Below are 113,823 nucleotides of genomic sequence, written 5' to 3' on the forward strand. Positions count from 1 at the left end.
AGTATAAGAGCTTTAAGCCTGATATTGTCATGCTTGGTGATGACAATGCTTTATCCTACATGCTACCAATGTTATTTGATGAGCCGATTTCGATTGTGTTTTTAGGGATTAACTCTAACCCTAGAAAGCTGCTGTCGAAGTATCGTGGTCAGGCGAAAGTAACGGGCGTGCTGGAACGACCGCTTTTTACTAAGTCATTGGGAGAGCTTAGAAAGCTATTTGATGATCAAAATTTCAAAGTGAAGGTATTATTTGATTCAGGTGTGACGTCCCAAATCGCTAAGAGTTATATAGATAAACAATATACTTTGATTAGAGACAACCTTGGGATTGAGGTTGATATTCAAGCGATTGCGACCAAAAATGAGTGGCAAAGTCAGGTCAGCGAGGCAAAGAATGAAGGTTTTACGGTTATCATTGTTGGCCTCTATCAAACGCTGGTTGATGAACAAGGTAATAACGTCCCAGCCGAGCAAGTCATTAATTGGACCAATCAACACTCAGAGTTGCCGATTTTTGCATTTTGGGACTTTGCCGTTGGTGAAAAGAAAGCGGTTGGTGGCGTAGTGCTGTTCGGCCACAGTCAAGGGGAACAGGCGGCGAGCTTGGTGAATCAAATCATCAACAATGGTCACAGTAAGCCGATTCCTATCGTGACAGGCAATCAAGGTAAAGCGATTTATTCCGAAGTAGAGCGAGCAAGGTGGAGCTTGGAAATGCCTTCTCATTGGCGTTCAATTGATTGAATTGTCATTTGATAAGGTGCAGATATAGAGAAGTTTGAACTATGTCGAAGCAATTGATTTACAATTCACGGGATTACAGATAAAAAGAGCAAAAGAATTTGTAATTGATGACGATAATATAAAGTGATCAAACTAAGAAAGTAGAATTATGAGCGGATCAACCAGTACGATTTTAACGGAAAGTGGTACCAATGAACTTGAGATTATCGAGTTTCATTTGGTTAAGGAACTGCCAGACGGCAGCAAAAAGACGTGCTATTACGGTATTAACGTCGCTAAAGTGAGAGAGGTCATCCAAGTACCGGACACAACCGATTACCCCAATGCACAACCGCATATGGTGGGGGTATTCTCGTCTCGTGATATTTTAACTCCGTTGGTCGATCTTGCTGGTTGGTTGGGTGTGCCAACGTCGAAGGATCTACAGAAAAAATTTGTTATTGTCACCGACTTTAACAATATGACTAATGGCTTCTTGATCGACAGTATTAGCCGAATCCATCGCATTTCTTGGAATGATGTGGAGTCTCCGAGTCAATTCCTTGAAGCCGGGGAGCAAGACTGTGTGGTCGCGGTAGTGCGCAAAGATGGCAACTTAATCATGATTCTCGACTTCGAGAAGATCATCGCTGACATCAACCCAGAACTGAGTATGGAAAAATACGATGTCACTTTAGATAAAAGTGTCGACTTAAATCAGCGTATGGTGGCTAAGCGAAATGCGAAAACCATCATGGTGGTGGACGACTCTGCTTTTATACGTTCTATGATCCAAGATACCTTGAGCTCTGCTGGGTACAACATTATTGCTTGTAAAGATGGTGGAGAGGCTCATGATAAATTAATGGGTCTAATAGAGGTTGCCAAAGAAGAAGGGCTTCCAATTAGCGAGTTCGTTGACGGTGTAGTGACCGATGTTGAAATGCCACGTATGGATGGTATGCATTTAGTTAAACGCTTACGTGACAGTGACGCTTATTCGTCTGTTCCTATCGTGATGTTTTCATCTCTTATGAGTGAGGATAATCGTACTAAAGCATTGGCTTTGGGAGCGAACGATACGATCACTAAACCTGAGTTAGGTAAAATGGTGACCATGATGGACAAATATATTTTTGGTAAAGAATCTTGAGCGCTTCTTCTCGTTACTAATCTTTCAAAAGGTACGCATTGCGTGCCTTTTGTCTTTTTTACACCTTCTTCCACCAACCCCTTCCACTAAAATGCAGCACTATGAAACCAACAGATACGATAGGCGGATTGGTTGGCTTAGCTTCAAGAGTACTGACTAATAAGCTTGAAGCGCAATTAAGCCAAAGTGGGCTTAATTTGACCCGTGAGCAAGTGGATATTCTTGATGACAGTCATCGAAGCAGAGCGCATTACGCCGCTCGAATTGTCACAACGGTTATTAAAAAATCGAGGCTCGGTGACCAGTCTGATTAAAGGGTTGGAAAAGCGCGAGTTGATACGTCGACTGACCTCTGAAACTGATAGAATAAGCTATTCGATTGTCGCGACAGCAGAAGCAATTGCACTGGTTGAGTCCTCGAAAAACGTCGCCTTTGGTGTGTTAGGTAAAGCATTGCACAACTTTGATAGTCAACAACAGCAACAACTTCACGAATTGCTCAACATGTTTGTGGAGAATTTATTAGGAGAAAATAATGGATAAACCATTCGAAGACCACGGCCTGTTTAGCTGGTGTGAACTGATGACGACTGATTTTGAACAATCTCTAGAGTTTTACTCTAATGTATTGGGCTGGACGCTAAGAGAAGTGCCGGGAAGAAACCAGTCACGCTATGCCTTGGTCATGAACGAAAACAGCTCAGAGCCATTTGCAGGTATTCTGACGATGCCGGAGCCATTAAAAGAACGGGGCGTACCGAGTTTTTGGCAGGCCTATGTGACCGTAGAGGATGTGGATGCAACGCTTGAAAAAGCGCTAGAAAATGGTGCGCAAGTAGTCGTTGAGCCGATGGATATTGAGCGTATTGGTCGTATTGCTTCATTTCGCGACCCACTCGGCAGCGTGTTGTCTGTCATTAAATACGCGAGAAAGTGATTCGAAAAGAGGCTCTTTAAGAGCCTCTTTTGAACAGTGCGATAATTACACTTTAAAGAATCCAAGTTGCTGCTTTTGATTTTCAGCTAGGTTAGATAGCTCTTGGCTTGCGGCCGCTGATTGGGTAATCCCAGTCACGTTTTGGCTAACAAGCTCGTAGATGTTGCCAAGGTTCTTATTAATGTCAGATGTCACTTGACCTTGCTCTTCTGAAGCCACAGCCACTTGCGCATTAAGCGTGGTGAGCTCAGAGATTGAAGAGCTAATGTTACTCAGTGCTTCGCTGACTAGCGTTGCTTGTTGCTGGTTTTGAGAAAGCATCTCAAGGCTAGAGTTCATGCTGTCGTTAGCGCTGCCTGACTGTCGCTGAAGCTCCTCGATGATGGTTTGAATCTCTTTGGTTGATTCTTGAGTGCGTGCGGCAAGCATACGCACTTCATCGGCTACCACCGCAAAACCACGGCCACTTTCACCTGCACGCGCCGCTTCAATCGCTGCGTTTAGTGCAAGCAGATTGGTTTGCTCTGAAATACTCTCGATAACCTCAATTACCTTACCAATCTGTTCTGACTGATCTTTTAGCGTGTTTACGACGCTCGCAGCCTGAGTAAGTTGATCGGCCATCTTGGCGCTTTCTCGAGTGTTTTGCTCGAAGATTGCTAGGCTTTCTCGCGCGAGTTTGTCGGCGCTGCTTGAAGCTTGATCAGCAAGATTGGCATTCTGCGTAACTTCTGATGCGGTACTTTCCATCTGGTTGATGGCAGAAGCCACTTGCTCAACCTCGTTCTTCTCTTGATCTGAGTTGGCCGTTGATTGCGTCATCACCGCTGCAAGCTCAGTTGAAGCCGAAGCCACATCGACACTAATTCGCACGAGTGAATCGACGGTGGTTTTTAGTTGTGCCACAGTTGAGTTGAAGTCTTTTGATAGGGCGGTGATTTCATTGTTACCTTGTTCGACAACGCTCACCTTAAGGTTGCCCTGAGCAAGTTCTTGCATCGCTTTTTGTAGCTTTCTGATTGGCGTAACGATGATCCCTGCGAGCACCCAACTAATAGCAAATGCGCCAAGTAAGACAAAACCTAAGCCAATGACTGATTTGGTCATTACGCCAGAGTGAATTTCGCCATTATGTTCGACCTCTGCTAAAGCCAGTAGGTTTAGCTTGCTCGAAAGGTCTTCAATCGCTTGTACCATTAGGTTGCCTTTATCGCGATAAAGGGCAGATGCTTGGTCATATTTGCGTTGGAATTCGTTAGATACCGAAGACTGGCTGTGTTTGGTGTTTAAGAGTGGCACCATGGTGTTGATCGAGTAACTCACGTAGCCTTCAATTGCTTCTTCCATCTGCTTTACTTCTCGTTGTAAGCCGTCGATATCACGTAGCGAGTCGAGAAGGCGCAAATTGTCATTCTGTTTTGCAAGTAATGTTGACTGAAGTTGAGCAACATCTTCGGCACGGAATAGGCTGTAAATCGCCTTAATACGCATACCATAAGTGTTGTCGATGATTTTTGTCAGTTCGTCTTTATGCTTGACCACGTCTTCGGTAGATACCGTGACCTGGCTAAATGCATGCTTTAAGCTGGTGGTGCTGTAAGTAATGCCGACAATGAGTAGTAATAAGGTGAATATTACAGGCACGACGACCTGTAACTTAATCGATAAGCCGTTTAGTAACTGGCGCATTTATAGTCCTCTCCGATGAAATATTAATAGTTTTATAATTGTTATAATGAGAGTGATTCTAATTCCTTTAATCTATAAATCAAAGGTGAATTCAGCAGGGTTTTTACAAATTTTGAAGAGGCATTATGCAACTAAATTATTCATATTTTTCATTAGGTTAAAATGTGTTCAATTTGTCACGTTTGGACACAATTAGCCGAATTTCAAACAGAACGATCTACTCTAATAATTGTTCTGGGACGGGGAAAAAGAAAAATTTAATCTGTCATACAGGCTTCAACGAAGTGAAACACAACTGTCATATTTGAGTCCTAAAGTGGGCACCGTTCAAGTGAAACACAACGGCAATAAAGCCACTTAAGGAAATTGTGATGAAAAAGACAGTAATCGGTGCAATCGCACTTCTAGGCGCAATGGCAGTGACTTCAGTTTCTGCTAAAGAAACTATCTCTGCAGTGGGCTCTAGCAGCGTAACTCCACTGATGGAAGTTTTCTCTGAAACATACATGAAGACACACAACAACGTATTTATCGAAGTTCAAGGCCCTGGTTCTTCTGCTGGTGTAAAAGCAGCGAAAAACGGCAGTGCTGACCTTGGTATGTCTTCACGTAACCTGAAAGATTCTGAAAAAGAGCCTGCTCTTAAAGAACTAACAGTTGCACTAGACGGTATCGCAGTCGTTGTTAACCCAAAAAATGGCTTAGACAAGCTAACGGCTGAGCAAGTAACTGCGATTTACAAGGGCGATATCACTAACTGGAAAGATGTTGGTGGTGCTGATAAGCCAATCGTAGCAATCACTCGTGACACAGCTTCTGGTACTCGTGGTGCATTCGAAGACATCATGAAGCTTAAGAAGAAAATCTCTGGTAAGAAGGTTTCTGCAATCTCTCAACGTGCTCAAGTTGCAAACGGTAACGGCGCACTGAAAACTATGGTTGCTTCAAACCCTTACGCTATCGGCTACATCTCTCTAGGTACAGTTGATAACTCTGTAAACGCGCTTTCAATCGACGGTGTGGCAGCGAACGTAGACAACGTTAAGAACGGTTCTTACAAAGTTGCTCGTCCATTCCTGGTTCTTTTCAAAGAAGGCAAGCCATCTGCTGAAACTCAGAAGTTCCTAGACTGGATGGTTTCAGATGAAGCACAAGCTCTTGTTGATAACAAAGGCTACATCTCAGTTAACTAATAACAGTTAACCCCATTTATTAAATTTGCTCAGCCCACCTTTTCGGGCTGAGCGTTTTCAATCCATTTCGACTCTGCTTTGCAGCTCGAACTGTGAGATTTTCATATGACCATCGCAAATAGTGAAAAGCTTATGAATACTGAAGCGACTCAACTAAACAAGTCAGGTCTGCGTGCCCAAAAACGTGTAGATTGGAAAGAAAGAATCTTCCATGGCCTGTTTTTAACCAGTGCGGTTATCGGTATTGTCTCTCTAGCGGTTATCGCTTACTTCATTGTTAAAGAAAGTATCCCTGCGTTCCAAGAAGCGGGTGTTTCTGGCATCGTCCTTGGCCAAGATTGGCTGCCGCCAGCGCTTTACGGCGTTGCTACTATGATTGTTGCCTCAGTGGTATCTACCTTAGGTGCAGTCGTGGTTGGTGTGCCAGTTGGTGTTCTAACGGCGATTTATATTGCTGAAATCGCGCCTAAACGTGTTGCTGACATTATTCGCCCTGCGGTAGAGCTTTTGGCGGGTATCCCTTCGGTCGTTTACGGCTTCTTCGGTTTGGTAATCATCGTTCCTCTGATTCAAAATATCTTCAATGTTCCGGCTGGTAACACGATTCTGGCGGGTATCATCGTGCTAGGTGTGATGATTCTTCCAACGGTTATCACGGTATCTGAAACGTCGATTCGCGCAGTACCAAGAACCTATAAAGAAGGTTCATTGGCACTAGGTGCTTCGAAGATCTTTACTATTTTCAAACTGTTAGTGCCTGCTGCTCGAAGCGGTATCATGACAGGTGTGATTCTGGGTATCGGTCGCGCGTTGGGTGAAACCATGGCAATCATCATGGTTATGGGTAATGCGCCAGCGATGCCTGAGGGTATTCTTGACTCTGCACGTACTCTAACAGCGAACATTGCGATTGAAATGTCTTACGCAAGTGGTGTCCACGCGAACGCACTCTACGCAACCGGTGTTGTTCTACTGGTATTTATTATGTCTCTGAATGCGGTTCTGCTTTACCTTAACCGTGAAAAAGCGAAGTAATGACTATGTCTCAAGTAAATCAATCACCTAATAAGACAAAGGCCTCGCAAATGGATACAGCAAAACTTAAGAAAGCTCGTCAGACCAAAGACAATATCCTAAATGCCTTCATTTGGGCTGCTGCAGCGCTAACGGTTGGATTCCTGTTCTGGATTATCTGGTACATTCTTTCCAATGGCCTCCAGCATGTGGACTGGGCGTTCATTACCGATAACTACACCGCGACTGGCGAAGAAAAGGGTATTTTCCCGATGATCGTATCGACCATCTACATGGTAATTGCATCGATCGCGGTTGCGGCGCCACTCGGCATTATGACGGCCATCTACCTTACTGAGTATGCGAAGGTGGGTAGCCGATTAGTTAAAGTTATTCGTTTCTGTACTGAGTCATTGGCCGGTATACCATCGATTATCTTTGGTCTATTTGGTATGACCTTCTTCGTGGCGATTCTTGGTCTTGGCTTCTCGATTCTATCGGGTGCTTTAACTCTGAGTATTCTTATTCTGCCAGTCATTATCCGTACTACGGAAGAGGCGTTGATGGCAGTACCACAAACATACCGTGAAGGCTCTTATGCACTAGGCTCTTCAAAAATCTACACTATCTGGCGTCTTATTCTACCGAGCGCGACACCAGGTATCTTAACTTCGGTCATTCTGAGTATTGGTCGTGTAATTGGTGAATCCGCACCTGTGTTCCTAACAGCAGGTATGGTTGCGCGAGTTCCAGATTCTCTTCTCGACTCAGGACGCACACTAACTGTTCACCTTTATAAGCTAACTACCGAGCTGTTCACTATTGAAGAGTGGAATCAAGCATACGGTACAGCAACAGTGCTGATTGTCGTGGTCTTATTGATCAATATGACAACCAAATTTATCGCTAGCCGCTTTAATAAAGCTACCTACTAAACCTAGCCCTAGTCAGCATAGTTAGACACGAATTACAGAATTTAAGAGATTAAGACAATGAACAAATTTGATATTGAAAATCTAGATCTATTTTACGGCGAAAACCAAGCACTGAAATCAATCAACCTGCCAGTACCAGAGCGTCAAGTCACGGCGCTGATCGGCCCATCTGGCTGTGGTAAGTCAACACTATTGCGTTGCTTGAACCGCATGAACGACCTGATTGAAGGCGTAAAAATCACCGGTCGCCTAGAGATGGATGGCGATGACATCTATGGCAACATTGATGTCGCAGATCTGCGCATTAAAGTGGGCATGGTGTTCCAAAAGCCAAACCCGTTCCCAATGAGCATTTACGAGAACGTAGCATATGGTCTACGAGCTCAAGGCATTAAAGATAAAAAACACATCGACCAAGTTGTCGAGCAATCTCTACGTGGCGCCGCGCTTTGGGATGAAGTGAAAGACCGTTTGAAATCTCACGCATTTGGTTTGTCTGGTGGCCAACAGCAGCGTTTATGTATTGCGCGCACAATCGCGATGGAGCCTGATGTCATTTTGATGGATGAGCCAACGTCAGCACTTGACCCAATCGCAACACATAAGATCGAAGAGTTAATGGAAGAGCTGAAAAAGAACTATACGATCGTTATCGTGACGCACTCTATGCAGCAAGCACGCCGTATCTCTGATCGTACTGCTTTCTTCCTAATGGGAGAGTTGGTCGAACACAATGATACTCAAGTGATTTTTAGCGATCCTCAAGACGACCGAACTCGTGGTTATGTAAACGGTGACTTTGGTTGATATCGAATACTGGCAAGACAAAATTATAACTATAAGCGATGGTACTTTGCCCCTCTTCGTGAGGGGCTTTTTTGTATCCGGTGCTTTAGGTTTAGCATGTTAACTGTATTAGTTGGCAACAATGAACCTGTTAATGTCGCCGTGATGTCAGCAATTGATGCGGCAGTAATCCATATGATCGTCGGTGGTATTGGGCGAGGTTTATGGCAACCGCAAAGCGACAAGGACGTTAAGCATGAGGTATTGCAGAAATACGCAAGGCAAACTCACCAAGTACTTTAACCTATAGTTTCGGATATCTTGATTTTACGTGCAGTGTGCTTTTCTACATACATTTTATTATCGGCGAGTTGCATTAGATCGTTGATCTCTTCTGCATCTTCTGGGAATCGCGCACTGCCAATACTGGTACCAATATGAATCACACAGCCATCTGTGACTATTATGGACGCTCTCATTTGGTTGTGTATTGCTTCGGTAATAGAATGCAGTTCATCCACAGCAATTTTATCATTGATAATCGCAAATTCGTCTCCTCCAATTCGATAGCATTGAGTATCTAGGCTACTTAAGCGTTCAGCGAAAGCTTTCAGTACGCGATCACCAGCTTGGTGACCATACTGATCATTGACGGCTTTAAACGCATTTAGGTCGAGCAGGAATAGATGGAAAGGATAGTCGTTGTGTACTCGCCATTTTAGGTCATTGAACAATGCCAAGCGATTGGCAATGCCGGTGAGAGAGTCAGTTAAAGATTGCTGCCGATGGTATTCGGATTCTTTGTGTAAAATGAACGTGACAAGTACAACACAAACGATCAGTAAGAGCATTGAGGTCAGCTGGAACTGATTTAAATCGTTAGCTGCGCGCTGTTGGTGTTCATATAGCGGGCTTTTAACACGGAAATTGGTGTTCACGTACTTCACCATTGATTGATAAAGCGTATCAAGTTCTAAGCCTAACTCTGCGGCTTGCTGAGGTGTCTTTAGTTGCTCAATCTTGGGTTCTAAAGCTTGGAAGTGGTGAAATAGCGTTGTGAAGAATTCTCGTGCACCGGGAAGAGAGATAAATGAGTCAGCTTCATCACTTGTAAGCAGAAGGTCAAAGCGTGACCAAGTAAGCTCATACTTTAAAAGTGTTTTATCCATATACTCTTCATTAGAGGTAGAAAATGGCACGATAGATTTTAGTTCAGTGAATTCTTTGGTGAGCTGTAGGAGGAACCAAGTGGCCTGATTATGCTGCTCACTATATGAATGCGCATGTTGCCGAGTAGCCGAAAGGAAGTAAAGGTTGGCAGCAATCAATACAACACTGAGCAACAGCAGCAGGTACTTTGCTCGTTTTAGTAAGGTGGATGGGTCATTATCGTTATTTATTTTCCACATCTTGTTTTCTATGTACCATTATCTCATCGATTTGCCATACCATTTGCGAATGAAAAACAGCGTTATCGATCTTTGGGTTTTCATCTAAGTTAAAGACCAGCCAATACGGGCCTTTATTTCGGACCTTCATCTTTTTATCGTTCATCTTGTATGCAACTATAGGCTCATATTTTAAAATATCCTCAATTTGAGAGCTGGCAGCGTAATCATTGAGGGCGATGAAAGAGACGGAGAAAGCATCATTTATTGAAAGATACTGCAATAACTCAGAGACTTTAAAACCGGTGTACTTATTGGTGTTGGCGTACCAAGGCAGCTTAGTGGTAAATGAGGCAGGGGAGAGTTTGGTTGTAATATCAGCATAAGATAGATGAACTGCTTGCTCATCGCCAACTCGAATAACCAGTTGAGAAGCTATCGCTTGAAAGCTCAATAACAGTGATACAAATACCAGCGTCCACCTCATAAGCACTCCTTGCAAGTAAGGTTATTATGTAATGTATCATTAATTATATGATGAGATGATTGTTAAGGGAATTTTAATTCCTGAGGAGAATGTAGGCTAACCAATTAGTGGTAGAGGGGTGATTGCTAGGTACAAAAAAAGCCCCCGAAGGGGCTTAGTCTCGTTACTTTAAAATATTAGGTGAGCAACACCTGCAATCACTGGCAGGGTAATCAAGGTACGCAAGATAAATATTGCGAACAGCTCAAAAATGTTTACTGGAATACGGCTACCTAGAAGCAGAGCCCCAACCTCTGACATGTAGATAAGCTGTGTTACCGACATTGCTGCAATAACAAAACGTGTCATTTCGTTATCAATTGACGCCGCTAAGATCGCTGGGATAAACATATCCGCAAATCCAACAACGATGGTTTCAGATGCAGCTGCCGCTTCTGGGACACCAAGCAATTCAAGGAATGGGATGAAAGGTTGACCGAGAATGCTGAAAACAGATGTGTATTCTGCAATCACAAGGGCAATCGTACCTAGACCCATAACGACAGGAAGCACGCCAAACACCATGTCAACTGCGTTACGTACGCCTTCGCCAAACACGCCTTTAACCGACTTCACCTGAGCGGCTTTCTTAAGTGCTAGGTCCATGCCCCATGAGAACGCGGTATGCCCTTGAGGAATGGCATCGGCATCCTTAGCAGGTTCAGAACCATCGATAAAGGTGTTCTTCTTAAAGCTCAACGGAGGAAGTCGTGGAATGATGATTGCTGCGACTAAGCCAGCTAGGCAAATCGCACCATAGAATGGCAGGAACAAATGCTCCAATTCGACTTGTGCAATCACGACGAGGCTAAATGTAATTGATACGGCTGAGAAAGTAGTACCAACAACTGCCGCTTCACGTTGTGTATAGAATTTATTTTCGTACTGCTTACTTGTCAGAAGGATACCGACAGAACCATCACCTAACCATGACGCCATACAGTCAATGGCACTGCGCCCTGGCAAATTGAACACTGGGCGCATAATTTTACTCAGTAAGGTGCCAAATAGTTCCAGTAGGCCAAAGTTAAGTAGTAGTGGAAGCAGTAAACCCGCAAAAATAAATACAGAGAAAAGCGTCGGTAGCAGCCCCTCTAGTACTAAGCCACCAGTATTCTCTTCCCATACCGCATTTGGCCCAACTTGGAAGAAAGTCATAATGACGGCTGTGCCACCAATCAAACGCACGGCTAACCATAGTGGGCTGGGATTGAACAATCCATTTAAAAAATTACTATTGGCGATAAAAGCCGGTGTTTTGATGCGACATAGTGCGGAAGCAATAGCCATAAAAGCGATGATCGCTGTCACCATTCCAACTAGGTGGTCACCAAAAATAGCTTGGATAGATTTCGCTAGTACTGCGACAGGGATAGTAATATCACCTTCGTAACTGATCGGAGCCATAAAAAGGAATAAACCGATCAAAGAAGGGATAAAGAACATCCAAAAGTTGCCTTTACTTTTTGGCTGTTCGGTTGATTGAGCGCTGTTTTGCATACGTTTCTCGAGTTACAACTAGATAAATAGTATAGCCATCAGGTGGCATATATATTCACTAAACGTCCATATATTATCAAATTGGCGCAAGATTAATGGCTTTTATGCATCCTTGCAATACTATTCAATAAATATCGCTAAATATTCAAGATAAAGCGTCGAATATTTATAATTTAGTGGTTAAATGTGTCGAGAATGTTAAATTGTTTGTCTGTGTGTTTCAAGTGTAGTGGCACATTATTTGTGTGCAGTATGGTTTGAAAGGAAGCGCCAGTACGTGAGCGCAAGTAGGAACGCTAAAGCTACAGGTAGTAAAAGAGCAGCTATTGAGTAGATTGAAAATACCTTGGCGCCCACGATACCGCCGAATAAAAATCCGCAGAAAATAAACATAAACAGTTTAGCTTTGCGATAGTCAAAGCCCTCTCCCCGTAACTTTGCTCCGATCATTAATCCGAGATCAGTAATGATCCCTGTCATATGCGTGGTACGAACAATAGCGCCACTAAATGTCGTGATCATGGCGTTTTGTAATCCACAAGCTGCAGAAGCTAAGTACTGTCCGGCAAGGTAGTTGTTATCAAGCAGCCAATAAGCTCCAAGCAACAAAAAGCCTTCGACGCACAATGCTATTCCATATCGGCGGCCTAATTTGAGTGCTGTACTCTCTATAAACAACCCACTGAGAATCGCGCCAAACAGGAAGCTAAACAGGATCAGAAACAGATGGCCTGTTTGCGCATTGAGAGCTTCGATTGACGTGCCTAAGAGAGTGACTGTGCCAGATATGTGTGAAACGGCTTGGTGCTGAAAGCCGAGCAGACCGATAGCGTTTACGGTGCCAGCGAGTAAAGCGAGTAGAAAAGCGCCATATTCTACCCAACGAGGGAGTTTGGTGATCAAAATTGACTCCTTAGATTAGGGCGCAATTATAGAGCGAGTATGCTGAGTTCGGTAGGGGAAAAATGCCGAGAATATTGATCCGAAGCAATGAGTCGAGAAGATCTAATCGTAGTGCTCCATTTGGCAATCAAATTTGACCCAACCGTGTTTCCTCTCTTCATAAACTGAAAAGCTTGGTGAGGGTAAGTCATGTTCGTTAAATACGCCTACGGGCACAACAAGAGCATCAGGTGCCGCTTGTAGACGGAGCAACATCGTTGTGCTGCATTTAGGGCAAAACGAATAGGTCACTTCATTGCCAGAGTCACTTATCCTGGTGTACTCAATCAACTCGCCGCTAAAAGAGACTTGCTCTTTTTCGAATCGCGCTTGTACACCAAAGACACTGCCCGTTCTTTTTTGACACTCAAAACAGTGACAAACTGAAGTACGAGAGGGTTTTCCTCGGCAAACTAAGCTCACTTGGCCACAGCTACAATCTGCGATTCGAATTTTCTTCTGATGTTCCATTTTAACTCCTAATAGTGTCCTGCTAACATGGAGGCGAATAACGTATCGCTTTTATAAGACCTTAACTCACATGAAAAAACGCATTTTACCTGTCCCACTTATCCTTTTGATTCCTATCGTATTACTAATCATAGTCGCTGTGGCAGGGATTTATCGGTTCAGTCTTACTGATGAAGAAATTTTAGCCAAATTTCCTAACCAAGTCTCTCAGTCAGATCGAGTAATGCAAAGCCTGTTTTCAATTAAAACGGTCAACCCTTGGACGATTAAAATCCCAGAAAGTACTGCCTTTACATTTATTGAAGATATGGAGCAACCACAGATTGTGAAAGGCACCTACGAAGACGGGGCTGAGCGTGGTGAGGTGTCGATAGAAACTCGCTTTATCACGCAGGTAAATGAGACCACCTACGTGTCGCCATTAGTAGTAAGTAACCAAGGTTCAGGCGTTTTTTACTATTTAATCATTTCTACATACGATGAGTTTAGACAGCGTATGGTGACAAAAGGCTCTGCATTTTTGGGAGATAGAGTCCGAATCAAAGATATTTCTGTTAATGAAAATCAAGTGACGGTGAAACTCTTACAACGTGATGAACATCAAGCAATGTCAGAAGAACCTTCTCAATTAACCACTATACTTTTCAAGGTAACTGAGCAAGATAGCTTAGCAAAGCAATAGGTTTAAATACCCAAGTTATCCGCATTGAATTCAGTATTGAGTATGTGTGATAGATTGCTTATGATTTGACCTAACAAGTTATGAGATGGAATTTAATTGTCGTTAACGGAGTAAACTATGATCAATAAACGTTTTTTCAAAACGAAAAATGAAGTTGAAGTTACCTTTGAGCTTGCAGCGGAAGAAGTAGGTCAATCTGTCGCTATCGTTGCTGATTTTTTAGATTGGCAGCCAACGGAAATGAAGAAAGTGGCGAAATCGAAGTCATACAAGTTTAAGACTCGTTTGCCAAAAGATAGTCAGTTCGAATTTAGGTATCTGGTAGATAAAGAAAAATGGATCAATGATCCGAACGCAGACCAATATCGACCAAATGGGTTTGGTGAAGATAACGGTCTAGTGTCGACCTATCAGTAACAGCGATAACTTTAGAAGTAACTGCTAATTTAGACCAATAAAGGCGCAATCTGCGCCTTTTTTAGTTTAAATCTGACATTTCGCAGGTGACAACTTCTAGATAAATTCGTAACCTTATGCCTTTGTTTATATCAGGTAATAGGTCAAATTGTGCTAACTAGAAGTTTGAAGACCCGCTTCCAACAGCTGTCTAGACCAAAAAAAATGATGGTGGTGAGTTTACCTCTCCTAGCTGCAGTCGCCATATCTAGCGCACCTAAGCATGGTAAGTATCATCGCACTATTGATCTTTCTCTTCCTGAGTCTTCCCTTGTATCCGATTTCTTACTCGACAATGAAGTTGTACGTGACGTTCCTGACTACGAATATGTAATTCAAGCTGGCGATAACCTAAGCACCATCTTTGATCAGCTGGGTTTTGGTTATAGCGAGCTAATGAAGATCATGGAAACCGATCTTAACTTCCTTGCTTTAGATACCCTGAAACCTGGAAACACATTGAGATTCTGGCGTAACGAAGAAACGGGCAATTTAAGCAAAATGGAGCTTGAATTTAGCTTAGTTGAACGTGCGGTGTATAGCCGACTCGAAGATGGCAGTTATGAGTTTGCCGACGTTAAAATTCCTGGTGTTTGGAAATCATTCCCTATGGTTGGGGAAATTAATGGCAGCTTCTCCCAGTCAGTCAATGCGCTTGGCTTAGGAAAGAGCGAAATTGAACAAGTGGTTAGCCTACTAAAAGATAAGATCAATTTTGCTCGAGATTTACGCTCGGGCGATAAGTTTGAAGTGGTTCAGTCACGCCAGTTTGTTGGAGATCAGCTTACTGGTAATCGAGAAATACAAGCGATTAAAATCTATAACCGTGGTCGTGTGCTATCTGCTTATCTACATAGTGACGGGCAATATTACGACTACAATGGTGACAGCCTGCAACGGGCTTTCCAGCGTAAACCGGTTAATGGTCGATATCGTCTAAGCTCCAACTTCAACCCGACTCGTAAGCACCCGGTAACTGGACGTGTTTCACCTCACAATGGTACAGACTGGGCAACCCCTACGGGAACGCCGATTGTATCAACGGGTGATGGGGTCGTGATCATGACGCGTAAACATCCTTATGCAGGTAACTACGTAGTGATCCAACATGGCAGCCGCTACAAGACTCGTTACCTTCACCTGAGTAAGATTTTGGTGCGTAAGGGACAGAAGATTTCTCGCGGGCAGCGAATTGGTTTATCAGGCGCGACAGGGCGTGTCACAGGCCCTCATATTCACTATGAGTTGATTGACCGTGGTAGGCCTGTCAATGCGATGAAAGCCAATATCCCCATGGCAAGCTCTGTGCCTAAGAAACAGATGGCATCATTCCAGTCTCATCGAGATGATATGGATAAGATGCTCAAGCAAAGGGAAATCGAACTCGCTAAGCAACAGAGTGACGCGAGTACTAGCTAAGTTTAAAGCTCCTTCGGGAGCTTTTTTAGTGCGTGATGAACATAAAAGTTGCATTACATAAATGTCATCAATGTTACATCTTTTAGTGATCGTCTCGATAAAAAAGTAACTGCATACTCAATAAATTTCACAAATTGATTTCCCTCAATTTTGTATGGTTTTTATGTGCTACTTTGCGGCGCAAATAACAATGATTCCTTCAATCAATAAAACAAAACCCTACAAAAGGAAATCAAAATGAAAAAAACACTTTTAAGCCTAACTGTTCTAGCAATACTCGCTTCAGCAAATGCGTTTGCTCATAAAGAGGGTGATATTATTGTACGTGGTGGCTTAGCGGCAGTGGTACCGAATGAAAGCAGCGGTGATGTTTTGGATAATCCAGGCTCGAAGTTTTCGGTCGATTCTAATATCCAACTTGGGTTAACAGTAGGCTATATGTTTACTGATACCATCAGTTTTGAAGTGTTAGCTGCAACACCATTTAAGCACAAAATTTCTACCAATCACGGTGGCTTAGGTGACATTGCTGAAACTAAGCATTTACCGCCAACATTTATGGTTCAGTACTATTTCGGTGAGTCTGGCAGTGACTTTCGCCCATATGTAGGTGCGGGTATTAACTATACAGTTTTCTTTGATGAGAGCCTAAATAGTACAGGAACCAATGCTGGCTTAAGTGACTTATCACTTGATGATTCATGGGGGTTAGCAGCAAACATCGGTTTGGATTATAAACTCAATGAAGACTGGTTCTTAAATGCTTCAGTTTGGTATGCAGATATTGATACGACAGCGAAATATAAGGCTGGTGGACAAGAATACTCGACCAAAGTCGAAATCGACCCTTGGGTATTTATGATCGGTGGTGGCTACAAGTTTTAAGCGAGCTTAAACCAGAAAGTAAAAAAGGCTTCCTATTGGAAGCCTTTCCTCATATTAAGCGAGTTTACTTGCTTACGTTACCTAACTTCAACCAAGTATCAATAACCGTATCAGGATTCAATGATACAGAGCTAATGCCTTGAGCCATCAGCCATTCAGCTAGGTCGTCATGATCCGATGGACCTTGTCCACAAATACCGACGTATTTACCCGCTTTGGTTGCCGCATCGATGGCCATTTGAAGCATAGCTTTCACCGCTGGGTTACGCTCGTCAAATAGATGTGCAACATCACCTGAGTCACGGTCAAGACCAAGCGTAAGCTGAGTCATGTCGTTTGAACCAATAGAGAAGCCATCAAAGTATTTCAGGAACTCATCAGCGAGTACTGCATTCGATGGCAGTTCGCACATCATAATCACTTTCAAGCCTTGGTCGCCACGGCGTAGGTCAAACTTAGCAAGAAGGTCGATAACCGATGCTGCTTCGCTTGGTGTACGAACAAATGGGATCATAATCTCGACGTTTTTCAGACCCATCTCATTGCGAACGCGTTTAATTGCCTGTGTTTCAAGCTCAAAACAGTCTTCAAATACTGGCGAGATATAACGCGATGCACCACGGAAACCTAGCATCGGGTTCTCTTCGTGCGGTTCAAAGCTCTTTCCACCAACTAGATTGCTGTACTCGTTAGACTTAAAGTCTGACATACGAACAATCACACGCTTAGGCCAGAATGCAGCGCCAATCGTGGCAATACCTTCTGTTAGCTTACTCACGTAGAAATCGATAGGGTCTTTGTAGCCACGAATGCGCTGACTGATTTCAGCTTTTAGCTCGTCACTTTGCTCGTCAAAGTTCAATAGCGCTTTCGGGTGAATACCAATCATCTTGTTAATGATGAACTCTAAGCGCGCAAGGCCGACACCTTCGTTCGGAAGTTGTGCGAAATCGAAAGCGCGATCTGGGTTACCTACGTTCATCATCACTTTAGTTGGTAGCATTGGCAGCTCGTCGACTGAAGAGCGCTTAACTTCAAACTCAAGTTCACCTTGATAAACGTAACCTGTTTCACCTTCAGAACAAGAGACTGTCACGGTCGCACCATCTTGAAGGCTAGTCGTTGCAGTACCACAACCTACGATCGCTGGGATGCCTAGTTCGCGGGCGATGATCGCCGCATGACAAGTACGACCGCCTCGGTTAGTCACAATCGCAGATGCCTTCTTCATCACAGGTTCCCAGTCTGGGTCTGTCATGTCTGTGACAAGCACGTCACCATCTTGAACCAAAGACATTTGGTCTAGCGAGTCGACTAAACGGACTGGGCCAGAACCAATGCGTTGACCGATCGCACGACCTTCAACAAGAACGTCAGCCTTATTGTTTAGCTCATAGCGCTCAATAACATTTTGCTCGCTTTGAGAACATACGGTCTCTGGACGTGCTTGAACAATATACAGTTTGCCGTCAATGCCATCTTTGGCCCACTCAATATCCATAGGACGTTGGTAGTGCTTCTCGATGATCATTGCTTGCTTCGCTAGCTCTTTGATCTCTTCATCGTTTAATGAGAACGCTTGGCGCTCTTGCTCTGTGGTATCAATGATGTCTACCTGTTTGCCAATTTCTTGGTTGGTTGAGTAGATCATTTTGATCAGTTTAGAACCAAAGGTTTTCTTAACGATTGGGTAATGACCCGCTTCAAGCATTGGCTTGTGGACATAAAACTCGTCAGGGTTAACCGCACCTTGAACAACCATTTCGCCAAGGCCCCAAGAAGAAGTAATAAATACAACTTGGTCGAAGCCTGACTCAGTATCTAGAGTAAACATAACACCTGAAGACGCTTTGTCTGAGCGAACCATGCGTTGAATGCCCGCTGAAAGCGAGATTCCGCGGTGGTCGAATCCTTGGTGAACACGGTACGAAATCGCACGGTCGTTAAACAGTGATGCGTAAACATGTTTTGTTGCTTCAAGGACAGCATCGATACCTTTCACATTAAGGAAAGTCTCTTGCTGACCAGCGAAAGAAGCGTCTGGTAAGTCTTCAGCGGTGGCTGATGAACGAACAGCAACTGAAAGTTCATCATTACCGCCAATAAGTTCTTGGTAGTTTTCACGTATATCCTGCTCTAGATCAGCAGGGAAGGGGGCTTCTAAAACCCATTGACGGATGGTAGCACCTGTCTTACGCAGAGCGTCTACATCATCAACGTCCAGTTCATCCAGCAATTGGTGAATGCGATCATCCAGTCCTTCAAAATCTAGGAACTGGTTAAACGCGTAGGAAGTGGTCGCAAAACCGTTGGGTACTGAAACGCCAGCATTGGCTAGGTTGGAAACCATTTCACCAAGTGAGGCATTCTTACCGCCGACTTTGTCGACATCTTCCATGGATAGGCCATCGAACCAGAGGGTGTTCTTTTGCATGTCTTTCTCCAGAAACATTGCAGCTTTGTAGGGATTGGGCAAACGATTACGTAAAAGCTTAAAAAAATTCACAAGGAATTTTCAAAGCTGTGGGGGCCGTAACAGCAACCCGGGTTTTATTGTCGATATTATGGCTTCTATCCTACTCAAAAGAATTTTAAAGTTTAAAAAAAAATGCAAATTGATATTCAAAGTCGTGATGTATTCTATGTTTCTGACGGAACGGCTATAACATGTGAAACATTAGGGCACGTTGTTCTGGGTCAATTCCCGTTTAAAGCTAATGAGAAAACCTTTCCTTTCATCGAAAGCGAAGACAAATTATCTGACCTGATAAAAGAAATTGAAACTTCATACCAAAGAAGTGGCATAAAGCCGTTGGTGTTTTTCTCCATCGTTATTCCTGAGTTTCGTCAGCGCTTGCTAGAGTCGAACTCGTATGGCTACGACGTGTTAGAGAGTATTGTTCAGAAAGTACAAGATGATATTCAGATGCAGCCTAAACCGAAGTTGCAGCGTTCGCGCAGTGTAGGACGCGACTCTGATAAGTATTTTGACCGAATAGCCGCGATTGAATATACCTTGGCGCACGATGATGGAATTACCCTAAAAGGGCTCGAAGAGGCGGACATCATCTTACTGGGGGTTTCTCGAAGCGGGAAGACACCGACCAGTTTATATATGGCGATGCAGTTTGGTTTGCGCGTGGTCAATTATCCATTTATCGATGATGACTTGAAGCGCATGAGGCTATTGCCCGAGTTTGAGATTCATCGCCACAAGTTATTTGGTTTGACCATCAATCCAGAGAGATTGACTGAGATACGTGAAAATCGATTAGCCGGTAGTGAATACGCCAGTAATGAGCAATGTTTACACGAGCTGCAAACGGTAGAGTCTTTGTTCCGCCGTGAGGCGATTCCATATATCAATACCTCTTCCCTTTCTGTCGAAGAGATCTCGACGAGGGTGTTAGAGAAAACAGGGCTAAGAAGAAGACTTCTATAGCGATTACTCTCGTTGTCGAATAGTGCGAAGGTGTTGATCTAAATACTGTTTTAGTTCATGCCTTTGCTCTAATTTACGTGATATAAGCATGTGGAATTTGTGTGGTTTCATTTCAGGAACGGCGACAGAAACTAATTCATCCGTTATTAGGTCTATCCCCCACATCTCCTTTATCGCGTGCAGAATCTCTGCCCAGTTTAGGTAAATGTCGCACTTTCCCTGTCTCACTTGCTCAAGGCAATCATGAACGGAATGACCAACGCGCGTAATGTTACTCAGTTGGAAATCGGAATAGTTATATCCGTGGTTGCCACAGACTCGGTATTGGGCAAGATCTTTGACATTTGAGATCACCAGACCATTGGGAAAACGTTCTGTTGAGTAGACATAATGTGGGGTAATGGCGTAATACCAGTCTGTGTAGAGGTAATCTTTATCTCTTCGTACATTGAAAGAGGCACTAAGGGCTAAGTCGAATTCCCCATTTTTTGCCCCGCGAAGACATCGTGACCAAGAAGTCATGGTGATATCGTAGCTTAACCCTTGCTTGGTAAAGACCTCTTCCAATATGTCGACATCATAGCCTCGTGCTTTATCGTTCAGTACATAGGTATAAGGCGGCCAGTCGATGGCATCTCCACAGACACGGATATGAGGAAGGTTATCTTGAGGGGCAGCGAGTCCCCCAAAACTGAGTAACAAGCTAAGAACAATAATCAAGGGGTCAGTGATCCGAACCATCTTATAGCGCCTCTCAAGCACGATAACTTGAGTATAGCCAAGGTTCTCTGACCCTTCTAAATTACCTAAGCGGCCGGATAAATGAGAGGGAAGTTGAGCGTAGGATGCGGTGCAACAATGGAGTCATAACCGTAAACACGTTTAATCATCTCCGGTTGCAGAGCTTTCCACGGCGCGTCATCGCAAACTAGCTTGCCATCATGAAGCACGATCAAGCGATCTGAGTACTGAGCGGCTAAGTTCAAATCATGCAGCACGACAACAACGGCAGTATCATGTTCATCGGCTAGTTTACGCGCAATCTTCAACGTATTGTGCTGGTGGGCTAAATCTAACGCGGAGGTTGGCTCATCAAGCATTAAGATCTTATTTTTACCTGCCTGATCAAGCTGAACGAGAACGCGAGCCAAATGAAGGCGCTGTTTTTCGCCGCCAGACAGTGATGGGTACAAGCGGTCACTTAGGTGAGTGACATCCGTCATCTCCATATACTTATTCGCGAGCTTTTGTGCAGACTTGTTTGGCACATTTAAAGGAATCGCCCCAAGCTCAACCACTTCATGGGCAAGAAATGGGAAACTCAATGTACTGTGTTGTGGCAGCATTCCGAGGTGCTTAGCCAAGTCCGCTGGTTTCCATTGCTCTCGCGGTTGGTTGAAATAGTGAATGTCACAGCGTGACGGTATTTCTCCGCAAAGCAGTTTAAGCAATGTACTCTTGCCTGCACCATTAGGTCCTAGAAGTGTAGTGACTTCTCCGGCACGAATATCGATATTAATATCATCCAATACCTTGCGAGCGCCGAACTTCATGGAAATATGCTTACCTGATAAAACAACTTTACTCATCAGATGATTTTTCCTTTTTGCTTGAAGAGTAGATAGATGAAGAAAGGCGCACCGATGAGTGCTGTAACAATACCAACAGGCAACTCTGCAGGAGCGACGGCAACGCGAGAGAACATATCGGCAAACGTAAGCAGTAAAGCGCCCATCAGTGCCGAGATTGGCAATAGGGTTCGGTGATCGGGGCCCGATAGCATTCTACCTAAGTGAGGGATAACCAAGCCGATAAAGCCAATCATGCCAGAAACACTCACAGTGACACCAACACCAACAGCGGTTAACAGAATCAGCTGGCGCTTCAAGCGTTGTACAGGAATACCCAGATGGTTGGCTTCCGCTTCGCCTAGCAAAAGAGCGTTCAGTGACATCGCCTTACGCACAAATATGATCATCAATAAAACCAATGTGATGGCACATAAGATGATGCTGGTCCAATTTGCGCCTGCCAATGACCCCATCGACCAGAGTGATAAGTCACGCAGCATTTGGTCATCGGCAATAAAGTTCATGTAACCGATTCCCGCCCCCGATAGAGCACTAATCGCCACACCGGCTAACAGCATGATAGTCACAGACGTGCCCATCTTGCTTGTGCCTAACTTATAGACAAGAACAGTCGTCAACGCACCACCAAGAAAGGCAAATATCGGTACGGCAGCTAAGTTCATAAATTGAGGGTATTGCTCGCTAAGATCAGCAAACAGAACGATCGCCAACGCAGCCCCTAATGATGCACCTGCTGACACACCGATAATACCGGGTTCAGCAAGAGGGTTGCGAAACAAACCTTGCATTACAGTGCCACAGATAGCGAGTATTGCGCCTACCAGCATGCATAAGATAGTGCGTGGAAAGCGTATTTCATGGATAACCAAATTCACATGTGGGGCTAACTGTTCTGAACGAAACATAAGGCTTTGGACACTTTCCCAAAAGCCAATGTTCATAGGGCCAACAGTGACGGAACTGATCGCAGTAACAACCAAGGCAATACCAAATATGGCAATAGCAGCACTAAGCGGCAGACGGCGTAAAAGCATAGTAGTGACTCGTTATTTCAAAAGCAGGCTTAAGCGCTCAGCTTCAGACAGGCTTTTTAATCCCAGTCCGCCGACTAATGCGTGACCATCAATTTTAATGAACTGTTTGTTCTGTCCTGCTGGTGTCGCCGCGAGCATTGGCATTTTCTTTAGTATTTCGTCGGCACCACCCAATTTGTTATAGCTGCGCCCGCTGACCAAAATAATGTCTGGCTGCATTTCGACCATAGCTTCGGTAGAAAGCGGTTTGTATGAACTTAACTGGCTAGCGGCTGGGTTAACACCACCTGCGAGTTCAATAATCGCGTTAGGGGTGGTATCACGTCCGGCGACGTTAGCAGGTCTTCCTTCGTGGATAAGTAGGAACAGCACTTTCTTCGCTGATTTTTGCTGAGATTTGTTCTTTTCTAAACTAGCAATCTGATCAGTTACTTGCTTTTTCAACTCGCTTGCTTGCTGCTCGGCTTGAGTCAGTGCGGCGATTTCATCAATACGTTCAAGAAGACCTTCTGGAGTTGGCTTTGTATTGACGATATCAACTTCAACACCTGCTGAGCGAAGCTGGCTGAGAGCCGTCTCTGGCCCCATCTCATCCGAGCCGATCAAGCGATTTGGACCGAGAGCCAAAAGACCTTCTGCTGATAAACGTCGGTGATAACCTATTTTTGGCAGCTGCAATGATCCTGGTAGTTCGCTCGTGACGTCAACCGCGACCAGCTTTTCTTGCTGATTTAACGCGATAAGCAATTCTGTAACGGCACTTCCTGCACTGACAATTCTTTCGCTTGCGAATGATGTTGAAGCTATTAACGATAAAGAAAGGGCGGTTACGGTTTTTAAAAGGGCTTTTTTATACATGTTGAACTCGATTATTTAGATTCTTCCGTGAGTAGCTGTGTCGCTTGAATACCGTTTTCTTGCAAAAAGGCGAGCAACTTCACTAGGTGCTGAACTTCGGCTGTTTTATCTGCACCTATCACGATGGGCTGTTTGTTAGATTTGTATTCTTCCAGTAACGCTAGGGTGAAATTCTCCCAGTCTATGTATTCTTTACCATCAATTGCCCAGTGAGGTTCTGCCTCCAAGATATTGACGGTTAGAGATTTAGTATCCACCTCTGACACTACTTGCGAGTCAGTGGTCGGCAAGTCAACTTCAAGTGAGTCAAGCTTTACTGCCGCGGTGAGCATCAAAAACACCATGACGATAAAAATAATATCGAGCAGAGGCGTAAGATCAGGGGTCAAGCCGAAGCGATTTTCTTCCTGCCTAACCTTGATCATGAACTCGCCTCAGTTGCTAAGTTCGCGGAGGGCTTTATTGTGGTCAAAGCGTTATCTGGTGATACATGCTGAAGGCTAATCCCTTCCAACCATAGATTTACGTAGTTAAGAGTGTGCTCTAATTTCGCCATAACTTTATCGGCCCACAAGCCGAGAAGTTGGGCTCCGGCAATCGCAGGTAGTGCAATAAGAAGACCAGCGGCAGTGGTTCTCATTGCCAAACCAAGTCCGTCAGCTAGGTCATTAGGGGTAATGTTGCCTGTCGAGGCCGCGACGCCTTTAAACATCTCTATCAGACCTAATACTGTTCCCAGTAAGCCAATCAGTGGGCTAATCACCCCAATCAGAGTCAGTAGCCTTAACCCTGAATTAAGCTGGTGGCGTTTTTCTTGTAACCACATACCTGCGGCGTCTTCACGCAGAGCTTTAGAAAATGAGTGGTGAGCAAGCAACATGGCCACACCTTTGTAGAGCAAAGGTCGGCGAGGTGAGAGTTTCTCTGCCAACGCCTCGATTTGATGGCTGTCAGTTGGGCTAATCTGCTTTAGTTCGCTACGAATGGCTCGTTTGCCAACACCTAGGCTAATCATGACTTGAAAAAGACGCTCGGCAACAATCATTAATGTGAGTGCTGAGCAGATGATCAATGGCCAAGCCATAAGACCTAATTGTTGTTGCAATTGCTGTAATTGTTCCATTATCGATCCAACTTAAAACGAACAGGGATTTGAACGCGATGAGCCATTTTTTGCCCATCGACAGAGTGTGGCGAGAATCGCCACTTCTTGATTGCTGTCAGTGCTGACTTATCAAGCATGTCAGTGCCTGAAGATGAGATAAGGACTTGTTTAACTTGTTTACCATCTTCATCTAGCCAAATTTCGTAAAGGGCGATGCCTTCAATACCACGTTTTCTCGCCAATCGCGGATACTTGGGAGCAGAAGGGCGAGTGAGAAACGAAGGTTTGGTGACCATTACGGGTTGAGAGCTTGCCCCTTGATTAACCAGCTCTGGCTGGGATTTCGAGTCGTGTTGCTTAGGCGCTTGCTTTTTTTCAACTACCTTTTGCGCGGGTTTCTCTTGTGGTTGGTCAGCCACAGGTTGTTTCTTAGGTACAGGTTTCGCTTTGGTGACTTTTTTTTCTACCTTGGGCTTTTTCTTGACGACTTTCTTTTCGACTGGTTTAGGTTGTTTTACAACCTTTTGGGGCACAGGCGGAGTCACTTGTTCTTTAGTAGGTTCTGGTTCAGCTTTTGGTTCTGACTGTGTTACCGGTTGTTCTACCGGTGTGGCAGGCGGCGTCGCGACTGCTTTAAAATTAATCGACACAGAACTTGATTGTGCCCCGGCAGGCATTGCAAAGGCTTTCGGCTCTTGTGCAACGAACACGAACGCAGCGTGGATAGCTAACGAAATGCTACCTGCAATGGTGTATCGCTTGACGTTCACTTGAGTTCTCCATGATTCATATCGGTGACCAGACGGATTAGAATTATTACCCACAATGCAAATAAGATCAATTATCAATTGCATTATCATTAGCGCCAATTTATGATCGTTTCCAGTTTTTAAGAATTTAGCGTGAGGCTAGAGCTGACAAGCGCTGAGAGATTTATGAAATGCTAGATATTTATAAATTTGATGAATCAATTTTGGCGGCAGATACGCCAGATCCACTTCGCTTTGCTTTTGCCAAAAAGTCCTCCCCTCATGCAGGAGGTATGGCAGCCCCTTTATTGCCTGAGCAGAAAGCTGAAGTATTAAATAGACTCTATGCCTCACAAGGGGAAAAAAATGATAAGCGCTGCTTATATATCCATATTCCTTTTTGCCGAGTCCGTTGTACCTTTTGTAACTTTTTCCAAAATGCTGCCAGCCGAAAGCTAGTTGATGATTATTTCGAAGCCTTGATGGTTGAAATTAAGCACAAAGCGGCGATACCTTGGACGCAATCTGGAACTTTCCATGCGGTTTATATTGGTGGGGGAACGCCCACCGATTTGTCGGCGGAGCAAATCGAGCGATTAGGCAAAGCCATTCGCGCAAATTTCCCTCTATCGACTGATTGTGAGATCACTCTAGAAGGACGAATTAACCGCTTTAGTGATGAAACATTTGAGCGCGCTTTAGAGGGTGGTTTTAACCGCTTTTCATTTGGTATTCAGAGCTTTAATACTCAGGTTAGACGTAGTGCAAAACGCCTCGATGACCGAGAAGCGGTACTGGAACGTGTGAGCTCCTTAAGTGCCACTGACCAAGCGCCCATTATTTTAGACCTACTTTATGGCTTGCCTTACCAAACCTTAGAGGTGTTTGAGCAAGATCTAAACGACTTCATGTCGACAGGTGCTCACGGGTTAGATTTATACCAGTTAGTGGTTGGTGGTAACGCGCCAATGTTGAATCTGGTCGAGAAAGGAAAGATCCCCGCACCAGCAACATCACCTGACAAAGCATCAATGTACCAGCTAGGTTCAGAATTTATGCGAAAGCATCATATGCGACAGCTCAGCGTTAACCATTGGGCTAGAGACAACCGTGAACGCAGTCAATACAACTCGTTAGCAAAAACCTATGCTGAGGTATTACCTATTGGCTGCGGGGCAGGCGGCAACATCGGTGGCTACGGTATGATGAATCATCGAACACTAGAAACCTACATGACAGCAATGAAGTCTGGCGACTCATTAGTAGCAATGATGACTAAGCAGCACTCGTTGGAACCGATTTTTTCTGTACTGAAATCAGGCTTCGACCGCGGTGTGTTATCGCGTGCGGCAATGCCTAAATTTTTAGGACTATCCTCATTTGATTTCTTATTACCTTTATTCCACAACTGGCAAGAAAAAGGGCTAGTTCAAATCGAAGGTGATTATCTCTCATTAACTTTGGCTGGGCAATTTTGGGCAGTAAGCCTCGCTCAAGCTTGTATTCAAGTACTACAGTCAACGTATCAAGAAAAAAACGCGCTCGAATCAGTCGCGATGTAAATGGAAAAACTATGGAAGCACTAAAAAAGCAGGTTGCTCAGCTTATCGAGCAAGAACCCACTCTACTACCCGCAGCAATTGCTGAGAAACTCAATGTCTCTGAGTTTGAAGCGGTAGCGGCCTTACCTGAAGAAATGATTGCTTTGGTGGATGGAGAACAAGCTCAGCATATCTTAGAGAGCTTAGTTGGATTCGGTCCTGTTACTACAATTGTTCATTCTTTTGGTTCAATCTTTGAAGTAAAAGCGCCGTTTCCTAAAGGAAAAGTTGCGCGTGGTTACTACAACTTGATGGGACGTGAAGGCGAACTACACGGCCATCTGAAGCTAGATAATGTTAAGAACATTGCTTTAGTGAGTAAACCTTTCATGGGTAGAGAAAGCCACTACTTTGGTTTCTTCTGTGAAGCGGGAAATAACATATTTAAGATCTACCTAGGTCGTAATGAAAAGCGTGAATTGATTGAATCGCAGGTAGCGACATTCAAACAATGGCAGCAAGAGTTTAGAAAGTAATTCAGAATAATAATAGTAAGAGAAAGTTAGGAGCCTCAACATGGATCAACAAGTTAAACAAGAACGCCTTCAAGGACGTCTTGAGCCTGAAATTAAAGAGTTTCGCCAAGAGCGACGTACACTGCAACTGGCGACAGTCGATGAAAATGGTCGTCCAAACGTAAGCTACGCTCCATATGTGCAAAACCAAGATGGCTATTTCGTGCTTATCTCTGAAATTGCTCGTCACGCGCGTAACCTGCAGGTAAACCCAAATGTTTCTATCATGATGATTGAAGATGAAGATACCTCTAAGCAGCTGTTTGCACGTAAGCGTTTAACGTTTGATGCAGTCGCTTCTGTAGTAGAGCGTGATACTGAGCAGTGGACTCAAGTCGTTGCACAAATGCAGGGGCGTTTCGGTGAAATCATCGACGGTCTAAGCCAGTTGCAAGACTTCGTTCTATTCAACCTTAAAGCCGACAAAGGTCTGTTTGTAAAAGGTTTTGGTCAAGCATATCAAGTGTCAGGTGATGATTTAGTAGATTTTGTTCACCTAGAAGAAGGGCATAAAAAGGTATCAAACGCTTAAATTTGTTTTAAGTTTAAGAGCCTAGTAAGCTAATTCTATTCAAAGGAGCCACATTGGCTCCTTTATTTTTGCCAAGGATTTATTATGCGCCCTGTAAGTAAAGAGCATGGAGAGATCTGCTACCCGTTTATCTATGAAGATAGCCCAGTGTGTGATTTTGAAATTGCTGCCGATGAACTGTGTAGTCGAATCGGTCTCGTGCTGACCATGGAATTAGACGCACTGTGCCGTGATATTTTAAGCCGCGCGCAGCCGAATGTTTATCACTTGAATGGCTCCGTTCGAGGTAAATTAGCGATTGATGAGCAGCAACTCCAAGAACTCTATCAAGACTATAACCTGTTGCGAGATAAGTTAGATGGCGGGTTTCGAGGCTTTGTCCTTCCCGGCGGTCATCCTATTTCTGCAGAGCTGCATCTATGCCGAACTCAGGCGAAGAAAATAGTCCGCGCCTTGGTTGCGGTTGAACATTCAGGTAAAAAGTCTCCAGCGCCAATTCTATTCCGCTACGCTAACTTACTCGCTAACGTGATGTATACATTGGCTTCTTACACCAATTTGCTTCATGAAGTTGATGAAATAGAGTTTGTTAGCCGCAGTTATTAAACCTGTAATACAAAGGCAAGAGTAGGGGGCCCGCAGAGGCCCTCGCTATTAGAAGCTAGAGCCAGGTTGTGTAAGGAACTCCACCTCTTCAGGACTGCTAGAGCGCCCAAGAATGTCATTGCGATGTGGATAACGTCCAAATCTGTCAATAATCACCTTATGCTTCAGTTCAAACTCGTAATTGTTTTCCATTCCCGCCACGTTAAACAGATCAACCGCTTGCTGATGGATGATCGCTGACTCGCTGTGCATAAATGGCATATAGAGAAAGCTTCTTTGCTTGGTTTCTAACTCCTGGTCCAGCCCAAGTGAAATCGCCTCTTGTGCGAGGGCGAGTGCCAAAGGATCTTGGGCAAATGCTTTAGGTGTGTTGCGATAGATATTTCGAGAAAACTGGTCTAACACAATGATTTCAGCAAGTCGTCCTTGGCTAGAGTCTCTCCACGTGAACAGTTCACTTTGGGCGGCACTTTTAAGTAAATCACCAAAACGAGATGTGATTGTCTTATCTAACTCTGAGCTGCTGACAAACCAGTCTTTTGGCTCTAATTCGTTAAACCAAAAATCGAGAACGTCTGTTGCGTTGGGAAGTGTACTCATAATTCTATCCGTATAATTAGGGAGTTAACTGATGATGGATAAGAGTGGCGAGCTTTTCAACCCCAAGTTTCCAATCTGGGTTCGATAAAAAGTTGGAGCAGCTAAAGCGTATGCAATGTGAGTATTGTCCAGAGGTATCAAAAATGGTGCCGGGTAAAATGCTGATTCCTAGCGATTTTGTTTGCTGATACAAAGCACTACTATCGAAACCATTGGGTAACGCGAGCCAGAGCAAAAACGAACCTTGCGGCAAGAGTAATTTAAACTTACCGTTTAAACTCGGGTACTGATTGAGGCTACTGCTTAGCTGTTGGTAAAACAGCTTAGTGTTATTTTGATACAAGCGCTGCATGCGTTGCACGTGCTGGCGATACTTGCCAGAACCGAGGAAATCAGCCACAGCAGATTGCATTAGATTCAGGCTACCCATGTTGTCACAGACGAGGAACTTTTCAATTTGTGCTTGGTATTGTCCTGCCAGTATCCAGCCTATACGCAAGCGAGAATCAAGCATCTTAGAAAGCGAATTCACGTAGATGACCCGATCTTGCGTATCAAGAGTCTTCAGTGGCGGGATCCCTTTATCAAATGCAAGTGCACCAAAAACATCATCCTCAATGATGGGGATAGACCCTGTTACTTCAAGCAATTTCAAACGGTTGTCTAAAGGCATTCTCGCCCCAGTCGGATTGGTAAAGTTGGGAGTGACGAGCAGTGCTTTCACATCCCAGTTATCTAGCGCATCTTGCAGTGATTGAGTATCGATACCAGTACGGGGACAGCTTGGAATCTCGACCACTTTGAGCCCTAAGGACTCCATCAAAAGTAAGTTACCAAAGTAACAAGGTGACTCAACCGCAATGATGTCTCCACTGTTGGTTAACGCGCGAAGGGCTAAACTGATCGCCTGTTGGGCACCATGAGTAATGGCTATTTCATTTTTGCCTGCATTCACACCGAGATCTTGGCTAATTTTGGTGAGGTGTTTGAGTAACACCTCGTTGCCCGGAGGCAGTTGATAGTGGCTTGGGGTATGGCTTTGGCGTCGACTGTGGCGACCTATTTCTGCATATAGACTTTTGATCGCAGGCGTATCTATATTTGGGTGAGCAGAACCTGTTGCTAAGAGCTCTTGTTGGTGTGAGTAAGTCAGGATCTCTTTACAAACCGAAAGCAAATCAACGTTATTGGGTGCATGTGCTATTGGCGCTTGGGAGGTGCGAGCAGACACGCGATAACCCGATTTAGGTACCGTGTAAATCATGCCTTGTGCTTCGAGCTCTTGATAAGCTCGAATGACGGTGTTTTTGCTCACGGTTAACGTATTGCTCAGTGAGCGAATCGAAGGTAGCTTATCTTCATCAGTCAACAAGCCAGTATCAATCTTCTGTCTGATGTATTGCTCAACCATCAGATACTTATTACTCGCATTCATTAATCTGTACCCAATAAATAATCCAAATCTGTATCTTTAAGCTTTTTCTGTACCTATTAAAGTAAACCTATATTAACGATTAGATCCAGAGGAAAGTTCATGTTAGTGCGGCTCATCCCATTTGTGTTTGTAGTTCTTTGGGCTTCAGGTTTTGTTGGTGCAAGGTTTGGGCTTCAGTATGCCGAGCCTGCGACATTGCTTTCTTTACGCATGGTGTTGAATGTCACCTTGTTCGCGGTTTTGATTGTGTTCTTACGCCGCCGATTGCCAACAGGTAAAGCTTTGCTGCATTGCGCAGTGGTTGGGGTACTTATTCATGGTTTCTATCTTGGTGGCACCTACCTTGCCATTGACCTAGGCATGCCAGCAGGGTTGAGTTCATTGCTGGTTGGCCTACAGCCGATATTGACAGCGGTGATATTAGTTTCTTTCGTAGGACAGTCATTTAAAGCCTCTCAATGGATGGGATTAGCGCTTGGCTTTATCGGGATAAGTCTAGTCTTGATGGGTAAAGTAGATTGGCAATCTGAAACGCATAAGACAGCAGCGATCATCCTTTGTTTGATCTCTTTGGTTGGTATCACTGTTGGTACTCTGTATCAGAAAAAGTTCTGCCAAGGCGTCGATATGGTGGGCAGTGCGGCGGTTCAGTATTTTGCGGCGAGCCTGTTGTTTATCCCCTATGCGGCGAATTTTGAATCCATGCAGGTCGATTGGAGTTTACCGTTTATTCTTACCATGATTTGGCTAGTGGTGGTGCTGTCATGTGTTGCGATTCTGCTACTGCTTTATATGGTTGAGCATGGGGCGGCATCCAGTGTGGCTTCCGTCTTTTACCTAGTGCCGCCAACAACTGCTGTTCAAGCTTGGTTGATGTTTGGTGAGTCTTTTGATGGCCTTGGTGTGCTTGGTTTTGCCTTTGCTGCTCTCGCGGTGTATTTGGTTGCCAAAGCGCCGGAGTTTAGATTGTTTAAGCGCAGAAAAGATAAAATCACTAATCCACACACTTTGTAGGTATTGGCAAATTTGGCTAAAGATCTATAATCCTGCTCCTTATTGATGTTTGAGCTTTTTGTGTGAAAGAAAGTAGAAAACCAGATCGAGTAGCCGCAATGAAAGGCATTATTGAGCAGGTAAAAAACACCTTACCTCTTTATGCGCCAGAAACGTTTGTCTGTGGCACCAAGGGTAATTGCGTCGGTTGTCCAAAGAAGTTGTTAGAAATGGTCGACTCTGAGCTGAGCTATTGGGAGTCGGCGATAGATAGAGGTATCACTCCGCATTTCGATGAGATTCGTCGATTTGGCAAAATGTGCTCAAGTGTTAAGCGCGGCTTAAGTCGAAACGGTCTAATTTAATTGAATCTCCCCCTTTAGAACTGGTCATCTCTAGACTAACTTTAGTATTAGATGGCATTTAGGGGGAGAACATTGTGATTCACAACATCTCTGTTTACTACTTGCTTATGGCGCTTGCTGTTTGGTTGTTGTCTCCAAGCGTGCTGAGCAAGGACAACGATCTGCGAGAAGTCTCGTTTTATACCGAGGCTTACCCGCCTGCCAATTTCCTCAAAGATGATAAGATTACTGGCTACTCTGTCGAGATTCTGATGGAGGCGAGCGCCTTAGTTGGTGAGCCTGTTACCCAATCTCAGATGACATTGCAGCCATGGGCGAGATCTTACCGTACAGTACTTACCCATGCGAACTCGATTCTATTTTCAACGACTCGTTCTGAGCATCGTGAAAAGCTATTTCAGTGGGTTGGGCCAATCGTCGATATTAAAGTCGTTGTTCTTGCCAGGAAAGACTCAAACATCAAGATTAACGATGCACTAGATATGGCGAAATACCGTATTGGAGTGATTCGAGATGATATCGGTGAGCAAAGCTTACTAGAACTTGGTATTCCGAGAAACTCTATGCAAGAGGCCTCTTACGTCACCGTCTTGGCTGAACAGTTAATGAAAAAGCGTATCGATTTGCTTGTCTATGCAGACCGTGCTGCTTATTGGTGGTCGCGTCAAGCGGGGGTAGACCCTAGCATATTTGAAGTTGTATATGTCGTTAAGGAAGGGGACTTGTACTTTGCCGTTAATCGCAATACTGACAAGACGATCGTCAACAAGCTTCAGAAAGGCTTAGATCTGCTTAAGGAGAAAGATGCTTCAGGGCATAGCCGTTATCAAGCTATTTTGGACAAATACTGAAAAGGACAGCGTTAGCTGCCCTGATTAGCTTAGACTTTGGCTTTTTTGACAAAATATGGGTTGTCGAACTTTTTAGGGTTTCCTAATTCAGAAACCACCAACTTGTTCCATAACTGAAGATCAAACTCACCTTTCTCAATCGAAGGGTAGAGTGTCTCTGCTTCTTCAAGAGCGAAGCGGATGAACTGTTTCTTCTTGATCTGATTATACTTACGTGCCACACGATTATGCTTTGAAATCCACTCTTGTTTAAACGCAATCAAGCCTGGTTCTGCTTCTTCTAGTGGTAAACGCGATAAGTAAATACGCTTGTATGATACCTTACGATCCATCATGGTTCGCATTGCAGTTTGAATGTACTTACCATGGTTGGTAATCGAGATATCGTTATTATCGAAAAGTTGGACACTCCAACCCGACGGAAAAAAGTTAGGTTTTCGGTACTGCTTGTTCCTAACTTCGATTGCTTGGTGCATGACAAGATCAGAAGTGCCGTTGAACGTCTGCTGCCATTTGCCTATTCGGATCTGTATAGCCGTTGGCAATCGATAAATATTGGTGAATTTATCTTGTTCCATATTAGGTACACTATTATACGTCTATGAATATGAAGACGGGAAAAAGGCGAACACGTGGAGCGCCTTAGACATTGCTTGTTTTTTATTCTGCCACAGTGTAATGACTAGAGCGTGTGCAATCTAGTGGATTGAGTCAATTATAAGTCAGAAATGTGGCGGCTTACTTTAGCGTTAGATTATACATGATAACGACTGGCTGTGCGATATGTGTGCGATAACAGTTGTATCATTTCATTTCGCTTTACTTCTATAGTTTAAACAATACCCGGTAAGGTGTATCTACTACTATGGGGCTACTGCGCCGCCTAGGGTTAAGTTTGTCGGCCATTTCGAAATACGGTTACCACCCAGAAAGATATTGCCTTTGACCGTCATGGTGTCGGGAAACTCGGTAATCTTTGACCCGCCGATATAAAGATTGCCATCAACGGTCATTCCCTCAGGGAGTGTTTCAAGCGGGGTGCGTATCACGCTGAGATCCCCTTTTACACGTAATCTTGGCGGTAAAGAGGTGAGGGGAGTGTCTGTTAGATTAATATAGCCGCCGACTTTGACGCCAGAAGGCCATCTTGTGATTTTGGAGCCAAGCAGGTTGGCATAACCTTTAATGGTTACCCCTTTATCTATCTTACTTAGGCTGCAGTTGGTCGCGGTCAGGCTACCTTGAATATCGACGCCTTTGGGAATTCGCTTAATCGAGGTTTTAGCAATGTTTAGGTTACCTTTGATCACCAAACCACTGGGCAGTTCGGTATAGGGTTTATTACGCAAATCCAAGTTACCATAATTGTCTAGGTGGTTAAGAATGCGAAACTGATCTAAAGCAACAGCATGGGTATTCAGAGAAAATATGACTAACAAGATTGAAAACAGAATACGCAGCATAGTCGAACGAGTTTGAAAGAGTGATACCTAATATTAAGTCTAGGCTTAAATAGTGCAACGATATTGGCCCCTAGAAACAAAAAAACGGGCTGAATAGCCCGTTTTAGATAAAAATCAAATAGTTGATTATCGTGCTAAAGAGCGAGTTTTCAGTTCAAAGATAAGCTTTTCAGCACTCACTTCAAACTTAAAACGAGCTGTTAGCTCAGTCGACTCTTCAGTGATTGGAGATACTTCAAATTCAACAGCCGCACAAACTTGCTTGGCTAACTCAACATACTTATCCAGTTCTGCTTGTAGTAGCGTTTGACCCGCTGCAAAGATAGTTACTTCAGCAACATCATCACCTTCTTTAATGATGAAACCCATTTCGCCTGCACAGCCACATGCTTCGCATACTTGTTCTGGTTCGGTGCTCATCTCAAATCAATCCTCTTACAAATAATAGGGCTATATTAACCAGTAATTAGATCTGAATCCATAAAAAGGACTCTGCTAACTTTCGATAAAATAACAGTATGATCTATTGTTTGCTGAAATTTTGCGCAACTATAAACACGGCGAATTGGTTTGCCCTAAGTGTGATTTAGATCAATAAATTACGAAAATTCATGTCATTCTCATGTCAGAATGCTATTCAGTTAGTTGTAAGCACCAACAAATTGTAAGATTATCGGTCGCTCAATATTATATAAACAAAAAGATAACGTCCTTTGATTTCATAAATATCGTCAATGGTTATTTGTGGAAAATTAGCTTGCATCACACAACAATTAGATAAGCCGTATGGTTTAATTGTGGTTTGGTCTTTTACGTTGAGTCATGACGTACGATACTAAAACGGAAGTTAGTGACATTGGACGTCAATAATTAAAGACGGATATACAGAGAGAAGAGCCTAAACATGCCAAAGCGTAGTAAAGAAGATACTGAGATCACCATCCAGAAGATAATGGATGCGGTAGTAGACCAACTATTACGACTCGGTTACGACAAGATGTCGTATACGACACTAAGCCAACAGACAGGCGTATCAAGAACAGGTATTAGTCACCATTTTCCGAAGAAAACCGACTTCACTGCTGCACTGGACGGTCGCATTTTTAAAATGTTTGTCGAGCACGTTGATTTCGAAAATGGACTGGACGCATTTTCATCTAGCTGGGTTGCTGCGCTAGATAACGAAGAGTTTCGTGCGATCCTACGTCTATTATTCCACCACATTGTAACTTCTCAAAGCACACACGAGTTTGCCAGCAATGGTATCGAGCGTCTTTACAAGGTATGTGAAGAGAAGCTTGGTGAGGGTAGTGCGAAAGAACTTGAGTGGCTAATTGGTCGTTCATTGATTCGAATGGCGCAATAGCCAAAAATAAAAGCCTTCTTCGGAAGGCTTTTTTGATCTTATTGGAGCCTATTATCGGTGGCTATAGCTTTCTGAACTGGGCAACGAGCTTACCTTGCGAACCTAAGTTGTCGACCAGGCCTTCACATTCATCTTTCGTGTCACTTGCCAACACATTCGTCGCGGCACACACATCGCTGATTGACTGGACGCTAGAGTTCATTTCATCTGTCACTCTCGCCATCTCTTCAATCGCAGTCGCAATTTGATTGTTTCGATCTGAAATATCAGTGACTTGATGAAGTAGGGCGTCCAGTTTATCTCCAGAGGTATTAGCGCAGTCGACACAAATATCTGAAAGCTGATTACCTTCATTCATGGCTTGAACTGCCTTTTCAGTGCTGGCTTGAATGAGTTTGATGATGTTCTGGATCTCTTCTGTTGATTCATGGCTTCGCTGCGCTAATTGACGAACCTCATCTGCCACAACGGCAAAGCCTCGACCTTGTTCGCCAGCGCGTGCCGCTTCAATTGCTGCATTGAGGGCTAATAAGTTGGTTTGCTCTGCGACACCTTGAATGATAACCAGAACTTCGCCGATAGTTCGACCATGTTCTACCAGCTGTTGAATAACCTCAGAAGCAACGCCTAGTTGTTTGGACAGTTCAGTGATGGAATCTATCGTTTGCGTAACTGAAGCTCTACCTTCGTTCGCCGCGGTTCCTGCTTGCTCTGTAACGTCGGAAGCGCTTTGGGCATTTTGGGCGATTTCGTTAGCCGTAGAGTGCATTTCGTTAATGGCGGCCGCCACTTGCTCGGTTTCTGACGTTTGGCCAACGAGGTTCTCGGCTGTTGTCTCACAGTTTTGTGCTGAAGAGCTCGCAGCTTTAGATATCTGCTGGTTGGAGTCTTGAATACGTCCAACAATAGAGTTGATTTCCGATTGACGCATCTTAAATGCAAGCTGAATCTCTGAAATATCATCAACACGTTTGTTGTACACCAGTTCCATTAAAGGGTTGTCGAATACTTTCCGGGCTTGGGCCGAGAGATCTTCTAAACGCCTTGTCTGCGCATAAGCAGTGATCGCACCCAACACGAAAAATGACCAGATTGCTGCCAACGGAGAATACGCAGCGATAAAACTGGCCAGAAGGGCTATCAGCAGCATAACGCCTGACATACGTTGCCATAATCGTGTACGTGGAAGCTGGAGCTGTAAAGGCGTTTTACCTTGATTAAGTTGTGCGTATATCTTCTCGGCGTTTTTTACATGTTTACGGTTGGGAGCCAAACGGACGGATTGGTACTCAACAGTTTTACCATTCTCTTTAATTGGTGAAGCAAACGCATCGACCCAATAGTGGTCACCATTTTTGCAGCGATTTTTAACCAACCCCATCCAAGAGTTACCTTGCTTTAGAAAGCCCCACATATTCTCAAATGCCGCGGGTGGCATGTCAGGATGTCGAACAATATTGTGCGGTTGACCCACTAGCTCTTCTAATGTGTAACCTGCAACCTCACAAAAATCTTGACTAGCATAGGTAATATGACTGCTGGTTTTTGTTATCGATAACAAATTGTATTCAGGTGGATACGTTACTTCCTTTTGAGTTACAGGTTGGTTCACGCGCATAAATGTCCCCTATTACTTCCAGTTCTTAAACGATTTTTGTTGTCCGAGTTTTATTCAGTATAAGAAACAAACTAATACTTGACCTAACTAGTAAGGATTAATTTTGTTTTTGATTATTTTGTTATTTGTCAGGGTGATAATGTGAACTAAGCTTAATTGCATAACGGACTTTTAAAACTTTGGTTTAGGACTGAGGAGCTCGGCCCTTAATACTAGGAGGCAAAGATGTCACACAGCGTATCAGTTGGTACATATACAAGTGCATCAAGCTTGCTTGAGCTACATGATCTTAGTGAAGCAGATTTGGCCTTAATCAGGAAGTTTGGTGACTTAATGCTGCCTAAGCTCCATGAGTATGTCGGGCATTTTTATTCTTGGTTGGAAAATCAACCTGAATACCAACAGTTTTTTGCTGATGATAAGAAGCTTAAACGAGTGCAAAATGCACAAATTGAATACTGGAGCACCTTTTTTAAAGCAAAGGTAGATGATGAATACATAAAGCAGCGTCGAGCGGTCGGTGAAGTTCATGCAAGAGTCGGGTTATCCTTACCGACATACTTCGCTGGTATGAATATCTCCATGGTCATTTTCACTAAAAGGATGTACGACGGAAGTTTATATAGTGACGAGTACAGTTCACTTGTTACAGCATTTACGAAACTGCTCCATTTAGATACTACGATCGTGGTTGATACCTATTCACGCTTGATTAATCGCCGTATCGCTGAACAGAGCGAAGCGCTTTTGGCTATGTCTACTCCGGTGACCATGGTGTGGCAAGATATTTTGATGTTGCCCATTGTGGGCATTATCGATTCTAAACGCGCGCAAGACATCATGTCAGCAGTGCTTAACAAAATATCTGAACACCGCGCCAAAATATTTATCATGGATATTTCTGGCGTTGCTGTCGTCGATACTGCTGTTGCCAATCACTTTATTAAGATAACTAAAGCCACCAAATTGATGGGCTGTGATTGTTTAGTGTCGGGCGTTTCCCCTTCCATTGCTCAAACCATGGTTCAGCTTGGAATCAACGTCGGTGAAGTCCAAACCAACGCGACCTTAAGAGATGCATTAGAAAATGCTTTTGAAATGATGGGGTTAAATGTACAGGCACTAAAAGCACTCTCTTAGTGCGAGGCTTAGCATAATCATGAAGAAGTCCATTTCCATAAGTCAGTTACAGAACGTGCTAGTCGCGACAATTCAAGTCGATTTGAGCGATGAGGTCTTAGACGATTTTCGCCTTCACTTATTAGAGAAAGTCGGAAGCCATTCGATCAGTGGCGTGCTGATTGACTTATCAGAAGTGAAAACGTTAGACAGAGCCGATTTCGATAAGCTGTTTACCATTGTAAAAACGGTACAAGTTATGGGTAGGCGATGTCTGTTTGTTGGTATACGGCCGGGGATTGCAATGGCATTGGTCAACATAGGCTATCAAACTGAGCAACTGCCTTGTGTTCAGAGTATTGATGATGGTTTGCATCTAGTAGGAGGTGCAGGTGATTGATTCTAGTGCACCCGAGAAAGTGATAGAAACACATCATGTTAACTCAGAGTCTGATGTTATGAGCGTTGTCATGGCGGTGTACACCATAGCTCAGCAGCTTGGGTACAGTGCGCCAATTGTCAGTGAGCTAGCGACGTCTGTCTCCGAACTTGCTACCAATATTGTCAAATATGCAGGTGAAGGTGAGGTATCGATCCATCATGTTGAAACTTCGCTAAATATTGGATTGAAAGTTATCGCATCAGATTCAGGAGGAGGGATAAGCGACTTAACAAGTGCGTTGAAAGACAACTATTCGACGGGGCAATCGCTCGGGCTTGGACTTCCTGGTGTAGTGAGAATGATGGATGATTTTGATATTCAGTCATCACCTGAGCAAGGAACTGTTGTGACCATTACTAAGTGGAAGAGCTAGTATGGGTTTTCAATACAGCGTTAAGTGTGTCCCATATCGAGATGAACCGGAAGCAGGAGATGGCTTCCATATCTGTAAGCTAGAAAACGGGTTGTTGGTGACCATTATTGATGTTTTAGGACATGGAGAGAAAGCCGCCCAACTGGCGCGACAGATTGAGACGTTTCTTGATGATATAGGTAGTGCTGATATTGATTGGACGATGCGCCAAGCTCATGAGTTCCTTACAGGAACTATAGGCGCAGCAATGACGATGGTCTTTTTCGATTCAATCAAGTTAAAAGGTTATGGCTTAGGTGTTGGAAATACTCTCATTCGGCATCTTGGAGACAAAGGAACGAGTTTTCATGCTCAAGCGGGCATTGTTGGCGAGACACTTCCCAATCTTAGGCATTTTGAATTTGAGTTTTCTGACGATTCCACTTTTCTCTTGACGACTGATGGGGTCAAAGAGAACATTTCTCAGTCTGAGTTAGAGCACGCCAATGGCAAAGCGGTAGATTACATCTCCTCTTACTTTATTGAGTCGTTCAGCAAACCGTTTGATGATGCGACTGTTATTGTTGTGAGGTTCTCTCATGACTAATCAATATCACCTAACCGTTACCAATAGTGACGTTTCTAGAATTACCTTGCGAAGGAAAATCGCATCTATATTGGATGTCATTGGATACCAACATTTTGAACGCGACCAACTGCTAATGCTTAGCAGTGAAATTCCAAGATATCTCTATACGCTGACAAACAAAGTTGAATTGATGGCGGCAGTGGATGATGAGTTACTGATGTTTGAATGGCGCTGCCCTGAACTTACAACAGTTATTCCCCATCTAGCGATTCCAATACTGGATGTTCAGATTTCTAAACAGAGTTTAATCTGGCGAATCCGGTTAGGGGCAACGCTTACTGCCCCGCAACATACAGCCATCGCAAACATACTTGGAGAAAAGTCAAGGGATGAGTTGCTGGATGAGTTGCAGCAAAAAAACCTTGCCTTAGCTGAACACCAACAAGGTTTAGAAGCTGAAATTGAGCGTCGAACTAAAGATCTGAAAGCCTCTGAGGCCTTGTCGAGTACCATTATTGATGGGGCACCATCGAGCGTTGTTATTATTGATGCGCACCAGAAAATTGTCATGTGGAATAAGACCGCACAGGAGACTTATGGCTTTACTTCGCAGGAAGTCTCGGGCAAGAATTTATGTGCGTTGCTTAAAATCGATTTGCCAAAAGATCTAGAACAAATTTTGAGTGGAGAGCTTTCTATTGACGATCAAGAAAAGGTCAGCGGCGGGTTCTTTGAAGTCGAAACGTTCACTAAAGATGGGAGAATGATTCCGATAGATCTGGGGATTAGCATTTTCTGGTTTGATGACCAATGTTGTGCCGCTATGTTTCTGCGTGATGTGACCTCAAGGAAGGTAGTCGAAGAAGAGCTCATGGTAGCACGGGCGAAAGCAGAGGAAGCCGTTGAAGTAAAATCTATGTTCTTAGCCAATATGAGCCACGAAATTCGCACGCCTATGAACGCGATCATTGGTATGTCTCACCTTGCGTTAAAAACAGACCTTTCACCCAAACAACACGACTATTTGTCTAAGATCCACAACTCAGCTTCTCTATTGCTCGGTATCATCAACGATATTCTCGACTTCAGCAAAATAGAAGCTGGTAAACTCACCATCGAAGAGATCGACTTTTATCTCGATGATGTTCTACACAATGTTTCTATGGTTACGGGTCAAAAAGCGTTTGAAAAAGGCCTAGAGCTTCTATTTAAAGTCTCAAAAGATGTCCCTAAAGTGATCAAAGGTGACCCGCTTCGTTTGGGACAAATTATCATCAACTTGGTGAACAACGCGGTTAAGTTTACAGAGCAGGGCGAGATAGCGGTGACGGTCAATGTTCGCCCTGAGTCGGACGGTGAGATTTACTTGTGCTTAGACGTTCAGGATACCGGTATTGGAATGTCAAAGGAGCAAGCTGACAAACTATTCAATGCATTTACTCAGGCTGATGGTTCCACGACACGGCGTTATGGGGGAACGGGCTTGGGACTATCAATCTGCAGAAGACTGGTTGAACTGATGGGCGGAGAAATCCGAGTTGATAGCACGCTAAATCAAGGCAGCTGTTTTTCATTTTGCGTCCTAGTTGGATTTGAAGAAGCCAATCAAGATAAATGTTTGGTGGTTCCAGATACGCTGCAATCTGTCAAAGCGCTAGCCGTAGATGATAATGAACATGCGCTGCTCATTATGGAAGACTTACTGGATGTCTTACCGCAAAAACCAAGTTTGGTCGACAGTGGAGAAAAAGCACTGCAAGAGCTTAAGCGAGCTTCAGAACAGGGGACCCCGTACAATCTAGTGTTTATGGATTGGAAGATGCCTGAAATGAGTGGTATTGAGGCAACCAAATTGATCCGCCAACAAATCAAACCGCAGCATCAACCGAAAATGGTCATTGTTACCGCCTACGATAAAGACGACATTTCCAATGAGCTAGACGATTTAGATATTGCTGGGTTCCTCGCGAAACCGATAGGACAGTCATTTCTTTTTGACTTATTGATGGATTTGTTTGCCCCAAATGGTCCGTTGTCGAACTCACGTCATAAATCGAAGGCAGAAAAAGACGGCAGTATGTTTAATTGCTTGAACGCGCTGCTCGTCGAAGACAATGAGATCAATCAGCAAATAGCGGTTGAGCTGATGGAAGACAAAGCGATGCATGTGACGGTGGCCAATAACGGCTTAGAAGCACTACAGATATTAGAGAAGAACCATGAGGACTTCGACATTATCTTTATGGATTTGCAAATGCCTGTTATGGATGGTTATGAGGCTAGCCGCCGAATTCGATCGAACAAGTTGTATGACGCCATTCCGTTGGTCGCTATGACGGCGCATGCGATGATTGAAGAGAGAGAGAGGTGCTTAAGTTTGGGTATGAATGAGCATGTATCTAAACCGATTGATCCCGATGCCCTTTACTCGACCATAAAGCGTTGTTGCATCGATAAGTTGGACATGAATAGCGCTAGAGAACAGTTTGCTGTATCGGAGCAAGAGAATGAGAGTGTTGTTGATACTAGCTACTCGATTCATGACATTGCGTTGCTTGACGCTAAAAGTGGGTTAATGCGTGTTGCAGGTAACGAAGTGCTCTATCAAAGATTGCTCTCTCAGCTTGTTGATAAGGAACATGACTTCTGCAAGCGTCTAAACATATCGCTTGAGAAACAAGATTATCCCCACGCGAAACTGCTAGTACATACGCTTAAAGGTTCTGCTGGGAATCTAGGGGCAACCCGATTGTCTGATATCGCCGCACGATTAGAGTCACAATTGGGTGAAGAAGGGGCCAATCAAGAGTTTGAAAACTTAATTGAGGAACTCGAAGCACATTTAGAGCCGTTTTTTATGGCAGTTTGCAAAGGGCTAGGCCGACCTTATCCCGCTGAAGTTAAAGAGAGTTTAGATGACGAGAGTGTCGCGCTGATAGCTCGGCTCGATATGTTACTTAATGAATTTGACTCAAGTGCTATCGACTTTCTTGACGAGCACTACATACGACTCAATACTTTACTAGAGTCGGAGAACTTCGAAGCCTGCTGTCGGAACATTCACGATTGTGATTTTCTAGCGGCAAGTCAGGCGTTGAGAAAGGCGATCAGTATCTATCCATTAGATATTGATAAAGTGTTTGGAGAGTCAAGTGGCTGATTCGGTATCGAGTGTGCTTGTTGTCGACGACAACGCAGAAAATCGGGTGTTATTAAGCAGCCTGCTTAAGCCGCATCACAAAGTCATTGTGGCTACGAGTGGTCAGCAAGCTTTGACTATCTGCGAAAATCAATCCCCTGACATTGTCCTGTTAGATATCATGATGCCTGAAATGGATGGTTATGAAGTCTGTGAGAAACTCAAAGCCAATCCTAATACCCAGCACATTCCAGTTATCTTTCTCACCGCTAAAACTCAGATTGAAGATGAGCAACGTGGCTTTGAAGTTGGAGCGGTCGATTATATCCTGAAGCCGATCAGCCCACCGACCTTGCTATCACGTATCAATACTCACCTTAAGCTACGTTTCACGATGGAAGAGCTGTCTGAGCAGAACGAAAGCTTGGAACAACGGGTGAAAAAACGCACCCGAGAGTTAGAAATGCTGCAAGACGCGACAATAGGCGCGATGGCATCATTGGCAGAAACTCGCGACAACGAAACTGGGAATCATATTCGTCGCACACAAAACTACGTCAAGCTTCTTGCAGAAGAACTCCTGCTGAATGGTCACTACACTGAAGAGTTGAACCCAAGCTCGATAGAACTGCTCTACAAGTCAGCGCCTCTGCATGACATTGGCAAAGTCGGCATTCCTGATAGTGTGTTACTGAAACCAGGTAAATTAACCGATGAAGAGTTTCATTTGATGAAATTCCACACCACACTCGGTAGGGCAGTGCTGTTGACGGTTGAGGACTCCATAGACTTTAAGTGTGATTTCCTACAAACAGCAAAAGAAATAGCCTATAGCCACCAAGAAAAATGGGATGGTAGTGGCTATCCTGAAGGTTTGTCAGGCTATGATATTCCTTTGAGTGCGCGGCTTATGGCGGTTGCTGATGTCTATGATGCGCTAATTTCAGAGCGCGTATATAAACCGGCTTTTTCCCATGAGAAAGCGGTAGGAATTATTGCTGACGGCTCAGGTAGCCACTTCGAACCCTTGATGGTCGATACCTTCTTAGCAATAGAAGAAAAATTTAGAGAGATTGCGTCAACGTTTCGCGATGAAGGATTTGACGAGGACTCATTTAATCAAAAAGCGAGTGGTGAAGAGTAACTTAATGTTGGCCTAGTGGTCTTACCTACTGTTTACTCAAAAGAAATTTGCCGCCTAGCGTACCGGGTGTGCAAACCTTCTGTTACACTCAAATAATAAACTACATAAATAGGAGTAGGTGTACGCATGTCTTATCCGGTACTTATATGCGATGACTCCGCTTTGGCGAGAAAGCAAATGGCTCGCTCACTGCCTGCTTCGCTAAATGCTGATATTACCTTTGCAGTCCATGGATTGGATGCTTTAGAGCAGCTAGAACAAAATGAATTCAAGTTGATGTTCTTGGACTTAACCATGCCAGAGTTGGATGGTTTTGGCACATTAGAAGAAATTGGTAATCGAGGTATTGATATACCTGTGGTAGTAGTCTCAGGCGATATTCAACCTAAGGCCAAAGAACGGGTGATGACGCTAGGTGCAAAGGCGTTTATCCAGAAGCCAATTGATAAAGATGCTCTTAATCAGGTGCTTAAAGAGCTAGTTGAACCGCCAACTCAACCGAGAATTATCACGCCTGTTTCTGTCGAACTACCGATACTTCGCCGCCGCGACATCTATATGGAAGTGGCAAACGTATCTATCGGTCAAGCGGCAGACGCCTTGGCAAGACACTTTGACGTGTTTGTCCATTTACCTTTACCAAATGTAAACATACTAGAAGTCAGTGAACTTCACATGGCCCTTAGAGATCTTGCGGAAAACGATCAAGTCTCAGGGGTGTGCCAAGGGTTCAGTGGAGAAGGTATAGCAGGTGAAGCGCTGGTACTATTAAGTGATTCAAGTGTCAGCGACCTTAAAAAATTAATGAAAGTCCCTGCCGATAGTGAAGAGTTAGAAGAGCTTGAACTGTTAATGGACGTTTCTAACATTTTGGTCGGTTCCTTCTTGAATGGTTTGGGTAAGCAAGCTGAGGTGCGTTTCTTCCAAAGTTCTCCAGTGTTGTTAGGCCAGCACATCTCTATTGATTCTGTGATTTCTTCAACGACGGGTGTATTTAAGAAAACTATGACGTTTGAAGTGAGCTACAACATTGATGGAACGTCGATACGTTGTGATTTACTGTTTATGTTTGTCGATGAATCGTTACCACTTCTAGACAACAAGCTTTCGTACCTAATGGAGGACTTCTAATGTTATCTCTTCCAGCTGAATTTGAGCAGTTCCACTGGATGGTGGATATGGTGCAGAATGTAGATTTGGGCTTAGTGGTTCTCGATACTGATCATAATGTTCAAGTGTGGAATGGGTTTATGACTCATCACAGCGGCATACAAGCGCACGATGCGATTGGTAAGTCTCTGTTTGAGCTGTTTCCTGAAATCCCTCAAGATTGGTTTAAGCTAAAAACCAAACCCGTTTATGATTTAGGCTGTCGTAGCTTTATCACTTGGCAACAACGCCCATATTTGTTTAAGTGCCGAAATGTTCGTCCAGTGACTCAACAAGCCGACTTTATGTACCAGAACATCACGCTTAACCCGATGCGTACACCGACAGGTGAGATCCGTTCATTGTTCCTCTCGATACAAGATGCAACTGCCGAAGCGCTTGTCTCCAAGAAGCTATAATAGTAAGCAATAATCTGTAACCAACGCCAAGGATTTTCTTGGCGTTGTTGTATATGCTCTAAATATGTTTTGGTAACCCTTCATACCTATGAACTCAACACTTCCTCTAGAACTGTACACAGGCCAGCAAGTTAAACACGGTGAACAGCAAGCAGCAAAGCTCGCTGGCGTCGAGATGTATACGCTCATGCTCCGAGCTGGGCTGGCAACTTATAAAGTGATGAGAGATAAGTTTCCTCATGCAAAGCGCATCGTGATAATGGTAGGAACAGGAAACAATGGCGGAGATGGGTTTGTCGTCGCCAAGTTGGCTAAATCAGATGGCTTAGAAGTTTCTCTTTATCTATACGGTGATGAGGCCAAAATATCTGGCGATGCGGCTAAAGCCAAACATGAGTGGATGGAGTGCGGCGGAAAGGTTCAATCATGCGATTCGTTGGATTGGTCGAAAACCAGCGCGGATGTGTTGATTGACGGACTATTGGGCACAGGTCTTAAGGGAGAAGTCAGACAATCACTTCAAGATCTAATCGCAAAGGTCAATGACAGCCAAGTTCCGGTTGTCGCGATAGATACCCCTTCCGGTTTGTGTACCGACAGTGGTCACATCATGGGAAATGCGATCATTGCAAAACATACGGTAACGTATATTGGCGTAAAACAGGGTTTAACAACCGCACAAGCGAGAGCTTATACTGGTCAGCTTCACTACGCGGGTTTAGGTGTTGAGAATGAATTTAGGCAGTGCGTCGAAGCCAGTAGCCGATTTATTGATAAGGAACAATTTCGCTTAGCGATGCCGCCCCGTATTGCGACAGCTCACAAAGGGCACAATGGACGTTTGCTATGCCTAGGAGGTAATCAAGGTTATGCAGGAGCGATTCGTCTATGCGCAACCGCCGGGGCGCGAAGTGGTGTTGGTCTGATACGTACGTTATGTCACCCCCATTCGGCGTTGCCACTGCAGGTTGCCTGCCCAGAGGTAATGACGTTAGGGTGGAGCGGTGACGCTGATGCCTTAAAGCATGGGTTAGATTTTGCTGATGTCATTGCTATGGGGCCGGGGCTTGGTACTGATAACTGGGCACAAGGTATATTCTTAGCAGCCAGCCGAGTAGAAAAACCAAAAGTTGTTGATGCGGATGGTCTCAATCTATTGGCGCAGCAACCTAATGTCGATGAATTACGAATTATCACACCCCACCCGGGTGAAGCAGCGCGTCTTCTGGGGTGCAGTGTCACAGACGTAGAGCAAGACCGCTTTCAAGCAGTAAGAAACTTGCATAAGAAATACGGAGGCATCATTGTCTTGAAAGGCGCTGGAACCTTAATATTCGACGGAGACGAGATCTCAATTTGTCAGGCAGGAAACGCAGGAATGGCAACTGGCGGTATGGGGGATGTGTTAACAGGGATTATCGCTGCCTTAATCGCGCAGGGAATGTCATTGTCAAATGCTGCCAAGTTCGGTGTACTATTACACAGCGTTGCCGCAGACCAAATTGCAGCGCGTAAAGGACAAATCGGTATGCTCGCCAGCGATGTGATTGATGAGGCGCGATCGGTGCTCAATTACTGGTTAACTTGAACGATTTTTAAACTTTTCTTAATCAATTCTGTGACTTCGATTGTTATTTCACATTAATTCGTTACAATACGCGTTCGTTCCTGAGTTGTGCATCCGTATTTGCGCAGAAAAAGGAAAAGAACTCTCGTCTTTACTCCTTGAATTCTAAGTTAAAGACACGTTTTAAATTGCATGTGTTGCTTGGTGTGCAACACCACTGTAAAGGACAGTTAAATGCCTATTATTACTCTTCCTGACGGCAGTCAGCGTCAATTTGACAACCCTGTTTCTACTCTTGATGTCGCACAATCTATCGGCCCTGGTCTTGCTAAAGCAACCATCGCCGGTCGTGTAGATGGTAACCGTGTTGATGCTTGTGATCTTATCGAACAAGATGCAAGCCTAGAAATCATCACAGTTAAAGATGAAGTAGATGGTCTAGAAATCGTTCGCCACTCTTGTGCTCACCTACTTGGTCACGCGATCAAGCAGCTTTTCCCTGAAGCGAAAATGGCGATTGGTCCGACTATCGATAGTGGTTTCTACTACGATATCGACCTTGAGCACTCTCTAACGCAAGAAGATCTAGAAAAGATTGAAAAGCGTATGAAAGAGCTTGCTAAGACCAAATACCAAGTCATCAAGAAAAAGGTTAGCTGGCAGGAAGCTCGCGATGCATTTGAAGCTCGCGGTGAAACATACAAGATGGAAATCCTAGACGAGAACGTTTCTCGTGATGATCGTCCAGGTCTTTACCATCATGAAGAATATATCGATATGTGTCGTGGTCCACACGTACCACATATGGGTTTCTGTCAGCACTTCACGCTACTTAACGTAGCAGGTGCTTACTGGCGTGGTAACAGTGACAACAAGATGCTGCAACGTATCTACGGTACTGCTTTCCATGACAAAAAAGCGCTTAAAGCGCACCTTACTCGTTTAGAAGAAGCAGCGAAGCGTGACCACCGTAAAATCGGTAAACAGTTAGATCTGTTCCACATGCAGCAAGAAGCACCGGGTATGGTGTTCTGGCATCATAATGGTTGGTCTATCTTCCGTGACCTAGAAGTGTTCGTACGTCAAAAACTGACAGAGTACGATTACCAAGAAGTAAAAGGTCCACTAATGATGGATCGCGTTCTTTGGGAGCGCTCTGGTCACTGGGATAAATACGCAGATGCGATGTTCACAACTTCTTCTGAGAACCGTGAATACGCGATTAAACCGATGAACTGTCCAGGTCACGTACAGATCTTTAACCAAGGTCTGAAATCTTACCGTGATCTACCGCTACGTATGGCAGAGTTTGGCTCTTGTCACCGTAACGAGCCATCGGGCGCGCTACATGGCATTATGCGTGTACGTGGCTTCACACAGGACGATGCACACATCTTCTGTACTGAAAGCCAAATCCAAGACGAAGTAACGGGTTGTATCAAGATGGTTTACGATACATACCAAACTTTCGGCTTCTCTAACATCGTGGTTAAGCTATCTACTCGCCCAGAAAAGCGTGTAGGTTCAGATGAGATCTGGGATCAATCTGAAGAAGCACTTAAGCTATCTCTAGAATCAATGGATATTCCATACGAGATTCAAGAAGGCGAAGGCGCGTTCTACGGTCCTAAGATTGAATTTACGCTTTACGATTGTCTAGATCGTGCATGGCAGTGTGGAACAGTTCAGCTAGACTTCAACCTACCGGGTCGTCTAGGTGCTACTTACGTGGATGAAAATAACGAGCGCCAAGTGCCAGTTATGATTCACCGTGCTATTCTAGGTTCACTAGAGCGTTTCATCGGTATTTTGATCGAAGAATACTATGGCTTCTTCCCAACTTGGTTATCGCCAGAACAGGCTGTAATTATGAATATTACTGACAAGCAGTCAGATTATGTTCAGGAAGTGGCACAAAAACTACAAAAATGTGGAATTAGAGCTAAAGCGGACTTGAGAAATGAGAAGATAGGCTTTAAAATCCGCGAACATACTTTGAAGCGTGTACCGTATATGCTTGTTTGTGGCGACCAAGAAATGGAAGCTGGCGAAATCGCAGTACGTACTCGTAAAGGCAAAGATCTTGGCAAGTTTAAAGTGGATGACTTTATCTCATACATCCAAGACGAGATCTCAAGCCGTAAGCTCAATCTGGAGGAATAAACTATTAAAGGCGGAAGACGCGGCCAAGTACCGGCCAAACAAAATGCTCATCGTTTAAACGGTGAAATTCGTGGCGTTCGTGAAGTTCGTTTAACTGGCGCTGATGGTGAATCAGTTGGTGTTGTTTCTATCCAAGAAGCAGTAGCAGCAGCTGAAGAAGCTGGTATGGATCTGGTAGAAATCAGTCCAAACGCTGAGCCACCAGTATGTCGTGTAATGGACTACGGTAAATTCCTCTTTGAGAAGAGCAAATCTGCTAAAGAGCAGAAGAAAAAGCAAAAACAGGTCCAGATTAAGGAAGTAAAATTCCGTCCTGGAACTGATATTGGAGACTATCAGGTAAAACTACGCAACCTGACGCGTTTCCTTGAAGAAGGCAACAAAGTGAAGGTAACAATTCGCTTCCGTGGCCGAGAAATGGCACACCAAGAGATCGGTGTTGACGTTCTAAATCGTCTTAAGGAAGACACTGTTGATTTAGCAGTAGTGGAATCTTTCCCTAAGAAGATCGAAGGTCGTCAGATGATCATGGTTCTTGCCCCTAAAAAGAAGTAATTAACGGCTTTGCAAGTAAGAAAACTCAGCTGCCGTAAGGTGGCTGGGTTTTGTTCGCCCTAATTACTATTGTTTAAAACAACTCAACAATGCGGAGTTATTCATCATGCCTAAGATGAAAACCAACAAAGGTGCTGCTAAGCGTTTTAAGAAAACTGCTGGTGGTATTAAGTTTAAGCACGCTACTAAACGTCACATCCTGACTAAGCGTACTACTAAGAACAAGCGTCAGCTTCGTCCAAATGCAATCCTTCCTAAGTGTGAAGTGGCTGCAGTTGCTCGTATGCTACCATACGCATAATTCTTTTTAGTTTATTAATCGTTTAGTTTAGGAGAAGCATAATGCCTCGCGTAAAACGTGGTGTACAAGCTCGTGCACGTCATAAGAAAGTTCTAAAACAAGCTAAAGGTTACTACGGTGCACGTTCACGTGTTTACCGCGTAGCTTTCCAAGCAGTTACTAAAGCTGGTCAATACGCTTACCGTGACCGTCGCAACAAGAAACGTCAATTCCGTCAACTATGGATTGCACGTATCAACGCTGCATCTCGTCAGAATGGTCTATCTTACAGCCGTTTCATCAACGGTCTTAAGAAAGCATCTATCGAGATCGACCGTAAGATCCTTGCTGACATCGCGGTATTCGACAAAGCTGCATTCGCAGTTCTAGTTGAAAAAGCGAAAGCTGCTCTTTAATTAGAGTTAGTTTTTAGGATTAAGAAAAGGAGAGCTTCGGCTCTCCTTTTTTGTATCTAGATTTTGCGCTTTGCGCATTTATCCACTCAAATTCGATTAACCAATCATTCATCGTTACTCCACCTATTGCAAACCTACTGAAATAACTTAATATTTTGCATTCAATCTATTATGCATCTATGACAATAGGCTAGATGAACAGTGAGGGTAGTATGCAGGCAAAGGAAGCATTTGAAGCGGCGAGTAGTGCAGAGAAAGTCGCGAGCTCGTTGTATAAATGGATTGCAGGTAATCGCGGACTGAAACGAACGGTTGCTGTGGAACTGCAAGAAAACATCGAGCTTATTCGTTTGTATGTTGAGACGCGCTCTGGGTATGAACAACTCATTCCACAAATTAAAGAATCAGCCTATCGAAACGCATTGCAGCAAGGGTTTAACTTTAACTCACTCAATCGCTCCAAAATAGATGCAGCCAGCACTAAAGGTATCAAACAGCTCGAGCGCTATCATGGTTGGGATACTCAGCGAGTGATTGAAAGCATTTACGCCAAGATCTCGGCAATTAAAGCTGCCATCAAGATTAAAGATAATGCTAAGCCACTACGATTAGGGGTTCGATTACACAACATCTTCAAGCTTCTTGTGATGCTTTCTAATCACATTGGTCAAAAGTAAAATAGCCGAACGAGGTGATAGGAAATGGATATTCTGATTGAACAAGAAAAAGCGCTACATCAGTTTTCAGTTCGGAAAGACAAAGCTGAAAGAGAACGACTAATCCACGCGACATTTCGTGAAGTAGGTAAATCGGGTACCAGCTTTGATTTTGAGACGATCAGTGAAATGATGGAGGGTGAAGAACCTTCTCAAGTTATCATCCAATCACAGGATTATGAATGCATTCAACTCGAACCTTCCGTTCAGCTTCTTCTGTATAAATCAGCATTAATCTCTGCGGATGGCGAAATTAGTAGCTATGCCAAACGGTCATCGATTTGGGCATTTACGGGATGTAACTGGCAACTGAAATATCACCAAGGGACGCCTTGTCCTGCATTTGAAATTGATTCTTAGGTTTATCTCTTAGCTCAATCGAGTGTAGGATGAATAGCGAGTTATTGGTCAAGGAGGACAAATGGAACTAAGACAAGTGCAGCTCTCAGATGCTCAATGGATTGCGGATATCTACAATCATTACATCGCCACGACGGCTATCTCATTCGAAGAAGAGTCTGTTTCTATTGAAGATATGAAGGTGAGGATTGATGCCGTTCTCTCTGCTGAGCTACCTTGGATTGTGCTCGAAGAGGCGGGCCAACCCCTAGAGTATGCTTATGCGGCTAAGTGGAAACCTCGCAGTGCTTATCGCTATACGGTTGAACCATCTATTTATCTATCTAGTGATGCGAAAGGCAAAGGGGCGGGGCAAAAGCTCTATACTGCTCTGATTGCTCAATTACGTGAACTGGCATTAAAAACGCGATAGGAACTATTGCGCTGCCAAACCCTTCTAGTGTGGCATTACATGAGAAGATGGGGTTTAAAAAGGTTGGAGAGTTCGCCAACATTGGATTCAAGTTTGATCAACATATCTCCGTAGGTTATTGGCAGTTAGAGCTTAACTAAATTGTCCCAAGAATTATCACGAGTCGTGACGAATAAAGGAATGATAGAAACCAACATGAAACCAGAACAAATAGGCAAGGCATACGACCAAATTACTCACATTTGGCAAGGCGAAAGTTTCAACTTAGAGAATGGTATTGAGCAACACAAGCGTGCTATTTCGTTTACGGAGAAACGCGGAAAAGCCCTAGATATTGGTTGCGGTTGTACCGGACGATTCATTGAATTGTTATCGAGCGAGGGGTTCACTCCTTCAGGTATGGACGTGTCAGGTGAGATGTTGGCGCTAGCCAAAGAGAAACACCCACAGGTTGAGTTTATCAATGCAGATGTCTGTCAGTACGAATTTGCTGAAAAATACGATTTCATTACCGCTTGGGACAGTATTTGGCATATTCCTTTAGATCAACAGCGCCACGTGATGACCAAGATTGTCGATAGTCTAAATATCGGCGGTCTTTTCATTTTCTCATTTGGCGGCACAAGTGAAGAGGGCTTTCACACCAACAGCTTTATGGGGCCAGAAGTCTATTACTCGTCACTCGGAACCAATGGCTTTTTAAGTTTGTTTATTGAGCTAGGCTGTATGGTTCGACATCTCGAATTTGACCAATACCCAGAGCTTCATACTTATTTGATTGTGGAAAAGCTTAAGTAGTCGAATTGAGCTTCAGTGAAGGAAAATGCGCTCGGCATCAGGGAGGATGTAATGTACGCCGTCATTTTTAAAGCGAAAACGGGTAATCAAGATGCCCACTATTCTGAGATGGTTGCACTTATGCGTGACCTTGCCTTTGACAAATACAACTGTCGAGACTTTATCGCAGTAACAGAAGGTTCTCAGGAGATAGCGATCTCTTACTGGGACAATGAAGAAGACATTCGAAGGTGGCACTTAGACAGCCAACACTCCATCGCTCAAAGCTTGGGGCGAGAAAAATGGTATTCATCCTATGTTGTTGAAGTTGTAGAGATAAAACGTAAGTATACGTTTGGCGAGTCGGTATAATAGCGAAAAGCGATCGATAATAAGCCCGATCATACAACAAAGAGGAAATGGTTAACGATGAACAAAGAAGTACGTGTCGGTGTAGCGGTTGTTATTAAGCGAGATAGCCAAATCCTTCTGGGAGAAAGAATCGGTGCTCACGGCGCTCATACTTGGGCGACGCCTGGCGGGCACCTAGAGTTTGGCGAGTCTATTGAAGAGTGTGCTGAGCGTGAAGTTCTGGAGGAAACGGGATTACAGGTCAACGCAGTTAGTAAGCTTGGGTTTACCAACGACGTGTTCGAACATGAAGACAAGCACTATATTACTTTGTTCGTTGTCGCTGAGTGCGCAGCAGGAGAGGCAAAAATTATGGAACCGAATAAATGTAAGCAATGGAAATGGTTTGCATTAGATTCACTTCCAGAGCCTTTGTTTTTGCCGATGACCAACTTGTTAGCTGAAAATCCCAACTTAACCGCTAAGTACTGAATACCAAAGACTCTTTCTACCTGATACAGACAACAAAACGAACAGACATTACGACTTACTAAGCCATGATATTTAAAGAAACTTTGCCAACAAAGGTACCGATGGATTTGCTGCTTGAAGCTGACCCCAGTGAGAAAAGCATTGTAACGTATCTTAGTGACTCTTGGTGCTTTGTCGCTTTAGAGAACGAGAGAATGGTGGCTGCATGTGTAGTAAAGCCTTTAAGCGACGTACTTGCAGAAATCTTTAATGTTTCAGTGCTACCAGAGTGTCAGCAGAAAGGTATCGGTTCGAAGCTACTTAGGTATGCGCTCGCTGAGCTAAGCAATAAAGGTGTCAAGCGAGTCGAGTTAGGGACGGGAACGTTTGGTTATCAACTGACTTATTATCAAAGGCTAGGTTTTAGAGTCGATAGCGTGGTTAAAGATCACTTTGTAGATAACTACGCTGAAGCTATTTTTGAGTCTGGCATTCAACATAAGGATATGTTGAGGTTATACATACAGTTATAAGAACGAAAAATAAGAGGGAATACTATGTCAACGGAACTGAAAGCTTCATCTATCAAAGTTCAAGATTTTTTATCAAGTCGTGGCCATGACTTCGTGATTCAGCAAATGCCTGCCTCAACTCGCACTGCAGTAGAGGCGGCTGATGCAATTGGTTGTGGTGTCGCTCAAATCGCAAAATCGCTCATTTTTAAAAATGGCCAAACAGGCGAGGCAGTACTGATTGTTGCTTCAGGCACCAATATGGTTTGTGCAGACAAAATAGAGCAGCAAACAGGTATCCCACTTGAAAAAGCCAATGCGGCATTTGTGCGCGAGAAGGTTGGCTATGCTATTGGCGGTGTGCCTCCCGTCGCTCACACCGCAAAAGTTCAAACCCTGCTCGATCAGGATTTGAAGCAATACGGTGAGATTTGGGCAGCAGCGGGAACGCCGAATACAGTGTTTAGATTAAAGGCAGCAGATCTTGACAGTTTAACAGGCGGCCAGTGGCTAGATGTAGCAAAACGCTAGTCATGACAAGCAATTAGAGTAGTAGAGGTTTTTAACATTGGTTAGTCCATCAAGCAGGCTAGTCACACTGATGACGCTTGCCATGGTTTTTATCAGCGCTTACGTCATTTTAAGAGATACCAGTGTATTTCAAGATGCCGCGAGTGAAAGTGATGTTGAGTTTTACGACGTCACCTTCGTTGAGGTGTTTTCTGGCGTTAAAGGTGGGCTATATAGCCATTTACAAGATAAGCAATCTGGTAAACGCATCAATACTGAATACTACCCATTTGAGAATGTTCAGAGTCCAAGCCGTGAGGATATTCATGTCGGAGTCGTTCCGCGTTCAAGTGGTCGACTTTACGATATTGTTTTCTTAAAAGTGGGGGAAACCGTGGTCAAGAAAACGGCTTATGGATTGGCGGATGTTAACCAACAGAGAACTCAGAATGGTACCTCTTACCTCTACATAATCATGCTAGGTGTTGCAATAGCACTCGGACTTAGTGCCTATGGAAAGCGCAAATCAGAATAAGGAAACAAATGGATATTGAGATTTATCAAGTCGACTCTTTTACCTCTCAGCCTTTTACAGGGAACCCTGCTGGCGTTTGTATTACTCAAGAGCCGCTCGAAGAGTCGCTGATGTATTCGATTGCGGAAGAAATGGCGGTCTCAGAGACAGCGTTTCTCACATTGAGCAACATGCAACTGAGATGGTTTACGCCCAAAGTTGAGGTTGCACTATGCGGTCACGGTACCCTCGCCGTTGCCTACATCCTTGCGCAAAAGGGCGCACTCTCAATAGGAGAGAGCGTCGCTTTTAACACACTGTCAGGGCAACTAACGGCCAAACGTAATCACAATAGCATTGAACTAGATTTTCCAATTGCGACTTTGACTGGCAGTGAAGAAGCTGATAACTCCTTGTTGTTTGAAGCTTTAGGGTTGAGTCCAAAGCAAATTATTGCCACAAGGCAGTTTGATGAAAAAGTACTTATACACGTACCTGATTTACAAATACTGGAGCAGTTGAAGCCGAACTTTGATGCCATGAAGCAACTGAAAGGCCGTGGAGTGATTGTCACTGCGTTGAGCAATAATACAGAGATTGATTTTGTATCTCGTTATTTTGCTCCTTGGGTTGGCGTCAACGAAGATCCCGTCACAGGCTCTGCTCATTGCGCTTTAGCCGCATACTGGCAACAGGCGTTAGGTAAAAATAGCTTTAATGCTTACCAAGCCTCTCCTCGGGGTGGGCATATTGGCTTAGAGATAGAAGGTCAGCGAGTGAAGTTAAGCGGTACCGCTTGCACTACCATTTCAGGCATGCTGCATCTGTAACGCGATACAGCTTAACTCGTTTTTAGCTGGCAATATTCATGGTTAGATTAAGGTCTAACGAAAGCTTCGACAGTTTATCTTTTAACACTCGGCGGGTTTTATCCAGTTCCGCCACTTCAACTTGTTGACCTTTTGAATGAACGTCAAGATTAACCCTTAACTCGCGGCCGACCTTAGTGACGGCCGCCACTTTTAGTTGCTGAGACACTTGTTTATCTAATGCAGAGACTTCTTTGTCTACCGCGTTACAAATGGCTTCGTCAGGTTTCATCATTAGCAGCTCGCGCAGTGCGCTCATCAACATATCAAACGGCACCTTGATGAAGTAAAAAGACATAAGAACCATCATCATAGGGTCGGCATAAACGGCATACTTAGCAAATGGCGAAATGGACACTAACCAAGCGGTTATAAAGCCTAACGTGACAGCAACACTTAATAGGGTATCCATTTGCCACTGTTTGCTTTCTGCTTCAATAAGTCCAGAAGAAAAGTGTTTTGATTTGTTGGCGATATACCACCAAGCATAGCCACAACCTAATACGTTCACTACGCCAAACAGAGTCGCAATGCCCGCGTCAACCTCACGGCCGCCAGTAAACATAGCCGTCACTGCTGAGTATAGAGAAACGCTGACAATCGCGAGGATGACACTGCCTTTTACAGCAATGACAACGGGCTCTAGCACTGCTTTACCAAATGGGAATTGACGCTTCGAAGGGCGCTCAATAAAGCGCGAGACAGCCAGCGACAATAAAGTTAACAGCAGACTGACCAGAGAATAAACGCCGTCAAAGACAATAACCAGTGAGCCTACAAGCAATCCGAGCACTAGACCTGCGCCAGCAAAGCCCGATGCGAGCAACGCTGAGAAGGTGAGTATTCGTTTTTCGTTTAAGCTTGTCCTAGCACACATAATGTCATCTCTTGTTTATCTACACTTACAGTGTTCTCAAAACCAGCGCATTTAACAAACATTATATGAGTTTTAGGTATGGTGTGTTTTTAACCTTTCTTGGTTAGTCTATATAATTCAATGAGATAGGTATAGAACTTGGTGTCATTATTTTTGACACTCACTGATGGTTTGTTTGTGTGTCAGGCTAAAAATCAAACAGATATTCGTTTAACTTGTCAGCTAACCAAGACATTCCGGGGTGCTCAGCCATGCCTGCTGCGGTAAACATGCAGTAGTCTTCCTGAGTTAAACCATAGGTATGCTTAATCACTGCAAGCTCTTGTTTACGTAATAAATTACGGATCAGAGGTTCTGGTAGAACGCCCCACGCTTCTTCTTCAAGAATCGTATTGAGCATATACTCAAAGCTTGAGAAGCCGATATAGCGTAAAGAAAACGGCTGAAGCTCTGGATTGTCTTTCTCATTGAGATAGACCATGACCGCCTGCATCGCGTTACGCAGTTCGTCATCGGATACACGACGTAATTGCGCCAACGGATTGCTAGTTCGACACACTGACATCAAGCGGATTTTACCGAGCGGCTGAAAGGTGACAAGAGGATCATCAAGGCGCTCATAATCGACGCCGAAAGCAAAGTCGACCTGAGAGGTTGCGACGAGGTTGGCGAGGTCACCACTAGAGGCGAGCACAATATTGAATGTTGTGGCAGGAAAGTGGTTATTGAGCCTATGAGAGAGGTCATGCCATAACTCATCGGGCAGTGAATCGTCACGGGCAATCCAAACTTCAGCGTTGAATTCACCAGAAACTTGCGCGCAGGTTTGGCGAATTCGCGAAGCCGTCACCAGCAAGTTCTGACTATCTTTATAAATCGCTTTACCCGCTTCGGAAAGTACTAAATTGTTACCGCTACGAACGAATAGCTCAACATCGAGATCTTTTTCCAATGCTTTGATTGCCATACTTAATTTAGTGCGGTTGCATTCAAGTTGGCGGGCGGCCTCCGAAACAGAGCCAGTATCTGCGACGGTGCAAAAAGCTTCGATCTGAGATAAGTTCATCTTTTGTACAATTTGATTAGCTTGAAATCGATATTATATTAATCCTAGGCAATTGTCTGTTTTCAGCATTGAAATGCTATGAATTTCATGCAGTTTTGATACTCTTGAGCGATGCCAAGTGAATGTAGTAACAGGGAGATCATGATGGCTAATAGTTGGGACGATGTCGCAGCAAACTGGGATGCGGAAAACGCAACCAATGATTACGCAGATAAGGCGTTTGAGTCGCTACAGAAAGTTGTCGATTTTAAAGGAATGCACATTCTGGACTTTGGCTGTGGTACCGGTTTGTTGAGTCAACGGATGTCGCCAGTCGCTAAAGACATTGTCGCGCTAGACAGCTCGGAAGCGATGATCGAACAGCTAGACATGAAAGAGCTTGCCAATGTCGAGCCAGTAGTCGATATCCTCAGTCGCGGACTTGTCGCAATGCACCCAGCATTTAGAGCACAGTTTGATTTGGTCGTTGCCTCGTCGGTATGCAGCTTTTTGCCAAGCTACTCTGATACCGCAGATATTGTCTTCAGTTTGCTCGATGAAGGCAGTTACTTTGTCCATTGGGATTGGTTGTCAGATAAAGACGAAGTCGGGGGTATGACCATCACGCATGCGCAGCAAGTGTTATCCAGTGTTGGTTTCAGTGAAGTTGTTGTAACGACACCATTCGATATTGAAACGCCAGATGGAACGCTAAAGGTACTGATGGCCGTGGCTAAAAAATAATAGCCTAAAACTGATAGCTTAAAGAGATTGAAGAAGCCCGACGATGACGTCGGGCTTTTTGTTTAGACAACAGGATTACCTTGGAACTTCTCGACTTCATCTAGAACCCAAGGGTTAGCGATAGCGCCTTTGTTCTTTATCTCTTCACCATGTAAGACTTGTTTTACCGCAAGCTCGACCAGTTTGCCGGATTTCGTTTTTGGTATTTCAGTCAATGTATAGATTTCTGAAGGCACATGGCGCGGAGAACACTGTGCTCGCAGCGTTTGCTTAATCGTGCTTTCGAGCTCCTTAGTAAGCGTCTGTTCGGGGTTCAGCAGGACAAAAAGCACGATCTTTTCATCACCATCGACGCGCCGTCCTACTGCGATAGAGTCTTGAATTTCAGGAAGTTGATTCACTTTCTGATAAATCTCAGCGGTACCAATTCTCACCCCGCCTGGGTTGAGTGTGGTGTCGCTTCGTCCATAGAAAATCATGCCATTTCGCGCGGTCATTTCAACATCGTCACCATGATGCCAAGTGTTTACATATTTGTCCCAGTAGGCGCTGTGATAGCGTTCACCGTCATCGTGCCAAAAGCCTAGAGGTTGATTAGGAAAACTGTTGCGACAAACCAGTTCACCTCGCTCTGCAATCACTTCTTTTCCTGAGTCATTGAACACGGCAACATCCAGGCCTAGCCCAGCACCCTGACACTCTCCACGATAAACTGGCGAAATAGGGTTGCCTAACACGAAGCAGCCACAGATATCCGTTCCACCGGAGATGGAAGCCAAATGAAGATCCACCTTGATGTTGGCATACACATAGTCAAACTGTTCTGTGTACAACACAGAGCCTGTTGAACACAAGGTTCGTAGGGAGTCCAACGAATAGTGACTACTTGGGTTAAATTGCGACTTTTCAAGCGCTTCCAAATACTTAGCTGAAGTGCCAAACAAGGTCGCTTGCGCATCTTCGCACAGTTGCCACAAAGCATTTGGATTCGGGTACATAGGGCTGCCGTCGTAAATCACTAGACTAGCACCACTAGCCAATGCTGATACATGCCAGTTCCACATCATCCAACCACAGGTTGTGTAGTAGAAAACACGATCTTTAGGTTGAACATCACAGTGAAGTTGATGTTCTTTGAGGTGGTTTAGGATTGTTCCGCCAACTGAGTGGACAATACATTTTGGTTTGCCAGTAGTGCCTGAAGAGTAGAGGACAAACAGCGGATCATTGAAACTGATCCTTTGATAGCGCATTCCCCGTGGCAGGAAACTAGCTAAAATGGCTTCCCAGTCGGAAAATGAGTCGTTAAGACCTTGGTTGCTCGGTTGTTGCTGCAAGTAATCAATCTGACAAGTATTCACTAAACTCGGCATAGCATCGACAATTTGTCGATTCTTCTCTTCCATATGAAAAGTTTTGCCGTTGAAGTCGTAGCCATTGCAGCAAAACAGGATCTTAGGCTGAACTTGACCAAAGCGCTCAATGACGCTTTCTGCACCGAAGTCAGGGGAGGTTGACGTCCATATCGCACCTAGGCTTGTCGTCGCTAACATGGCGATAACGGTTTCTGGCATGTGCGGCAAGTACCCAGCAACGACGTCCCCTTTTTCGACGCCATTGTGTTTTAACCATTGTTGAAGTATAGACACCTGATCACACAACTCTTGCCAAGAGAGTTTTCGGCAATCTCCACGCTCATTTTTAAACCAGATGGCGATGTCGTCAGGAGCTTGGAATGCGTAGGCAAGGAGGTTTTCTGCATAATTGAGTTGCGATTGAGGGAACCAAATAGTGTCTCGACTAGGGCTGAATGTTCCCCATTTGGCCAAACCTTCACCTAAAATACAGTCGCCTTTGTAACCAATAACATCGCAAAATTGCCAGACTTCTAACCAGAAATCTTTTTTGCACTCTACTGACCAGCGATGTAAGTCAGAGTAGTTTTCTATCGCATCTCCCTGAATATTAATGTGTTTTATGAACTGATCTAGATTTGATGATTCTATACGCTCGCGACTAGGCGCCCAGATCGGGGAAGGGAAGCGCTGCTCTGAGTTAGACATGACATCCTCGTCTTTTTGTTCTCCGTTATCCAAATAAGCTTTGATGAAAATATAGGCAAAGTCAAACAAGTGGGGTGACTTCAGCTCCATGAAAAATAAGCAAAAAGCTGTCAAATGTAAAAATTATGTTACAGGAAAGGGTGGCGGTAGAGTTGGCTCGGAAAATTGTCACCGTCTTAGCATGGCGATAGGCTTAATGTAACGGATTTGTTAACGGAGCTAGGTATGGCACAGTATCATTCTAAACCTGTGAATGAGCACGGGATTGTGGAGTGGAGCTCAGAAGAGAATGAGGTTTGGCGCGATCTGGTTGAGCGTCAACTTCATTTGGTGAAGCAAAGAGCGTGTAAAGAGTATTTGGCAGGACTCGAACTGCTTGATTTGCCAATAGATAGAGCTCCACAGATCGTTGATATCAATCGAGTATTAAAGGAATCGACGGGTTGGCAGGTGGAACCTGTGCCTGCACTGATCAATTTTGACCGATTTTTTGCTCTGCTTGCAGATAAGAAATTTCCAGTGGCGACATTTCTGCGAACTCGTGAAGAGTTTGATTACCTTCAAGAACCGGACTTTTTCCACGAAATCTTTGGTCATTGCGCAATGTTGACCAATCCCGAGTTTGCCCAGTTTACTCAGACGTATGGCGTTCTCGGCCGCAATGCGAGTAACAAAGAGCGAGTCTATCTGGCGCGTTTATACTGGTTCACGGTCGAATTTGGACTCGTTAAAGAAGGCGATAAAACTAAGATCTATGGCGGTGGCATTTTGTCTTCACCGGGTGAAACGCTATATGCATTAGGTGATCCGAAGGTACAGCGAGTAGAGTTTGATATCCACACCGTATTTAGAACGCCTTACCGGATAGATATTATGCAGCCAGAATACTTTGTTCTGGATGACATTCAGCAATTATACAAACTAAGTCAACTGGATTTAATGTTCCATGTTAAGCAAGCCATGCAGGCTGGATTATTACCCCCATTATTTGAACCAAAGGAAGTGACACATGCTTGATGAATTACGTTGTGAGTCTTGTACCAGTAGCGCAGTGGCGTTAGGCGAAGAAGAGAGAAGGTTGCTCCTTACAGAGCTAGAAAGCTGGCAGATGCTAGAGCGCGATGGCATTCCTCAACTAGAAAAAGTCTACAAATTTAAAAACTACAAACTTGCATGGGCGTTTGCCAACAAGGTGTCCGGGCTTGCTGAAGAGGAGTTTCATCATCCGTCCATACTTCTTGAGTGGGGGAAAGTGACGGTAACCTGGTGGAGCCACTCTATTAAAGGGCTGCATCAAAATGATTTTATCTGTGCGGCTAAGTGTGACCGTTTAGACTAGCCCAACAGATCCTAGAAACAACAAAGCCTGAGGAGTAAATTCTCAGGCTTTTCTATTTTGGGTCTACCCTAGATTAAAATGAAGGAAGGTAGCGTTGCTCGCGAATGACATCGCCGTTATCATCAATAATTTCGAATGTAAAAGTACGACCGTTGTCCAACAGGTTCGCCGCCATAAACGTACCTTTTACTCCCGTTGTGAAGTAATGGGTTCCATTGCCCTTAACTTTTACTTTTACATCGCTTACCGGCACGCCATTTTCAGTCACGGTGACAATAGCTTGGTTTTCAATAGTCTTGATTCGGATTGATTGATCCTTAGCTGGCATTGCAAATGCAATGGTTGAAGTTAGGGCTGTAAGTGCGATTGCTTTTAGTACTGTTTTCATCATGAATTCCTCTCAACTCTTGGCTGTAGTTAATTTTGTAAACTGCGTCTTGTGCGCTTGAGAGAAATAATATGTGTGAATTAAATCACAAAAAATAATATAAATTCGTTATTCATATTCGAAATTTTCGAACAAGGTTAAGCGGTCGCTTTGGTCTGGTTATCAAGGACTCTTTCTATACCACACACAGTAAGAGGCTTAGACTTCAAGTATCCCTGAATCAAATTACAACGATGTTGGGTTAAGAAAGCGAGTTGCTCTGGGGTTTCTACACCTTCGGCGACGACTTCAAGATCGATGGTATGCGCCATATTGATGATCGCCTGACAAAGGCTATCGGCATTATGCTGACCAAGTGCAATGCGGCTAACAAAACTGCGATCGACTTTGATCACGTCAACAGGGTAATCATTGAGCACCGAGAGTGAAGAGTAGCCTGTGCCAAAGTCATCCAAGTAAAGGGTTACGCCGAGATCTTTGATACGCTGGAGTTGGCTAGCGTTGCACTCGTCCGCTAGAAGCATAGATTCTGTTATCTCTATACCGATGAGATGGGCTGGAAAAGAGTGATTTTCAAGTAAATGCGCTAACGTATGGTAGATATGCTCTGACTCAAACTGCTTGGCCGACACATTAATATTAAACCGAGGTACATTGTTACCTTGCCGCGTGATCCACAATCGCTCTAGAATCTTACAGCACTCTTTCGCCACCCAATCACCAATTGGAATGATTTGCCCTGTCTCTTCTGCCACCGGGATAAAGTCTTGGGGAGAGATAAACCCTAGCTTAGGGTGATTCCATCTAAGTAAAGACTCAAACCCGACGACCGTATCACTGCTTGTTTCATAAATCGGCTGATAAACCAATGACAACTGTTTGAATGCGAGTGCGCCCGTCAGCTCTTGCTCTAAAGTAAAGCGTTTCTTGGCCTGATTAAACATCTGGTCATGGAAGAAGACGACCTTCTCATTGGAAGAGCTTTTAGCCTTATACATCGCGGTATCTGCCTCACGAAGAATACCAGCAATGGTCTGTTTGGGGTCAGTGACCACTGAAATACCAATGCTCGCACCTATATGGCAAGACTGACCATCGATCGTGTAGGGTTGACTTAGCACTTTGGCGTAGCGATGGCATATGTGTGTCAGTGCCCCACGTGAGGTTAATCGAGGCAAGCAGATGATGAACTCGTCACCGCCAAAGCGAAAGCTCATATCGTCGTCGCGGCAATGGCTGGTTAATCGAGATGCAACTTCCTTGAGCAATTTGTCACCATGGAGGTGACCCATAGAGTCGTTGATGACTTTAAATCGATCTAAGTCGATAAAGAGTATTGAGAAGCCGTTAGATGACCCTTTTTGTAGATGCCTAAGCTGTTTATCGATTTCTCGATTGAGTGCAGTTCGATTGTTTAACCCAGTTAAGTTATCTTTGACCGCTTGAATAGCAAGAGATCGGGTTTTCTCTTCGATCAGTTGATCAGAGACTTTCAATCGGGTGGCATAGAAGTTTGCGGCTATTGAAACAGAACCCGTTAGAAGAAAAATCAACAGTATTGACGCTGTACTATACAAAGCGGTACTGCCACTACTATCCATCTTCGAGATCGAAATTGTCCACTCCTGATTGAATAGCGGGACGCGTACAGTTTGGTCAAGCGAGACGAGCCGTGCTGTTAGGCCATCTTCTGTAAGCTTGGTGTTGATATGAGACTCAAAGGCAAGTTCATGGTTTGGTTGAACATAGACTTCAATCTCAGTTGTGGCTGAGTTCACTTCTCGTTGCCATATCTCACCAAGTAGTTCATGGAAAACAACCTTAGCGACAATAAATCCTTCAAGCTTTCCAGCGGTAGAGAACTTAGGTAAGACCAAGTTTGCAGCCAGTTGACCTTCTTCAACAAAATCGGCAACACCGACTCGATTGGAGGTAATAGCACGGGACATCGCGCTAACCAGTTGAGTGTCACTCTCTAATCGAAAGCCTAGATCATCACTCCCTTCAAACGAGGAGGATAGGTAGTAAACAGGAACCGTTTGATTACTGAGAAACCATGTTTTGTCTTCATTGGTCGATAACGGCGGAGTGAGCTCAAAGCCTAGAAAGCCGTTTTGCCGTGCGGTCTGCTTAAACTCAGAAATCTGATCAATGGATACAGTAGGCGCCCAAATCACAGCTTGAACGTTTGGCAGCAGCGAAGATTGCTCTGAAAAGTATGCTTCAAATTGTTTAGGTGTTGGCTTATTGCCATTCGATAAAAATGCTCTAGTTGAATAGAGCAGCCTTTCAATCGAGTTTAGTGATTGTTGAAGGGTCTGTACTTGGTTGCTTAGCTGCGCGGTAAGTTGGCTATTGAGCTTTTGGGTTTCATAATGATGAACGATTAAGTAGCTGCCTCCAGCTAGACTTAGACCGATAATCCAGATCAAAAGAAAATGTTTAAGTGACAGAGCAAGTTTCAAGGCAGAGTCAGAGGTAATCCGTTACACATACTTAAATGGTAACTGCAATTAACATTAATGCAAATGATAATTGATAACAAACAAGATCAACAGTAAAAGTAATTGTTACATTTGGTTTAATTGGTCTGCTTATATAAATTGGGTTGATTATAAGTTTTTACTCTAAATAAAGGATTGCATCAAAGTGTGATGTGGATCTATTCTATTTCCCAAGGTGATGGGGTTCCACCTACTTAACCGCCAATTCTGGCTGATGACTCCTACAGATACGAAAACAGGTGATGCTGTTGTGAATAAACCACTCGCTGACGAGTTGGTTTGACGTTCTGTAGAGAAGTTATACCTTCACACCTCACTTGTTTTCCTAACGATTAGGAAAACGCCATGCAATACTCTTCTGAAATTCAATCAATGTGCCCAATTCAACGTGGGGACTTACATCCATCTGCGCCCATTCCTGTGGAAGGATCAATGGTACGGCCAAAAGATGTTATCGCCATTTCTGGTTTAAGCCACGGTGTTGGCGCTTGTGCTCCCCAGCAAGGGGCTGCGAAACTCACTTTGAATGTTAAGCAAGGCATCATCGAAGAAGCGCTGATTGAGACTATAGGCTGCTCTGGAATGACACACTCAGCGTCTATGGCGGCTGAAATATTGACTGGAAAAACCATCCTAGAAGCGCTAAATACCGATCTGGTCTGTGACGCGATTAATGTCGCGATGCGCGAGCTATTCCTCCAATTTGTTTATGGGCGTACTCAATCTGCTTTTTCTGAAGGCGGGTTAGAAATTGGCGCTGCGTTGGAAGATCTCGGTAAAGCTCAGAGAAGTCAGGTTGGAACGAGTTACTCGACGATGGCGAAAGGAGTGAGATACATGGAACTTGCTGAAGGCTACGTAACCAAACTTGCGCTCGACGAGAATGATGAAGTCATCGGGTATCAGTACCTTAACCTTGGCAAAATGATGGCAAACATTGAAAGTGGAATGGAGGCTGAAAGCGCAATGCTAGACGCGAGTGGAACGTATGGACGCTTCGATGAAGCTGTAAAAACGATCAATCCGCGTAACGCTTAATCTGAGGGCCCAATCATGAATATTTCGACAACTCAATTACTTAATCACATGAACTTTTCTACTCTAGAAGAGGCGCATCATTACTGTCTGACTTTCGGAATTGACCCTAAGCAAGTAGTACTTGAAACTCAGCCGATTGCATTTGATAACGCTTGTGATGCGTATACCTTAGGGACTGCACTGGCGCTGTTTCGCCAATCAGAAAACGCGGAGCAGGCAGCGCTAGCCATCGGTGAAGGGCTACAAGCGTTTACCAAAGAGGGCAGCGTTGCCCAGCAAAGACAAGTAGGTTTAGGGCACGGCGCTTTGGCTGCTCGACTGCTTAATGAGCAAACGCAGTGCTTTGCATTTCTCGCAGGTCATGAGTCTTTTGCTGCAGCGGAAGGAGCGATTAAAATTGCTCTCAATGCTAACAAGTCGAGAACTACACCTCTTAAAGTGATCTTGAATGGACTCGGTAAAGATGCGGCCTACTTAATCGCCAGAATTAACGGATTTAGCTATGTAAGAACCGAGTTCGACTACCAAACCGGGGAACTGGTGGAGGTTGAAAGAAGACGTTTCTCTCAGGGCGCGCGTGGTGAGATTCTCTGTTACGGCGCTGATGATGTCAGAGAGGGCGTGGCGATCATGCACCGTGAATCGGTAGACGTCAGTATTACGGGTAATTCGACTAACCCTACACGCTTTCAGCATCCGGTCGCCGGTACCTACAAATCTGAGTGTAATGCTCAGGGCAAAGCGTATTTTTCGGTTGCCTCTGGTGGTGGTACCGGACGAACGCTACACCCAGATAATGTTGCGGCAGGACCAGCAAGTTACGGAATGACGGATACTATGGGGAGAATGCACGCAGATGCCCAGTTTGCAGGAAGCTCTTCAGTGCCAGCCCATGTGGCAATGATGGGGTTCATCGGTATGGGGAATAACCCTATGGTGGGCGCGTCCGTGGCACTTGCAGTGGCAGTAGAACAGCAACTTCATCACTAAGGTAAAACCAGAATTAATCCTGAGGCTTTGGCTTGGCGTTTTCCAGAGCCTCAATTTCTTTTCTATAGCGCCCTTCAAGTATGGTCAGTTTACTGATTAAGGATTCAATATCTTTCCTCATTGCTTGGTTAACCTGTGAGTATTGCCAACCGCTAATGACATTAGATTGGCTACCTGATTGTTTGCAATGTTTACTGATCGATAACCAACGTTTTTCCATCGCGTTCGCTTGATTGACTAATGGGTCGAGTAACCGTTTCTCTTCGTTTATCCTGCTTATCACAACACCGGAAGCCTCCGCTTGGGTTTGCATATGCCGATGAAAGGTGTGATTGCCGCTTTGCCACAGCCCTTGCAGTTCATTGGCGGTGAACTCCTGATATAAGAAAGGCTGAGCTTGGTGTATCTGGAGAAACTGATTGAATCGAGTCGCGTGAAAGTTATATTTCTGATCCAACTCTTGCTGAAGTTTGAGGGCACGATTCCATGATTCAGCGTCGCAGTGCGCACTATTTACCCCATAAGGTAAAGTGATCAGCAATGCTGCCGCTATAGTTATATTAATACTGTGCCATTTCATTATGATGGTTGTGGTGTTTGCAACCTCTTAAGTATAGGAAAAGAATCAAGGCGATATGAAAAAGGTCATTATGCTTCTCCTGCTGCTCGTCGGTATAGGCTGTGCTGCGGGTGGTTACTACATCTTCTATTACAAACCTCAGCAAGACGCGTTAGCGATGGAAGGGGTAGAGGAAGAAGAGCCAATGACACCCATTCTTCTGGTTGAAGAGGAAGAAGAAGTCGAGCCACCGCCGCCGATTACTGACTACTATGTTAGCCCTCCCAAACTTGGTGTGCGCGAAGCGCCAGATTACTCCGCGTTTGTGGAAAATGTGGTTTATCGTGGAGATAAGCTGCATATCTTAGAAAAACGCGATGACTGGGGAAGAATATCGCCTTACTATGTTTACGAAGAAGGTGGGCCTGAAGTTGCGGAATGGGTACCAATGGAAGCACTTCTGGAAGTGGCTCCAACCATTACCAAGCAAGAGAGAGTAGAAACCGTCACTACTTATATTGAAGATTCTGATGATTTTAAACAGCATTTCGAAATGTTCATTAAGACAACAGATAACCTGCTTAAAGAAGGGACGTGTGTACCGGAGGATTTTGAAGAAACTCAAGGTTGGATACGTTCGGTGACGTTTGAAGATATTGATGCCTACTTTGTGTACTGCGGTGGCTTGAAGCAAGCCAATAAGATCTATTTAGATGTTCAAACGGGTAAGATTTTCTATCGTTAAAACCCACCAAATTTGAAATGTTAGCTTTTAGATTATTTTAGTTGTCTGTAGCCAAGGTTAGATCTACTATCACGCTGTTGACTAATATCAGGTTCATCAATGCTTCAACGAATTGTTTCATATATCTGGCTTTTTACACTTGCGATGGTATTGCCAACGCAGGCGTTTGCCTATGTATTGCAAGCTGAAAATGAAGCATCTGCACGCCTTAACTATCGTGCGAACGCTTTACTGCCCCTCTCAAATAATGACTTCCAAGCTCTATTTGATGAAGTAAAGCAAGAGCCTCAATCAGAACCTGTTACCAAAGCCGATTTTTCGCAAGATTGGCTAGCCATCATCAATGCTAATCGCTGGCTGAATGTCATTCGCTACCTTGATGATGGTGAATCCTCTTCAAACATTGATTTACCTAGCTTTGAACCTGCTGCGATAGCTCTGTTTAGGTTGTATAAACTCCCTAAAATAGAGTCAGGTCTAGGCGTTACATCACGCTACAATTCCCCTTACCGCATTTCTGGTTGGAAAGAGACTAACGCGCTTTACGTGGCGCTCAACGGTCAGTATTCCGTTATTTCCTAACTTACATACCGAAGCTATAGCCTTCACCGTTTATCCCTAGGCACAGATCTATCTGTTCCCAGCTAAGTTAAGAAATATTATGAAAAAAAATCCTTTAAAGCAGGCGAAATCCGCACGCCTGATGAACCACTATTCTGCATGGAAATATGTGGTTCTTATTGCGACAGTGGTAATGCTGACCCTTAGCGCTATTCCAACTTGGTATGGTGAAAAACCTTCCATTCAGGTGACAACGTCACAAGTTAATTCAAACAACATTGTCAACAATGTCACTGAACTCAACCGCTATCTGGATCAACGTGATATCCAAGTGAACGAAATCGAGCAGGTTGGTAACAAAACAACGCTCGTGTTTGAAAACGAAACTGAGCAAACTCAAGCACGTCAGGCGCTAGATAAGCTATTAGGCAAAGAAGACTCGATTACCTTTTCTTATGTTTCCGTCGCGCCTAAGTGGCTAGGTGATATGGGCTTTAGTCCTATCAAGCTAGGTTTGGACTTACGTGGTGGTGTGCAGTTTTTGCTCAATGTTGATATTGACAAGGCATTTGAAGACCAACGTAACAGCTTAGTTGATGAAGTGAGAGACTTCTTGCGTCAGGAAAGATTGCGCGGTATTCAAATTTCTTCGGTTGGTTCTGAAGCCTTTGATGTTAAGACTGACACTGACAATGCGCTGGCTCAAGTGAATACTTTCCTTAAGCAGAACTACCCGAACTGGGACGTGAAGCGCCATTCGGATTACCTTGCGGTTAAGCCAACGCCAGAGAGTAAATCTGAGTTCCAGTCGGTCACTATCAAGCAAAACTTAAAGATCATGCGTGATCGCATTGAAGAGTTGGGCATTACAGAAGCACTAGTTCAGCGTCAAGGCGAACACAGTATTCGTATTGAGTTACCTGGTGTGCAAGACCCTTCATTGGCGAAGAACGTTATTGGCGCAACGGCGACTTTGGCTTTCCATGAATCACGTACTCCTTCAGAGGGTAAAGCTTACGGCGACGTTGTTTTGAAAGACAATGACGGTCGTGATGTGACCCTAGCAAAACGTCCAGTTCTGACTGGTGAGCACATTATTAATGCGCGTGCTGGCATTGATAAAATGGGATTCTCTGAGGTAAACATCTCCCTTGATCATGCTGGTGGCAAAATCATGAGTGATTTCTCTGGGGGGCATATCGGCAAACCAATGGCAACTGTGTATCGCGAATATACGACTAACGCTAAGGGTGAAACTGAACGTAGCGAGCGAGTCATCAGTGTCGCAACCATTCAATCTCAACTAGGCAGTCAGTTCCGCATCACAGGTGCAGGCTCAATGGAAGACGCACAGAACCTTGCACTGTTGCTTCGCGCTGGCTCGTTGACCGCACCAGTGACGATTGTTGAAGAGCGCACTATTGGCGCTTCATTGGGTGCTGAAAACATTCAAAATGGCTTTGCCGCTCTTGCGCTTGGTTTAGCGATGACATTGACCTTTATGGCGCTTTGGTATCGCCGATTAGGCTGGGTCGCTAACGTTGCATTAATGGTTAACATGGTGAGCTTGCTTGGTTTGATTGCACTTCTACCTGGTGCCGTTCTGACTCTACCTGGTATCGCTGGTTTAGTTTTAACGGTCGGTATGGCGGTAGACACCAACGTACTGATATTCGAGCGTATCAAGGACAAACTCGCTGAAGGGCGTACATTCGCTCAGTCGATTGACCTTGGGTTTGATAGTGCTTTGAGCACGATTCTTGACGCCAACATTACAACCATGATCACTGCTGTCGTTCTTTACTCGATTGGTAATGGTCCAATTCAAGGCTTTGCCTTAACTCTAGGTCTGGGTCTGTTGACCAGTATGTTCAGTGGTGTGTTCGCATCACGCGCAATCATCAATTTGGTATGGGGACGCGATGCACGTCGCGATGTGAGGGTATAACCATGGTTGAATTTTTTAAACAGCATATTCGTCGAGTTCGCTACATTACCAACTTTGTATCGTTCGCGTTAATGGTCATCTCACTTGTTGCGTTGGGGATGAATGGCTTAAACATGGGGCTCGACTTTACTGGCGGTATGGTCACTGAAGTCAAAGTCGACAACAATGTTACCCATGAACAACTTGTTGATGCCCTGCAACCAGAACTAGGTCAGTTCACTAATGTGACTCACTCAGATCAAGATGGTCGATGGGTAATTCGCTATCCAATTCCTGAGCAAGGCGAACAGTCAGCGGACCTAGTTAAAACACTCTCGCCGATTTCTCACCAAGTGGATGTGATCAGCAATAGCATGGTCGGCTCTCAAGTAGGGCAAGACTTAGTCGACCAAGGCGGTTTAGCGCTTATGATCTCTATGATGTGTATTTTAGGTTATCTGTGTTTCCGCTTTGAGTGGCGATTGGCAAGCGGCTCTTTGTTAGCATTGGTCCACGATGTGGTGCTTGTGTTGGGTTTTTTCGCTGCAACACAGATGGAGTTTAACTTGACCGTGTTTGCTGCGATACTGGCGATTCTTGGTTACTCGCTTAATGACTCGATAATCATTGCCGACCGAATTCGTGAGTTGTTGATCGCGAAACAGTCATTGCCAACCGAAGAGATTAACGACCAAGCCGTTATGGCGACCTTCTCGCGAACTATGGTGACTTCGGGTACCACGTTAATGACAGTATCGGCATTGTGGATTATGGGCGGCAGCGCGCTACAAGGTTTCGCTATTGCGATGTTCATCGGTATTCTGTCAGGAACCTGGTCTTCGATCTCCATGGGTACGGTGCTGCCAGAATGGCTAAAACTTGAGCCCAAACACTACCTTCCTGTCGAGATTGACAACGCGCCATAAAGCGGTGAGTTAAACGAAAGGCCCTGAACGATACGTATCAGGGCCTTTTTGTTTCTATTAATATCACCTAGCATTCAGCGTGTTTTGGCTGCCTCTTAACGACACCTAGAATAATTTATGCACTCACAGAGAGATAAATCGCAGTGGTTAGAATGAATTGGTATGACTTTGCCCAGATTCTTGTGAAGCGGCTATCAGATCTGATCGAAACAAACCTCAGAAAACAACTTTCCCAATGATTATGTATTCACTATTCTGGGAAGATTACATTATTTAATGAGTGTGAGTATAAACAAGTAATAAAAATCTGGATATTTAATCTGGTAATGACTAAATATCCTTGTTTTCGCCAGTTTATAGTAAAAGTAGTTCTTGATTCTAGTCACAATTAACAGCAAATAATTCACTTACTATCATGTCACTTTAATTCCAATAACTAAAAACTAACCCAAGATAAAATAACTATCTAGCGTGAAATAGAAGGATAAAAATCGACATGAGTGGCGCAATCATTAAAGTTTCAAGAAACACCGAAAATGCACCTGTTTCTGAGCTGTCTACGCAAAGCGTAGCATTCTCTCATTACAATAATATCTCTGCGCAGTTACCCTTAGACCCTGCTACTGGGCAGATTGTTGTAGGTGATGTAAAAGAGCAAGCGAAACAGTGTTTAAACAATATTAAGGCGATTGTTGAAAGTATTGATCACGTCATGGACGACGTTGTACGTATTAATGTTCACCTGAAGAACATTGCAGACATGGAAGCTGTGGACGAAGTATACGCGACTTTCTTTGCGAACCTCATTCCAACCCGTACTACTGTGGCTGTTGATGCATTACCGCATGGTGATGCTTTGGTTCAAATGGACGCGCTAATTTCAAATGGTGAAGGTACTGCACCTCAAGAGCCTTGTGCGCTTATCAAGCTATCAAGAAATACTGAGCAAGCACCAGTCAGTGCGGTATCTACACAAACCGTTGCATTCTCGCACTACAACAATATCTCGGCTCAACTACCAATTGATGTGGAAACAGGCAAGCTAATAGAAGGTGGCGTTCAAGAGCAGACGGCTCAATGCTTGAAGAACATCAAAGCAATCATGGAGAGCATTGATGTCCCATTTGATGACATTGTAAAAGTGAACGTGTATCTGAAAGATCTTGCGGATATGAAAGAGGTCGATACGGCATACACGACTTTCTTCCCAGATTCGTCTATTGCACGCACTGTTGGCTACATGCCAGCTCGTACTTTTGTTTCTGTCGCCGACCTTCCTATGGGTGCGAAAGTTCAGTTAGATGCCGTTGTTTCTCACGGTGATGGTACGCCACCACAAGAAGTGGAAGATAGACACGGTATCGTGATTCGCGCACATAACACAGAAAATGCGCCAGTGAGTCCACTTCACACTCAGACAGTGGCATTTTCTCACTACAACCACATTGCTGCGCAACTTCCAATGAAAGCAGACGCGAGCCAATTGGTTGCTGGTGGAGCAAAAGAGCAGGCTCAACAATGTCTCGATAACATTAAAGCGATTGTTGAAAGCATCAATCACGTGATGGACGATATTGTTAAAGTTAACATTCAACTGCGCGATATGGCTGATCTAGAAGCCGTTAATGAAGTATACAAGACCTACTTTGAACGTGAACTGCCAGCGCGTACTGTTGTTGGTGTCGCTGAAATCGCAATGGATGCATTAGTACAGATTGATGTGGTTGTTTCGAATGGCGAAGGCACACCGCCAAACGCATAATGTTAATCAATTATAAATAATGGGAAGAGGCTGACTAAATTAGTTAGCCTCTTTTTATTTATAATAACTGGATAACTGGATAACTGGATAACTGGATAACTGGATAACTGGATAACTAGATAATAATCCTAAATATTGGATAGTGTTTATTTTAGTTATTATTTTTGTAAAATATAAATTTATTTTTCGTTAAAATAAAGCCTGCACATAGGCAGGCTTAGGATATATTTAGATATTATATTAGTGAGGGCGTTTAGGTCCATTGCGAACCAAGTCTTGTCCAGTCTGGAATACTTCCTCTGTTACCCAACGACCTAACACAAGTTGGTGCTTATCATCTAATACTGCAACAAATCGGCGTCCGTCACTGTTGTTGGTTGCGAGTACTACGCCAGCTGCATTGCTCAGCCCAAGTACGCCACTCTCTACAGCTACTAGGAAAGCCTCTAGTTCAGTTAAGTCTGCGATAATTCTGTCGTCATTAATCATTGGTCTATCTCGTTACATTTCTTACTTATAGCCAAGCATATAGTAAAAAGCAGTGGCTTAATTGTTGGCGCTACTCTAACGATCATAGTGACAAAAATCTATAGCTGCACTCCGTTAGCGTTGAGGGATTATCCATTTAATCCACTTTACGACCGTTTACTCCCGATTTCTTCCATTCGTCGCATAGCGCTGCCGACTTTTTCTGACGCGGTTATTCTTTCATCATCAAAACAGGCAAGGGATTATTCAGATGAAAACAGTAACGTTAGCGAGCTTATTTAGTATTGGGTTAGTTGTTGCGACACAAGTCGTCGCTGCGCCGAGTGAGGAGCTGATTGCTCAATACAATCTTGCAGCAGAAGGCGATGAAGACAAGGTGGAACTTGTTCATCAGCAGTTAGAGACTCAAATTGCTACCGATGGCGCTGACCCATTGAGTTTGGTGTATCTGGGAAGCACTCAGACTCTTATGGGGCGAGATGCGTTTATGCCGTGGAACAAAATGAAGTACACAGAGCAAGGGCTGGCGACCATCAGTAAAGGTTTGGATCTTCTAAGTAGCCAAGCTACACCGTTAGAACAACAAGAATACCGTCAAGGGCTGCCTGAATCGTTACTTGCAAGATCAATCGCGGGTGCAACGTTTACTTCGTTACCGGATATGTTCAACCACTTTGAGCGCGGCTATGACGTGTTTCTCGACTTGTTAGCTGATGAGTCGTTCAAGCAACAGCACTACGATGCCATCTCTTGGGTTTATATCTATGCCATTCAAGCGGCACTTCGAGCAGAGGATAAACCTCAAGCTAAGCAGTGGGTCGCTGAAATGCAAGCTAGAAACCTGAATCACCCTATGACAGTTCAAGCTAAAGCAATTCTAGATTCCGCAGCTTAAGGAGGCGTTATGATTGAGTTTAAGCAGATTAGTAAAACCTATCGAATTGGCCAGCAGCAGGTACACGCTTTGAACGAGGTCAGTGGTGTGATTAGCAAAGGTGAAATGGTGGCTCTATGTGGGCCGTCGGGCTCGGGCAAGAGTACTCTCCTCAACATATTAGGCTTACTCGATATGGACTACCAAGGTTCCATTGAATTATCTGGCCTTGCTTACCCAAGAGAAGCTATTAAGGCGGCTCACATGCGCCGCAACCAACTTGGCTTCGTGTTTCAAAAGTTTAATCTGATCCCTGTTATGACTGCGTGGGAAAATGTCGCTTATCCATTGATGTTAAATGGCTTTTCTTTGCAAGAGCAAAAGCAAAAAGCGTTTGAAATTTTGGATAAAGTTGGCCTTAAAGAGTTTGCCAAGCATGGCCCAGACAACCTTTCTGGAGGGCAGCAGCAGCGAGTTGCTATCGCGAGAGCCCTAGTACATAAACCGCAAATGGTGATTGCAGATGAACCTACCGCAAGCTTAGACAGCCATACTGCCTCGGTAGTCATCGAACTGATGAAAGGGTTAGGGCACGAGTTGGGTACCACTTTTATTGTTGCGACACACGACCCTCGTATGGCACTGCAATGTGACCGAAGCATTGACCTTTTAGACGGTACTATCAACAAGGAGCCAATGAAATGGGCAAGCTAATTCCACCATCATGGCGTATCGCGTTTCTTAACCTTCAGAGAAATAAACGCCGCAGTGTACTGTCTGTACTGATCATAGCGATTGCTATCTTTGCTCTAACTTCAGCAGGTGGCTTTGGACTTTACACTTATGATTCTTTGAAAGAGTCGACGGCAAGAGACACAGGCCATTTGACTATCAGCCAGCCTGACTTTTTCGAAAAAGATGAAGATATGCCACTGGCAAATGGTCTATCAGACGGTACTCAAATCACCCAGCAATTGATTGCCAACGATAAAGTGCGTGGTGTTCAGCCTAGAATCGAGTTTACTGGTCTTGTCTCCAACGGGAGTAAATCGACCATCTTTGTCGGCACTGGTGTCAATGAGCGCGAGTTTGACATGAAAGGGCCGTTTTTGGATGTCCGCCAAGGTAAAACGTTGTCGAGCATTCAATCCTCTCGCTACGACCCAAGTGAGCCAGAAGTCATGCTTGGCGTCGATTTAGCGCGCAACCTAAATGTTAGCATTGGTGACTGGGTCACATTGCTCGCGACAACCAGCGATGGCGCGCTAAATGCTTATGACTACAAAGTGCGCGGCATCTATTCAACGGGTGTGCCTGAACTGGATAAGCGCCAGCTCTACATTCATATCAAGTCTGCTCAGGAGCTTTTAGGTAGTGACAAGGTCAGCACATTATCCGTGTTCCTATTTGATACTGAGCAGACAATGCCGATGAAGCTTTGGGTTGAGCAGCAGCTGGCAGGCATGTCTCTCGCTGAGCCAGTTGAAGTGACACCATGGCAAGAGCGCGCATTCTTCTATACCAAAGTTAAAGACCTGTATGATCGAATTTTCGGCATTATGGGAGCTGTGATGGCGTTGGTGGTATTTGTCGCACTGTTCAACACTATGACGATGTCGGTCACTGAACGCACACGAGAAATAGGCACTCTGTCGGCACTGGGGACATACCCGAGAGAGATTGTGTCTGGCTTTGTACGCGAATCTGCTTTACTGGCACTGATTGGCTCGTTCATTGGAGGCGTCATCAGCCTGTTAGTAAGTCTATTGCTTATGGTTGTGGATGTGCAAATGCCACCCCCTCCGGGCCGAACAGAAGGTTACCCACTCAATATCTACTTTTCACCAGAACTACTCTCTATGACAGCCGTGGGCGTGTTGCTCATATGTGTTGTGGCAGCTTGGTTATCTGCATCGAAAGGGGTTAAGAAGCCAATAACGGAGGCGTTGATTTATGTTTAGTTTGATTAAGAAGATAGCTGTAGCGTCAGTACTTATCGCCAGTGCTTCGAGTGTAATGGCGAAAGATGTCGCGACCATGGTTAAGAATGCCGATCAGTACCGCCTTGATACCGATGCCGCCAAAGTGGTGTCACTGGTCAGTCTGTTTGAAAATGGAGAGTTGGATAAAACGCGTGAGTACAATGTTTACACTCGTGCAAATCGAGAGTCTCTAGTGCTGTTTAAATCCCAAGTTGAAGCAGGGCAAAAAATGCTGATGCTAGGAGACAACTACTGGCTAGTGATGCCGAAAAGCCGCCGTCCAATCCGCATTACACCAATGCAGAAGCTATTGGGTGAGGCGTCAGTCGGGGATATTTCAACCCTGACTTGGAGCGAAGATTACCATGCAACGTTTGTAAAACCCGAACAATTGGATGTAAACGGTGATTCCTTACTGGTTAATCACCTACGTTTAAGAGCGACGACCAAAGGGGCAAGTTATTCGAAAATTGAACTGTGGTTAGATGAAAGTAACGACTTTCCTATCAAAGCTGATCTTTATCTGCGCTCGGGTAAGCTAGCGAAACAAGCTTGGTTTACCCAAGGTGAACGTGATGGTTTGCAGCGAGTTGTTGCCATGACGCTGCTTGACCAAATCCAGCCTGCGAAAAAAACCGTTATTGAATATCAGCAAATCACGCCAGTGGAACTAGAAGACAAATACTACAACCCAGCGTATTTAACGCGTAATGCGTTGTCGGAGTTATAAATGAAACATTGCCTTGCATTAACTTGCTTATTGGTATTTTCAACGTCTGTTGTGGCGGACGAAGTGAGCTTTGACTGGGATTACACACTCAGTGCTAGCACCGCGCAGCATCGAGATTCCGCTTTACTAGGTAAGTCGAGCGACAGCAGTAGCGAAACGATAGATGCGCTTATCGATTTACAACTAGAAGGCTATGGATTCACGGGCTTGATAGCGGCAAAAGGCAATCAGGTTTATAGCTCAGATTCGTCTGAGTCATATGATGGCGAGTTGATAATCCAAGAGCTGTTTTGGCAAGGCAGTACAGAGTTTTTTAAAGCTCCAATTGATTTAACGTTAGGTAAAGTGCGCCTCGATTGGGGAGTAGGTTACGGCTATCGCCCACTCGATGTATTTAAGCCTTACCGGAGAAACCCTGTTGGTATTCAAGTCGAAGAGGGAACGGGCGTCGCGATGGCGTCTTACTTTGATATGTCAGGTGAGTGGAGCCTCGTTTACAGTGACTCTTCATGGACGCAACAAGAAGGTAGTCAGTTAGAAGAGTCTTCTGAACAGCAAGGTATTGGCGTAAGGCGATATGTTCTGTCGGGAGACAGTGAATGGCAAGGATTGGCTTACTATGATGACGTTCGCCAAGGTTTACTCGGCGGTTCATTTGTGACTGTTCTGAGTGACTCATGGTCACTGCACAGCTCTGCACTCTACCAGCGTAAGTACCTAAGCTATGTTCAAGGCGAAAATCACCAACCAGTCACCTTGGCAGAGCAAACGGACGCTGTGCAAGCTCTAGTTGGGCTTAACTGGGCAAACGCAGTAGGCAACAACATCATCCTAGAGTACTGGTATGACAGCCGTAGTTGGAGTCAAAGCGAATGGAATATCGCATTCGAGCGCGTGGCTTCTTTATCGAATAGTCACTCACTTAAGCCGTTGGCTTCATCGTACGCACAAGGGCTAAACAATACTAACTTGATACAACATAATATGATGTTTCATTGGTCTTTAGACTCTTCGAGTTGGAGCCAATGGTCTTGGTCAAAAGAGTATTTGTGGTTAAACAAACTGACTCCGACGTTTGATCTTCTTTATTCCCCGCAAGATCAGGGAGTGATAGCGACTCAGTGGTTGGATTATCGGGTGTATGACTCAGGCTCTGCGTCATTTTCAGCGGAACTTGCTGCGCGTTTTATGGCGGGGGACAGCGAGTCTGTGTATGCAAATTTATCAGATAAGCGTATGATTTTTATTAATCTCAGAGGAAGGTTTTAATGACGGAATCGACAAACTACGCAGCAAATGCATTTAAGAGTTTTGCCTATACTACGATCTTTTGCGCAGTGATTGCTTTTGTCACTCAATCTATTTGGCCAAGTGCCTACCTAGAGCATCTGGCGATCAGTTTAGGCTATGGTTACAGCTCGGTTGTGAGCTCATTGGTGATCAGCCGCTTGTGGCCGAAGCTGTCAAATCAAGTGGTGACCGGGTTGTCGATAGTGGGCGCAATGGTTTTCGGTACGCTGAACGCTTACTGGTGGTTAAATAGTTACGAAAAGTTCTCTGATATCAGCCAACTTAAACCAGTAGCAATTCTTGGGTTTATCTTCTCAGCGACATGCTTTTTCTACTTTTACACGCATGAGCAAAAGCTACTGGCACAAAAGGAACTAGAAACAGCCAAACGCATTCAGTCAGAACAAGAGAAAGCCTTAGTTAAGAGCCAGCTTCGTCAACTGCAAAGCCAAATTGAACCGCATTTTCTATTTAATACCCTTGCCAACGTCAATGCGTTAATTAGCCATGACCCAAAAGCCGCGCAGAATATGTTAGGGAAACTGACGGATTTGCTAAGAGGGACGCTGCAAAACAGTCGTAAAGAGACATCGACTTTAAAAGCAGAATTAGACTTGGTTGATGCCTACTTAGCGATACAAAAGATCCGTCTCGATGAACGCTTAAACTATCAGATAACCAACTCAATCAGTGACGAGGTATTGTTTGCTCCTTTGCTGTTGCAACCTTTGGTTGAAAATGCGATTCAGCATGGTATTGAACCAAAAGTAGATGGGGGTGAAATCTCTATCGAAATCTCGAAAAAAGAACACTTTATGGTTATCGAAGTCGAGGATTCTGGTGTAGGGTTTGCTAATGCGCCAAACAGCAGTGGTAATGGCATTGGGTTAGAAAACACCAAAGAGAGAATTGCTACGCTTTATGGCAGCCAAGCGAGCTTGAAAATCAAGCAATCTGCCTCTGGTGGTGTGTTGGCGGTGATTCAAATTCCGTTCAATCAATTGACCTCGTAATAGGAAGGATTTAATGACAATCAAGGAAGTTAGCGCAGTCATTGCCGATGATGAACCATTGTTGAGACATCACCTTAACAAGATGTTGGCTGATGTTTGGCCTCAATTAGAAATTGTAGGGCAGGCGAAAAACGGTCAAGAAGCGCTGGAAATGATTGAGCAATTCGAGCCAGATCTTGTATTCCTTGATATCAAAATGCCTCAACTGGATGGAATGGCTGCAGCAAAAGCTCTCACTAAGATGGATTGCCCAACTCAAGTCGTGTTTATTACTGCCTACGATGAGTACGCGCTACAGGCGTTTGAAGCCAACGCAATTGATTACTTGCTAAAGCCGTTATCCGAGCAGCGCCTAGAGCAATGCGTCGCTAAGGTAAAGCAGCGAATCGAAGGGACGGCAGATCAAAACTCACCAGATATGGCAGCGTTACTTTCGCAAATTCAACAGCTTGGCCATCAAGTGTCCCCAAGCTATTTAAACTGGGTAAGAGCAACCAAAGGGGAGGACATTCACCTTATCTCTACCTCAGACGTGCTCTATTTTAAAGCGGAAGATAAATACGTTTCTGTATTCACTAAAGAAGAAGGCAAAACGGCAGAATATCTGCTTAGGACATCGTTAAAAGAGTTGCTCCAGCAACTCGACCCCGATAACTTTTGGCAGATACATCGTTCAACCATAGTGAACGTTTCAAAAGTCGAGAAGGTAAAGAAAGTCATTACTGGGAAGATGATGGTAGTGATTGGGGAGGATAAGCTCCCTGTCAGTCGAGCGATGCAAAGTCAGTTTACTAGCCTTTGGTGATCTCGTTTAAAATTTACTTATTCCGTTATAGTGCAAATTGATTCTCAACAGTTATGCTTAAAGCTATCAATACTTCGCTGGAGTGATGTGGATGGCTCAAAACAAACTCTATTATGTTTATGACCCTATGTGTTCGTGGTGCTGGGGTTACAAGCCAGTTTGGCAGCAGATTTGCCAAATTTTAGAGGGCAAAATTGAAATACAGTATGTAGTAGGCGGCTTAGCCCCTGATTCTGATCTCCCCATGCCAGAAGCAATGCAGCGACAGATTGTTTCCTACTGGAGGAAAATTGAGGACTTCCTTGGTACTCAATTTAACTATGAATTCTGGAATACCAACGTCCCTAGACGGTCCACTTATCCTGCTTGCCGAGCGGTGTTAGCTGCGCGTAAGCAAAGCGCAGAGAAACAAATGCTGACCGCAATTCAAACTGCGTATTACCTTGAGGCGAGAAACCCGAGTGACAGCGATGTGCTTATCGATCTTGCTGACAGCATTGGTTTAGATTTAGAACGTTTTGAGTCCGACTTTGGCTCGGTCACCTTGAATGAGGAGTTCATGCGCGAGTTGGATTTTGCTCGTAGCATAGGGGGGAATAGCTTCCCATCGTTGTTTGTGCAAACGGCTGAAGGACTTGTCGAACTTCAAGTGGATTACCAATCAGCGCAAACCACTATTAGCCAGATTGAACAATTGATCTAATTAGCGAGACTCAGTGGCCTCGCTAAGTGGTATCAAAATTGGGGACTCTACCTGTTACTCTCTAACTGCAAATACTGGTAAGCTACATTGAGTACCCCTTTGTAAAGAAGTTCTCCTTCTTCATTCATATACTCTTGTGCTGTGATGTATGTACCTTCATCCAAACTAATGCTCTTATGCACTAGATTTATGGCATAAACGTCCAATTGCTGTTTGAGTTCAATAGATGAGCTTGCTTTAAGCTCTGTCAGCATTGACATTGCTTCTTCGTAAGCACTTTCCTTACTTTCAGTGCTTTCTGTATAAAGAGTAGTATTTTTTTCAATAAGTCTCTCAAGCGGGTGAGCTAGTGCCTGTGTACTAACGATGGATAATACTGAAGTAAGAAAGATAGTTGATAGTTTATTCATTTTGCATGTTTCCGGTGTTGTTTAGTTGAAGCAATAATAACGGTACTAACCTGACAGAAAAGGGTCGCAAAGATGACATTTTTGTCATCTTATAAAAGAGACCAAACTAAATAGCGATATAGGAAAGTTGACTTACAGCGGGGCTCATTGAGTTTGACATTCTCAGAATAGATTGGGTTTAACTTGTTTCTAAATCTTTTAAAGAAAGCGTGAAAATCGTGTTGTTGTGCTCCGATGTTACAGATACGTCACCGTTATGTAGCTGAGCAATAGATCGGGCGATAGGCAAACCTAATCCTGAACCAGAACTGGTTGAATGAGCTCTCGACTTGTCCACCCGATAAAATCGACGGAAGAGATGAGGGAGCGATTCAGTGGGAATAGGATCCCCCTCATTAGATATTGAAACTTCTGTTATGAGATTAATCCTCTGTATCTTGATTGTGATAGTTGAACCTTCATTACTATGCCTCACGGCATTTGATAGTAAATTACTTATGGCTCGCTTAATCATCGTCCTGTCACCTACTACTTCAGCATGGCCTACTAATTTAAAAGATAAAGATTTATCTTCACCTGCCAGTTCGTAATATCCAATAAGCTCTTCAGACATATTGGCTAAGTCTAACCTTTCTAGAGATTTCATAAGAAGGTTGTGATCGGATTTCGCTAGGTACAGGATATCTGAAATGGTTTTATTCAATCGGTTTAGCTCTTCTGAGCTAGATACTAGAATATTTTGATACTCGTCTATCGAACGTACTTTAGATAGTGTTACATGTGTTTGTGTCATCATGTTCGCCAAAGGAGTTCTCAATTCGTGAGCAATATCCGATGAAAAATCAGACAGCCTTTCAAATTCACATTCTAATCTAGTAAGCATTTGATTCACTACATCAACAAGAGGTAGCAGCTCCTTCGGAAATGAAGCTAGAGGGATGCGAATGTCGAGCTTATTGGTGGATATCATTTGCATATGTGCTTCTAGCCTTTTCAAGGGAGCTAGCTCTCTGCTAACGATTGTAAAGCCTAAAAAGCCACTGACTAGGCTAGCGATAATGGTTGAAAGCAAAAGTACTTGACCAAAGCTTTGCAGATATGCGCGATGATGGTCGATTCCTATACCTAAGATTGCGTATGTGTCTGGGCTATTTTCGAGTTTAAATAGCTGACCTCTATAGTAATTATTGCCAGTTGACCACTCTAACAGTGGGCTTTCAAGTGAGAAGTCGTTTGGAAGGGGAACTGGTTGAGATCGATAAATCAGCTCGTGATTAGAGATTAGCCAAAGCTTGGTTTCACTGGAAGAAAAGAAGCTGCCAAACTTACTAATAAAGTCGCCTTCTATGCGCAGTTTGTCAATTGTTGCAAACTTCTGAGTCAAGACATGGTGATCCTGTTGGTAGAAATGATGTTCGATTGAAAGAAATAGGACAGTATTAACACAGCACAATACAAGCAGGGAGGCGCAAAAATAAGAAACATTGAGTCGGCCTGATATCGAGTTGAACCATTTTTTTTTACTCATATTCGTTATCCAATAAGTAACCCATCCCGCGTATGGTATGGATAAGTTTGGGGTAAAAGTCGTTGTCTACTTTTGAACGTAGCCGTTTTACTGCAACATCAATAACGTTGGTATCACTGTCAAAATTCATATCCCAAACGGAAGAGGCGATTTGCGAACGAGACATCACTTCGCCCTGTTTTTTCATAAATAGCTCAAGCAATGCGAACTCTTTGGCAGTAAGATTTATCGCACATTGGTCTCGTGTGACCCTTCTACGAACGAGATCCATTGAAAGGTTGGCAACGGTAAGAGTTGTGCTTGCGTTCAAAGGGGTTGATTTTCTAAGTGCATTCCGAATTCGGGCAAGGAGCTCAACAAAAGCGAATGGTTTTAAGAGATAGTCATCGGCACCCATTTCCAGTCCTTTCACTCGATCTTCAACGCGATCTTTGGCCGTTAGCATGATTACTGGGACGTGAATATTACTACTTCTTAGGGTTTTCAATACTTGCCAACCATCGAGATTTGGCAGCATTACATCCAGAATGATCAAATCAAATGGCTCACTTGTGGCTTTATACAAGCCATCCACACCATCTGGGGAATACTCACAATTAAATCCTGCTTCTGATAGCCCTTTAGCTAGGTAATTACCTGTCTTTACTTCATCTTCGACGATCAGTATTTTCATCATCATCCTCTCAATTGTCAGGTTATAAGCTAATTTCACTAAATTAAGGATGTATAAATAATGAATGGCACCATAAAATTAGGTGCCACGATATTTTTACAATTACGGGTTATGTAATTAAAAACGACTTCGAAACGTCAACCAGGTGTTATTATCTGAGTCACCGCTTAGCAATATAATATTGTCTTTGTTTACCTTGTACCCAAGTTGTACTTCAGCAGATAAGTCGCGAGTTTCTTCACCATTCAAACCATATGTATATTGGGGGACCAGTTGAAGGTAGAATTGATCTGCAAAATCGTATTTCAGGTAGTTAACGCTTGTTACAATATCCGTTTCTTCAAACAGGTCGTTCGCTTCCCAAGTCTTTCCATAGGTCAAAGCGCTATATAAATTCCATTTATCGGATAACTTAAATGCTTGCATTAAGCCCACAGTTGCATAGTTCGTGGTTTTGTTTGGGTCAGAAAAATCATGCCCGGCATCAACAAAAAGACCTGTGCCGGTTGTTCTGTTTGGTGCAAAAAAACGTGCACGGTAATTTTCAAAGTTGTTTTTGCTTTCGATTTTTCCTAATAGACCCCAATCCCCTTTATTTAGGCCGAATTGAAAGGTTGCACCAAGCCCCTTATTTCCAGCAATGATCTCTCCCCCAGTATAAACCGCCATTGGATCAGACATATCTTGCTCACTGGTTTCGTTAGCATGCACGGAAAAAGCAAATAACAGACCAGATATTATAATTGAATATTTTTTTATCATGAATTTTTTCCTAGTATGGCAGGCAATATACCCTAGCCATGTGAGGTAGGTGGAATGCTTCTGATTACACCTGTTATTAGGTCAACTATGGCAACTACTACCACAGACATTATCCATTATTGACGACTCTCCACTTACCAACGAAAACTTATTTACTCTGTACTTTGTGTGGTCTACTGAAATCTGTAAGTTGATGATTGCCATGCGATCTCTTGTTGCTAGCCTTACGGACTTATTTATTAGTAAATTTTCCACCACGACATTGGTTGATATCGGAAAAATAGAAACAATTTTTTCTATTTCTTGCCATGAGTAGATTTCCTGAGCCAGCCTTTGTTGCTTAAGGCCATCACTGGTTACTGCTTCAGAAAGGCAAGTAGCTTGAGTACTAGTCGCGTGATCCTGACACTCACTTAATGCTTGCTCTAGAGCGCCCACTGAGTCGTAAGTCTTGGCGGAGGTACTCATTGCTAATAGTGTAAGGCATGCGCCCAAAATCCAGCGGTAATCGATGTGCATAGTTGAGTTCCTGAGTTGCGCCCTGATTCTTAGGGCGCTCATTTAGGTTAAGCCTTTACTGGAACTTCGTAGACAATGGTCGGCTTCATCGTGTCTATCTCTCGAACGTCCTGAGGTGGTCTCCAGGTGTATAGAGAGCATGTGATTTTTTCTGGCGTAATATCCATGATGGTAAAACCATTCTTTTCCGTCGGTGGTAGAGCTGTGTTTATACCAATCATTCCCGACGCCTGACTTTCAATGCTGCGGATAAACGATGGGAATCCTAAATCTCCGGTTCCCAACGCGCCAGATGTAATTACATGAACTGGATTGTCTGATAAATCCAGACTACCGCTACGATGAATGCTACCTGCTGCACTGGCATGAAAGTCTCCCTGAACAATCAGTGGGGTGCGTTTCTTCTGAGCTGAAAGAGCTTTAATTAATCGTTGGTGCTGAGCGAACCAACCTGCCTGCCAGCCTTGCTTTTGTTTGTACAATACGAGTTTGTTTGCCTGGGCATCTAACGCATCCGGATACCAGTCTCCTAACTTTCCGCTAGAGTATGCAAAAGGTAGTGAAGGACAGTGCATAAAGTGCTTCGTATCTTCAGAGTGGGTTCTGTTAATAAGCCAGTCTTCCGTCCACTGAGGCAATAACTGAGCATGATTCCCCTTATAGTCTGCATATCGGCGGCAGTCATAGAGAACCGCTTCGATTAGGTCACCGTAACGTATGGTTCCGAATACTGAGTTTGAACCTTCAGCAATATTTCGGTGATCCGCTCCTTGCAGCCACTCCGGCTGGTTGGCATCAGGCAAAAACTCTGGATAGTAGAGGGATTGAGTTTCCAGTCTGGCGCTTAACCCGTAGTCGTCTGGTGGCATAACGGCAAGATCGTTCGTGTACTCGTCATTCTCAAAGTAATCGTGGTCGTCAGTGATGAAGAACGAAGGTGTCGAACGAAGCGTCACTCCATATAGCTCTGAGATTTGGTAGTCACATATGGCCAGAAACGTATTGATATTCTCTTTCGACAGCATAGGTCTGGAATAATCAATAGGGTCACCATACTTAGGCCAGAACTCGTTTTTCAAATAGTTGGCAGCAAACTCTTTGTTTAGAAAAGTTTTCATATCCCAATAGATATGGTCACCATTAGAAATCACGAGATCAGGTTCAAATGACATGGCCTTAGCTAAGAAGTGTTTGCGCACATCCATGTTAAGCCAGCTAGTTTTGCCTGGAATTGGAGACATATTGTCATCACCACCAGCACAGGTGTAGGCAAGTATTCTCACTTTTTCAGGCATTGAACCGTGTGCTGGGAATGTTTTCAGTGGCCAGGAGTCACATAAAACCGTACCACCGCTATTGACAAGCTGTAACTTGTACTGGGTATCTGGTTTCAGGTCGGTAATGTCAAACTGCCAGAATCGTCCGATGGGATCGCTCTGTTTACCTGGGATTTTTCTGCCGTTTATAGCCATATATGGCTGGCTCTTTTGCCTGCTATGAAACGAGACTTTAATTAAAAAACGATCAGCATTAGCTGTAGGAATAATGTGCTTAACATCACCAGCGTTCCATGCTTCAGTGCTATTATCCTGAGCGATTGCATTACCAGCTATAGAGCTACTTATGATCGTAGAACCCGCTGCAATTCCTGCTGCTTTGAGTAGGTTACGTCTGCCAATATCAATAGTTGAATTGCTCATGTCAAACTCCGAAGTTAATTGGTTTATTTATGTAAAATAAAGGGTTATTTCTGGTTTTAGTCTATAGACGAATATTGGTTCGCAGCCCAAATAAGAGGTTACTTGTATCGTCCATCGATTCGATGTATTGGACGTCTGCCGTGATGTTGACAGCAGGAGTCAATGCGTAGCTGTAGTAGATCTCCACTCCATTCTCATCTTCCAGACTTGAGGGGAGTTGTTCGATCTGCAATGAACTTTGTAGTTCATCTGAAACGTTGTTCTTGAAGTAACCAATTCCCCACTGATCTTGATGCCTGTCCGCAATAAATGACTTTCCACCTATTCCAGCAGTAAACGTACTTTCAAGAGCATTGGGGTTGCCATCGGCAGTTGCTGCGCGGGCATACACTCCCCATGAATGAGCCGGGTTGCTTTCTGATTCGAACAGATTGTGGGAAGCCTGCACTCGGAAGTTATATTTGCCATCTACTTTAGCGGTTCTATCAAACAATCTATCAAGGTCTTTCCCCTCTGAGTTTGAATAGGAACCGCTAACACTGAAATTACTGGTTCGTCCAAAGAGCTCTCGTGTATGTGAGACAGTAATAGACGCGGCAACACCATCAGAAAACGGGTTTGAAAAGCTATCTTCTGAGTAGCGATTTTTGGGGTCAAAAACCATGGCAGACCAGTCAAGTTTGTCTGTTTTCCAGTTAACCATCGCACCCAGAAATGCGGGTGGAATGATGCCGCTCGGAGGAGCAGAAAAAGCGAGATTCATGAAGCCATATCGCCCAGCACCACCATAGAATGTGCCATCTTTAAGTAGTTCAAAGGCATCAATTTTACCTACTAATAAACTGGCGCTTTCAAAATGATGGAGGTAATAGAAAGAAGAAAGAAATAGATCATCTCCCATAAAGCCAGCTGTATTAGAGTGGATGTATGGGCTGGAAACAAAACCGCGTTGACCGTTTTCACCATGATGTGCCTGTACCTGAAAATGCAGGCTGCCATCATTCCATAACCCCATCTGTGAGAGATTAAGTGTCGTCTTCAGATCAAGTCTGCCAAGAAGGGTATTTGTTGAGTCATCAGTATTGTCTGCCTGAAATACTGAAGTGTATTCCACATCAAAATATACGCCTAAGCTCTCGGTCTCTTTTTTCAACCCGCCCATATCTCCAAGAAGGCGATCTCTTTCTAAGATATCTTGCGCATACGCGTTATTCACAGCGAGTGATATAAGAAGTGGAAGGGAATATTTTGGTACTGTCATTGATGAGTCTCAGGTTTGTTTTGCTGCTGAGAACTCTAACAAATGCAGGGTATAAAATGGCTGATAGCGCGAATCAGGATAACTGATTCGCATATTGCTGAAACGCTAAACTAAAGCGTCGATGATCGTTTTTATTTCCTTGTATAACCAGTCTGCTATTGGGTTATTGCGATTTCTCTGGCTAGAGAAAAAAGAGAGGTTTTTGTTTAATATTTTTGGGTTTACTTCTGGAGGCGTTGCCATAGTGCGGATTCCTGATGGAAGGCATTTGGTGTGTAGCCTCGACGTTGAACCGATAAAGTCTGAATCTTGCAAAAGCTCAAACATTAAACTCATATTACTTACCCTCGCACTAATCTTCTTCTCAAGCTTATATCGTTTAATAAACATTTCCATCCTAGAACCTTCGGCAAACCCAGGAATGATAGTTACGCAGACAGGGTATTGCGAAACCTCACTTAACTGATTGTTTTGTATAGGATGGTCTTCGCGCATTACCAACATAAATCTATCTTCGTACAACAACTTGCCGATAAGGTTTTTACTGCTTTGAACGGGCTCATAACACACGCCCCAAGCGTTCGGGGATTGTTCTAGTTGGCGTACGGTGTTTTCAGTCCAAACAGAGCACTCAACTGTCGCGTTCGGTGCACTAATACAAAGCTTATTGACTAATGAGGGAGCGATTATATCAATCAGAGGAGAGGGCAAAAATATCTGTATATCTCCTTCCACACTGCTGATGTCCCATGAGTCCTTATCCAGATATAGGTTATCTAATCGTTCAAATAGCTCGGGTAACTGAGCAAGTATTTCTTCACATCTAGGGGTGGGTTCTAGAATGTTTTTATTCCTAATGAAGAGATTATCGTCAAACTCAACTCGCAACTTTTTCAGCATTGCACTCACTGTAGGCTGACTAATTTTTAGCTGCTTCGCTGCAAGTACCGTTTGCTTTTCTTCACTCAGCACCTTCAAAAACTTTAGTAAGTTAAGATCTTTTTCAATCATAGTAATTCTGGCCAGCTTAAACCTAGATTATGTACTGTGAGTAGCGATGTTTGAAACGCGTCGTCCCCAACTACCATACATTACGTAAGTCATACTTTTTAGTATTGGGTCATCATGGTACATTTTTTACATAGATTTATATAAATATTGCAACATGAGTTTTAGGATATTGATAAACGTCGCGTTTCTGAACTCATCTCAGATATTACATAGCCTACTAATTTATAAAACGATTGACTAGAGCTTAACTACGATAGATTCGAATGGTTCGAGGTCTATTTCATTGCTGAGCGACTCGAGTGAGTGACCGTTGCTGATTAAGGTCTTGACCTGCTGACCAACCAAGTGGTTGGGTAGCTCAACACTGATGGATTCAGCACTGAAGTTACTAAATACCACAATGTGCTCTTCAAGCCCCTTGCGTTCATAGGCGAACAGTTGTGGGTGATCTTCCAGTAGCGGGATGAAATCGCCATAGACAATCACTGGGTGTGCTTTACGCAGCGAGATAAGTTGCTGATAGTGATAGAAGATTGAGTCTTTATCGGCAAGTGCTTTAGCGACATTGATTTCTGTGTAGTTTGGGTTGACCTCTATCCACGGAGTACCATTGGTAAAGCCGGCATGATGGTCACCATTCCATTGCATTGGCGTACGCGCGTTATCGCGGCCATTTTCATGGATGGCTGTCATCATGTGCTCATGACTCACGCCCGATTCTGTCTTCACCTTATAGAAATTGAGTGTTTCGATATCTTTGTATTGTTCAATGTATTCAAACGCAACGTTGGTCATGCCAATCTCTTCGCCTTGATAGATGTAAGGCGTGCCTTTCATAAAGTGCAAAGTCGTGGCGAGCATCTTGGCAGATTCAACTCGATATCGCTTGTCACAGCCATATTTTGAGACGACACGTGGGAGATCGTGGTTATTCCAAAATAGTGAGTTCCAACCTTGGCTTTTTAGCTCAACCTGCCATTTTGTTAGTACGCGCTTAAACTCGTTTAAATCGAGGGGGACTGGTCGCCATTTATCACCGTTTTGCCAAGTCAGCGTGATGTGTTCAAACTGAAACACCATAGAAAGCTCATGCCTTGCAGGATCGCTATACAGTTTAGCAATCTCTGGCGTTGCCCCCCACGTTTCACCAACCGTGAGTAAGTCTTTGTCACCAAACGTTGCTTGGTTCATTTTCTGCAGTAATGGATGCAGGCGATCACCGTTGCCTGTTATGCCTTTATCGATCTCTTTACCGATAAGGTCGATTACATCTAATCGGAAACCACCAATCCCTTGCTCGATCCACCAGTTCATCATCTCGAACACTTTGGCGTGGACGTTTGGGTTTTCCCAGTTTAAGTCAGGTTGGCGTTTTGAAAATAGATGGAAATAGTACTGCTGATTCTTTTCATCCCACTGCCACGCGCTGCCACCAAAAATAGAGTCGATCTGGCTCGGTGGTGTTCCATCTGGATTGGCGTCGCGCCAAATGTAGAACTCTCGATATTCGCTGTCAGGGTTTTGCTTTGCTTCAACAAACCAAGGGTGTTCATCAGAGGTATGGTTGACCACTAAATCCATGACGATGCGAATACTGCGCTGTTTAGCTTGTGCAATCAGCTCGCGCATATCTTCCATGGAGCCAAATTCAGGTGCGATAGCTTGATAATCTGAAATATCGTAGCCGTTGTCGTCCATTGGTGACTGATAAACAGGAGAGAGCCAAATAACGTCAATACCGAGTTTATCTAGATAGTCGAGTTTGCTGATGATGCCTTGAAGGTCACCAATACCATCGTTGTTTGAATCACAAAAGCTGCGTGGATAGATCTGATAGACCACACTGTCATGCCACCAACGTTTTTCCATTTTCTAAGCCTTAACTGAACTGATTAACTGACTAGACTATAGCGAACTAATAGAGGTAAAAATAATTGATTGTTTGAATTGCCCTATAGAAAAAATCAATACCAAACGCTAGGCTTTAGCCTTCAGAAAACGGATGCGTGAAAGTATGGATAAGCAATATCGTTATTTTTATGAAGTTGCGCGGCAGGGCAGCATAAAAGCCGCTGCTGATAAGCTCTTTATCAGTCAACCTTCCTTGACGACAGCAATTAAAAAGTTAGAAGAGCAACTTGGGGCGGACTTGTTCGTCAGAAAGTCAAAAGGAGTAGAGCTTACGGAATATGGTTGGGTGTACTTTCGCTATGTTCAGGAGGTGCAAGAAAAGCACATCCAGATGATGCATCAATTGTCGGATATGAAGCTCAGAAGCGGTGGTAAGGTTAAGCTTGGTATTGGAGAGGCTTGGTGGCAGTGCTTTGGCTCTGAAGCGGTGCAGCAGTTCACAAAACAGTTTCCGAATAGCTCAATGCATATCGAATTTGGCAATGGTTTGTCTATGCTGCATCACCTTATTAACGATGATATTGACCTGTTTGTTGGTCATGAAATTATAGGTATAAACACACGTCATCGTGTTCGTTTTATTCCGCTTTTTCAGGAACGTGAAGCTTGGTACGTTCGACCGGAGCACCCTTTAAGAGGCGAAGCCAATATCGCTGACAAAGCTAAAGACTATCCGCTGGTTAAGGTGACACCTGATCACGCTCGCCATGGCGATGTACTTACGGAAGAGGGAGCGGAGTTGTTCACTGTTGCCGCGCAAAATACTCAAGTCACGTATGAGCTAGATTCGCTTTCGGCCAGTATTGATATGGTTAAAATGAGCAACGCGATTATGCCTTATACCTCTGAGATGGAGGCGTTTTTTGTTAACCAAGGTTTGGCCCTGTTATGGCTAAACAAAAAGCAGCTTGGTCAGGTAGGGATTTACACTAAGGTCGGTGACTTTACCACTCCGACTCAAGCCCTAATCGATTTAATCATAAAAAAAGCCGAGAGTTAAACTCTCGGCAAAAGGACTGAACAAGTCAAAAGAAGAAAGTAAGTTGTGATTATTTAATGATTTGCTTCGCTGCCGTATCAAGCGCTTGTTTTACGGTTTGTTTTCCTTGCATTGCGTTGTCAATTGCAGCTCCTTCGGCAAACCAGTAAGCGGTCATCTGAGGAATGTTAGGCATGATCTCGCCATTTTCAGCATTGGTCATTGTTGCTTTGATTCGCTGATCGCTTTCTAGGATTTTCTGGAAGCTTTTTAGTGTGACGGCACCAAGCGGTTTGTCGTCATTCATGATTTTTAACGCGTCATCTACGAACAGGTAGTTTTCTAATAGTTCGACGGCTAAATCTTCATTTGGGCTCCCAGCATTAATACCGGCACTGAGGACGCCGACAAACGGATTGCCCTTACCGCCATTTAGGGTTGGAAGCTCGGCCACACCATAGTTAAGCCCCATTTTATCAAGGTTACCCCAAGACCAAGGGCCATTAATCGTCATGGCAACTTCACCTTTGCTAAAGGCAGCTTCGGACACTGAGTAATCCATATCGGGATTGACGACGCCTTGGTTCACCATGTCGACAAGAAACTGAAGTCCCTTAATACCCGCTTCATTATTCACGCCGGTTTTTGCGCCATTATAGCCGCCTTCGATCTTTTCAAATGCGTACGCGCCGCCCGACGAAATCATTGGCCAAGTAAAGTAGGCGTTCTTTACGTCCCACATAATGGCTTGTTTACCTTGCTCTGCCATGTTTTTGTGAATAGCGGCGAGCTCTTCCCATGTTTTTGGCGGCTCAGGCAATAAGTCTTTGTTGTAGATAAGCGAAGGTGTCTCAATGGCGATTGGGTAACCCATAATCTTGCCGTTAACCGTGACCGCATCCCAACTGAAATCGATGAGTTTGTTTTTAAATTCTTGGCTAGGATTGAGCTCCTTTAGAAGGCCAGCCTCTGCATAGCCACCGAATCGGTCATGTGCCCAAATGATAATATCTGGCCCCATTCCTTTCGCGGCGACTTTTTCAAATCGTTCTTCTAAAGATTCAGGGTGCTGAACAATGACTTTGACCCCAGTATCTTCTTCAAACTGTCTACCAATTTCAGCTAAACCTTCGTAGCTTTTATCACCGTTGATCCAAATCGTGATTTCACCTTCGGTCATCGCCATAACAGGGCTAGAAGCCAATACTGCCAGAGTACAAATAGAAAGAGGTTTCAGGAACTTGTTCATCACTATCAATCCATGTCATTAACTGTAAGACAAGGCTACCTCTCATCCAGTTTATGAGAAAATAGATTATCGAAAGTAATGTATAGAAAAAAGCTATATCAAACGGTAAAGGTGTGCTTGTGTTCAAAGAAATCGGCGCAATAGAGAAAATGCGCCGTTGGTTTTATCCTTGATAGTGTGAAGTTAGGAGATTACTCCTCTTTTAACAGCAGAAGTGCCGAGCGAGGTGGCATTGAAAGGTTTAATAACCCGTTAGAGGCGTATGATATCTCGCCACAGAGTTGTCCATTGAAAGTGCCTGAGTGTACATCAGCCCGCCAGACTGGCAGTTGGCGGTGGACTGTTTTCTCGCATAAGTTGAAGGCACAGAGCATGGTATTGCCGTCTAGTTTACGCGCAAAAACAAAGCAGTCATCATCGTGATGGACGGGAATATAGTCACCTTTTTGGAGAGCAGGGTTGGCTTTTCTTAGAGTAATCAACTGTTTAAACCAATCATGATACTCAGAGTTATCTACCCGCTCCCAAGGCATTGTACGGCGATTGTCAGGGTCATGGCTCCCCATCATACCAAGTTCAGTGCCATAGTAGATGCAAGGGGTGCCGACGTAACTAAACAGCAGCACACTTGCTAGCTTAAATAGGCGAGGGTCATGTTTAACGAGTTCAAGGAAGCGCGCCGTGTCATGGCTATCTAGTTGGTTTAACTGGGCTAGTTGGTTTTGCCATGGCAGTTTAGCTCTTGCTTCTGCTTGCCAATCGATAAACTCCCCGATATTGATATCGATATGGTCGAAGGCAATATCGAGTTTGGCTAACAAGGCTCTTACAGGATGGGCAAAGCCGTAGTAATTCATCGCACCATCTTCTTGATCGCCCTGCAACCACTGTGTCGCTTCAAAGAAGTGCTCTCCGAGTACATAGCAATCTGGATTCACTTGCTTAGCTGAATCTCTGAATGCTTTGACATAGTGGGCATTATTTGTCGCGCCTTCACCCTCACCAAGCATATGAATCACATCAAAGCGCCACGCATCGATTTGATAGGGCGGCTTTAACCAGTGTTTGATGACCGCTTCATCGCTGGCGTAGATATAGTCTTTCACTTGCTGGTTTTCAAAGTTCAGCACAGGGAGCGATTGAATTCCCTTCCAGCCAACGTAGTCTTGGCTATCACCATTAAAGAAATAGTAATCCCGATACGGAGAATCCGGTGATTGATAGGCGCCAAGGCTATCTTGTGACCCTTGCAGGTTAAACCACGGATGCTCTGCTGACGTATGGTTGAATACCGCATCGAGCATGATCTTCATCTTTCTATCACGCAGTTGCTGACAGAGGCTAGCAAAGTGCTCATTGCTACCTAAATGTGGGTCAACTTGCAGGTAATCAGAGGTATCGTATTTGTGGTTACTAGGCGCAGTGAAAATAGGGTTTAAGTACAGAGCAGTGACCCCGAGGTTTTGCAAATAATCGAGCTTACTTTCAACGCCGTATAAGTCCCCGCCGTAGAACTCGCAACCCGCGTTCCCACCTTCAGTATCAACGGGTTCTCCCCATTGCTTAGTCACGACTGATTTTGTCCCACCGGATACTAAGTATTCTCCCTCATTAACGCTTATTTCAGGTTTGCCATTACAAAAACGGTCAGGGAAGATCTGATAGAAAACCTGCTCTTGTACCCAACTCGGTGGTTGGTGCTGCGCATTGTACTTAAAGTGAGTCTCTTTTGGTGAAACTCGCTTTGATACTCCCTTGGCATCAAGCCAGTACTGCCCGCACTCAGTCAAAAGCTTGAAAGTGTAGTGCGTGACATCTCGATCACTGTTGAGTTGGAAACTCGTTTGCCAATAAGTTAAGTGTTCAGTGGTTTTGCTCAACGTCATCTCGACCAAGTATTCTTCATTATCTGGCTCATGGCGCAGCAAGACTTTGGTGAAGTTGACGGCTTTCTCGGTGGCTAAGGTGACGGTGAGTTTATTGTCTTCGCGTGATAGCCAGTCGCTAGATTGTCCGTGATAGATAAATGGTAGTGACTTCATCTTAACCTCTCAACTGCTTGAGATTATCTAAACATAGGAAATGGGTTGCCAATGGAGCAAGATCTATTTCGATGCTTGCGCCGCTTTCGTCCACTTTGAGGTGATACGTTTGCTGATTGAGTTTGTCAACGAGAGGGTATTGCCCACTGCTTAATTGCCATAACTGCACTAGGCTATCTGGGATAATGAGCTCGATCAGCTTTGATTGCTTGTCACTAAAATTAGTGGCGATGACAATGGCTTGCTCATCGTCGGAGCGAGCAAACGCATACAGTTTATCCTGCATCTCCGCGAAGTTATCAAAATTGGCGGCGTATAAGTCATGGTACTCACCACATAGGGCTGAATGGTTTAACGTTAGGTTAAGCAGTGTACTGTAGAAGTTTCTAAGTTCGAGTTCTGCTGGTGATAGAAGACTCCCGTCAAAACTTCCTTCATTCATCCAGCGCTGGTGGGCAGGGACACCAATATAATCAAAAATTGAAGTTCGTGAAGGTTGACCAAACCCTGCCATTTCAGCACCGGCTTCTCCAACTTCTTGACCAAAATAAATCATGGTCGGTGAGGTAGATAAACACGCCGATACCAACATGGCAGGCTTGCCTTTTTTGCCACAGCCTGCAAAATCAGGGGAAGCCACGCGCTGCTCGTCGTGGTTATCAAGGAAGTGGAGCATATGATGCTCAATATCGCGCAGCTCATGCTGTATGCGTCCAATCTCTCTGGTCGAGCCCTTGTCTTGAATCACTTCTTTGAGTGAATCATAAAGATCGACTTTGTCGTATAAATAATCCATCTTGCCCAGCTGAATATAGTCGCGATACAAGTCCGGTTGATAGACCTCCGCCATAAGGAAGGCATCTGGGTTAACATGCTTAATCGACGAGTTCATAAAGCTCCAAAACTCGACAGGCACCATCTCTGCCATATCGTAACGGAATCCATCGACACCTTGTGCGAGCCAATACAGGGCGATATCGCGGAACTTAATCCAAGAATCAGGTACTTGCTTGTCTGACCAAAACTCAAGGTGCTCGTTGGTAGATTTAAAGCGATAATCTTCGGGTAGCGTTGCAAAATCTTTGCTGCCGTCGGGTTTTACTCCATAGTTAACTTTGACCGTTTCATACCAATCATCATGATTAGGTTTAGCAAGGCGTGAACCATTGCCCGTCCATTTTGCGGGAAACTCATAATACGGTTCGACAAGGTCTGGATGTTTTTCACCACCAAGTGGCGGCTCCTCTAGCAGAGTATCGGGCAACTCAAACGCTTGATTGGGGATATAGTAGAAGTTGTTATCTTTGGCGTAAGCTACGCTAGTGTCATCATGGGCACCAAAATCGCTGACACCTTTTGGGTTGTTAAGCCCCTTGTAAACGCGCGCAACATGGTTGGGCACGATGTCGATGATGACCTTCATGCCAGCGTTATGCGTTCTTTCAATCAGCGCCGCAAACTCTTGGTTTCGCTGGCTAGGGTTGTCGGCTAAGTCGGGATTGACCGAGTAGTAATCTTTTACCGCATAAGGTGATCCAGCACGCCCCTTGACCACGCTTGGGTGATCATTGCTAATACCTATCTCACTGTAGTCACCAATAACAGCATGATGCGGTACACCCGTGTACCAGACATGTGTGATACCAAGCTTTTTAATTTCGAACAGCGCCTTATCAGTAAAATCGCTGAATTTCCCGACGCCATTTTGTTCAACGGTTCCCCAAGGAATATTGGTTCGATGGGTATTGCCAAATAGCCGAGTGAAGACTTGATAAATATTGTGTTTTTTCATTGTGTAGGGTAGCCAATTGTTGTTTTGTCAAAGGCTAAAACAAGCGGGGGAGAGCCAACTCATCCCTTTTTAAACTATAGGGGGCGTAGAAAAAGAAAGTGTGATTTTAGTTAAACAATTTCGCCTGAATTCTAGCAATCTTCCACCAATATAAAGTTTGGCATTGATAAGATTTATTGCGTTTGGTCTCGCATATTTGTTTAGTAAATGGTTGTATTAAAATAGAATTATTTAGAATGGGAATGAGAAAACTAATCAGGAGTCAGGATGATGATAACAGCTAAACGATGGCGGATTCACAAAGCCTTTTCTGTAGTTACTTGTACGGCTTTACTCTTATCCCATGTGCAAGCAGAAACGCTCATAGCACATCATGGAATGTATGAAGCGGGAAAAGCTGAAGCGCAAAATATGTTCTTTTATGAACAAAACGGCAACCAATACCTTTACAGCGCATGGGGCGTTGTCCCAATAGAGGTCAACGATAAAGGGGAGTTTAATGCGCTAGACCCAAATGTCCCGTTAACGGGCTCTTTCTATCACCAAAAAGATGGGGTGTACCAATCCGGAAGATTCCAATACAGCGAATTTAAAAGCTTGTTTGGACGTGCTGATGTCAATAGTCATGAACTCAACGTTCCTATGTTATTCGATGACTACTGGTGGAGTACGTTGAGCAACGAAACCAGTTGTGAAAATCAACAATGGCAAACTGACAGCAATATTCGCTATGACCAAAGTGTAATAGAATCGCTTGTTGAACTCAGCCAACAACCAGATTCCCTTTATGCGAACACAGACAGTCTACTGATCGCTAAGGATGGTAAATTAGTTATTGAAGAATACTTCGGTGGTTGGCAAGCAGACTTTCCTCATACCATACAATCAATCAGTAAAAGTTTAACCTCCCTCGCGGCCGGCTCTGCGATAAAACAAGAGCTGGTTGAGGGCTATCAAACAAAAATAGCGGACCTTATGCCAGCTTATGCCAAGTTTCTTAAACAGGATAAATCCGAGCTGACTTTACATCATTTCTTGTCAATGGGGGCTGGCCTCAACTGGGATGAGTGGAGTATCCCTTATGGCAATCCAAACAATGTTCGCTCAATTGAAATGGCAAACAACGATCCTGTCGAGTTTGTTTTAGATCGTGAGCTTGCCGTACAACCTGGCAGTATGTTTGAGTACAACGGTGGTCTAGTGACTGTTGTTGGAGAGATTGTCGCCCAACAGAGCGGAAAGAAAAACTTCGCAGACTATTGGCGTTCTAGCCCCCTTAATATGCTGTGTTTTGAAAACGCTTATATGTCAATGCAGGCTGGTGGTGTGAGTAATGCCGCAGGTGGTGGTTATATGCGACCTCGAGACATACTAAAGGTCGGTCAACTGGTCGCACAAGATGGAGTGTGGCAAGGCGAACGAATTTTGCCTGAAGGTTGGGTTGAACGCTCAACACAAAAGTATTTAAAAACACGTGATAGAGGCGTTAGCTACGGGTATTACTGGTGGTTGAGTGACGCTGAAGTAAATGGGAAAACCTACTCTGTTGCTTATGGCTTGGGATATGGTGGACAGATAGTTGCTGTGGTGGATGAACTCAACTTAGTCGTGGCACGAACGGCGTGGCAAATGAATGGACCGACACCTTATCAAGAAATAATGGAGGACTATATTATTCCTGCATTCACTTCAGTTAAATAAGTTAATAAATTTACGGAAAAATTGGTATAGGCTCACAGATTCACTAATTGTGTGAGCCTTTTATTGTTAGTCATACTGATTAGTTTCTCTTTAATATCAGATACTAACCAAGAGTTTTATGGTGTTTTCTGGTACGAAAGTTCACTTTGACACTTGGAGGAGATTTCCTAAGCTTTATTTGAGTAAAACGTCAGAGGAAAGGAGAACACAATGGCGAAATTCCAACAGGACATCCCTAATCGCGTCACCGTATATCATGATGATATTGACCAAGAAAAAGCGTTAAAGAATGCAATGCTTCCAGAAAAACCAAGATACTTTAACGGCTCACCGACCTATGAAGCATCAAGTGTGGATGAATTCAAAACCAAACTCAGTCAAATAGGCATGTCACTCGACGTGTAACAACAAGTAGAACCATCAAGGCAGCTGATTTGGCTGCCTTTTTGTTTTCTAAAATAAGTGCAATTTTCCTTCACTGTATCTCAACCCATTTTCCACATCTTGCCCTAGCAATACAGGGCCATCTAGGTCTACGATTTCTGCACGAGTCGCGATTGGCAATGCCGCTTTCATGGCTACGGACGTGCCTAACATACACCCGACCATGATACCAAAACCAAGCGAACGCGCTTGAACTTCAAGTTCAAATGCTTCGGTGAGCCCGCCAGTTTTATCCAGCTTGATGTTGACCATTTCATAACAGCCATATAGTGAAGAGAGGTCTTGTTTGGTGTGGCAACTCTCGTCAGCGCAAAGCGGTATTGGATGAGCAATGCCTTGCAATAACTCATCTTGACCCGCAGGAACAGGTTGCTCAATCATCGCGATATCATAGTGAGCGAGACGCTGAAACAGAGACTCTAACTCCATATCTTGCCAAGCTTCATTGGCATCAAGAACGATTTTGCAATTTGGCGCGGCTTGCCTTACCGCTGCTACCCTATGTTCTATGTCTGACTCATCAAGTTTAACCTTGAGTAAGGTCGCCCCTTGTTCAACATACTGTCGAGCTTGTTCTCCCATGACTTCTGCACTGCCTATAGATACCGTCATTGCCGTTTCTATATTGGGGTTAACGTCGAAGTAAGGTGCAGGAAAGTCGAGTTTATCCATATCGCTTATTAGTGCCCACAATGCGCAGTCCAGAGCATTACGCGCTGCACCCGCAGGGAAGTTTTGCAATTGCAGCTTGGCTTGTACAGGGGTTAAGTGCTTCAGATTCACTTGCCAAGTTTCGATTTGCTCTAGGACAGATTCAACACTTTCGTTATAGCGTGGGTAAGGAGTGCATTCACCGACGCCTTGCCAATTGCCCAAACTAATCGTCACTCGAACGACGTTACAGTGAGTTCGGGCACCACGAGAAATAACAAACGGAGTGGCAAGCTTAATTGAGTGAACTTTGGCTTCAATGCGCATCTTAGCCACCTTTAAAGCTGAGCAATATGTTGAGCAATTGAATCAATACCAAAGCGCACTGGGTCTGTCACAGGTACCTTGAACTGCTCTTGCCAATCGGCGCATAAAGCGCGAGCATCTTCTTCACTGATTGCAGAGGTGTTTAAGCTAATGCCGACAATCTGAACATTGGGGTTGGTGAGCTTAGCAGCGGCTAAGTTAGCTGATAGTGTCTCCTCGATTGAAGGGACAGGGCAATGAGGTAGATGCCGAATATGCGGGCGACCGATTTCGTGACAAAGCACCAAAGCATCAGCCTGAGCGCCATGAAGTAACCCCAAACTGACACCTGCAAAAGAAGGATTAAATAGCGAGCCTTGACCTTCGATAATGTCCCATTCGTGGTCTGTAAAGTCAGGGCTAATCGCTTCTACCGCACCAGAAATAAAATCGGCTACTACGGCATCGACTGAAATACCCGAGCCTTCAATCAAAATGCCCGTTTGCCCAGTGGCTTTAAAGCGTGCATCTACAGAGTGTTTTTTGAGAGCACTTTCAAGTGCTAGGGCAGTAAACATTTTGCCAACAGAGCAATCGGTGCCCACGGTTAAAAGGCGCTTACCGAGACGTTTCTTACCATTTCCGACTGCGAGTGATTCGTCAAAGTGGCGTACATCGTGAAGTTGGCATCTGCCTTGTTCTTTAAGCAATTTCAACTGAGGAATATCGGATAGGCGGCTATGCATTCCGGACGCAATGTTGAAACCTATTTCAGCCGCTTGAATTAGCGTTTGTTGCCAACTCTCAGGGATAACGCCACCTGCATTGGCTGTGCCAATAACAAGGGTTTTGACGCCTTGCTTTTTTGCTTGTTGCAACGACAAATCAGGTAAATCTAATGACACGGTTTCTTCGCTCAGCCTCAGTTGCCCTCTACAGGTTTCTGGGCGCCACAAGGCAATGCCACGGGCTGTTTTAGCTGCGATTGGATCAGTGACATCGCCAAGAAAAAGAAGGTAAGGTTGAGCAATTGACATAAGCATCCCTGTTATTGAGTGTTTGCAATAACAAGACTTTATCTAGGTGTAGAGTCCGTTTCGAATGCTTATCTATTTGTTGGATATAACGTTAGGTTATAGGCTGGGTTCAAGTTGTTCCACAAACCACTTGGCCGCGATCGATAATGGGTAGTGTTCTGCATGAAGTAGAGAAACGGAGACTCTAATGGCAGGTTCGAGCTGAGCGGTTTTCACCTTGTTCTGATAATGCTGCGCTGTCCATGGGTCCACGACCGCGTTACAGTTTCCATACGTGACAAGTTCTGCAGCTGCGCTGTAGCTTCTTACTGAGATTTTAGAGTGATAGCTGGCATCTACCGCATGAATAGCTTGGTGAAGTCGCAACCCTAATGGATCGCGAGTATCTAGCCCAACTAAGGGGTATTCATTCTCTATAAGTTCTGAAAGTGAATAGCTAGCTTGAGTAGTACTCTTCAGCGGCGTTAATACCGTCATCTCTTGGTCTAGCAGTTCGCGTCTCACGATTGCTGGTGGCGTTTCGTCACCAAAACCAATCGCCAGATCCACCTCATTTTTGATCAAAGCATCACATAACTCGTCTCGGTTACCGGTAGAAATTTCAACGGTATAATCGGTTTCGCGGCAAATTTTATCTACGATGGGGGCAAGTAAGATGGTTGCAAGAATAGGCGGAGCGCCAATCGTCAGGTGTTTTTCTCCTGCTTTTATCTTGTTAGTCAGGTTTCTAAACTGTCCAAGTTGTTGATAAACCTTTTCAGCTTCAGGTAACAGTAAATTCGCTTCTCTAGTTGGTATTAAACGCCCTTTAACACGCTCAAATAGCGCGAATCCTAATTGCTGTTCGGTGTGAGACAAAACACGAGTGACATTCGGTTGGGAAACAAAAAGCTGTTTCGCCGCGCCTGAAACGGTGCCTGTTTTCATTACTGCATAAAACACTTCAAGCTGTCTTAAATTCACCGCCGACGATCCCCTCGCTCATTTATCCTTCAATCACTGTAAATGAATTTAGGTATTTAAAAAAGAAGCCTTTTTCGCTATTGACCTGTCTACCAGTGTAGGTTTTACTATCCGGCTCGCCAAAATAAGGCTAAAGATTTCGATACAGTGAAGAGGTATAGCCACTATGTCTATTGGATTTGATTATGGAACCGCGAATTGCTCAGTCGCAACGCTAGTCGATGGACAGGTGAAACAGATTCCTTTGGTTGGAGAAGATTATTATATTCCTTCGACCCTTTGTGCTCCAACATCAGAAGTGGTGTCCGAATACCTTTTTAGAAGCTTAGGGATTAAGCCTTCAGACGGTGTGGGTGAAAATATGCTTCGTCGTGCGATTAAACTCAACGCTGAAGAGGGGCTTGATGTCCGCGCTGAAGACGTCAAGTTTGGTCATGAGGCGCTAAATCTGTATCTAGAAGATCCTCAGGATGTCTATTACGTTAAATCTCCAAAATCGTTCTTAGGTGCAATGGGACTGCGCGATATGCAGCTATCGTTTTTTGAGGATCTGGTTTGTGCCATGATGTCGAACATCCGCCAGCGAACAGAATTGGCTCTAGAGCAAGAGGTGACTCAAACCGTGATTGGTCGCCCAGTGAACTTTCTTGGTCGAGGTGGCGAAGAGTCTAACATCCAAGCCGAAGGTATCTTACGTCGCGCCGCTTTAAGGGCGGGCTTCAAAGATGTTGAGTTTCAGTTTGAACCCGTTGCCGCTGGGTTAGACTATGAAGCATCATTGGATCAGGACAAAAATGTCTTGGTCGTGGATATTGGTGGTGGTACCACAGACTGCTCGTTTTTACGCATGGGGCCAACATGGGCTGGAAAGCGAGAACGTAGGGATTCACTCCTAGCCCACTCGGGTCAAATGGTGGGTGGCAACGATCTCGATATCTTTACCGCATTTAAGCAGTTTATGCCTGAGTTTGGGATGGGGACGCAAAATCTAGCCGGTTTAGAAGTGCCGACAACCCAGTTTTGGAATCCTATTGCCATTAACGACGTCCAAGCGCAGCGTAAGTTCTATGGTCACGACAATCGCAAACAGCTGCAACTACTGATTAAAGAAGCGCAGAACCCAGATAAACTACGCCGACTATTCGAGCTTTATCAAGGCACGTTAGGCTATGCAGTCATCAGAGAAGCCGAGCAGACCAAAATTGCTTTGGGCGAAGACGACAGCTACCAAGCGCAAATTCAGTTGATCAACGAGTTGATCTCTATCCCTGTTTTAAAATCGGATATGGAAGAGGCAATTTCAGTCCCTACAGAAAAGATTAAAGCACTAGTTAAAGAAGCAATAAACCAGAGTGGGATTGAGCCAGATGTCGTTTATATGACAGGGGGCTCTGCACGTTCACCAATTTTAAGAGGGGCGGTGAGTGCGATACTGCCGACCACGCCAATCGTGAGTGGCAATTACTTCGGTTCGGTCACCGCTGGATTAGCTCGCTGGTCTGACACTATTTATTCCTAACTTTGTTCGTCCCACTTTTGGGACATGAACAAGCTAAATCACATTTTACTTACTGATATTAATCATATTAATGATTTATCTATCATTAATGTGATTATTGCATTTCAAATCTGGATTTTTGTCATATAACAGCCACACTTTAATAATAATTTTAATAATTAACTAAAGTTGACGTACTTCAAGTCGCTTAATAACTAATTGACTAAAAAAGGGTTGTTTGTAATGAGGAATTTAGGGTTTAGAAAACTACTTCTTATCTCCATTATTGCTCTGGTTGTTTTTTCTGTTTCTGTGTCTAGCTATGTTGCTTATATTGATCAGAAAGAAACGTTGGTAGAACTTATTACCAACAGCAACCAAGAGTATGTAGAGAGTCAGGCAGAGCAAATCGCCAGTAAACTCAATGAGAAAGTGGCAGGTTTAGATAAGCTTGGCAAACAGTTCGAAAGTGAGCCTATTACGGGAACTGAACAAGATTTCATTCAATTGACCCACCTGATTGCAGGCGGGATGAATCTGAACAGTTCGGTTGTCGGGTTTACCAATGGCGATGCGTATTGGAACCAAACCGCAAAGACTTGGCCAAATCACAAATACGATGGGGATGTTACAACGCGAAGTTGGTATCAGCTTGGTAGGCAAAGTACCTCTGCGGGTATGACTGAACCATACTTAGACAGTGATGGTGACACCTATTGGGTATCCATTGTTCGTAAGACATTTAGCGGCATGATCTCTGCCGATATGCAGCTTGGTTTTCTCAACGAAATTGTTAAAAACGCGAACGAGATACCAGGCGCGATAGCGATGATTATTAACCACGACAAAACCATTCTTGCTTCATCATTCAAAGAGGTAAAAGCCGGCGAAAAATCCGATAAATACCCTTGGCTCAATGATGTGGCCAAACAAGCGATGGGTGCTAAGGACGTGGTGTTTGATGGCATTATGGGTGACAAAGACAAGTTGTTTTTCTCTCATCAAATCAACATAGCGGGTAAGAGTTGGTATTTTGTTGTTGGCCTAGAAAAGGACATTGTGTTTGCTGATCTTGCTTCGGCAAAGACATCTGCCATCACTACTGCGCTAGTTGCCACGGTGATCAGTGTGATTCTGGCACTACTAATCATGAATGTGTTGTACCGACCAATACTGGTACTGAAAGAAACCATTGCTGGTTTGAGTCAAGGTAACGGTGACCTAACTCAACGCATTGAGGTGAAAACCAATGATGACCTTGGGCAGATATCTGGAGGGGTCAATGCGTTTATCACCAACCTGCAGAACATGATGCTTGAGATCAGGGAAGTTACTGATCACTTGAATGAAAACGTCGATCGAATGAAGGATCAAAGTCAGCGCAACAGCGTCATTCTTCAAAACCATGTTCAAGAAACCGAGCAGGTTGTTACTGCGATAGAAGAGATGAATTCGACCGCGGAATCTATGGCGACGGATGCAGCGAATACCGCTCAGCTGACACATAAAGCGAGCGAGGCGAGTGCAACGTCGAAGAGTACAGTGACACAGGCACAAAACAACGTTCAGGAATTGGTTGATGATGTCAGTACAGCTTCTGATAATGTTAACAACATGGCGTCAGAGACGGATGGTATCAACACAATTTTGGGCGTTATCGGTGATATCGCAGAGCAAACCAACTTACTAGCCCTAAATGCGGCAATTGAAGCAGCGCGTGCAGGTGAACAAGGTCGAGGTTTTGCGGTTGTTGCCGATGAGGTACGTAACCTTGCAAGCAGAACGAAAACCAGCACCGAAGAAATCGAGGCAGCGCTTGCAAGTTTGCTACGTGGTAGCCAATCGGTTGTGGATTCAATGGACTCTACGAAGCAGAAATGTGCGCAAACTGCAGAGGGTGCCGGAGAAGTAGCAGAGAGCTTAGATGTGATGACTGAGTTTGTTACCGACATCAACGATCTGAGTACTCAAATTGCGACAGCGGCGGAAGAGCAAAGCAGTGTGACCCAGGAGCTGAGCCGTAATATGTCGGCGATTAATGACATAGTGGGTGAGTTGGACAGTAATGGTCAACAGGCTCTTGAAGAAGCTCAAAATATCTCTGACATGAACCAGAAGTTAACCGGAATAGTGGGTCGATTTAAACTAGACTAATACAAAACAGAGTTAAATATCTGCTCACCTATTTTCTCTGACTGATATAAACAACAAGAGGCACTGATTAGTGCCTCTTCTACTATCTGGATATTGGATTAGCTGCGCCTAGCCCAAACACCCCAGCGAACTACGCCAATCACTTCAATTTCAGATTCATCAATGGTGTTGATCGGGTTGCGATCGATATCTTCACCATACCAAACGTGAACTTTGTCAGCGATCTTAACCAATGTGAAAAAGTCGGGAGTCGGATTACTACCAATGCGAGCCAGAACAATATCATCGTTCGCCCACTCTTTATCTTTGGTAATAAGAGCATAGCAGTTCCAAGTCTTAGCATGAGATGCAACCACAGGGTAAACCACACCAAAGCAATCGGCATATTCTTTGGCTACTGGCATAGTGTCTATAGCAGTGGCATCGCCGGTTGTCAGTTGTTGATGAACGTCAGTGCGCTTATAGATATTAACGGTTGCGGCTTCAGAGTCAGACAGTAGGTTAATGGTCTCTTTATCTGTTGACTTGTCACCAATACCAAAGCAAAGCCAATGTGGTTCGACATCAAGAAAGCGAGCAATATCAGAAAGCTCCTCTAAGCTTGGATAAGTACGGTTGCTTGATTTTGAAAGGTAGCGGCCGATGGTTGCTTTACCTTTGCCAATACCTTGTGCCAATGACGCGTTGTTCTCTCCACGCTCTTTTAAAAGCGCTATGATTCTATCTTGATAATTGTCTTGCATTGGTGAAAACCTTAACGGGTAAGTATTCTTCTCAAATATGAAACTACAAGAAAATATATGCTGTTTTTAAACACCTTGCAAGTTGCTATCTCTCATATTCCACTGGGCCGTTTCTGATTTGGGCATAAATTCATCAATAACTTATATTGATTTCAAAAATGATTTATTACACCACTGATAAATATGTCGTTATTGAATCACGTCGACTGAGCGAGCGCTTCATTCATAATCTAGACTTCGCAATCTGAGTATGGCGCGAATAAATTGCTTGGTGATTACCTCGCTATTACAATGTGAAGTTTCGACGCCAACGGTTTAAGCTATCCGATACTGCAGAGGATGTATTAATGAAAGATCAAATTGCTCAAATAGAGAAACGAGCGCTAAAGCTGGGAATAGCGGCTAACTTAGTGATGGCGTTCTCTGGTTGGGCAGCCTACAACTTGTCGGGCTCAGAGGCTTTGCTCCTTGATGGCAACATGTCTTTTATTCTCTTTCTGACGGCTATCGTGGCACTCAAAATCACTCAGATAAAATCGCTGCGCAGCGAAACCTATCCTTTTGGTTTATACGTGACCGAGGCGCTATACAGCCTGATGAAAGGGTTGTTGCTATTAGGTGTTGTTATATCTGCGATAGTGAGTAACGGCTCTAAAATTGTCAGTTACTTGAATGGTGCGCAATTAGCGACAATTAAAACCGGTGTGATTGTTTACTATGCGATTGCTATGGTCTTGATCTGCTGGGGGTTATCCGCATTCTATTATTTCCAGAATAAAAAGATTGCCAATAGCAGCTCGATGTTAAAGGTCGATCAAAAATCTTCTTTTATTGATGGGGTGCTGTCCGCTTCGACCGGCGCTATTTTGGTTGTTATTGGTTACGTTCAAGTAGGCAGCCAATTTGATTTCCTTCTTTATATTGGCGATGCGTTATTAGTTTTAATTTTAGCACTGCTGATGATAGGTCAGCCGATTGGTATTATTCGTGAGGCGTTTGTTGAGCTTGCGGGTGGTAAACTGCAAAACGAGCTGCAGCACCAAGAGATTTCGACGTTAGTGACAGATCATTTTGTTAATCAAAAGATAGAAAAGCTCAATATCAGCAAAACTGGATCAAGTTACCTGGTCGTGATTGGTGTGTCGCTACAGCAGTTGCAACAACACGATGAGGCAATATGGCGTGAGCAAAAAACGAAACTCACTCAAGTGCTGAGCAGTAAATATCCTTTTGTTGACGTAGAGGTAGTCGTTATCTAGATTTTTTGGGATAGAAATAGAATATGGCACAAGATATTTATCACAGAGCACTTCAGACGATACACGAAAAGTCTTCACAGAATACTTCTTTATGTCCTTATGCAGTGACCATTAATTTTCACCCCGATCGTTTTACTCACGATGGCCACCCGTTGATCGAGCAACTAGCGCATGATGGGGTTTTGAAGTCTCAGTTCGAAACCCAAACGAGTAACGGGGGTTTAACGGCATTTTATGGTGGAGAACGCTGGCTATGGGAGCAACGCGTATTTGGTGGTGTTTATGATACTTGCGAAGCACATCAGAGGCCTAAATATGGTGCTTTGAACTTTCTTGAAAGCGAATACGGAGCAGCCCCTCGATTTGGTTCAAGTTACTTTCGAATAAACCGTAGAGTGTTAGAAAGAACCAGCTATTGTTATCCAGATAGCTATTATCATCCCACCAATTTCGCTACGTCTAGCTCCGTTAAATCCTTGGTCAAAATGGCACAAGCGTTTACTGGAGATGAGCTCGATAGATATGTTGAAGCGCAAATCCATGGTGAGTTGAACCTCGCAAAAGACGTTGAAGCATTGGTTCTTGACCCAAGCTTCAATGGCACAGAGGTCGAAGTATGGGCTGACAAACTGCCATGTGTTTTAGAATGGCATAGCGGATACGTTTTAGATGTCCAAGACGTTAATGACAACCCGAGTTACAGAGGCGGGCGTTTCATCGAGCTGGCTGTAAAGCTAGCGACTAACAATAAGATAAAGCCAATAGATCTTTCTAGAGCCATTTATCAGCTGAACTTTGACGAACAAGATATCAAGAAAATCTGGCACTATATGGCTAATTTCGGCAGATTAGCTCGCTAAATTACGAGCCTAATCTACTTAAGCTAAGAAACTAATAATGGCTCCAGTTCGTTTCTTTGGCTCAGTCTAATCATCACTCCGACGGCGACAAACATAACGGCGGCGGCCAGCATAAACCCATATTGAGTTATACCGTAGTGAGCCAAAGCCGCAATCACAACATAGCTGATGCTTTGTACCGAAGTTGAGAACATCGCCAAGCCTCCATCCACTCGACCACGTTGATTGACCTCAATAGTGTGGTGCATCCAATTGGTACGTGCGATGCGATTTAAGGCGTTAAAGAATCCAAAAAACAGAGTAAATAGTAAGATATATCCTGGATGTTGCGAGAAACTCATGCCGACTAGGGTAAGCGCCACTACCGCCATAGAATACTGCATGGTTGTTTGGTGTGAGGTCAATGACAGTAATTTGCTCAGTAGCACGCCTGTGAGCAGTGAACCTAGGCCAAAGGTGATGTTGTATCCTGCATACCAATTACCTGAAACCCCGTTTTCCGCAAACCAAATCGGAACCAACTTGCCTAAAAAGGTCAGTATCGGATAGGAAAGGCAAGAGAGCATGATAAAGGCATAGAAACGTGGTTGCTTAGCGATAATACTCTTACTTTCTTTCATCTGTTCCAGAAAGGGCGCTTTGTGTGAGCTACGTAGTTTTCTACGGTAAGGCGTTACTATATAGCTAAGCACAGCGATGCCCGAAGCGCTCGCTGCAAAAGCTGCGAATTCAAGCATGCCCCATGCTTGCAGTAATATGACGCCCAATGCACCGGCACCAAGAGTAGTGCCTTGCATAACAATTTCTTGCTTGCCTGAGATAGAAGCGTATTCATGCAAATCGTAGTTTTCTTGAGTAAATGCATTATTGGTCGTCCAAGCTAAATTGCTCGTTACCCAGAACACAAGTTGTGCTGCAGCAAGTAACCAATGTGATCCGTCAGACAGCCAATAAGCAAAGAAGACAACCATAGCCGTTGCGGACTGAATCAATTGGACTAAAACCAGTAGCGACTTACGCGAGTGTCTGTCGATCAAAGTAGAGAAAAATGGAGTAAGGACAAACGTGGTTGCGGTACAGGCGAGTGCGATAAGGGCGACAAAGGTTCCCATGTTGTCCGACTCAAGCATGATCCAAGGCAGGGCCATCATAAACAAGCCAGATGAAATACCATCAAAAAAGCGTCCGGAAAGATAAGGTAATGTTCTGCTTTTTGCGAGTAGGTTCATTGAATTTTCCTTATGTATATTCACCAACTTGGGTTACTCTAAAACCTCAAGCTAACTTGAGGTAAAGAACTTTGTTCAATTAATTTGGAGGCTTATATGGAAATGAGCGTAGGGGAAGTCGCAAAGCGTGCCGGAGTAAAAGTCTCGGCACTGCATTTTTACGAGCAGAAAGGTTTGATTCACAGCTGGCGCAATCAAGGTAACCAAAGGCGTTATCATCGTAGCGTGCTGAGAAGGATCGCAGTGATTAAAGCAGCACAGGAAGTCGGTTTAACGCTAGAGGATATTGTCCACTCGCTTGACCAGTTACCTAAGCATCAAGCACCAAATAGGCAGCAATGGGATCGCATGGCTTCAGGATGGAAAGAGATGCTTGAGCACAGAATTCTACAACTAAAAGCACTCCAAGATGACCTAGGGGGCTGCATTGGCTGCGGTTGTCTCTCTATGGAGTCTTGCGCAATCTACAATCCTCAAGATATTCGCGCAGAAACATTTAAAGGCAAAACCTTACTGACCAACCCTGAAGAGTGGTCAGAGGGAAAGAGCGAACCCGAGTAACAAGGGCAGAGTCAAAATACTAAAGAAGTTGCCAAATAAGACCATTGAAGCCACCTTGGTGGGCTCTATATGAAAGCGCTCAGCGAATAAGTAGTTCATCACGGCAGGTGGCAGCATGGTGAAAAGTACCATCATTTGTAACTGCATCGTTGGTAGTGGAATAAAGAAGTAAATAACCGCGAAAGCAATCGCGCCAGTAAACAGTGATTGCAATGTGCAAAGCAGACCAACCTTAAGACCACTCATCCTCATATTACACATTTGAGCCCCTAAAGAGAGCAGCATAACTGGCACCGCCGCTTGCCCGAGTAAAACAGTCGCTTCATACAATGGAGACCAGACACCAATACCAGATAAATTGAAGATAAGCGCTGCGCTTGCGGCAAGAAAGATCGGCATTTTGATGATCTGTTTGAACGGATTCCCTTCACTGAGCAGCGCCAAGCCAAGGCTAATGTGGATACAGGCTGAAACCACAAACAGTAATACAGCGGAAGCAAGAGCAGTGTCGCCAAAGGTGTAAGTAAAAAGTGGAATCGCCAAGTTACCGCTATTGCGAAACATATGCGGTGGAGCCCAGGTTTTATATCTCAGATTAGACATTTTACATACTGGAATCATTACCAACCCCGGTAGCAACACAGCAACGAGGGATGCAGTGAGTAAAGGCACTTGCTGAGTATCTAGCGGCATAGCAACCAGAGAAGAGAAGACGAGCGCAGGGGTAAAGGCATCCATGTTAATGCGATTAATCGGTTTGAAATCGGGTTTTAACCAACGCCCAACCGAGTAACCCACAGCCACCAATGCAAAAACTGGAAAAAGTATGCCTACGACTTGCTGAAACATGTCCTGCCCTGAACTGTCTAAATCCTAGTCGTCAAAGTAACTGATTTTATTACAACAAAACAGAGCGAGAAGAGAAATTAGGTCAACAGACCCTAGTGAACTATCTACTTTGCGTTACTCTTGGCGATACTTGTGCAGTAAGTTGATTGGTATATGACAGTAGTCATTGGGAAAATGCGTTAATCTATCTTGGTGCTCTTCATCGCTTTTTACGTAATTGGTCAGCACTTTGACCTCTACTGCAATCTTGTCGCTGTCTGGTCGATTGGCAATATAGTGCTGAGCCGCAATCAGATGAGTGGTATTTTGGCTGTACACTCCTGTGCGGTACTTTTCTCCAACGTCTTCTCCTTGCTGATTGACACTGTACGGGTCAATTATTTCGAAAAGGTACTCCATTAACTGTTCGACGGAAACCTTATCGGAATCAAATTGGGTGCGAACGCATTCCGCATAGCCGTCATACTCACTCAACGTTGTGTCCGTGGTTCCGTTGGCTCGCCCTGCTTCTGTGCTCACTACGCCGGGCAAGTGTTTCATAAACTCTTGAACGCCCCATAAGCAACCACCGGCAATGTATATTTCTTCTAACAAAATCATCATCCGTTAAGTATTTGCGGTGATACTAGTACAGAACGCGTAGCTAATGAAGGACTAGGTTCTCCATAATGTTCGCGAGTCCCTATATGACTCTAAGTTGGTTTAATTTATTTTTTGCATAAGTGCGTAGGGTGAAATTGAAATAAGCGGCTGAGAGTGCCAATTTGATGCCTTAAATTGGCGATTTGGAGGGGTTTTAAGTTGATGATTTTAAAGGGGTTGTTTTTGTGGAAAAACAGTAGCTTAGAGTGTTAGTCTTGCGTTCAACAAGGAGACACAATGATTACAAGCGACGCAATTTTTGAATTTGAAGACTTTAGTCACCAAGACTTACAAAACAGCCATTTTGAGCGATGTCAGTTTATTAAATGTACCTTTGACAGAGCTGACTTACGCGAAGCTAAGTTTGTCGACTGCCGTTTCATTGAACCACAGGCTTTGGAGTCTTGCAGCTTTCAGCATGCTAACTTAAAAGACGCGAGTTTTTCCAACTGTATGCTTGCCATGTGCCAGTTTACAGGAGCAGACTGCTTTGGAATTGAGCTACGTAAATGCGACTTGAAGGGCGCAAACTTTCAACGTGCTAACTTTGCCAACCATATTAGCCACAAAGCCTATTTCTGTTCTGCTTTCATAACGGGGTGTAACTTGATTTATGCCAATTTCGAAAGGGCATTGCTAGAGAAATGTGAACTGTTTGAGAATCGTTGGAATGGGGCGAACCTATTTGGTGCCAGTTTCTTAGGGTCAGATTTATCGAGTGGCGAGTTTAGCTCAGAGCAGTGGGGGACTTTCAATATGGAGCAATGTGACTTAACCCACGTGGATTTAGAGGGGCTTAACTTACGTAGAGTCTCTATGACAGGGGTGAAAATCTGTGATTGGCAGCAGGCTCAATTACTTGAACCATTTGGTTTGATAGTGATTTAATGCTCGTTTAAGCCGAAATTCAAGTATTCATAAAAGCAGGTGGTAACGCACCTGCCTTTACCTCGTCACCTAAATCTGAATAAAGGTGGCGTACTGTTCTGTGGTTAATAGCAAATAGCCAAACAAGGCAACGAATGCGCCACCTATAAACTGAATCGCTTTAAAAGAGTGCTGTGAAGGGATCAGTTCAGCTATGGAGTCTTTTCCCTTTACGGCTAAACAGACAATCACACTGGTGCTAATCGCGGTGCCGATTGCCATCATAATCGCACTAATGATACCGACTCCACGTAATCCCACCATATTCGAGAAGAGCAAGATCATCACCGCACCAGTACATGGCCTCAAGCCAACCGCCGCAACAATGCCATATAGGCCATGTTTGTTTACAAAAAGTGGAGTTTTGGAAGTGGCCTTAACCATAAGGACCACGCCAAGGCAGATAACGCAGAAATAGCTGATACGGATAGCCGACGCAATGGCGTTGTGCACTTCTCGCATGGTGGCCGAGAACATGGCTAACATGAATTCGACGATAACTATCGCTACGCATGCTTGTAGCATTGCTGTTGTAATGGTAATGAAGATCGCCTTG

The 113,823-nt window shown here is 44.2% G+C and carries 119 protein-coding genes and 1 riboswitch (2 of these 120 only partly in view); of the genes, 72 read left to right on the forward strand and 47 right to left on the reverse strand.

Annotated features, from left to right (window positions below):
- The 4 genes from IX91_RS17425 to IX91_RS17440 all read left to right on the forward strand — a co-directional run.
- A protein-coding gene (locus IX91_RS17425; RefSeq protein WP_004745599.1) for an ABC transporter substrate-binding protein crosses the window boundary here: on the forward strand, positions 1-746 show its 3' portion. Its footprint begins 220 nt before the window's first position; 746 of the gene's 966 nt are visible here — the last part of the coding sequence; the start codon falls outside the window, past its left edge; it ends in the stop codon at positions 744-746.
- A gap of 148 nt (positions 747-894) precedes the next feature.
- Entirely contained in the window at positions 895-1,878 is a 984-nt protein-coding gene (locus IX91_RS17430; protein ID WP_004745600.1) for a chemotaxis protein, read from the forward strand.
- Positions 1,879-2,103: 225 nt separating this feature from the next.
- Positions 2,104-2,421, forward strand: a complete 318-nt coding sequence (locus tag IX91_RS17435; protein WP_004745601.1) for a MarR family winged helix-turn-helix transcriptional regulator — start codon at positions 2,104-2,106, stop codon at positions 2,419-2,421.
- The gene (locus IX91_RS17440) at positions 2,414-2,815 is read left to right on the forward strand and encodes a VOC family protein (RefSeq protein WP_004745602.1); all 402 of its coding nucleotides are present in this window, start codon (positions 2,414-2,416) and stop codon (positions 2,813-2,815) included. The genes IX91_RS17435 and IX91_RS17440 overlap by 8 nt, the downstream gene beginning before the upstream one ends.
- A 45-nt stretch (positions 2,816-2,860) precedes the next feature.
- Here IX91_RS17440 and IX91_RS17445 read toward each other — a convergent pair whose 3' ends face one another.
- Positions 2,861-4,504, reverse strand: coding sequence for a methyl-accepting chemotaxis protein (locus IX91_RS17445; RefSeq protein WP_004745603.1), 1,644 nt, complete (start codon positions 4,502-4,504; stop codon positions 2,861-2,863).
- Between the two features lie 371 nt (positions 4,505-4,875).
- Here IX91_RS17445 and IX91_RS17450 point away from each other — a divergent pair, with 371 nt between their 5' ends.
- The 5 genes from IX91_RS17450 (at position 4,876) to IX91_RS17470 (ending at position 8,735) form a co-directional block, all read left to right on the forward strand.
- Positions 4,876-5,697, forward strand: a complete 822-nt coding sequence (locus tag IX91_RS17450) for a phosphate ABC transporter substrate-binding protein (protein WP_004745604.1) — start codon at positions 4,876-4,878, stop codon at positions 5,695-5,697.
- Positions 5,698-5,802: 105 nt separating this feature from the next.
- Positions 5,803-6,732: a phosphate ABC transporter permease subunit PstC gene (gene pstC, locus IX91_RS17455; protein WP_004745605.1), complete on the forward strand. Its 930-nt coding sequence runs from the start codon at positions 5,803-5,805 to the stop codon at positions 6,730-6,732.
- Positions 6,733-6,782: 50 nt separating this feature from the next.
- Complete coding sequence (pstA, locus tag IX91_RS17460) at positions 6,783-7,646, forward strand: phosphate ABC transporter permease PstA (protein ID WP_004745606.1); 864 nt, start codon at positions 6,783-6,785, stop codon at positions 7,644-7,646.
- Positions 7,647-7,703: 57 nt separating this feature from the next.
- Positions 7,704-8,453, forward strand: a complete 750-nt coding sequence (gene pstB / locus IX91_RS17465; RefSeq protein ID WP_004745607.1) for a phosphate ABC transporter ATP-binding protein PstB — start codon at positions 7,704-7,706, stop codon at positions 8,451-8,453.
- Between the two features lie 96 nt (positions 8,454-8,549).
- Positions 8,550-8,735 carry a CsgG/HfaB family protein gene (locus IX91_RS17470; protein WP_004745608.1) on the forward strand — a complete coding sequence of 62 codons (186 nt, stop codon included), beginning with the start codon at positions 8,550-8,552 and terminating at the stop codon, positions 8,733-8,735.
- Here the strand turns inward: IX91_RS17470 and IX91_RS17475 are convergent.
- The 5 genes from IX91_RS17475 to IX91_RS17495 form a co-directional block, all read right to left on the reverse strand.
- Positions 8,732-9,841, reverse strand: a complete 1,110-nt coding sequence (locus tag IX91_RS17475) for a GGDEF domain-containing protein (protein ID WP_004745609.1) — start codon at positions 9,839-9,841, stop codon at positions 8,732-8,734. The two genes, IX91_RS17470 and IX91_RS17475, sit on opposite strands and share 4 nt — an antisense overlap.
- Positions 9,825-10,307, reverse strand: a complete 483-nt coding sequence (locus IX91_RS17480) for a molybdopterin-dependent oxidoreductase (RefSeq protein WP_004745610.1) — start codon at positions 10,305-10,307, stop codon at positions 9,825-9,827. The genes IX91_RS17475 and IX91_RS17480 overlap by 17 nt, the downstream gene beginning before the upstream one ends.
- A 168-nt stretch (positions 10,308-10,475) precedes the next feature.
- Positions 10,476-11,846 carry a YjiH family protein gene (locus tag IX91_RS17485; RefSeq protein WP_004745611.1) on the reverse strand — a complete coding sequence of 457 codons (1,371 nt, stop codon included), beginning with the start codon at positions 11,844-11,846 and terminating at the stop codon, positions 10,476-10,478.
- Between the two features lie 237 nt (positions 11,847-12,083).
- Positions 12,084-12,749, reverse strand: coding sequence for a YoaK family protein (locus tag IX91_RS17490; protein WP_004745612.1), 666 nt, complete (start codon positions 12,747-12,749; stop codon positions 12,084-12,086).
- A gap of 102 nt (positions 12,750-12,851) precedes the next feature.
- The gene (locus IX91_RS17495; RefSeq protein ID WP_004745613.1) at positions 12,852-13,259 is read right to left on the reverse strand and encodes a GFA family protein; all 408 of its coding nucleotides are present in this window, start codon (positions 13,257-13,259) and stop codon (positions 12,852-12,854) included.
- A gap of 70 nt (positions 13,260-13,329) precedes the next feature.
- On the opposite strand from IX91_RS17495, the gene IX91_RS17500 reads away from it, so the two are divergent.
- From IX91_RS17500 to ompW, 4 genes are all read left to right on the forward strand, one after another.
- Positions 13,330-13,941, forward strand: a complete 612-nt coding sequence (locus IX91_RS17500) for a hypothetical protein (RefSeq protein WP_004745614.1) — start codon at positions 13,330-13,332, stop codon at positions 13,939-13,941.
- Between the two features lie 117 nt (positions 13,942-14,058).
- A complete protein-coding gene (locus IX91_RS17505; RefSeq protein ID WP_004745615.1) occupies positions 14,059-14,358 on the forward strand; it encodes an isoamylase early set domain-containing protein in 300 nt (99 codons plus the stop codon).
- A 204-nt stretch (positions 14,359-14,562) separates the two neighbouring features.
- Complete coding sequence (locus tag IX91_RS17510; RefSeq protein ID WP_004745616.1) at positions 14,563-15,816, forward strand: peptidoglycan DD-metalloendopeptidase family protein; 1,254 nt, start codon at positions 14,563-14,565, stop codon at positions 15,814-15,816.
- 237 nt (positions 15,817-16,053) lie between these two features.
- Positions 16,054-16,701 carry an outer membrane protein OmpW gene (gene ompW, locus IX91_RS17515; RefSeq protein ID WP_004745617.1) on the forward strand — a complete coding sequence of 216 codons (648 nt, stop codon included), beginning with the start codon at positions 16,054-16,056 and terminating at the stop codon, positions 16,699-16,701.
- Between the two features lie 64 nt (positions 16,702-16,765).
- Here ompW and ppsA read toward each other — a convergent pair whose 3' ends face one another.
- Positions 16,766-19,135, reverse strand: a complete 2,370-nt coding sequence (ppsA, locus tag IX91_RS17520) for a phosphoenolpyruvate synthase (protein ID WP_004745618.1) — start codon at positions 19,133-19,135, stop codon at positions 16,766-16,768.
- Positions 19,136-19,309: 174 nt separating this feature from the next.
- Here ppsA and ppsR point away from each other — a divergent pair, with 174 nt between their 5' ends.
- Positions 19,310-20,143, forward strand: a complete 834-nt coding sequence (gene ppsR / locus IX91_RS17525; protein ID WP_004745619.1) for a posphoenolpyruvate synthetase regulatory kinase/phosphorylase PpsR — start codon at positions 19,310-19,312, stop codon at positions 20,141-20,143.
- A 3-nt stretch (positions 20,144-20,146) separates the two neighbouring features.
- On the opposite strand, the gene IX91_RS17530 is transcribed toward ppsR, so the two are convergent.
- From IX91_RS17530 to IX91_RS17560, 7 genes are all read right to left on the reverse strand, one after another.
- Complete coding sequence (locus tag IX91_RS17530; protein WP_004745620.1) at positions 20,147-20,884, reverse strand: substrate-binding periplasmic protein; 738 nt, start codon at positions 20,882-20,884, stop codon at positions 20,147-20,149.
- A gap of 65 nt (positions 20,885-20,949) precedes the next feature.
- Positions 20,950-21,732: a heme ABC transporter ATP-binding protein gene (locus tag IX91_RS17535; protein ID WP_004745621.1), complete on the reverse strand. Its 783-nt coding sequence runs from the start codon at positions 21,730-21,732 to the stop codon at positions 20,950-20,952.
- Positions 21,732-22,769, reverse strand: a complete 1,038-nt coding sequence (locus IX91_RS17540) for a FecCD family ABC transporter permease (RefSeq protein ID WP_004745622.1) — start codon at positions 22,767-22,769, stop codon at positions 21,732-21,734. The genes IX91_RS17535 and IX91_RS17540 overlap by 1 nt, the downstream gene beginning before the upstream one ends.
- Before the next feature lie 12 nt (positions 22,770-22,781).
- Complete coding sequence (locus IX91_RS17545; RefSeq protein ID WP_004745623.1) at positions 22,782-23,627, reverse strand: heme/hemin ABC transporter substrate-binding protein; 846 nt, start codon at positions 23,625-23,627, stop codon at positions 22,782-22,784.
- A gap of 11 nt (positions 23,628-23,638) precedes the next feature.
- On the reverse strand, positions 23,639-24,052 hold the full coding sequence (locus IX91_RS17550; RefSeq protein WP_004745624.1) for an ExbD/TolR family protein: 414 nt from the start codon (positions 24,050-24,052) through the stop codon (positions 23,639-23,641).
- Positions 24,049-24,750, reverse strand: coding sequence for a MotA/TolQ/ExbB proton channel family protein (locus tag IX91_RS17555; protein ID WP_004745625.1), 702 nt, complete (start codon positions 24,748-24,750; stop codon positions 24,049-24,051). The genes IX91_RS17550 and IX91_RS17555 overlap by 4 nt, the downstream gene beginning before the upstream one ends.
- A complete protein-coding gene (locus tag IX91_RS17560; protein ID WP_004745626.1) occupies positions 24,750-25,502 on the reverse strand; it encodes an energy transducer TonB in 753 nt (250 codons plus the stop codon). The genes IX91_RS17555 and IX91_RS17560 overlap by 1 nt, the downstream gene beginning before the upstream one ends.
- Positions 25,503-25,672: 170 nt before the next feature.
- Between IX91_RS17560 and hutW the strand changes: the two genes are divergently transcribed.
- From hutW to IX91_RS17580, 4 genes are all read left to right on the forward strand, one after another.
- On the forward strand, positions 25,673-27,043 hold the full coding sequence (gene hutW, locus IX91_RS17565) for a heme anaerobic degradation radical SAM methyltransferase ChuW/HutW (RefSeq protein ID WP_004749052.1): 1,371 nt from the start codon (positions 25,673-25,675) through the stop codon (positions 27,041-27,043).
- A gap of 11 nt (positions 27,044-27,054) precedes the next feature.
- The gene (gene hutX / locus IX91_RS17570) at positions 27,055-27,558 is read left to right on the forward strand and encodes a heme utilization cystosolic carrier protein HutX (RefSeq protein WP_004745627.1); all 504 of its coding nucleotides are present in this window, start codon (positions 27,055-27,057) and stop codon (positions 27,556-27,558) included.
- A 40-nt stretch (positions 27,559-27,598) separates the two neighbouring features.
- Positions 27,599-28,129, forward strand: coding sequence for a heme utilization protein HutZ (gene hutZ / locus IX91_RS17575; RefSeq protein ID WP_004745628.1), 531 nt, complete (start codon positions 27,599-27,601; stop codon positions 28,127-28,129).
- 84 nt (positions 28,130-28,213) lie between these two features.
- Positions 28,214-28,735, forward strand: a complete 522-nt coding sequence (locus IX91_RS17580) for a hypothetical protein (RefSeq protein WP_004745630.1) — start codon at positions 28,214-28,216, stop codon at positions 28,733-28,735.
- 48 nt (positions 28,736-28,783) lie between these two features.
- On the opposite strand, the gene IX91_RS17585 is transcribed toward IX91_RS17580, so the two are convergent.
- Positions 28,784-29,335, reverse strand: coding sequence for a DUF924 family protein (locus IX91_RS17585; RefSeq protein ID WP_004745631.1), 552 nt, complete (start codon positions 29,333-29,335; stop codon positions 28,784-28,786).
- 16 nt (positions 29,336-29,351) lie between these two features.
- The gene (locus IX91_RS17590) at positions 29,352-30,770 is read right to left on the reverse strand and encodes an aminotransferase-like domain-containing protein (protein ID WP_004745632.1); all 1,419 of its coding nucleotides are present in this window, start codon (positions 30,768-30,770) and stop codon (positions 29,352-29,354) included.
- Positions 30,771-30,869: 99 nt separating this feature from the next.
- Between IX91_RS17590 and IX91_RS17595 the strand changes: the two genes are divergently transcribed.
- The 3 genes from IX91_RS17595 (at position 30,870) to IX91_RS17605 (ending at position 32,979) form a co-directional block, all read left to right on the forward strand.
- Positions 30,870-31,784 (forward strand): DMT family transporter, encoded by a 915-nt coding sequence (locus IX91_RS17595; protein WP_004749053.1) that lies wholly within the window; start codon positions 30,870-30,872, stop codon positions 31,782-31,784.
- Positions 31,785-31,882: 98 nt separating this feature from the next.
- On the forward strand, positions 31,883-32,128 hold the full coding sequence (locus IX91_RS17600) for a hypothetical protein (RefSeq protein ID WP_004748552.1): 246 nt from the start codon (positions 31,883-31,885) through the stop codon (positions 32,126-32,128).
- A 107-nt stretch (positions 32,129-32,235) separates the two neighbouring features.
- Positions 32,236-32,979 (forward strand): substrate-binding periplasmic protein, encoded by a 744-nt coding sequence (locus IX91_RS17605; protein ID WP_050809774.1) that lies wholly within the window; start codon positions 32,236-32,238, stop codon positions 32,977-32,979.
- A 29-nt stretch (positions 32,980-33,008) separates the two neighbouring features.
- On the opposite strand, the gene IX91_RS17610 is transcribed toward IX91_RS17605, so the two are convergent.
- From IX91_RS17610 to IX91_RS17620, 3 genes are all read right to left on the reverse strand, one after another.
- Positions 33,009-33,557 carry an MSHA operon transcriptional regulator gene (locus IX91_RS17610; RefSeq protein ID WP_004748554.1) on the reverse strand — a complete coding sequence of 183 codons (549 nt, stop codon included), beginning with the start codon at positions 33,555-33,557 and terminating at the stop codon, positions 33,009-33,011.
- 285 nt (positions 33,558-33,842) lie between these two features.
- Positions 33,843-34,442, reverse strand: a complete 600-nt coding sequence (locus IX91_RS17615) for a hypothetical protein (protein ID WP_004748555.1) — start codon at positions 34,440-34,442, stop codon at positions 33,843-33,845.
- Positions 34,443-34,568: 126 nt separating this feature from the next.
- Positions 34,569-34,862: a YfcZ/YiiS family protein gene (locus IX91_RS17620; RefSeq protein ID WP_004748556.1), complete on the reverse strand. Its 294-nt coding sequence runs from the start codon at positions 34,860-34,862 to the stop codon at positions 34,569-34,571.
- A 484-nt stretch (positions 34,863-35,346) separates the two neighbouring features.
- On the opposite strand from IX91_RS17620, the gene IX91_RS17625 reads away from it, so the two are divergent.
- Positions 35,347-35,808 (forward strand): TetR/AcrR family transcriptional regulator, encoded by a 462-nt coding sequence (locus tag IX91_RS17625; protein ID WP_004748557.1) that lies wholly within the window; start codon positions 35,347-35,349, stop codon positions 35,806-35,808.
- 61 nt (positions 35,809-35,869) lie between these two features.
- Here IX91_RS17625 and IX91_RS17630 read toward each other — a convergent pair whose 3' ends face one another.
- Positions 35,870-37,426, reverse strand: coding sequence for a methyl-accepting chemotaxis protein (locus tag IX91_RS17630; RefSeq protein WP_004748558.1), 1,557 nt, complete (start codon positions 37,424-37,426; stop codon positions 35,870-35,872).
- Between the two features lie 225 nt (positions 37,427-37,651).
- On the opposite strand from IX91_RS17630, the gene IX91_RS17635 reads away from it, so the two are divergent.
- The 23 genes from IX91_RS17635 to IX91_RS17745 all read left to right on the forward strand — a co-directional run bounded on the left by IX91_RS17635 (position 37,652) and on the right by IX91_RS17745 (position 56,213).
- Complete coding sequence (locus IX91_RS17635; protein WP_004748559.1) at positions 37,652-38,566, forward strand: protoglobin domain-containing protein; 915 nt, start codon at positions 37,652-37,654, stop codon at positions 38,564-38,566.
- Between the two features lie 19 nt (positions 38,567-38,585).
- A complete protein-coding gene (locus IX91_RS17640) occupies positions 38,586-38,945 on the forward strand; it encodes an STAS domain-containing protein (protein WP_004748561.1) in 360 nt (119 codons plus the stop codon).
- The gene (locus IX91_RS17645) at positions 38,938-39,360 is read left to right on the forward strand and encodes an anti-sigma regulatory factor (protein WP_004748562.1); all 423 of its coding nucleotides are present in this window, start codon (positions 38,938-38,940) and stop codon (positions 39,358-39,360) included. The genes IX91_RS17640 and IX91_RS17645 overlap by 8 nt, the downstream gene beginning before the upstream one ends.
- A 1-nt stretch (position 39,361) precedes the next feature.
- Entirely contained in the window at positions 39,362-39,946 is a 585-nt protein-coding gene (locus tag IX91_RS17650; RefSeq protein ID WP_004748563.1) for a SpoIIE family protein phosphatase, read from the forward strand.
- Positions 39,939-43,088, forward strand: coding sequence for a hybrid sensor histidine kinase/response regulator (locus tag IX91_RS17655; RefSeq protein WP_038197025.1), 3,150 nt, complete (start codon positions 39,939-39,941; stop codon positions 43,086-43,088). The genes IX91_RS17650 and IX91_RS17655 overlap by 8 nt, the downstream gene beginning before the upstream one ends.
- On the forward strand, positions 43,081-44,211 hold the full coding sequence (locus tag IX91_RS17660) for a response regulator (protein ID WP_004748565.1): 1,131 nt from the start codon (positions 43,081-43,083) through the stop codon (positions 44,209-44,211). The genes IX91_RS17655 and IX91_RS17660 overlap by 8 nt, the downstream gene beginning before the upstream one ends.
- Before the next feature lie 126 nt (positions 44,212-44,337).
- Positions 44,338-45,342: a response regulator gene (locus IX91_RS17665; RefSeq protein WP_004748566.1), complete on the forward strand. Its 1,005-nt coding sequence runs from the start codon at positions 44,338-44,340 to the stop codon at positions 45,340-45,342.
- Positions 45,342-45,779 carry a PAS domain-containing protein gene (locus IX91_RS17670; protein WP_004748567.1) on the forward strand — a complete coding sequence of 146 codons (438 nt, stop codon included), beginning with the start codon at positions 45,342-45,344 and terminating at the stop codon, positions 45,777-45,779. The genes IX91_RS17665 and IX91_RS17670 overlap by 1 nt, the downstream gene beginning before the upstream one ends.
- Before the next feature lie 88 nt (positions 45,780-45,867).
- Positions 45,868-47,367, forward strand: a complete 1,500-nt coding sequence (locus IX91_RS17675; RefSeq protein ID WP_004748568.1) for a bifunctional ADP-dependent NAD(P)H-hydrate dehydratase/NAD(P)H-hydrate epimerase — start codon at positions 45,868-45,870, stop codon at positions 47,365-47,367.
- 213 nt (positions 47,368-47,580) lie between these two features.
- A complete protein-coding gene (thrS, locus tag IX91_RS17680; RefSeq protein ID WP_004748569.1) occupies positions 47,581-49,509 on the forward strand; it encodes a threonine--tRNA ligase in 1,929 nt (642 codons plus the stop codon).
- 66 nt (positions 49,510-49,575) lie between these two features.
- The gene (infC, locus tag IX91_RS17685) at positions 49,576-50,064 is read left to right on the forward strand and encodes a translation initiation factor IF-3 (RefSeq protein ID WP_029236104.1); all 489 of its coding nucleotides are present in this window, start codon (positions 49,576-49,578) and stop codon (positions 50,062-50,064) included.
- 106 nt (positions 50,065-50,170) lie between these two features.
- Positions 50,171-50,365, forward strand: coding sequence for a 50S ribosomal protein L35 (gene rpmI, locus IX91_RS17690; protein ID WP_004411425.1), 195 nt, complete (start codon positions 50,171-50,173; stop codon positions 50,363-50,365).
- 41 nt (positions 50,366-50,406) lie between these two features.
- A complete protein-coding gene (gene rplT / locus IX91_RS17695; protein ID WP_004401084.1) occupies positions 50,407-50,760 on the forward strand; it encodes a 50S ribosomal protein L20 in 354 nt (117 codons plus the stop codon).
- A 212-nt stretch (positions 50,761-50,972) separates the two neighbouring features.
- A complete protein-coding gene (locus tag IX91_RS17700) occupies positions 50,973-51,437 on the forward strand; it encodes a hypothetical protein (RefSeq protein WP_004748571.1) in 465 nt (154 codons plus the stop codon).
- A gap of 24 nt (positions 51,438-51,461) precedes the next feature.
- On the forward strand, positions 51,462-51,836 hold the full coding sequence (locus tag IX91_RS17705; protein WP_004748572.1) for a nuclear transport factor 2 family protein: 375 nt from the start codon (positions 51,462-51,464) through the stop codon (positions 51,834-51,836).
- Positions 51,837-51,897: 61 nt separating this feature from the next.
- Positions 51,898-52,248 carry a GNAT family N-acetyltransferase gene (locus tag IX91_RS17710; RefSeq protein WP_004748573.1) on the forward strand — a complete coding sequence of 117 codons (351 nt, stop codon included), beginning with the start codon at positions 51,898-51,900 and terminating at the stop codon, positions 52,246-52,248.
- A gap of 195 nt (positions 52,249-52,443) precedes the next feature.
- Positions 52,444-53,046, forward strand: coding sequence for a class I SAM-dependent methyltransferase (locus tag IX91_RS17715; protein ID WP_004748574.1), 603 nt, complete (start codon positions 52,444-52,446; stop codon positions 53,044-53,046).
- 51 nt (positions 53,047-53,097) lie between these two features.
- Positions 53,098-53,397, forward strand: coding sequence for an antibiotic biosynthesis monooxygenase family protein (locus IX91_RS17720; RefSeq protein WP_004748575.1), 300 nt, complete (start codon positions 53,098-53,100; stop codon positions 53,395-53,397).
- Positions 53,398-53,454: 57 nt separating this feature from the next.
- The gene (locus IX91_RS17725) at positions 53,455-53,868 is read left to right on the forward strand and encodes a nucleotide triphosphate diphosphatase NUDT15 (protein WP_004748576.1); all 414 of its coding nucleotides are present in this window, start codon (positions 53,455-53,457) and stop codon (positions 53,866-53,868) included.
- Between the two features lie 101 nt (positions 53,869-53,969).
- Positions 53,970-54,380 carry a GNAT family N-acetyltransferase gene (locus IX91_RS17730; protein WP_004748577.1) on the forward strand — a complete coding sequence of 137 codons (411 nt, stop codon included), beginning with the start codon at positions 53,970-53,972 and terminating at the stop codon, positions 54,378-54,380.
- Positions 54,381-54,404: 24 nt separating this feature from the next.
- A complete protein-coding gene (locus tag IX91_RS17735) occupies positions 54,405-54,890 on the forward strand; it encodes a YbaK/EbsC family protein (RefSeq protein WP_004749055.1) in 486 nt (161 codons plus the stop codon).
- A 37-nt stretch (positions 54,891-54,927) separates the two neighbouring features.
- Positions 54,928-55,404, forward strand: coding sequence for a hypothetical protein (locus tag IX91_RS17740; RefSeq protein WP_236642961.1), 477 nt, complete (start codon positions 54,928-54,930; stop codon positions 55,402-55,404).
- Positions 55,405-55,412: 8 nt separating this feature from the next.
- Complete coding sequence (locus tag IX91_RS17745) at positions 55,413-56,213, forward strand: PhzF family phenazine biosynthesis protein (protein WP_004746056.1); 801 nt, start codon at positions 55,413-55,415, stop codon at positions 56,211-56,213.
- A gap of 22 nt (positions 56,214-56,235) precedes the next feature.
- Here the strand turns inward: IX91_RS17745 and IX91_RS17750 are convergent, their stop codons facing one another.
- Both IX91_RS17750 and IX91_RS17755 read right to left on the reverse strand, forming a co-directional pair.
- Positions 56,236-57,129, reverse strand: coding sequence for a cation diffusion facilitator family transporter (locus IX91_RS17750; protein WP_004746054.1), 894 nt, complete (start codon positions 57,127-57,129; stop codon positions 56,236-56,238).
- 187 nt (positions 57,130-57,316) lie between these two features.
- Entirely contained in the window at positions 57,317-58,195 is an 879-nt protein-coding gene (locus tag IX91_RS17755) for a LysR family transcriptional regulator (RefSeq protein WP_004746053.1), read from the reverse strand.
- Positions 58,196-58,339: 144 nt separating this feature from the next.
- Here IX91_RS17755 and IX91_RS17760 point away from each other — a divergent pair, with 144 nt between their 5' ends.
- Positions 58,340-58,918, forward strand: a complete 579-nt coding sequence (locus tag IX91_RS17760) for a class I SAM-dependent DNA methyltransferase (RefSeq protein ID WP_004746051.1) — start codon at positions 58,340-58,342, stop codon at positions 58,916-58,918.
- A gap of 62 nt (positions 58,919-58,980) precedes the next feature.
- Here the strand turns inward: IX91_RS17760 and IX91_RS17765 are convergent, their stop codons facing one another.
- On the reverse strand, positions 58,981-60,981 hold the full coding sequence (locus tag IX91_RS17765) for an acetoacetate--CoA ligase (protein WP_038197030.1): 2,001 nt from the start codon (positions 60,979-60,981) through the stop codon (positions 58,981-58,983).
- A 225-nt stretch (positions 60,982-61,206) separates the two neighbouring features.
- Between IX91_RS17765 and phhA the strand changes: the two genes are divergently transcribed.
- Both phhA and IX91_RS17775 read left to right on the forward strand, forming a co-directional pair.
- Positions 61,207-61,998 carry a phenylalanine 4-monooxygenase gene (gene phhA / locus IX91_RS17770; RefSeq protein ID WP_004746047.1) on the forward strand — a complete coding sequence of 264 codons (792 nt, stop codon included), beginning with the start codon at positions 61,207-61,209 and terminating at the stop codon, positions 61,996-61,998.
- Entirely contained in the window at positions 61,991-62,320 is a 330-nt protein-coding gene (locus IX91_RS17775) for a 4a-hydroxytetrahydrobiopterin dehydratase (RefSeq protein ID WP_004746045.1), read from the forward strand. Before phhA ends, IX91_RS17775 begins: the two co-directional genes overlap by 8 nt.
- A gap of 73 nt (positions 62,321-62,393) precedes the next feature.
- Here IX91_RS17775 and IX91_RS17780 read toward each other — a convergent pair whose 3' ends face one another.
- Positions 62,394-62,711: a DUF2147 domain-containing protein gene (locus tag IX91_RS17780; RefSeq protein WP_236642963.1), complete on the reverse strand. Its 318-nt coding sequence runs from the start codon at positions 62,709-62,711 to the stop codon at positions 62,394-62,396.
- Positions 62,712-62,845: 134 nt separating this feature from the next.
- A complete protein-coding gene (locus IX91_RS17785) occupies positions 62,846-65,173 on the reverse strand; it encodes a bifunctional diguanylate cyclase/phosphodiesterase (RefSeq protein WP_004746043.1) in 2,328 nt (775 codons plus the stop codon).
- 204 nt (positions 65,174-65,377) lie between these two features.
- Positions 65,378-65,443: riboswitch (Fluoride riboswitch) on the forward strand.
- A gap of 114 nt (positions 65,444-65,557) precedes the next feature.
- Here IX91_RS17785 and IX91_RS17790 point away from each other — a divergent pair.
- Both IX91_RS17790 and IX91_RS17795 read left to right on the forward strand, forming a co-directional pair.
- Positions 65,558-66,250 carry an iron-sulfur cluster assembly scaffold protein gene (locus tag IX91_RS17790; protein WP_004746041.1) on the forward strand — a complete coding sequence of 231 codons (693 nt, stop codon included), beginning with the start codon at positions 65,558-65,560 and terminating at the stop codon, positions 66,248-66,250.
- A gap of 15 nt (positions 66,251-66,265) precedes the next feature.
- Complete coding sequence (locus IX91_RS17795; RefSeq protein WP_004746040.1) at positions 66,266-67,240, forward strand: GGGtGRT protein; 975 nt, start codon at positions 66,266-66,268, stop codon at positions 67,238-67,240.
- 13 nt (positions 67,241-67,253) lie between these two features.
- On the opposite strand, the gene IX91_RS17800 is transcribed toward IX91_RS17795, so the two are convergent.
- Positions 67,254-67,820 (reverse strand): hypothetical protein, encoded by a 567-nt coding sequence (locus IX91_RS17800; RefSeq protein WP_004746038.1) that lies wholly within the window; start codon positions 67,818-67,820, stop codon positions 67,254-67,256.
- A 55-nt stretch (positions 67,821-67,875) separates the two neighbouring features.
- Here IX91_RS17800 and IX91_RS17805 point away from each other — a divergent pair, with 55 nt between their 5' ends.
- The 5 genes from IX91_RS17805 to IX91_RS17825 all read left to right on the forward strand — a co-directional run bounded on the left by IX91_RS17805 (position 67,876) and on the right by IX91_RS17825 (position 73,720).
- Positions 67,876-68,544 (forward strand): flagellar basal body-associated FliL family protein, encoded by a 669-nt coding sequence (locus IX91_RS17805; RefSeq protein WP_004746037.1) that lies wholly within the window; start codon positions 67,876-67,878, stop codon positions 68,542-68,544.
- 99 nt (positions 68,545-68,643) lie between these two features.
- On the forward strand, positions 68,644-69,126 hold the full coding sequence (locus tag IX91_RS17810; protein ID WP_004746035.1) for a hypothetical protein: 483 nt from the start codon (positions 68,644-68,646) through the stop codon (positions 69,124-69,126).
- 79 nt (positions 69,127-69,205) lie between these two features.
- Positions 69,206-71,053 carry a protein translocase subunit SecD gene (secD, locus tag IX91_RS17815; RefSeq protein WP_004746033.1) on the forward strand — a complete coding sequence of 616 codons (1,848 nt, stop codon included), beginning with the start codon at positions 69,206-69,208 and terminating at the stop codon, positions 71,051-71,053.
- A gap of 2 nt (positions 71,054-71,055) precedes the next feature.
- On the forward strand, positions 71,056-71,958 hold the full coding sequence (gene secF, locus IX91_RS17820; protein ID WP_004746032.1) for a protein translocase subunit SecF: 903 nt from the start codon (positions 71,056-71,058) through the stop codon (positions 71,956-71,958).
- Positions 71,959-72,454: 496 nt separating this feature from the next.
- A complete protein-coding gene (locus IX91_RS17825) occupies positions 72,455-73,720 on the forward strand; it encodes a RidA family protein (RefSeq protein ID WP_004746030.1) in 1,266 nt (421 codons plus the stop codon).
- A gap of 240 nt (positions 73,721-73,960) precedes the next feature.
- Here IX91_RS17825 and IX91_RS17830 read toward each other — a convergent pair whose 3' ends face one another.
- Entirely contained in the window at positions 73,961-74,209 is a 249-nt protein-coding gene (locus IX91_RS17830) for a hypothetical protein (RefSeq protein WP_004746029.1), read from the reverse strand.
- A 250-nt stretch (positions 74,210-74,459) separates the two neighbouring features.
- Here IX91_RS17830 and IX91_RS17835 point away from each other — a divergent pair, with 250 nt between their 5' ends.
- From IX91_RS17835 to IX91_RS17870, 8 genes are all read left to right on the forward strand, one after another.
- Positions 74,460-75,104 (forward strand): hypothetical protein, encoded by a 645-nt coding sequence (locus tag IX91_RS17835; protein ID WP_004746028.1) that lies wholly within the window; start codon positions 74,460-74,462, stop codon positions 75,102-75,104.
- Between the two features lie 9 nt (positions 75,105-75,113).
- Positions 75,114-75,797 (forward strand): ABC transporter ATP-binding protein, encoded by a 684-nt coding sequence (locus IX91_RS17840; RefSeq protein ID WP_004746027.1) that lies wholly within the window; start codon positions 75,114-75,116, stop codon positions 75,795-75,797.
- The gene (locus IX91_RS17845; RefSeq protein WP_004746026.1) at positions 75,785-77,044 is read left to right on the forward strand and encodes an ABC transporter permease; all 1,260 of its coding nucleotides are present in this window, start codon (positions 75,785-75,787) and stop codon (positions 77,042-77,044) included. The genes IX91_RS17840 and IX91_RS17845 overlap by 13 nt, the downstream gene beginning before the upstream one ends.
- A complete protein-coding gene (locus IX91_RS17850; RefSeq protein WP_004746025.1) occupies positions 77,037-77,795 on the forward strand; it encodes an outer membrane lipoprotein-sorting protein in 759 nt (252 codons plus the stop codon). The genes IX91_RS17845 and IX91_RS17850 overlap by 8 nt, the downstream gene beginning before the upstream one ends.
- Positions 77,796-79,064, forward strand: a complete 1,269-nt coding sequence (locus IX91_RS17855; RefSeq protein WP_004746024.1) for a hypothetical protein — start codon at positions 77,796-77,798, stop codon at positions 79,062-79,064.
- A complete protein-coding gene (locus tag IX91_RS17860) occupies positions 79,064-80,098 on the forward strand; it encodes a sensor histidine kinase (protein WP_004746023.1) in 1,035 nt (344 codons plus the stop codon). The genes IX91_RS17855 and IX91_RS17860 overlap by 1 nt, the downstream gene beginning before the upstream one ends.
- Positions 80,099-80,111: 13 nt before the next feature.
- A complete protein-coding gene (locus tag IX91_RS17865) occupies positions 80,112-80,903 on the forward strand; it encodes a LytR/AlgR family response regulator transcription factor (RefSeq protein WP_004746022.1) in 792 nt (263 codons plus the stop codon).
- A 91-nt stretch (positions 80,904-80,994) separates the two neighbouring features.
- Positions 80,995-81,606 (forward strand): DsbA family protein, encoded by a 612-nt coding sequence (locus tag IX91_RS17870; RefSeq protein ID WP_004746021.1) that lies wholly within the window; start codon positions 80,995-80,997, stop codon positions 81,604-81,606.
- Between the two features lie 47 nt (positions 81,607-81,653).
- Here the strand turns inward: IX91_RS17870 and IX91_RS17875 are convergent, their stop codons facing one another.
- The 9 genes from IX91_RS17875 to IX91_RS17915 all read right to left on the reverse strand — a co-directional run bounded on the left by IX91_RS17875 (position 81,654) and on the right by IX91_RS17915 (position 91,339).
- Positions 81,654-82,016 carry a DUF3316 domain-containing protein gene (locus tag IX91_RS17875; protein WP_004746020.1) on the reverse strand — a complete coding sequence of 121 codons (363 nt, stop codon included), beginning with the start codon at positions 82,014-82,016 and terminating at the stop codon, positions 81,654-81,656.
- Between the two features lie 178 nt (positions 82,017-82,194).
- Positions 82,195-83,544 (reverse strand): heavy metal sensor histidine kinase, encoded by a 1,350-nt coding sequence (locus IX91_RS17880; protein WP_004746019.1) that lies wholly within the window; start codon positions 83,542-83,544, stop codon positions 82,195-82,197.
- On the reverse strand, positions 83,537-84,217 hold the full coding sequence (locus tag IX91_RS17885; protein WP_004746018.1) for a heavy metal response regulator transcription factor: 681 nt from the start codon (positions 84,215-84,217) through the stop codon (positions 83,537-83,539). The genes IX91_RS17880 and IX91_RS17885 overlap by 8 nt, the downstream gene beginning before the upstream one ends.
- A gap of 117 nt (positions 84,218-84,334) precedes the next feature.
- Entirely contained in the window at positions 84,335-84,979 is a 645-nt protein-coding gene (locus IX91_RS17890; RefSeq protein ID WP_004746016.1) for a hypothetical protein, read from the reverse strand.
- 81 nt (positions 84,980-85,060) lie between these two features.
- Positions 85,061-85,498, reverse strand: a complete 438-nt coding sequence (locus tag IX91_RS17895) for a hypothetical protein (RefSeq protein WP_004746015.1) — start codon at positions 85,496-85,498, stop codon at positions 85,061-85,063.
- Between the two features lie 47 nt (positions 85,499-85,545).
- Positions 85,546-87,198, reverse strand: a complete 1,653-nt coding sequence (locus IX91_RS17900; protein WP_004746014.1) for an alkaline phosphatase D family protein — start codon at positions 87,196-87,198, stop codon at positions 85,546-85,548.
- Between the two features lie 61 nt (positions 87,199-87,259).
- On the reverse strand, positions 87,260-88,459 hold the full coding sequence (locus IX91_RS17905) for a carbohydrate porin (RefSeq protein WP_236642965.1): 1,200 nt from the start codon (positions 88,457-88,459) through the stop codon (positions 87,260-87,262).
- A gap of 105 nt (positions 88,460-88,564) precedes the next feature.
- Positions 88,565-89,470: a LysR family transcriptional regulator gene (locus IX91_RS17910; protein ID WP_004746010.1), complete on the reverse strand. Its 906-nt coding sequence runs from the start codon at positions 89,468-89,470 to the stop codon at positions 88,565-88,567.
- A 237-nt stretch (positions 89,471-89,707) separates the two neighbouring features.
- Complete coding sequence (locus tag IX91_RS17915; RefSeq protein ID WP_004746009.1) at positions 89,708-91,339, reverse strand: glycoside hydrolase family 13 protein; 1,632 nt, start codon at positions 91,337-91,339, stop codon at positions 89,708-89,710.
- Positions 91,340-91,484: 145 nt separating this feature from the next.
- On the opposite strand from IX91_RS17915, the gene IX91_RS17920 reads away from it, so the two are divergent.
- Positions 91,485-92,381 (forward strand): LysR family transcriptional regulator, encoded by an 897-nt coding sequence (locus IX91_RS17920; RefSeq protein ID WP_004746008.1) that lies wholly within the window; start codon positions 91,485-91,487, stop codon positions 92,379-92,381.
- A 49-nt stretch (positions 92,382-92,430) separates the two neighbouring features.
- Here IX91_RS17920 and malE read toward each other — a convergent pair whose 3' ends face one another.
- From malE to IX91_RS17935, 3 genes are all read right to left on the reverse strand, one after another.
- Positions 92,431-93,609 carry a maltose/maltodextrin ABC transporter substrate-binding protein MalE gene (gene malE, locus IX91_RS17925; RefSeq protein WP_004746004.1) on the reverse strand — a complete coding sequence of 393 codons (1,179 nt, stop codon included), beginning with the start codon at positions 93,607-93,609 and terminating at the stop codon, positions 92,431-92,433.
- Between the two features lie 191 nt (positions 93,610-93,800).
- A complete protein-coding gene (gene malZ, locus IX91_RS17930; protein ID WP_004746003.1) occupies positions 93,801-95,651 on the reverse strand; it encodes a maltodextrin glucosidase in 1,851 nt (616 codons plus the stop codon).
- 1 nt (position 95,652) lies between these two features.
- A complete protein-coding gene (locus tag IX91_RS17935) occupies positions 95,653-97,443 on the reverse strand; it encodes an alpha-amylase family protein (protein ID WP_004746001.1) in 1,791 nt (596 codons plus the stop codon).
- 267 nt (positions 97,444-97,710) lie between these two features.
- Between IX91_RS17935 and IX91_RS17940 the strand changes: the two genes are divergently transcribed.
- Together IX91_RS17940 and IX91_RS17945 are read left to right on the forward strand one after the other, a co-directional pair.
- A complete protein-coding gene (locus IX91_RS17940) occupies positions 97,711-99,144 on the forward strand; it encodes a serine hydrolase domain-containing protein (RefSeq protein ID WP_004745999.1) in 1,434 nt (477 codons plus the stop codon).
- Between the two features lie 210 nt (positions 99,145-99,354).
- Positions 99,355-99,549 (forward strand): hypothetical protein, encoded by a 195-nt coding sequence (locus tag IX91_RS17945; RefSeq protein ID WP_004749433.1) that lies wholly within the window; start codon positions 99,355-99,357, stop codon positions 99,547-99,549.
- Between the two features lie 48 nt (positions 99,550-99,597).
- Here the strand turns inward: IX91_RS17945 and dgcA are convergent, their stop codons facing one another.
- The 3 genes from dgcA to IX91_RS17960 form a co-directional block, all read right to left on the reverse strand.
- A complete protein-coding gene (dgcA, locus tag IX91_RS17950; RefSeq protein ID WP_004748144.1) occupies positions 99,598-100,566 on the reverse strand; it encodes an N-acetyl-D-Glu racemase DgcA in 969 nt (322 codons plus the stop codon).
- Between the two features lie 11 nt (positions 100,567-100,577).
- A complete protein-coding gene (gene dgcN / locus IX91_RS17955; protein WP_004748143.1) occupies positions 100,578-101,582 on the reverse strand; it encodes an N-acetyltransferase DgcN in 1,005 nt (334 codons plus the stop codon).
- Positions 101,583-101,678: 96 nt separating this feature from the next.
- Positions 101,679-102,545, reverse strand: a complete 867-nt coding sequence (locus IX91_RS17960) for a LysR family transcriptional regulator (RefSeq protein ID WP_004748142.1) — start codon at positions 102,543-102,545, stop codon at positions 101,679-101,681.
- Positions 102,546-102,711: 166 nt separating this feature from the next.
- On the opposite strand from IX91_RS17960, the gene yegD reads away from it, so the two are divergent.
- Positions 102,712-104,064 (forward strand): molecular chaperone, encoded by a 1,353-nt coding sequence (gene yegD / locus IX91_RS17965; RefSeq protein WP_004748141.1) that lies wholly within the window; start codon positions 102,712-102,714, stop codon positions 104,062-104,064.
- Between the two features lie 222 nt (positions 104,065-104,286).
- Positions 104,287-106,197: a methyl-accepting chemotaxis protein gene (locus IX91_RS17970; protein ID WP_004748140.1), complete on the forward strand. Its 1,911-nt coding sequence runs from the start codon at positions 104,287-104,289 to the stop codon at positions 106,195-106,197.
- Between the two features lie 98 nt (positions 106,198-106,295).
- Here the strand turns inward: IX91_RS17970 and IX91_RS17975 are convergent, their stop codons facing one another.
- Entirely contained in the window at positions 106,296-106,940 is a 645-nt protein-coding gene (locus IX91_RS17975; RefSeq protein ID WP_004748138.1) for a helix-turn-helix domain-containing protein, read from the reverse strand.
- Between the two features lie 347 nt (positions 106,941-107,287).
- Here IX91_RS17975 and IX91_RS17980 point away from each other — a divergent pair, with 347 nt between their 5' ends.
- Both IX91_RS17980 and IX91_RS17985 read left to right on the forward strand, forming a co-directional pair.
- Complete coding sequence (locus tag IX91_RS17980) at positions 107,288-108,199, forward strand: cation transporter (RefSeq protein WP_004748136.1); 912 nt, start codon at positions 107,288-107,290, stop codon at positions 108,197-108,199.
- Positions 108,200-108,222: 23 nt separating this feature from the next.
- Complete coding sequence (locus tag IX91_RS17985) at positions 108,223-109,059, forward strand: DUF3626 domain-containing protein (RefSeq protein ID WP_004748135.1); 837 nt, start codon at positions 108,223-108,225, stop codon at positions 109,057-109,059.
- 23 nt (positions 109,060-109,082) lie between these two features.
- Here IX91_RS17985 and IX91_RS17990 read toward each other — a convergent pair whose 3' ends face one another.
- Positions 109,083-110,288 (reverse strand): MFS transporter, encoded by a 1,206-nt coding sequence (locus IX91_RS17990; protein ID WP_004748133.1) that lies wholly within the window; start codon positions 110,286-110,288, stop codon positions 109,083-109,085.
- A 96-nt stretch (positions 110,289-110,384) separates the two neighbouring features.
- Here IX91_RS17990 and soxR point away from each other — a divergent pair, with 96 nt between their 5' ends.
- Complete coding sequence (gene soxR / locus IX91_RS17995; protein WP_004748132.1) at positions 110,385-110,849, forward strand: redox-sensitive transcriptional activator SoxR; 465 nt, start codon at positions 110,385-110,387, stop codon at positions 110,847-110,849.
- On the opposite strand, the gene IX91_RS18000 is transcribed toward soxR, so the two are convergent.
- Together IX91_RS18000 and IX91_RS18005 are read right to left on the reverse strand one after the other, a co-directional pair.
- A complete protein-coding gene (locus IX91_RS18000) occupies positions 110,823-111,698 on the reverse strand; it encodes an AEC family transporter (protein ID WP_004748131.1) in 876 nt (291 codons plus the stop codon). The genes soxR and IX91_RS18000 overlap by 27 nt on opposite strands.
- Positions 111,699-111,812: 114 nt before the next feature.
- Positions 111,813-112,298: a peptide-methionine (S)-S-oxide reductase gene (locus IX91_RS18005; protein WP_004748130.1), complete on the reverse strand. Its 486-nt coding sequence runs from the start codon at positions 112,296-112,298 to the stop codon at positions 111,813-111,815.
- A 279-nt stretch (positions 112,299-112,577) separates the two neighbouring features.
- On the opposite strand from IX91_RS18005, the gene IX91_RS18010 reads away from it, so the two are divergent.
- A complete protein-coding gene (locus tag IX91_RS18010; RefSeq protein WP_004748128.1) occupies positions 112,578-113,228 on the forward strand; it encodes a Qnr family pentapeptide repeat protein in 651 nt (216 codons plus the stop codon).
- A 69-nt stretch (positions 113,229-113,297) separates the two neighbouring features.
- Here IX91_RS18010 and IX91_RS18015 read toward each other — a convergent pair whose 3' ends face one another.
- A protein-coding gene (locus tag IX91_RS18015; protein WP_004748127.1) for a nickel/cobalt transporter crosses the window boundary here: on the reverse strand, positions 113,298-113,823 show its 3' portion. 278 nt of this gene lie beyond the right edge of the window; the window shows 526 of its 804 coding nt (coding positions 279-804); the start codon falls outside the window, past its right edge; its stop codon occupies positions 113,298-113,300.

Origin of the sequence: Vibrio tubiashii ATCC 19109 (assembly GCF_000772105.1) — a bacterium.
GTDB lineage: Bacteria > Pseudomonadota > Gammaproteobacteria > Enterobacterales > Vibrionaceae > Vibrio > Vibrio tubiashii.

What these genes read in the sequence shown, in the direction of transcription:
- IX91_RS17430 (WP_004745600.1), top strand. Translation starts at nt 895, where the DNA reads ATGAGCGGATCAACCAGTACGATTTTAACGGAAAGTGGTACCAATGAA.
- IX91_RS17435 (WP_004745601.1), top strand. Translation starts at nt 2,104, where the DNA reads ATGACAGTCATCGAAGCAGAGCGCATTACGCCGCTCGAATTGTCACAA.
- IX91_RS17440 (WP_004745602.1), top strand. Translation starts at nt 2,414, where the DNA reads ATGGATAAACCATTCGAAGACCACGGCCTGTTTAGCTGGTGTGAACTG.
- IX91_RS17445 (WP_004745603.1), bottom strand. Translation starts at nt 4,504, where the DNA reads ATGCGCCAGTTACTAAACGGCTTATCGATTAAGTTACAGGTCGTCGTG.
- IX91_RS17450 (WP_004745604.1), top strand. Translation starts at nt 4,876, where the DNA reads ATGAAAAAGACAGTAATCGGTGCAATCGCACTTCTAGGCGCAATGGCA.
- pstC (WP_004745605.1), top strand. Translation starts at nt 5,803, where the DNA reads ATGACCATCGCAAATAGTGAAAAGCTTATGAATACTGAAGCGACTCAA.
- pstA (WP_004745606.1), top strand. Translation starts at nt 6,783, where the DNA reads ATGGATACAGCAAAACTTAAGAAAGCTCGTCAGACCAAAGACAATATC.
- pstB (WP_004745607.1), top strand. Translation starts at nt 7,704, where the DNA reads ATGAACAAATTTGATATTGAAAATCTAGATCTATTTTACGGCGAAAAC.
- IX91_RS17470 (WP_004745608.1), top strand. Translation starts at nt 8,550, where the DNA reads ATGTTAACTGTATTAGTTGGCAACAATGAACCTGTTAATGTCGCCGTG.
- IX91_RS17475 (WP_004745609.1), bottom strand. Translation starts at nt 9,841, where the DNA reads ATGTGGAAAATAAATAACGATAATGACCCATCCACCTTACTAAAACGA.
- IX91_RS17480 (WP_004745610.1), bottom strand. Translation starts at nt 10,307, where the DNA reads ATGAGGTGGACGCTGGTATTTGTATCACTGTTATTGAGCTTTCAAGCG.
- IX91_RS17485 (WP_004745611.1), bottom strand. Translation starts at nt 11,846, where the DNA reads ATGCAAAACAGCGCTCAATCAACCGAACAGCCAAAAAGTAAAGGCAAC.
- IX91_RS17495 (WP_004745613.1), bottom strand. Translation starts at nt 13,259, where the DNA reads ATGGAACATCAGAAGAAAATTCGAATCGCAGATTGTAGCTGTGGCCAA.
- IX91_RS17500 (WP_004745614.1), top strand. Translation starts at nt 13,330, where the DNA reads ATGAAAAAACGCATTTTACCTGTCCCACTTATCCTTTTGATTCCTATC.
- IX91_RS17505 (WP_004745615.1), top strand. Translation starts at nt 14,059, where the DNA reads ATGATCAATAAACGTTTTTTCAAAACGAAAAATGAAGTTGAAGTTACC.
- IX91_RS17510 (WP_004745616.1), top strand. Translation starts at nt 14,563, where the DNA reads ATGATGGTGGTGAGTTTACCTCTCCTAGCTGCAGTCGCCATATCTAGC.
- ompW (WP_004745617.1), top strand. Translation starts at nt 16,054, where the DNA reads ATGAAAAAAACACTTTTAAGCCTAACTGTTCTAGCAATACTCGCTTCA.
- ppsA (WP_004745618.1), bottom strand. Translation starts at nt 19,135, where the DNA reads ATGCAAAAGAACACCCTCTGGTTCGATGGCCTATCCATGGAAGATGTC.
- ppsR (WP_004745619.1), top strand. Translation starts at nt 19,310, where the DNA reads ATGCAAATTGATATTCAAAGTCGTGATGTATTCTATGTTTCTGACGGA.
- IX91_RS17530 (WP_004745620.1), bottom strand. Translation starts at nt 20,884, where the DNA reads ATGGTTCGGATCACTGACCCCTTGATTATTGTTCTTAGCTTGTTACTC.
- IX91_RS17535 (WP_004745621.1), bottom strand. Translation starts at nt 21,732, where the DNA reads ATGAGTAAAGTTGTTTTATCAGGTAAGCATATTTCCATGAAGTTCGGC.
- IX91_RS17540 (WP_004745622.1), bottom strand. Translation starts at nt 22,769, where the DNA reads ATGCTTTTACGCCGTCTGCCGCTTAGTGCTGCTATTGCCATATTTGGT.
- IX91_RS17545 (WP_004745623.1), bottom strand. Translation starts at nt 23,627, where the DNA reads ATGTATAAAAAAGCCCTTTTAAAAACCGTAACCGCCCTTTCTTTATCG.
- IX91_RS17550 (WP_004745624.1), bottom strand. Translation starts at nt 24,052, where the DNA reads ATGATCAAGGTTAGGCAGGAAGAAAATCGCTTCGGCTTGACCCCTGAT.
- IX91_RS17555 (WP_004745625.1), bottom strand. Translation starts at nt 24,750, where the DNA reads ATGGAACAATTACAGCAATTGCAACAACAATTAGGTCTTATGGCTTGG.
- hutW (WP_004749052.1), top strand. Translation starts at nt 25,673, where the DNA reads ATGCTAGATATTTATAAATTTGATGAATCAATTTTGGCGGCAGATACG.
- hutX (WP_004745627.1), top strand. Translation starts at nt 27,055, where the DNA reads ATGGAAGCACTAAAAAAGCAGGTTGCTCAGCTTATCGAGCAAGAACCC.
- hutZ (WP_004745628.1), top strand. Translation starts at nt 27,599, where the DNA reads ATGGATCAACAAGTTAAACAAGAACGCCTTCAAGGACGTCTTGAGCCT.
- IX91_RS17580 (WP_004745630.1), top strand. Translation starts at nt 28,214, where the DNA reads ATGCGCCCTGTAAGTAAAGAGCATGGAGAGATCTGCTACCCGTTTATC.
- IX91_RS17585 (WP_004745631.1), bottom strand. Translation starts at nt 29,335, where the DNA reads ATGAGTACACTTCCCAACGCAACAGACGTTCTCGATTTTTGGTTTAAC.
- IX91_RS17590 (WP_004745632.1), bottom strand. Translation starts at nt 30,770, where the DNA reads ATGAATGCGAGTAATAAGTATCTGATGGTTGAGCAATACATCAGACAG.
- IX91_RS17595 (WP_004749053.1), top strand. Translation starts at nt 30,870, where the DNA reads ATGTTAGTGCGGCTCATCCCATTTGTGTTTGTAGTTCTTTGGGCTTCA.
- IX91_RS17600 (WP_004748552.1), top strand. Translation starts at nt 31,883, where the DNA reads ATGAAAGGCATTATTGAGCAGGTAAAAAACACCTTACCTCTTTATGCG.
- IX91_RS17605 (WP_050809774.1), top strand. Translation starts at nt 32,236, where the DNA reads ATGGCGCTTGCTGTTTGGTTGTTGTCTCCAAGCGTGCTGAGCAAGGAC.
- IX91_RS17610 (WP_004748554.1), bottom strand. Translation starts at nt 33,557, where the DNA reads ATGGAACAAGATAAATTCACCAATATTTATCGATTGCCAACGGCTATA.
- IX91_RS17615 (WP_004748555.1), bottom strand. Translation starts at nt 34,442, where the DNA reads ATGCTGCGTATTCTGTTTTCAATCTTGTTAGTCATATTTTCTCTGAAT.
- IX91_RS17620 (WP_004748556.1), bottom strand. Translation starts at nt 34,862, where the DNA reads ATGAGCACCGAACCAGAACAAGTATGCGAAGCATGTGGCTGTGCAGGC.
- IX91_RS17625 (WP_004748557.1), top strand. Translation starts at nt 35,347, where the DNA reads ATGCCAAAGCGTAGTAAAGAAGATACTGAGATCACCATCCAGAAGATA.
- IX91_RS17630 (WP_004748558.1), bottom strand. Translation starts at nt 37,426, where the DNA reads ATGCGCGTGAACCAACCTGTAACTCAAAAGGAAGTAACGTATCCACCT.
- IX91_RS17635 (WP_004748559.1), top strand. Translation starts at nt 37,652, where the DNA reads ATGTCACACAGCGTATCAGTTGGTACATATACAAGTGCATCAAGCTTG.
- IX91_RS17640 (WP_004748561.1), top strand. Translation starts at nt 38,586, where the DNA reads ATGAAGAAGTCCATTTCCATAAGTCAGTTACAGAACGTGCTAGTCGCG.
- IX91_RS17650 (WP_004748563.1), top strand. Translation starts at nt 39,362, where the DNA reads ATGGGTTTTCAATACAGCGTTAAGTGTGTCCCATATCGAGATGAACCG.
- IX91_RS17655 (WP_038197025.1), top strand. Translation starts at nt 39,939, where the DNA reads ATGACTAATCAATATCACCTAACCGTTACCAATAGTGACGTTTCTAGA.
- IX91_RS17665 (WP_004748566.1), top strand. Translation starts at nt 44,338, where the DNA reads ATGTCTTATCCGGTACTTATATGCGATGACTCCGCTTTGGCGAGAAAG.
- IX91_RS17670 (WP_004748567.1), top strand. Translation starts at nt 45,342, where the DNA reads ATGTTATCTCTTCCAGCTGAATTTGAGCAGTTCCACTGGATGGTGGAT.
- IX91_RS17675 (WP_004748568.1), top strand. Translation starts at nt 45,868, where the DNA reads ATGAACTCAACACTTCCTCTAGAACTGTACACAGGCCAGCAAGTTAAA.
- thrS (WP_004748569.1), top strand. Translation starts at nt 47,581, where the DNA reads ATGCCTATTATTACTCTTCCTGACGGCAGTCAGCGTCAATTTGACAAC.
- rpmI (WP_004411425.1), top strand. Translation starts at nt 50,171, where the DNA reads ATGCCTAAGATGAAAACCAACAAAGGTGCTGCTAAGCGTTTTAAGAAA.
- rplT (WP_004401084.1), top strand. Translation starts at nt 50,407, where the DNA reads ATGCCTCGCGTAAAACGTGGTGTACAAGCTCGTGCACGTCATAAGAAA.
- IX91_RS17700 (WP_004748571.1), top strand. Translation starts at nt 50,973, where the DNA reads ATGCAGGCAAAGGAAGCATTTGAAGCGGCGAGTAGTGCAGAGAAAGTC.
- IX91_RS17705 (WP_004748572.1), top strand. Translation starts at nt 51,462, where the DNA reads ATGGATATTCTGATTGAACAAGAAAAAGCGCTACATCAGTTTTCAGTT.
- IX91_RS17710 (WP_004748573.1), top strand. Translation starts at nt 51,898, where the DNA reads ATGGAACTAAGACAAGTGCAGCTCTCAGATGCTCAATGGATTGCGGAT.
- IX91_RS17715 (WP_004748574.1), top strand. Translation starts at nt 52,444, where the DNA reads ATGAAACCAGAACAAATAGGCAAGGCATACGACCAAATTACTCACATT.
- IX91_RS17720 (WP_004748575.1), top strand. Translation starts at nt 53,098, where the DNA reads ATGTACGCCGTCATTTTTAAAGCGAAAACGGGTAATCAAGATGCCCAC.
- IX91_RS17725 (WP_004748576.1), top strand. Translation starts at nt 53,455, where the DNA reads ATGAACAAAGAAGTACGTGTCGGTGTAGCGGTTGTTATTAAGCGAGAT.
- IX91_RS17730 (WP_004748577.1), top strand. Translation starts at nt 53,970, where the DNA reads ATGGATTTGCTGCTTGAAGCTGACCCCAGTGAGAAAAGCATTGTAACG.
- IX91_RS17735 (WP_004749055.1), top strand. Translation starts at nt 54,405, where the DNA reads ATGTCAACGGAACTGAAAGCTTCATCTATCAAAGTTCAAGATTTTTTA.
- IX91_RS17745 (WP_004746056.1), top strand. Translation starts at nt 55,413, where the DNA reads ATGGATATTGAGATTTATCAAGTCGACTCTTTTACCTCTCAGCCTTTT.
- IX91_RS17750 (WP_004746054.1), bottom strand. Translation starts at nt 57,129, where the DNA reads ATGTGTGCTAGGACAAGCTTAAACGAAAAACGAATACTCACCTTCTCA.
- IX91_RS17755 (WP_004746053.1), bottom strand. Translation starts at nt 58,195, where the DNA reads ATGAACTTATCTCAGATCGAAGCTTTTTGCACCGTCGCAGATACTGGC.
- IX91_RS17760 (WP_004746051.1), top strand. Translation starts at nt 58,340, where the DNA reads ATGGCTAATAGTTGGGACGATGTCGCAGCAAACTGGGATGCGGAAAAC.
- IX91_RS17765 (WP_038197030.1), bottom strand. Translation starts at nt 60,981, where the DNA reads ATGTCTAACTCAGAGCAGCGCTTCCCTTCCCCGATCTGGGCGCCTAGT.
- phhA (WP_004746047.1), top strand. Translation starts at nt 61,207, where the DNA reads ATGGCACAGTATCATTCTAAACCTGTGAATGAGCACGGGATTGTGGAG.
- IX91_RS17775 (WP_004746045.1), top strand. Translation starts at nt 61,991, where the DNA reads ATGCTTGATGAATTACGTTGTGAGTCTTGTACCAGTAGCGCAGTGGCG.
- IX91_RS17780 (WP_236642963.1), bottom strand. Translation starts at nt 62,711, where the DNA reads ATGATGAAAACAGTACTAAAAGCAATCGCACTTACAGCCCTAACTTCA.
- IX91_RS17790 (WP_004746041.1), top strand. Translation starts at nt 65,558, where the DNA reads ATGCAATACTCTTCTGAAATTCAATCAATGTGCCCAATTCAACGTGGG.
- IX91_RS17795 (WP_004746040.1), top strand. Translation starts at nt 66,266, where the DNA reads ATGAATATTTCGACAACTCAATTACTTAATCACATGAACTTTTCTACT.
- IX91_RS17800 (WP_004746038.1), bottom strand. Translation starts at nt 67,820, where the DNA reads ATGAAATGGCACAGTATTAATATAACTATAGCGGCAGCATTGCTGATC.
- IX91_RS17805 (WP_004746037.1), top strand. Translation starts at nt 67,876, where the DNA reads ATGAAAAAGGTCATTATGCTTCTCCTGCTGCTCGTCGGTATAGGCTGT.
- IX91_RS17810 (WP_004746035.1), top strand. Translation starts at nt 68,644, where the DNA reads ATGCTTCAACGAATTGTTTCATATATCTGGCTTTTTACACTTGCGATG.
- secD (WP_004746033.1), top strand. Translation starts at nt 69,206, where the DNA reads ATGAAAAAAAATCCTTTAAAGCAGGCGAAATCCGCACGCCTGATGAAC.
- secF (WP_004746032.1), top strand. Translation starts at nt 71,056, where the DNA reads ATGGTTGAATTTTTTAAACAGCATATTCGTCGAGTTCGCTACATTACC.
- IX91_RS17825 (WP_004746030.1), top strand. Translation starts at nt 72,455, where the DNA reads ATGAGTGGCGCAATCATTAAAGTTTCAAGAAACACCGAAAATGCACCT.
- IX91_RS17830 (WP_004746029.1), bottom strand. Translation starts at nt 74,209, where the DNA reads ATGATTAATGACGACAGAATTATCGCAGACTTAACTGAACTAGAGGCT.
- IX91_RS17835 (WP_004746028.1), top strand. Translation starts at nt 74,460, where the DNA reads ATGAAAACAGTAACGTTAGCGAGCTTATTTAGTATTGGGTTAGTTGTT.
- IX91_RS17840 (WP_004746027.1), top strand. Translation starts at nt 75,114, where the DNA reads ATGATTGAGTTTAAGCAGATTAGTAAAACCTATCGAATTGGCCAGCAG.
- IX91_RS17845 (WP_004746026.1), top strand. Translation starts at nt 75,785, where the DNA reads ATGGGCAAGCTAATTCCACCATCATGGCGTATCGCGTTTCTTAACCTT.
- IX91_RS17850 (WP_004746025.1), top strand. Translation starts at nt 77,037, where the DNA reads ATGTTTAGTTTGATTAAGAAGATAGCTGTAGCGTCAGTACTTATCGCC.
- IX91_RS17855 (WP_004746024.1), top strand. Translation starts at nt 77,796, where the DNA reads ATGAAACATTGCCTTGCATTAACTTGCTTATTGGTATTTTCAACGTCT.
- IX91_RS17860 (WP_004746023.1), top strand. Translation starts at nt 79,064, where the DNA reads ATGACGGAATCGACAAACTACGCAGCAAATGCATTTAAGAGTTTTGCC.
- IX91_RS17865 (WP_004746022.1), top strand. Translation starts at nt 80,112, where the DNA reads ATGACAATCAAGGAAGTTAGCGCAGTCATTGCCGATGATGAACCATTG.
- IX91_RS17870 (WP_004746021.1), top strand. Translation starts at nt 80,995, where the DNA reads ATGGCTCAAAACAAACTCTATTATGTTTATGACCCTATGTGTTCGTGG.
- IX91_RS17875 (WP_004746020.1), bottom strand. Translation starts at nt 82,016, where the DNA reads ATGAATAAACTATCAACTATCTTTCTTACTTCAGTATTATCCATCGTT.
- IX91_RS17880 (WP_004746019.1), bottom strand. Translation starts at nt 83,544, where the DNA reads ATGAGTAAAAAAAAATGGTTCAACTCGATATCAGGCCGACTCAATGTT.
- IX91_RS17885 (WP_004746018.1), bottom strand. Translation starts at nt 84,217, where the DNA reads ATGAAAATACTGATCGTCGAAGATGAAGTAAAGACAGGTAATTACCTA.
- IX91_RS17890 (WP_004746016.1), bottom strand. Translation starts at nt 84,979, where the DNA reads ATGATAAAAAAATATTCAATTATAATATCTGGTCTGTTATTTGCTTTT.
- IX91_RS17895 (WP_004746015.1), bottom strand. Translation starts at nt 85,498, where the DNA reads ATGCACATCGATTACCGCTGGATTTTGGGCGCATGCCTTACACTATTA.
- IX91_RS17900 (WP_004746014.1), bottom strand. Translation starts at nt 87,198, where the DNA reads ATGAGCAATTCAACTATTGATATTGGCAGACGTAACCTACTCAAAGCA.
- IX91_RS17905 (WP_236642965.1), bottom strand. Translation starts at nt 88,459, where the DNA reads ATGACAGTACCAAAATATTCCCTTCCACTTCTTATATCACTCGCTGTG.
- IX91_RS17910 (WP_004746010.1), bottom strand. Translation starts at nt 89,470, where the DNA reads ATGATTGAAAAAGATCTTAACTTACTAAAGTTTTTGAAGGTGCTGAGT.
- IX91_RS17915 (WP_004746009.1), bottom strand. Translation starts at nt 91,339, where the DNA reads ATGGAAAAACGTTGGTGGCATGACAGTGTGGTCTATCAGATCTATCCA.
- IX91_RS17920 (WP_004746008.1), top strand. Translation starts at nt 91,485, where the DNA reads ATGGATAAGCAATATCGTTATTTTTATGAAGTTGCGCGGCAGGGCAGC.
- malE (WP_004746004.1), bottom strand. Translation starts at nt 93,609, where the DNA reads ATGAACAAGTTCCTGAAACCTCTTTCTATTTGTACTCTGGCAGTATTG.
- malZ (WP_004746003.1), bottom strand. Translation starts at nt 95,651, where the DNA reads ATGAAGTCACTACCATTTATCTATCACGGACAATCTAGCGACTGGCTA.
- IX91_RS17935 (WP_004746001.1), bottom strand. Translation starts at nt 97,443, where the DNA reads ATGAAAAAACACAATATTTATCAAGTCTTCACTCGGCTATTTGGCAAT.
- IX91_RS17940 (WP_004745999.1), top strand. Translation starts at nt 97,711, where the DNA reads ATGATGATAACAGCTAAACGATGGCGGATTCACAAAGCCTTTTCTGTA.
- IX91_RS17945 (WP_004749433.1), top strand. Translation starts at nt 99,355, where the DNA reads ATGGCGAAATTCCAACAGGACATCCCTAATCGCGTCACCGTATATCAT.
- dgcA (WP_004748144.1), bottom strand. Translation starts at nt 100,566, where the DNA reads ATGCGCATTGAAGCCAAAGTTCACTCAATTAAGCTTGCCACTCCGTTT.
- dgcN (WP_004748143.1), bottom strand. Translation starts at nt 101,582, where the DNA reads ATGTCAATTGCTCAACCTTACCTTCTTTTTCTTGGCGATGTCACTGAT.
- yegD (WP_004748141.1), top strand. Translation starts at nt 102,712, where the DNA reads ATGTCTATTGGATTTGATTATGGAACCGCGAATTGCTCAGTCGCAACG.
- IX91_RS17970 (WP_004748140.1), top strand. Translation starts at nt 104,287, where the DNA reads ATGAGGAATTTAGGGTTTAGAAAACTACTTCTTATCTCCATTATTGCT.
- IX91_RS17975 (WP_004748138.1), bottom strand. Translation starts at nt 106,940, where the DNA reads ATGCAAGACAATTATCAAGATAGAATCATAGCGCTTTTAAAAGAGCGT.
- IX91_RS17980 (WP_004748136.1), top strand. Translation starts at nt 107,288, where the DNA reads ATGAAAGATCAAATTGCTCAAATAGAGAAACGAGCGCTAAAGCTGGGA.
- IX91_RS17985 (WP_004748135.1), top strand. Translation starts at nt 108,223, where the DNA reads ATGGCACAAGATATTTATCACAGAGCACTTCAGACGATACACGAAAAG.
- IX91_RS17990 (WP_004748133.1), bottom strand. Translation starts at nt 110,288, where the DNA reads ATGAACCTACTCGCAAAAAGCAGAACATTACCTTATCTTTCCGGACGC.
- soxR (WP_004748132.1), top strand. Translation starts at nt 110,385, where the DNA reads ATGGAAATGAGCGTAGGGGAAGTCGCAAAGCGTGCCGGAGTAAAAGTC.
- IX91_RS18000 (WP_004748131.1), bottom strand. Translation starts at nt 111,698, where the DNA reads ATGTTTCAGCAAGTCGTAGGCATACTTTTTCCAGTTTTTGCATTGGTG.
- IX91_RS18005 (WP_004748130.1), bottom strand. Translation starts at nt 112,298, where the DNA reads ATGATTTTGTTAGAAGAAATATACATTGCCGGTGGTTGCTTATGGGGC.
- IX91_RS18010 (WP_004748128.1), top strand. Translation starts at nt 112,578, where the DNA reads ATGATTACAAGCGACGCAATTTTTGAATTTGAAGACTTTAGTCACCAA.